The 114997-nt window shown below is 61.2% G+C and carries 99 protein-coding genes and 2 pseudogenes (2 of these 101 cut by a window edge); 42 read left to right on the forward strand and 59 right to left on the reverse strand.

The features are described 5' to 3' along the window. The 7 genes from gspF to gspG form a co-directional block, all read right to left on the reverse strand. On the reverse strand, positions 1-482 hold the beginning of the coding sequence (gene gspF / locus HQ912_RS16730) for a type II secretion system inner membrane protein GspF (protein WP_047228939.1). The gene continues 730 nt to the left of window position 1, outside the view; 482 of the gene's 1212 nt are visible here — the first part of the coding sequence; the start codon lies at positions 480-482; its stop codon lies beyond the left edge, outside the window. After that, positions 482-1900, reverse strand: coding sequence for a type II secretion system ATPase GspE (gspE, locus tag HQ912_RS16735; protein ID WP_047228938.1), 1419 nt, complete (start codon positions 1898-1900; stop codon positions 482-484). The genes gspF and gspE overlap by 1 nt, the downstream gene beginning before the upstream one ends. Positions 1901-2039: 139 nt before the next feature. Next, the gene (gene gspD / locus HQ912_RS16740) at positions 2040-4394 is read right to left on the reverse strand and encodes a type II secretion system secretin GspD (RefSeq protein ID WP_173407052.1); all 2355 of its coding nucleotides are present in this window, start codon (positions 4392-4394) and stop codon (positions 2040-2042) included. After that, entirely contained in the window at positions 4391-4963 is a 573-nt protein-coding gene (gene gspM / locus HQ912_RS16745; protein WP_173407053.1) for a type II secretion system protein GspM, read from the reverse strand. Before gspM ends, gspD begins: the two co-directional genes overlap by 4 nt. After that, positions 4956-6137, reverse strand: a complete 1182-nt coding sequence (gene gspL, locus HQ912_RS16750; protein ID WP_173407054.1) for a type II secretion system protein GspL — start codon at positions 6135-6137, stop codon at positions 4956-4958. The genes gspM and gspL overlap by 8 nt, the downstream gene beginning before the upstream one ends. Next, positions 6134-7120 (reverse strand): type II secretion system minor pseudopilin GspK, encoded by a 987-nt coding sequence (gspK, locus tag HQ912_RS16755; protein ID WP_107321670.1) that lies wholly within the window; start codon positions 7118-7120, stop codon positions 6134-6136. Before gspK ends, gspL begins: the two co-directional genes overlap by 4 nt. 8 nt (positions 7121-7128) lie before the next feature. Then, positions 7129-7578 (reverse strand): type II secretion system major pseudopilin GspG, encoded by a 450-nt coding sequence (gene gspG / locus HQ912_RS16760; protein ID WP_107321669.1) that lies wholly within the window; start codon positions 7576-7578, stop codon positions 7129-7131. Between the two features lie 149 nt (positions 7579-7727). Between gspG and gspI the strand changes: the two genes are divergently transcribed. Then, positions 7728-8102 (forward strand): type II secretion system minor pseudopilin GspI, encoded by a 375-nt coding sequence (gene gspI / locus HQ912_RS16765; protein ID WP_047228932.1) that lies wholly within the window; start codon positions 7728-7730, stop codon positions 8100-8102. Positions 8103-8166: 64 nt separating this feature from the next. Here gspI and HQ912_RS16770 read toward each other — a convergent pair whose 3' ends face one another. Further along, positions 8167-8598: a type II secretion system protein N gene (locus tag HQ912_RS16770; RefSeq protein ID WP_047228931.1), complete on the reverse strand. Its 432-nt coding sequence runs from the start codon at positions 8596-8598 to the stop codon at positions 8167-8169. Positions 8599-8713: 115 nt separating this feature from the next. Between HQ912_RS16770 and gspH the strand changes: the two genes are divergently transcribed. Both gspH and HQ912_RS16780 read left to right on the forward strand, forming a co-directional pair. Continuing rightward, positions 8714-9166, forward strand: a complete 453-nt coding sequence (gene gspH, locus HQ912_RS16775; RefSeq protein WP_047228930.1) for a type II secretion system minor pseudopilin GspH — start codon at positions 8714-8716, stop codon at positions 9164-9166. Beyond that, positions 9163-9774 (forward strand): type II secretion system protein GspJ, encoded by a 612-nt coding sequence (locus tag HQ912_RS16780; protein ID WP_047228929.1) that lies wholly within the window; start codon positions 9163-9165, stop codon positions 9772-9774. The genes gspH and HQ912_RS16780 overlap by 4 nt, the downstream gene beginning before the upstream one ends. 61 nt (positions 9775-9835) lie before the next feature. On the opposite strand, the gene HQ912_RS16785 is transcribed toward HQ912_RS16780, so the two are convergent. The 3 genes from HQ912_RS16785 to HQ912_RS16795 are packed head-to-tail and all read right to left on the reverse strand — an operon-like array spanning position 9836 to position 11989. Next, positions 9836-10777, reverse strand: coding sequence for a DUF4880 domain-containing protein (locus HQ912_RS16785; RefSeq protein ID WP_173407547.1), 942 nt, complete (start codon positions 10775-10777; stop codon positions 9836-9838). Positions 10778-10814: 37 nt separating this feature from the next. After that, positions 10815-11360 (reverse strand): sigma-70 family RNA polymerase sigma factor, encoded by a 546-nt coding sequence (locus tag HQ912_RS16790; protein WP_047228928.1) that lies wholly within the window; start codon positions 11358-11360, stop codon positions 10815-10817. Continuing rightward, on the reverse strand, positions 11357-11989 hold the full coding sequence (locus HQ912_RS16795) for a TonB C-terminal domain-containing protein (protein WP_173407055.1): 633 nt from the start codon (positions 11987-11989) through the stop codon (positions 11357-11359). The genes HQ912_RS16790 and HQ912_RS16795 overlap by 4 nt, the downstream gene beginning before the upstream one ends. Before the next feature lie 204 nt (positions 11990-12193). Between HQ912_RS16795 and HQ912_RS16800 the strand changes: the two genes are divergently transcribed. Next, positions 12194-12535 carry a hypothetical protein gene (locus HQ912_RS16800; protein ID WP_047228926.1) on the forward strand — a complete coding sequence of 114 codons (342 nt, stop codon included), beginning with the start codon at positions 12194-12196 and terminating at the stop codon, positions 12533-12535. Between the two features lie 79 nt (positions 12536-12614). Here HQ912_RS16800 and HQ912_RS16805 read toward each other — a convergent pair whose 3' ends face one another. The 6 genes from HQ912_RS16805 to HQ912_RS16830 all read right to left on the reverse strand — a co-directional run bounded on the left by HQ912_RS16805 (position 12615) and on the right by HQ912_RS16830 (position 24323). Continuing rightward, complete coding sequence (locus tag HQ912_RS16805; protein ID WP_076385252.1) at positions 12615-13964, reverse strand: TolC family outer membrane protein; 1350 nt, start codon at positions 13962-13964, stop codon at positions 12615-12617. A 2-nt stretch (positions 13965-13966) separates the two neighbouring features. Continuing rightward, positions 13967-15337 (reverse strand): HlyD family type I secretion periplasmic adaptor subunit, encoded by a 1371-nt coding sequence (locus HQ912_RS16810; protein WP_047228924.1) that lies wholly within the window; start codon positions 15335-15337, stop codon positions 13967-13969. Then, entirely contained in the window at positions 15330-17051 is a 1722-nt protein-coding gene (locus HQ912_RS16815; protein WP_076385254.1) for a type I secretion system permease/ATPase, read from the reverse strand. Before HQ912_RS16815 ends, HQ912_RS16810 begins: the two co-directional genes overlap by 8 nt. A 273-nt stretch (positions 17052-17324) precedes the next feature. Continuing rightward, on the reverse strand, positions 17325-17975 hold the full coding sequence (locus HQ912_RS16820; protein WP_173407056.1) for a response regulator transcription factor: 651 nt from the start codon (positions 17973-17975) through the stop codon (positions 17325-17327). Positions 17976-18067: 92 nt separating this feature from the next. Then, complete coding sequence (locus HQ912_RS16825; RefSeq protein ID WP_107321666.1) at positions 18068-18676, reverse strand: lecithin retinol acyltransferase family protein; 609 nt, start codon at positions 18674-18676, stop codon at positions 18068-18070. 178 nt (positions 18677-18854) lie between these two features. Next, positions 18855-24323 carry an AAA family ATPase gene (locus tag HQ912_RS16830; RefSeq protein ID WP_107321665.1) on the reverse strand — a complete coding sequence of 1823 codons (5469 nt, stop codon included), beginning with the start codon at positions 24321-24323 and terminating at the stop codon, positions 18855-18857. Positions 24324-24816: 493 nt separating this feature from the next. Here HQ912_RS16830 and HQ912_RS16835 point away from each other — a divergent pair, with 493 nt between their 5' ends. The 4 genes and pseudogenes from HQ912_RS16835 (at position 24817) to HQ912_RS16850 (ending at position 29560) form a co-directional block, all read left to right on the forward strand. Further along, positions 24817-25194, forward strand: coding sequence for a response regulator transcription factor (locus HQ912_RS16835; protein WP_107321664.1), 378 nt, complete (start codon positions 24817-24819; stop codon positions 25192-25194). 199 nt (positions 25195-25393) lie between these two features. Continuing rightward, the gene (locus HQ912_RS16840) at positions 25394-26959 is read left to right on the forward strand and encodes an efflux transporter outer membrane subunit (protein WP_173407057.1); all 1566 of its coding nucleotides are present in this window, start codon (positions 25394-25396) and stop codon (positions 26957-26959) included. Next, a pseudogene (locus HQ912_RS16845) lies at positions 26956-28522 on the forward strand (MFS transporter). Before HQ912_RS16840 ends, HQ912_RS16845 begins: the two are co-directional and overlap by 4 nt. Before the next feature lie 6 nt (positions 28523-28528). Further along, positions 28529-29560, forward strand: a complete 1032-nt coding sequence (locus HQ912_RS16850) for an HlyD family secretion protein (protein WP_107321661.1) — start codon at positions 28529-28531, stop codon at positions 29558-29560. Positions 29561-29672: 112 nt separating this feature from the next. On the opposite strand, the gene HQ912_RS16855 is transcribed toward HQ912_RS16850, so the two are convergent. The 4 genes from HQ912_RS16855 to HQ912_RS16870 all read right to left on the reverse strand — a co-directional run bounded on the left by HQ912_RS16855 (position 29673) and on the right by HQ912_RS16870 (position 33504). Then, on the reverse strand, positions 29673-30599 hold the full coding sequence (locus HQ912_RS16855; RefSeq protein ID WP_047228922.1) for a Gfo/Idh/MocA family protein: 927 nt from the start codon (positions 30597-30599) through the stop codon (positions 29673-29675). Positions 30600-30717: 118 nt separating this feature from the next. After that, positions 30718-31512, reverse strand: a complete 795-nt coding sequence (locus HQ912_RS16860; protein ID WP_076385256.1) for a DeoR/GlpR family DNA-binding transcription regulator — start codon at positions 31510-31512, stop codon at positions 30718-30720. 226 nt (positions 31513-31738) lie between these two features. Then, positions 31739-32080, reverse strand: a complete 342-nt coding sequence (locus HQ912_RS16865; protein WP_173407058.1) for a hypothetical protein — start codon at positions 32078-32080, stop codon at positions 31739-31741. A gap of 239 nt (positions 32081-32319) precedes the next feature. Further along, positions 32320-33504, reverse strand: coding sequence for a XylR family transcriptional regulator (locus HQ912_RS16870; RefSeq protein WP_107321659.1), 1185 nt, complete (start codon positions 33502-33504; stop codon positions 32320-32322). Positions 33505-33658: 154 nt separating this feature from the next. On the opposite strand from HQ912_RS16870, the gene xylA reads away from it, so the two are divergent. The 5 genes from xylA to HQ912_RS16895 all read left to right on the forward strand — a co-directional run bounded on the left by xylA (position 33659) and on the right by HQ912_RS16895 (position 39617). Beyond that, positions 33659-34975, forward strand: coding sequence for a xylose isomerase (gene xylA / locus HQ912_RS16875; RefSeq protein WP_047228918.1), 1317 nt, complete (start codon positions 33659-33661; stop codon positions 34973-34975). 146 nt (positions 34976-35121) lie between these two features. After that, positions 35122-36123 (forward strand): D-xylose ABC transporter substrate-binding protein, encoded by a 1002-nt coding sequence (gene xylF, locus HQ912_RS16880; RefSeq protein WP_047228917.1) that lies wholly within the window; start codon positions 35122-35124, stop codon positions 36121-36123. 214 nt (positions 36124-36337) lie between these two features. Beyond that, complete coding sequence (gene xylG / locus HQ912_RS16885; protein ID WP_047228916.1) at positions 36338-37894, forward strand: D-xylose ABC transporter ATP-binding protein; 1557 nt, start codon at positions 36338-36340, stop codon at positions 37892-37894. Further along, a complete protein-coding gene (locus HQ912_RS16890; protein WP_173407059.1) occupies positions 37895-39031 on the forward strand; it encodes a sugar ABC transporter permease in 1137 nt (378 codons plus the stop codon). Between the two features lie 265 nt (positions 39032-39296). Beyond that, complete coding sequence (locus HQ912_RS16895) at positions 39297-39617, forward strand: isochorismate lyase (RefSeq protein ID WP_047230213.1); 321 nt, start codon at positions 39297-39299, stop codon at positions 39615-39617. 23 nt (positions 39618-39640) lie between these two features. On the opposite strand, the gene HQ912_RS16900 is transcribed toward HQ912_RS16895, so the two are convergent. The 3 genes from HQ912_RS16900 to HQ912_RS16910 all read right to left on the reverse strand — a co-directional run bounded on the left by HQ912_RS16900 (position 39641) and on the right by HQ912_RS16910 (position 41856). Continuing rightward, complete coding sequence (locus HQ912_RS16900; protein ID WP_047230212.1) at positions 39641-40078, reverse strand: DUF3995 domain-containing protein; 438 nt, start codon at positions 40076-40078, stop codon at positions 39641-39643. Positions 40079-40204: 126 nt separating this feature from the next. Next, positions 40205-41215, reverse strand: a complete 1011-nt coding sequence (locus tag HQ912_RS16905; protein WP_047230211.1) for an ABC transporter substrate-binding protein — start codon at positions 41213-41215, stop codon at positions 40205-40207. A gap of 191 nt (positions 41216-41406) precedes the next feature. After that, complete coding sequence (locus tag HQ912_RS16910) at positions 41407-41856, reverse strand: hypothetical protein (protein WP_047230210.1); 450 nt, start codon at positions 41854-41856, stop codon at positions 41407-41409. A gap of 430 nt (positions 41857-42286) precedes the next feature. Here HQ912_RS16910 and HQ912_RS27860 point away from each other — a divergent pair, with 430 nt between their 5' ends. The 3 genes from HQ912_RS27860 (at position 42287) to HQ912_RS16920 (ending at position 43210) form a co-directional block, all read left to right on the forward strand. Beyond that, positions 42287-42523, forward strand: coding sequence for a hypothetical protein (locus HQ912_RS27860; RefSeq protein ID WP_260990038.1), 237 nt, complete (start codon positions 42287-42289; stop codon positions 42521-42523). Positions 42524-42655: 132 nt separating this feature from the next. After that, positions 42656-42886: a hypothetical protein gene (locus HQ912_RS16915; RefSeq protein WP_047230209.1), complete on the forward strand. Its 231-nt coding sequence runs from the start codon at positions 42656-42658 to the stop codon at positions 42884-42886. Positions 42887-42973: 87 nt separating this feature from the next. Then, a complete protein-coding gene (locus HQ912_RS16920; protein ID WP_173407060.1) occupies positions 42974-43210 on the forward strand; it encodes a DUF2789 family protein in 237 nt (78 codons plus the stop codon). A gap of 87 nt (positions 43211-43297) precedes the next feature. Here HQ912_RS16920 and HQ912_RS16925 read toward each other — a convergent pair whose 3' ends face one another. The 14 genes from HQ912_RS16925 to iolC form a co-directional block, all read right to left on the reverse strand. Beyond that, on the reverse strand, positions 43298-44920 hold the full coding sequence (locus tag HQ912_RS16925) for a methyl-accepting chemotaxis protein (protein ID WP_373685082.1): 1623 nt from the start codon (positions 44918-44920) through the stop codon (positions 43298-43300). A gap of 162 nt (positions 44921-45082) precedes the next feature. Then, the gene (locus tag HQ912_RS16930) at positions 45083-45487 is read right to left on the reverse strand and encodes a TraR/DksA family transcriptional regulator (protein WP_003202859.1); all 405 of its coding nucleotides are present in this window, start codon (positions 45485-45487) and stop codon (positions 45083-45085) included. A gap of 326 nt (positions 45488-45813) precedes the next feature. Next, the gene (locus HQ912_RS16935; RefSeq protein WP_047230207.1) at positions 45814-46836 is read right to left on the reverse strand and encodes an ABC transporter permease; all 1023 of its coding nucleotides are present in this window, start codon (positions 46834-46836) and stop codon (positions 45814-45816) included. Between the two features lie 43 nt (positions 46837-46879). Next, positions 46880-48433, reverse strand: a complete 1554-nt coding sequence (locus tag HQ912_RS16940) for a sugar ABC transporter ATP-binding protein (protein ID WP_047230206.1) — start codon at positions 48431-48433, stop codon at positions 46880-46882. Positions 48434-48506: 73 nt separating this feature from the next. Continuing rightward, complete coding sequence (locus tag HQ912_RS16945) at positions 48507-49433, reverse strand: sugar ABC transporter substrate-binding protein (protein WP_047230205.1); 927 nt, start codon at positions 49431-49433, stop codon at positions 48507-48509. A gap of 53 nt (positions 49434-49486) precedes the next feature. Continuing rightward, a complete protein-coding gene (locus HQ912_RS16950) occupies positions 49487-49639 on the reverse strand; it encodes a hypothetical protein (protein WP_171061383.1) in 153 nt (50 codons plus the stop codon). Between the two features lie 142 nt (positions 49640-49781). Beyond that, complete coding sequence (locus HQ912_RS16955; RefSeq protein ID WP_076385260.1) at positions 49782-50834, reverse strand: Gfo/Idh/MocA family oxidoreductase; 1053 nt, start codon at positions 50832-50834, stop codon at positions 49782-49784. A gap of 190 nt (positions 50835-51024) precedes the next feature. After that, complete coding sequence (locus HQ912_RS16960; RefSeq protein WP_076385262.1) at positions 51025-52035, reverse strand: Gfo/Idh/MocA family protein; 1011 nt, start codon at positions 52033-52035, stop codon at positions 51025-51027. Between the two features lie 29 nt (positions 52036-52064). After that, positions 52065-53996, reverse strand: coding sequence for a 3D-(3,5/4)-trihydroxycyclohexane-1,2-dione acylhydrolase (decyclizing) (gene iolD / locus HQ912_RS16965; protein WP_173407061.1), 1932 nt, complete (start codon positions 53994-53996; stop codon positions 52065-52067). Between the two features lie 166 nt (positions 53997-54162). Continuing rightward, on the reverse strand, positions 54163-54984 hold the full coding sequence (locus tag HQ912_RS16970) for a TIM barrel protein (protein ID WP_173407062.1): 822 nt from the start codon (positions 54982-54984) through the stop codon (positions 54163-54165). Positions 54985-55014: 30 nt separating this feature from the next. Continuing rightward, on the reverse strand, positions 55015-56517 hold the full coding sequence (locus HQ912_RS16975; protein WP_173407063.1) for a CoA-acylating methylmalonate-semialdehyde dehydrogenase: 1503 nt from the start codon (positions 56515-56517) through the stop codon (positions 55015-55017). Between the two features lie 30 nt (positions 56518-56547). Further along, complete coding sequence (gene iolB, locus HQ912_RS16980) at positions 56548-57357, reverse strand: 5-deoxy-glucuronate isomerase (protein ID WP_047230199.1); 810 nt, start codon at positions 57355-57357, stop codon at positions 56548-56550. After that, positions 57354-58247, reverse strand: a complete 894-nt coding sequence (gene iolE, locus HQ912_RS16985) for a myo-inosose-2 dehydratase (RefSeq protein WP_047230198.1) — start codon at positions 58245-58247, stop codon at positions 57354-57356. The genes iolB and iolE overlap by 4 nt, the downstream gene beginning before the upstream one ends. 159 nt (positions 58248-58406) lie before the next feature. Further along, positions 58407-60344, reverse strand: coding sequence for a bifunctional 5-dehydro-2-deoxygluconokinase/5-dehydro-2-deoxyphosphogluconate aldolase (gene iolC, locus HQ912_RS16990; protein WP_173407064.1), 1938 nt, complete (start codon positions 60342-60344; stop codon positions 58407-58409). Between the two features lie 313 nt (positions 60345-60657). On the opposite strand from iolC, the gene HQ912_RS16995 reads away from it, so the two are divergent. Together HQ912_RS16995 and HQ912_RS17000 are read left to right on the forward strand one after the other, a co-directional pair. Further along, the gene (locus HQ912_RS16995) at positions 60658-61578 is read left to right on the forward strand and encodes a MurR/RpiR family transcriptional regulator (protein ID WP_047230196.1); all 921 of its coding nucleotides are present in this window, start codon (positions 60658-60660) and stop codon (positions 61576-61578) included. Between the two features lie 29 nt (positions 61579-61607). Continuing rightward, positions 61608-62219: a glutathione S-transferase gene (locus tag HQ912_RS17000; protein WP_107321651.1), complete on the forward strand. Its 612-nt coding sequence runs from the start codon at positions 61608-61610 to the stop codon at positions 62217-62219. Between the two features lie 289 nt (positions 62220-62508). On the opposite strand, the gene hcnC is transcribed toward HQ912_RS17000, so the two are convergent. The 3 genes from hcnC to hcnA are packed head-to-tail and all read right to left on the reverse strand — an operon-like array spanning position 62509 to position 65508. Continuing rightward, positions 62509-63783 (reverse strand): cyanide-forming glycine dehydrogenase subunit HcnC, encoded by a 1275-nt coding sequence (gene hcnC, locus HQ912_RS17005; protein WP_173407065.1) that lies wholly within the window; start codon positions 63781-63783, stop codon positions 62509-62511. Further along, entirely contained in the window at positions 63776-65185 is a 1410-nt protein-coding gene (gene hcnB, locus HQ912_RS17010) for a cyanide-forming glycine dehydrogenase subunit HcnB (protein ID WP_173407066.1), read from the reverse strand. Before hcnB ends, hcnC begins: the two co-directional genes overlap by 8 nt. Then, positions 65182-65508 (reverse strand): cyanide-forming glycine dehydrogenase subunit HcnA, encoded by a 327-nt coding sequence (gene hcnA / locus HQ912_RS17015; RefSeq protein ID WP_173407067.1) that lies wholly within the window; start codon positions 65506-65508, stop codon positions 65182-65184. Before hcnA ends, hcnB begins: the two co-directional genes overlap by 4 nt. Positions 65509-65785: 277 nt before the next feature. Here hcnA and HQ912_RS17020 point away from each other — a divergent pair, with 277 nt between their 5' ends. Next, positions 65786-66469 (forward strand): response regulator transcription factor, encoded by a 684-nt coding sequence (locus HQ912_RS17020; protein WP_047230191.1) that lies wholly within the window; start codon positions 65786-65788, stop codon positions 66467-66469. Beyond that, on the forward strand, positions 66447-67832 hold the full coding sequence (locus tag HQ912_RS17025) for a sensor histidine kinase (RefSeq protein WP_173407068.1): 1386 nt from the start codon (positions 66447-66449) through the stop codon (positions 67830-67832). The genes HQ912_RS17020 and HQ912_RS17025 overlap by 23 nt, the downstream gene beginning before the upstream one ends. Positions 67833-67873: 41 nt before the next feature. Here HQ912_RS17025 and HQ912_RS17030 read toward each other — a convergent pair whose 3' ends face one another. The 4 genes from HQ912_RS17030 to HQ912_RS17045 form a co-directional block, all read right to left on the reverse strand. Next, the gene (locus HQ912_RS17030; RefSeq protein WP_173407069.1) at positions 67874-68122 is read right to left on the reverse strand and encodes a DUF1652 domain-containing protein; all 249 of its coding nucleotides are present in this window, start codon (positions 68120-68122) and stop codon (positions 67874-67876) included. Positions 68123-68364: 242 nt separating this feature from the next. Then, positions 68365-69852, reverse strand: coding sequence for a PAS domain S-box protein (locus HQ912_RS17035; protein ID WP_076385278.1), 1488 nt, complete (start codon positions 69850-69852; stop codon positions 68365-68367). A gap of 117 nt (positions 69853-69969) precedes the next feature. Continuing rightward, positions 69970-71253: a Zn-dependent hydrolase gene (locus HQ912_RS17040; RefSeq protein WP_047230187.1), complete on the reverse strand. Its 1284-nt coding sequence runs from the start codon at positions 71251-71253 to the stop codon at positions 69970-69972. Positions 71254-71405: 152 nt separating this feature from the next. Continuing rightward, positions 71406-72884 (reverse strand): NCS1 family nucleobase:cation symporter-1, encoded by a 1479-nt coding sequence (locus HQ912_RS17045; protein ID WP_047230186.1) that lies wholly within the window; start codon positions 72882-72884, stop codon positions 71406-71408. A 622-nt stretch (positions 72885-73506) separates the two neighbouring features. On the opposite strand from HQ912_RS17045, the gene hydA reads away from it, so the two are divergent. The 3 genes from hydA (at position 73507) to preA (ending at position 77766) form a co-directional block, all read left to right on the forward strand. Further along, complete coding sequence (gene hydA, locus HQ912_RS17050; RefSeq protein ID WP_160892436.1) at positions 73507-74946, forward strand: dihydropyrimidinase; 1440 nt, start codon at positions 73507-73509, stop codon at positions 74944-74946. A 177-nt stretch (positions 74947-75123) separates the two neighbouring features. Next, positions 75124-76491, forward strand: a complete 1368-nt coding sequence (locus tag HQ912_RS17055) for an NAD(P)-dependent oxidoreductase (protein WP_076385282.1) — start codon at positions 75124-75126, stop codon at positions 76489-76491. Further along, entirely contained in the window at positions 76492-77766 is a 1275-nt protein-coding gene (gene preA, locus HQ912_RS17060; RefSeq protein ID WP_047230183.1) for an NAD-dependent dihydropyrimidine dehydrogenase subunit PreA, read from the forward strand. It begins immediately after the preceding gene. A 144-nt stretch (positions 77767-77910) separates the two neighbouring features. On the opposite strand, the gene HQ912_RS17065 is transcribed toward preA, so the two are convergent. Then, positions 77911-78531 carry a TetR/AcrR family transcriptional regulator gene (locus tag HQ912_RS17065; protein ID WP_047230182.1) on the reverse strand — a complete coding sequence of 207 codons (621 nt, stop codon included), beginning with the start codon at positions 78529-78531 and terminating at the stop codon, positions 77911-77913. Between the two features lie 206 nt (positions 78532-78737). Further along, a pseudogene (locus HQ912_RS17070) lies at positions 78738-79087 on the reverse strand (DUF6124 family protein). 860 nt (positions 79088-79947) lie between these two features. Here HQ912_RS17070 and HQ912_RS17075 point away from each other — a divergent pair. The 7 genes from HQ912_RS17075 (at position 79948) to HQ912_RS17105 (ending at position 87178) form a co-directional block, all read left to right on the forward strand. After that, positions 79948-81249 (forward strand): OprD family porin, encoded by a 1302-nt coding sequence (locus HQ912_RS17075; protein WP_173407070.1) that lies wholly within the window; start codon positions 79948-79950, stop codon positions 81247-81249. A gap of 190 nt (positions 81250-81439) precedes the next feature. Then, complete coding sequence (locus tag HQ912_RS17080; protein ID WP_160891782.1) at positions 81440-82261, forward strand: NAD(P)-dependent oxidoreductase; 822 nt, start codon at positions 81440-81442, stop codon at positions 82259-82261. Between the two features lie 43 nt (positions 82262-82304). Beyond that, on the forward strand, positions 82305-83210 hold the full coding sequence (locus HQ912_RS17085; protein ID WP_076385292.1) for an SMP-30/gluconolactonase/LRE family protein: 906 nt from the start codon (positions 82305-82307) through the stop codon (positions 83208-83210). Between the two features lie 55 nt (positions 83211-83265). Beyond that, entirely contained in the window at positions 83266-84243 is a 978-nt protein-coding gene (locus HQ912_RS17090; RefSeq protein ID WP_047227599.1) for a TRAP transporter substrate-binding protein, read from the forward strand. A 73-nt stretch (positions 84244-84316) separates the two neighbouring features. Further along, positions 84317-84844 carry a TRAP transporter small permease gene (locus tag HQ912_RS17095; RefSeq protein WP_047227600.1) on the forward strand — a complete coding sequence of 176 codons (528 nt, stop codon included), beginning with the start codon at positions 84317-84319 and terminating at the stop codon, positions 84842-84844. Beyond that, positions 84844-86124: a TRAP transporter large permease gene (locus tag HQ912_RS17100; protein WP_047227601.1), complete on the forward strand. Its 1281-nt coding sequence runs from the start codon at positions 84844-84846 to the stop codon at positions 86122-86124. The genes HQ912_RS17095 and HQ912_RS17100 overlap by 1 nt, the downstream gene beginning before the upstream one ends. A gap of 184 nt (positions 86125-86308) precedes the next feature. Continuing rightward, positions 86309-87178: an aldose 1-epimerase gene (locus HQ912_RS17105; protein ID WP_173407071.1), complete on the forward strand. Its 870-nt coding sequence runs from the start codon at positions 86309-86311 to the stop codon at positions 87176-87178. 37 nt (positions 87179-87215) lie between these two features. On the opposite strand, the gene bkdR is transcribed toward HQ912_RS17105, so the two are convergent. Beyond that, positions 87216-87704 (reverse strand): Bkd operon transcriptional regulator BkdR, encoded by a 489-nt coding sequence (bkdR, locus tag HQ912_RS17110; protein WP_047227603.1) that lies wholly within the window; start codon positions 87702-87704, stop codon positions 87216-87218. A 192-nt stretch (positions 87705-87896) separates the two neighbouring features. Between bkdR and HQ912_RS17115 the strand changes: the two genes are divergently transcribed. From HQ912_RS17115 to HQ912_RS17135, 5 genes are all read left to right on the forward strand, one after another. Next, complete coding sequence (locus tag HQ912_RS17115) at positions 87897-89132, forward strand: 3-methyl-2-oxobutanoate dehydrogenase (2-methylpropanoyl-transferring) subunit alpha (protein ID WP_047227604.1); 1236 nt, start codon at positions 87897-87899, stop codon at positions 89130-89132. Position 89133: 1 nt separating this feature from the next. Next, positions 89134-90192: an alpha-ketoacid dehydrogenase subunit beta gene (locus HQ912_RS17120; RefSeq protein WP_173407072.1), complete on the forward strand. Its 1059-nt coding sequence runs from the start codon at positions 89134-89136 to the stop codon at positions 90190-90192. Beyond that, entirely contained in the window at positions 90193-91455 is a 1263-nt protein-coding gene (locus HQ912_RS17125; protein WP_173407073.1) for a dihydrolipoamide acetyltransferase family protein, read from the forward strand. 18 nt (positions 91456-91473) lie between these two features. Next, positions 91474-92856, forward strand: a complete 1383-nt coding sequence (gene lpdA, locus HQ912_RS17130; RefSeq protein ID WP_173407074.1) for a dihydrolipoyl dehydrogenase — start codon at positions 91474-91476, stop codon at positions 92854-92856. Between the two features lie 244 nt (positions 92857-93100). Then, positions 93101-94120, forward strand: a complete 1020-nt coding sequence (locus HQ912_RS17135) for a branched-chain amino acid aminotransferase (RefSeq protein WP_047227608.1) — start codon at positions 93101-93103, stop codon at positions 94118-94120. 54 nt (positions 94121-94174) lie between these two features. Here the strand turns inward: HQ912_RS17135 and HQ912_RS17140 are convergent, their stop codons facing one another. Further along, complete coding sequence (locus tag HQ912_RS17140; protein WP_173407075.1) at positions 94175-95104, reverse strand: DMT family transporter; 930 nt, start codon at positions 95102-95104, stop codon at positions 94175-94177. A 109-nt stretch (positions 95105-95213) separates the two neighbouring features. Here HQ912_RS17140 and HQ912_RS17145 point away from each other — a divergent pair, with 109 nt between their 5' ends. After that, the gene (locus HQ912_RS17145; protein ID WP_047227610.1) at positions 95214-96008 is read left to right on the forward strand and encodes an AraC family transcriptional regulator; all 795 of its coding nucleotides are present in this window, start codon (positions 95214-95216) and stop codon (positions 96006-96008) included. A gap of 610 nt (positions 96009-96618) precedes the next feature. Here HQ912_RS17145 and HQ912_RS17150 read toward each other — a convergent pair. Beyond that, on the reverse strand, positions 96619-97374 hold the full coding sequence (locus HQ912_RS17150; RefSeq protein ID WP_173407076.1) for an ArsR/SmtB family transcription factor: 756 nt from the start codon (positions 97372-97374) through the stop codon (positions 96619-96621). A gap of 55 nt (positions 97375-97429) precedes the next feature. After that, positions 97430-97771, reverse strand: coding sequence for an FKBP-type peptidyl-prolyl cis-trans isomerase (locus tag HQ912_RS17155; RefSeq protein WP_076385304.1), 342 nt, complete (start codon positions 97769-97771; stop codon positions 97430-97432). A 146-nt stretch (positions 97772-97917) separates the two neighbouring features. Between HQ912_RS17155 and HQ912_RS17160 the strand changes: the two genes are divergently transcribed. Both HQ912_RS17160 and HQ912_RS17165 read left to right on the forward strand, forming a co-directional pair. Next, on the forward strand, positions 97918-98979 hold the full coding sequence (locus tag HQ912_RS17160) for a M4 family metallopeptidase (protein WP_047227613.1): 1062 nt from the start codon (positions 97918-97920) through the stop codon (positions 98977-98979). Then, a complete protein-coding gene (locus HQ912_RS17165) occupies positions 98979-99311 on the forward strand; it encodes a protealysin inhibitor emfourin (RefSeq protein WP_173407077.1) in 333 nt (110 codons plus the stop codon). The genes HQ912_RS17160 and HQ912_RS17165 overlap by 1 nt, the downstream gene beginning before the upstream one ends. Here the strand turns inward: HQ912_RS17165 and HQ912_RS17170 are convergent. Further along, positions 99308-99616, reverse strand: coding sequence for an RcnB family protein (locus HQ912_RS17170; RefSeq protein WP_107322740.1), 309 nt, complete (start codon positions 99614-99616; stop codon positions 99308-99310). The two genes, HQ912_RS17165 and HQ912_RS17170, sit on opposite strands and share 4 nt — an antisense overlap. A 162-nt stretch (positions 99617-99778) precedes the next feature. Between HQ912_RS17170 and HQ912_RS17175 the strand changes: the two genes are divergently transcribed. Both HQ912_RS17175 and HQ912_RS17180 read left to right on the forward strand, forming a co-directional pair. After that, a complete protein-coding gene (locus HQ912_RS17175; protein ID WP_047227616.1) occupies positions 99779-100402 on the forward strand; it encodes a DJ-1/PfpI family protein in 624 nt (207 codons plus the stop codon). A gap of 146 nt (positions 100403-100548) precedes the next feature. Next, complete coding sequence (locus HQ912_RS17180) at positions 100549-101652, forward strand: DNA alkylation repair protein (protein WP_047227617.1); 1104 nt, start codon at positions 100549-100551, stop codon at positions 101650-101652. Between the two features lie 8 nt (positions 101653-101660). Here the strand turns inward: HQ912_RS17180 and HQ912_RS17185 are convergent, their stop codons facing one another. Continuing rightward, complete coding sequence (locus HQ912_RS17185) at positions 101661-103739, reverse strand: putative bifunctional diguanylate cyclase/phosphodiesterase (RefSeq protein WP_047227618.1); 2079 nt, start codon at positions 103737-103739, stop codon at positions 101661-101663. A 219-nt stretch (positions 103740-103958) separates the two neighbouring features. Between HQ912_RS17185 and pncA the strand changes: the two genes are divergently transcribed. After that, on the forward strand, positions 103959-104585 hold the full coding sequence (gene pncA / locus HQ912_RS17190) for a bifunctional nicotinamidase/pyrazinamidase (RefSeq protein WP_047227619.1): 627 nt from the start codon (positions 103959-103961) through the stop codon (positions 104583-104585). A 14-nt stretch (positions 104586-104599) separates the two neighbouring features. On the opposite strand, the gene HQ912_RS17195 is transcribed toward pncA, so the two are convergent. Together HQ912_RS17195 and HQ912_RS17200 are read right to left on the reverse strand one after the other, a co-directional pair. Next, positions 104600-105898, reverse strand: a complete 1299-nt coding sequence (locus HQ912_RS17195) for an ATP-binding protein (protein WP_047227620.1) — start codon at positions 105896-105898, stop codon at positions 104600-104602. Between the two features lie 4 nt (positions 105899-105902). Next, on the reverse strand, positions 105903-106604 hold the full coding sequence (locus HQ912_RS17200) for a response regulator transcription factor (protein WP_047227621.1): 702 nt from the start codon (positions 106602-106604) through the stop codon (positions 105903-105905). Positions 106605-107079: 475 nt separating this feature from the next. Here HQ912_RS17200 and HQ912_RS17205 point away from each other — a divergent pair, with 475 nt between their 5' ends. Then, positions 107080-107535: a hypothetical protein gene (locus HQ912_RS17205; RefSeq protein WP_047227622.1), complete on the forward strand. Its 456-nt coding sequence runs from the start codon at positions 107080-107082 to the stop codon at positions 107533-107535. A 58-nt stretch (positions 107536-107593) separates the two neighbouring features. Here the strand turns inward: HQ912_RS17205 and HQ912_RS17210 are convergent, their stop codons facing one another. From HQ912_RS17210 to HQ912_RS17225, 4 genes are all read right to left on the reverse strand, one after another. Then, positions 107594-110053: an autotransporter outer membrane beta-barrel domain-containing protein gene (locus tag HQ912_RS17210; protein WP_173407078.1), complete on the reverse strand. Its 2460-nt coding sequence runs from the start codon at positions 110051-110053 to the stop codon at positions 107594-107596. 269 nt (positions 110054-110322) lie between these two features. Next, positions 110323-113358: a hypothetical protein gene (locus HQ912_RS17215; protein ID WP_173407079.1), complete on the reverse strand. Its 3036-nt coding sequence runs from the start codon at positions 113356-113358 to the stop codon at positions 110323-110325. 142 nt (positions 113359-113500) lie between these two features. Further along, positions 113501-114688, reverse strand: a complete 1188-nt coding sequence (locus HQ912_RS17220; RefSeq protein WP_160892839.1) for a pyridoxal phosphate-dependent aminotransferase — start codon at positions 114686-114688, stop codon at positions 113501-113503. A gap of 145 nt (positions 114689-114833) precedes the next feature. Further along, a protein-coding gene (locus HQ912_RS17225; RefSeq protein WP_173407080.1) for a glycerate kinase crosses the window boundary here: on the reverse strand, positions 114834-114997 show its end. The gene runs 973 nt beyond the window's last position; the window shows 164 of its 1137 coding nt (coding positions 974-1137); its start codon lies off the right edge, out of view — the gene reads right to left on this strand; its stop codon occupies positions 114834-114836.

Genomic DNA, 114997 nt, shown 5'->3' on the forward strand with positions numbered 1-114997 from the left:
AGGTTGTTGCGCTCCTCGATGTAGTCCGCCAGCCGCTCCATCACCTGGGCGAGGTCGCCGGACTCTTCACCGGCGGCGATCAGTGCCCGGTAGATGTCCGGAAAGTCCCGGGGTCGCGCCGCCAGGGCTTCGGCCAGGCGCATGCCGCTGCGCACATCGGCGCGCACTGCGCTGAGGGTCTGGGCGATGTGTTTGCGCTCAGCCTGTTCCACCGTGGCGCTCAACGCGGCCTCCAATGGCAGGCTGGCTCCCAGCAGGCTCGCCAGTTGCCGGGTGGCCCAGGCCAGGTCGTTGTCCGAGAGTTTGGCGCTGAACAGGCCGCCGCCATGGGCTTGCGTTGTATTGCGTTCGACCTGCACCTGCAACGCCGTCAGCCCGCGACTGCGCAGCAGGTTGAAGGCGCCACTCTGGCTGTCGGCTTCCAGGTGCCCGACCTCGATCTTGCCGGTGGCGTCGGCGGCCTCAAAACGGTAGCGATTCATCAGGCGTCCCGTGTCACGCGCAGGATTTCTTCAGGGGCGGTGGCGCCACTGCGCACCCAGCGTTCACCGTCCTCGCGCATGCTGAACATGCCGGCCTGGCGGGCGGCCGCACGCAGCGCCTGCTCCCCTGCCCCCTGGTGGATAAGCGTGCGGATATCATCGTCGATGCAGAACAATTCATGGATGCCGGTGCGACCGCTGTAACCGGTCTGGTTACAGCTCGGACAGCCCACCGGGCGCCAGGTGCCGGGGGTTGCCGGATCAGCTTGTTTGCACTGCGGGCAGAGTCTGCGCACCAGGCGCTGGGCGAGTACGCCGAGCATCGACGAGGCCAGCAGGAACGGCTCGACGCCCATGTCAATCAAGCGGTTGATGGCCGACACAGAGTCGTTGGTGTGCAGCGTCGCCAACACCAGGTGACCGGTGAGGGACGCTTGCACGGCAATTTGTGCGGTTTCCAGGTCGCGGATTTCGCCGATCATGATGATGTCCGGGTCCTGGCGCAGAATCGCTCGCAGGGCCAGGGCGAAGGTCATGTCGATCTTGGCGTTGACCTGAATCTGGCTGATGCCCGGCAGGTCGTATTCCACCGGATCTTCCACCGTGAGAATGTTGTGTACGCTGGCGTCGAGCCGAGCCAGGGCGGCGTAGAGGCTGGTGGTCTTGCCGCTGCCGGTGGGGCCGGTGACCAGCACGATGCCGTGGGGTTGGCGGATCAGGTGATCGAGTTTGCCCAGTACGTCCGGGTCCATGCCCAGGGTTTCCAGTTGCAGGCGCCCGGCCTGTTTATCCAGCAGGCGCATCACCACTCGTTCGCCATGGCCGGTGGGCACCGTCGAAACCCGGATGTCAATCGGGCGCCCGGCCACACGCAGGGCAATGCGGCCGTCCTGGGGCAGGCGTTTTTCGGCGATGTCGAGCTGGGCCATGATCTTGATCCGCGACACCAGCGCGCCATGCAGGGCCTTGCGTGGCGAGACCACGTCACGCAAGGTGCCGTCGACCCGGTAGCGCACCACCGAATGGCTTTCGTAAGGCTCGATGTGGATGTCGCTGGCCTCATCCCGCGCGGCCTGGGTCAGCAAGGCGTTGATCATGCGGATCACCGGCGCGCCGTCCTGGGTGTCCAGCAGGTCGGTGATCTCGGGAATGTCCTGCATCAGTCGGTCGAGGTCCACCTCATTCTCTGCCGCGCCCACCACGGCGGCGGCGCTGCCGGTGTCGGCGTAGGCCGTGTTGAGCAACCCGTCGAGTTCCTCGTCACGCACCCGCTCCAGCCGCACCTCGCCGAACTGGCGGCGCACTTCACTGATGGACCAGCCTGGCGTGGAGGGACACACCATCAACACCGCGCCTTCATCCGACTCACGCAGCACCAGGCGTTGGGCCTTGGCCCAGGCGTATGGGAGGGTGTTCATGCTGACACCTCAGGTCCATAAGATGCATCCGCACCTTGTGGGAGCGAGCCTGCTCGCGATAGCAGTGTGTCAGCTTGCATGGATATTGACCGGGTCGCCGTCATCGCGAGCAGGCTCGCTCCCACAGGGCTGGTGTTCATCAGCGAGTGCCTCCTTCAACCGGAACCGCCTTGATCACCGCCCTGGGCGTTTGCAGCCCGGCGGGGGTGGCCGGCGGAATGGCCTTGGCCGAGGCCGGCAGTTGCGGGGCTTGCATGTCCGGCATCGCCCAGCTGCGCTCCGGTTGCAGCAGGCCCTGGGCGCGACGCATGAAGTCGTAGCGGTTGAGGGTGATGCCGCGCCCCGCCGCCGTGTCGCGGATGATGTAGGGGCGCAGGAACACCATCAGGTTGGTCTTGGTGATCTGCCGCCGCTCGTTGCGAAACAGCGCACCAATACCGGGGATGGTCGACAGCCACGGCACCGCGTCGTTGCTCTGGCTGTAGCCGTCCTGCAACAACCCGCCAAGGACCATGATCTGCCCGTCGTCCAGCAGGATGCTGGTGTCGATGGCACGCTTGTTGGTGACAATCCCGCTGGCGCTCGAAGCGCGGTTGTCGACGCTGCTGACCTCTTGATATATGTCGAGCTTGACCGTCCCGCCTTCGGAAATCTGCGGGCGGACGTTGAGCTTCAGCCCCACCTCTTCACGGGTCACGGTCTGGAACGGGTTGTTGCTGGTGCCACCGCCGCCGGTGACGTAACTGCCGCTGACAAACGGAATGGTCTGGCCGACGAAAATGCTCGCCGCTTCGTTGTCCAGGGTCAGCAGGTTCGGCGTCGACAACACGTTGGTGCCGCCCTTGCTCTTCAACGCCCGGGCCAGGACCTTGAGGTCGAGGATCTTGCCGATGCCGGGAATGTCCACCGTGCCGTTGACCAGGCCCAGGTTCAAGCCCTGGGGCAACACGTCGATGCTGGTCTTGCCGTTGAGGTTGAGCCCGGTGCCACCGAGGTTGACGCCACCGATCACGCCGCTGCCGCCCAGGTTACCGGTCTGCCATTGCACGCCGAACTCGCTGGCATCGTCCTCGCCGACCTCGACGATCAGGCTCTCGATCACCACTTGGGCGCGACGCTGGTCGAGCAGGTCGATAACTTCCCGCAGGTTGCGGTACAGCGGGTCCGGCGCGGAAATCAGCAGGGTATTGGTGGTGGCGTCGGCCTGGATGGTCACGCCGCCGGCACTGAAGGCGGTGCTCTGATCGTCCTGCGGCGAAGCCGAGCTTTGTCCGCTACTGCCTTGGGCATAACCATTGCCAGAGGTCGAAGCGCTACCGCCCGTGGTCCCGCTGGTGCTGGCGCCATCGCCGCTGCTCTGGCCGTTGGTGCTGGCGCCCATGCTGCTGAGCACCGAGCGCGAGTTATCACTGCCCTCGCCTTCGCTTTCCCCGGTGAGCAAGCCGCGCAGGGATTGGGCCAGTTTGCCGGCCTGGGCATTGCGCAGGTACACCACATGCAGGTTGCTCGGGTTGTTCTGGGCATTGTCGAGCTTGTAGATCAGGTTACGCGCCAGTTCGGTGCGCTCGGGGCTGCCGGCGCGGATGATGATGGCGTTGGAGCGCGGGTCGCCGATCACGTTGATCTTCTGGGTCTGGTCTCCGCCCTGGGTTTCCAGCAACTCGGAGACCATCTGCGCGATGTCCACGGCGATGCCGTTGTGTATCGGCACCACATCGGTGTCGATGGCGCTGGGGGTATCGATGCCTTCGATGAGCTGCGCCACCCGCGACAGGTTCTCGGCGTAATCGGTGATGACGATGGTGTTGTTGCCGGGGTAGGCATTGATCGGGTTGTTCGGCGACACGATCGGGCGTAACACCGGGATCAGGTTCACCGCGTTTTCGTATTGCAGGCGAAAGGTGCGGGTCAACATGCCGTTGCCGGCCGGTCTGTCGGCGCTGTAGATCGGCCCGCCCAGCAACTTGGCGTCGGCCTCAGGCACCACCTGGGCCACGCCACCGACGTCCACCACGCTAAAGCCCTGCATGCGCAGCGCGGCCAGCAGCATGTCATAGGCCTGGTGCGCCGGCACCTGACCTTCGGACACCAGCGTCAGGTTGCCCTTGACCCGAGGGTCCACCAGAAACTGTTGGCCGGTGGAACGGGACAAGGCCCGCACCACCGCCTGAATGTCGGCCTCGACAAAGTTCAGGGTCACCGGTTGGTCACCCAGCGGGCTGCGTGCAGGCGTACTGCTGCGGGGCTCGCGGGCACGGGCGGTGAGATCGACCGAGTGCCGCACCGGCGGTTTCTGTTCACGCAAGGTCTGGGCCCGCTGACGGTCCAGCAGCGCATCGCCGCTGCGCTGAGTACTGCCCAGCGGAATGCCCAGTTCACTGTCCACCAGCAACGGTGGCTGCGACGTTGGCGGTGTGCTGTTGCAGGCGCTCAATGCCAGCAACAGAAACGGCACGCTCTTGCGCCAATGACGCGGGTATCGGGACCCCTTCATGAAGCTTCCTTAGCGCCTTGCGCCTGATCCATGCGAACGGTTCCGGACAGGGTGCCGGCGGTGTTTTCAGTGTTTTCGATGTTGTCGGCGTTGTCGGTGTTGGCCGGGGCCGTGCGCCGCAAACGGGCTTCAAGCACTTGCAAGGAAAATTGCCGTGGACTGCTCAACAACCAGCCCATCACCTCATCGGCCGGCGCGTCGTTGAAAGTGAGTTGCCAAGCCGCGTCCACGGCCTGCAACTGGTAGTGCTCGCTCAAGCCGCCGACATCCAGGGCCTGGCGCAGAGCCGCTTCCAGAGGCTGGCCTGACGCCGGGCCGCCGACGTCCCGCAAGAGCACTTCGAGGGCCTGGGTCTGCGCGCGCAACTTCGGCGTTTCGACCTGCCAATACGCAAGGGTTTGGAGCGGTGGCTGGATCAACAGCAACCAGACCAGCAGCCCGCCGAGTACCAGCGCCGCCAGGGACACGGCGCGTTGCTCGCGCACCGCCAGGCCCTGCCAGGACGTCCGGCCACGCGCGCGCAGGGTTTGCCACTGCGCCCATAGCCGTGCTGGGAATTGCTTATTCATCGTCGGCTTCCGGGGGGTGTTCGGAGGTGTCCTGCGCGCCCTGTCCGGGCACAGCAGCACGCAAGGTCCAGCCCTGGTCATTGGCCGCAACGTCGATGCCGGCCTCGGTCAGGGGGATTTTCCAGTCGTCTGCGGCGGATGCTTTTTGTGCCTCGGCCACGAGCGTCAGGCGTAACTCATCGTTTTCAAACACCAGTTCCTGCACGTTGCCGCTCATGAACGGCATGGCGCTGCCCGCCTGTTGCACCAGGCTGGCGAAGCGTTGCGCCGGGTCCGCCGCTGTGCCGCTTTGGCGCGCGGCGATTTGCTGTCGGGCTTGTTGCAAGGGGTTGAGAATCACCGGCAGTTCGGGAAACGCCTGCTTTACCCGCTGGCTCATCTGCGCCTTGAGTCGTTGGCCCTGGGTGGCCTCACGGGTGGCGTAGAGATTGAGGCCGACCACCCACACCGCCAGCGCCACCGCGCAAAGCGTCGCCGCCCTGCCCCAACCGCCACGCTCGGCCGGGCCATGCGTCAGGCCAGCATGCAAGCCCCAGCCCGGCGCGGCACCAGTCCAGCGCTGGGGGGCGGGCAAGGTTTTGATCGAAACCTGCGGCGGCGAATCGCCCACCCACTGCAGCCCGGCCCCTGCCTCCAGTAACCATTCATCCAACGCCTCGTCCAGCAGCGGCTGCACCACCGCGTGCTGCACGCTGTAACGCACCAGCAGGTGGCCGTCGTCGACGCAGGCCACCGGCCCGGACAACACTGGCAGGGCGTAGGCCGCCGGGTACAGCCCGTGCAGGTGCAGGCCGGCCTGGCGCAGCATCCGGCCCAGGGCATCGAGTGACTCTCGGTCGAGCCAGGCAATGTGCACCTGCCCGTCGGCACCGCGCGCGCTGTGAGCCACCTGCATGCGCTCGCTGGCACCGAGCATCAGCGCCTGGGCGGCGCAGTTCACCGCGGCGGTGATTTTCGCTGCCGGCAACTGCGGCAGTTCCAGACTGGTGAGCAAGCTGTCGCGCGGATGGAGAAAACATTCGACCCGCTGCTTCTTTGCACCCTGGCCGAGGTCCCGGAGGTTGCTGTGCCCCTGGTCGCGGACCTGGCCCTGGCGATCGAGCCAGGCGAATGCCACCGGGCTGTCGAGGCTCAAGCTGCCCAGTGGCATCAACGCTATGCGCAAGCGAGTCATACGCCCACCCGTGACCAGATCACCTGAGGCATCCGGTCCTGGCTGCGTTGCAGCAAAGCATCCAGCACGACCCGCCGCTGCCCACTGCGCGCCTGCCCCCGCAGGCGGAACCAGTCGCTGGTGATGCCGACCTTGACGGAGGCCATTTCCAGCTCAGGCATGCGCAGGCGATTGACGAAATCCCCACGGTTGATAAACCAGTGGCCGCCGTCTCGCTCAGCGATCAGCGCCTGGGCCCGCTGCAACGATAACCCCGGCACGTAAGCAGCCAGCACCGGGGCGCTGGCGGTGTTGCCGTTGAGCCAGGTATTGGCCGGCAGAATCGTCACATAAGGCGCCAGCGTTTCCAGCACCTGCGGGGTGACACCCTTGATGCTGCGCAAATCCTGCAACGTGCGCAGCATGGGGCGTGTCGGCGCCAACGGCGTACCGGGAGCATCCGGCGAGGTGCTGCGACCGCTGTCGAACGCAGTGCTCACCGCTGCCTTGTCCGCCAACTCTGGGTTCAACAGCCGTGGGTACGCGGCAATCACCCGCGCGACGATGCGCGCACGTACCGTCGCGGCGATACCCAGTTGCTCGCACAACCGTTCGAAGGTGCGCACCTGTTCCTGATCCACACGTTCATTGGCGACCAGATTGCGCAGGTTGAATTTGCCTTGCTCATCTTCCAGTCGCCCTTCGAAGGGGATGTCAGCCAGGCTGGAACCGGCCATCACGAAAGGGTTGGCCCAAGCCTGACCGAAGCGCGTGAGCGGGTCGCGCTGCCGCGCATCCCACAACAATTGGCGGCTCAATTGCAGGCCGCCCTGCAACCGCGCCGTGCCCTGGATACGCAACTGCTCGGCCTCCAGGCTGCGGGTAAACAGGGTTTGGCGGGTGAGCATGCCCCCGGCGATGACCGCCACCACGGCGGCGATCAGCAAGGCACTGATGACCGCCATGCCCCGCTGCTTCGCCGCGAAGGGCGAATCCGTTCGCATCACGGCCCTTATAACTGCCAGGAGCCGATGTCGGCATTTACACCATCGCCGTCAGGCTGGCCGTCGGCCCCCAGGGAAAAGATATCGACTTCACCATTGGCGCCCGGGTTGAGGTAGTTGTAGGGACGGCCCCATGGATCGTTGGGCAGGCGCTCCAGGTAGGAACGCCATGTGCTGTTTTTTGCGTCAGCGGGCCGTTCCACCAGCACCTTGAGCCCCTGGTTCATACTCGGGTAGCTGCCGTGGTCCAGGCGATAGAGTTTCAACGCCTGCATCAAACCGCCAATGTCCTGTTTCGCCGCCGTCGCCCGAGCCTGGTCCGGCCGGTCGAGGACCTTGGGCACCACCATCGCCGCCAGAATGCCAAGAATGACCACCACAACCATGATTTCGATCAGGGTGAAACCCTGCTGCCCGCGTGGGCCTTGGGGACGGGCGTTGTAACGGGCGATCTGCATCTCGACGGTCCTTCGCTGGATTCAATTCGTGGCGCAGTGTTGCAAGAAAATATGTCAGTGATATTGAAAATGCTCAGGAGCTTACGTCGTCAATCGGTCAACAATGGCGGTTAAGCTCGGGGGCTGCCTCCGCCCATAGAGCTCGCGCGATGCCACGTCACGCCCCACAAGCCGGCTTCACCCTGATCGAAGTGCTGGTCGCCCTGGCGATCATCGCCGTGGCCATGTCGGCGGCGGTGCGCGTGGCTGCGGTGATGACCCAAAGCAATGGGCTGTTGCGAGACAAGTCCATCGCACTGCTGGCGGCCCGCAGCCAACTGGCGCAACTGCACTTGGAGGGGCGTTTTGTGCAGGGTTCAAAAGTCATCGAATGCGATCAGGGACGGTTGCTGCTGCGTTGCGAACAGAACCTGCGCCCGGCGGAAAATGGCCGCATGTTGCGGGTTGAACTGACCGTGTCGGATCGCAGCCACGAAGCACCGCCATTGGCGCGGTTGGAGACGTTGGTCAGCCGGGAAAAATAGCGGCTATACACGGTCCCTTTTGTCGAGGGAGCTTGTTCCCTCGCCGCAAGGGTTCGTCGTGATCTCAAGGACGGGTGAGTGAGGGTAAAGCCACCGAATCCGGCAATCGGGCCAAGGCCAGCCGCGTTTGCTGATTGCCCCGCTCGATCACCACCGCTTGCGCCTCGATCGACACCAGCCGCACCCCATGAGCCACCCGCTCTCCAGCCAGGAAGCTACGAGGTGGGCCGTCGTTGAGACTGAGGATCGCCACAGCCCCGCGAGCGCCGGCCAGCACACCGCTGACCTTGATATCCACCGGCGCCGGCTGGTTGGAGAACCATTGCCGTGCAGGGTTATCGGAACGCTCGGCCAACCGTTGCGGGGCAACATCCGGCGTGCGGGATTCAGCCGATGTCAGTAGCAGCGAAGACCAGGTCGCCACCCCGGCCAATGCCGCCAACAGACCGAGTGCCTGGAGGAGTTGCGCCGGGGAAACTCGGTCGATGAACACCATGGTCTGGTTCTCCTTTTTTATCCAGCCTCCAGCGTACGCCTCGATTCTCTCCGTTTTATTTCACATCCTTATCATCTTCACCGTGCAGGATGAATACCGACGCAAAGGAGCGCGCATGAACCTTGGCAAGCAACGCGGTTTCACCCTGATCGAATTGATGGTGGTGCTGGTGATCATCGGCATCGCCAGTGCCGCCGTGGGCCTGAGCATCAAACCCGACCCGCTGAAGTTGCTGCGCCAGGATGCCGAGCGGCTGGCGCAACTGCTACAGCTCGCCCAAACCGAAGCCCGCGTCGATGGCCGGCCGATTAGCTGGCGCTGGGATGCCAAGGGATTCGGTTTCAGCCGTCGGCAGGATCAAGGGCCAGGGCTGGATCGCTTCAAGGATGATCCACAATTGCACCCGCGGCGGTGGCAGAGCCCGTCCATGGAAGTTCATGTGGAACCTAGGCAGCGGGTCGTGTTGAGCGCCGAGTGGATCGGCGCCCCGCTGAACATTCGTTTGTCGGACGGCCAGAGCAGCATAAACGTCCAGCGCAGCGCCGCTGGCCGGGTGCAGATTCAATGAACGACCGGGAGACGGGCTTCACCCTGCTTGAAGTCATGGTGGCGATTCTGCTGATGGCGGTGGTCAGCCTGATTGCCTGGCGCGGACTGGACAGCGTCACCCGGGCCGACAGCCATTTGCAGGCCAGCACCGAACAGACCGAAGCCTTGCTGCGAGTGTTGAATCAGCTGGAACGCGACGTAGCATTACGCGCCAGCATCGAGTTGAGCGAACCGTCAAACCCTGGAGTCGATGACCAGCCCTGGACCGCACCACCCGCCCTCACCGTGCGCAGCACCGAAGGTCGGGGGTTTCGCCTGGATGTGATCCGGGTGGCCGCCGCTCAAGAAGGCACGCTGCAAAGGGTGCGCTGGTGGCTCGAGGGAGACACGCTTTACCGAGCCCAAGGCCAGGCCCGCAGCCGCTACCCATTGCCGGCACCCGGCGCGGGCGTAGCGGTGCTCAGCGAAGTCAGCAACGCAGGGCTGCGTTACTGGGACAGGGAAAAAGGTTGGCGCAAGCTCAGCGGCAATCGCCAGGAAAACCCGCTGGGCATCGAAATCAGCCTGACACGGCAGACGCCACAAGGCGTGGAAAAGTATCGACAGGTGCTGGGGCCGCTGGAGTGAGGGCAAACCCAGTGTGGCCGCGAGCCGGCTCGCGATGAGGCTCATCCGGATAGCGCTGAACTCAGCTCAGCACCACCACCCCGCCCGGCAACTCGGTGCATTTGGCGCCATAGGCATCGCGGATCAACAGCGCCACGCCAGCCAGTTGATCAAGACGGAACCGCGCCTGGACCTTGCGCTGGCCCAATTCGCGATTGAGTAACAGCAACATGCCGGGGCGATAGCGGTTGATTTCGTCGATGACGCTGGCCAGGGTCGCGTCGTTGAACACCAGCACCTGCTCGCGCCAGGCAGTGGCCGCCGACACATCTGCGTTCTTTGGAGTGCCCACCCGGCCGCTGTCGTAGGTCAGTTGCATGCCCGACTCCAGGTGAAAACTCTGGCCGCGCACCTGGACCTGCACCAGACCTTCCAGGCAGGTCGCGCAGACACTCTGGTCGATGTAGCGGATATTGAATCGAGCCCGAGCGGCGCTGATCAAGCCGGCGCCGGCCTGGACGCTGACCGTTGAAGCACTGCTCCCCAACACTTCAACTTCACCGCCGAGCAACACCAATCCTTCCCCTCCTTCGGCCGACTGACGGCGGCTGAGGCGGGTTTGGGTATTCAGCTCAAGACTGACACCCTTGGCCAGTTCCACCCGGCGCTGTTCGCCAACCTCGGTGACGTAGTCGGCAGCGAGTCCGGAAACCCCACCGGGCACCGTGGCGCGGATCAACAGAAAACCTGCCGACGCCGCGATCGCGCCGCCGAGCAACGCCCGTCGTCCGAAATGTCGCGGCGCCTGCAACGCCTCGGCGGCCGGTTGCAGCCCGTGCCACAGAGTCTTGGCTTGCTCGAACGCCTGAGCGTGTTCCGGACTTTGCCCGCACCATTGGCGCAGGGCTCGGGCATCGGCCACGGTGGCACGGCCCGAGGTCAGCAGGATCAACCAGTCTTGGGCCTCGCTGGCCAGTCGGGCCTGAGGCGTGGCATCAGGGGAAGCAATGCTGAAGATGTTCAAGCGCACACACACTCACGAATTGGTCTGGTCTCTACTCTCAAGACTGTTTTCCCGCGCCGGGACCGAACCGCTGAATCACTTTTCTTTCCAGGCGCAGGGCGCAATGCCCCAGCGCGGCCTTGATTTCCTTCTCGACCATGCGCGTGGAAATGCCGAAACGTTGGGATATTTCCAGGTGCGGCGCTTCCTCCAGACGCGCGGCAATGAAAATCCTACGACGCCGCGCCGGCAGCTCATACAGGGCCTTGAGCAAGGTCTGCAACTCCTTCTGCCCCCCCACCACCCGGGCCGGATCCAGCGCTTCATCGGAAATCTGCAGCAAGTCCTCGATTTCGCTGCCGGTGAGCAGGCGAGCATCGGCCTGCCGACGGTCGGCGGCAATGTTCAGCGCCATGCGATAGAGATAGGCACTGGGCTGGGCGATGTCCGGCGTCTCGACCATGCGATCGACCCGCAAGTAGGTTTCATGCAGCACATCGTTGGCCAGTTCCTCGGAGCCCAGGCGCTTGCGCAGGCGCACCTTGAAATCCTCATAAGAGGTGAGGAACAACTTGACCAACGGGCTGCGACCAGAGTGTTTCATCGCCCCAAAACCCCTTCCCCTGCTGTGCACTCCATGCTTGTTCCTGATGAGTCGGGTAATAAAAGCAGGGTTACCGGTTGGCGCAATGAACTGGGCGCCGGGCGGTCGATCCTGAGGTTTTGCAAACTGTTGACCAAGGCCTTGTCACGCATCGGATCGCCTGTGGAACTGACCAGGCGGCTATGCTGAACCACGCCGTCCCGGCCGATCCACACTTGCAGCACCGCCCGAAAACTTCCCGGGCGGGTGAGTGGTGAACGGCACAAGTTGCGCTGGATGACCGTTTGGATCGCCGCCGCATAGTTGCTGTCGCTCAAGCCCGGGGCCGCGCCGGAAGGCAGCGGCACCTCGTGGACCCGCACCGGTTGCAACGTGAACGCATCCGCTCGGGCGTAATGCGCCGCGAGCCCGGTGCCGCGAAGCAACACATTGAGCCCTTGAGAAGCGGTGAACAGTCCCTGGACGCCCAGCGTATGGCGCTGGCTGGATAGTTGCTGATCCACCAGCACCGCCATCCCCGTCGCCCGACTGAATTGCTCCAGCGCCGTGGTCAGTTCCTGCGGGGCGATGTCCAGCTCCACCAGGCCGTTCGCCTGGATCGGCGCGGCCAGCAACCACAACAACGCCATCAGCCCCCCCAAGGGTGACCTGGCCAATCCACGCCTGCGCCCGCCCCCGGCTCTGCCTTGCTGCACGACTGACGTATCCGTTGAAAACCGTCATCCTGAGGGCTGTTTATGAATGTCGTATGACAACTGATACAAATCCCTCGGACCCCACTAAACTCGTGCTCTGACAGCGAACCGCCTTCTGGGCGGGCCAGGAGGTCGACAATGAAACAGTGGATGAAAATGATGGCGGGCCTCGGACTGCTCATGGCCCAGCCTTGGGCCCATGGCGAAGAGGTACCGGCGTGTATCGAGGTGACCGTCGGTGGCTACAGAACCGCGGACTACAACTGCCTGAGCCGGCAAATGGGCAACGATCCGCAGGCCGCAGCGGCCGCGCAACGCACGCAAGAGGCCTTGAATGTGCCCGTTAACAAACGCGCGCCGAACAGCATCGGCCTGGCGACCCCAGCGGCCACCAGCGTGCGCATGGGTAATACGTTTGGCACCTCGGTCAAGCCCCAGAGACCGCCGGTCCCGGCCAGCCCCTCGCCGCTGCCCAGATAACCGCTGTCTGTGGCCAGGGCACTTGCTCCCTCGCCGCAGGAGTGCGTTGCAACGTTGAGTGCTGGAGCCCCTACGCGCCTCAAAACAGGCTTTGCACCTGCTCCAGGACTGCGCGGTTCATCTGGCCGGTGTGGGTATGCAGGCTCACATAGCTTTGCAGCATGTCCAGCTTGGTGTTGAGCAGGTCCCGACGGGCCTGGAATAACCGTTGTTGCGCATCAAGGATGTCCACCGTGGAGCGCACACCGCCCTGGAAGCCTTTTTCCGTCGAAGCCAGTGCCCGCTGGTTGGACTCCACTGCGCGCTGCATCGCCTTGCTTTTGGCGAAGCCGGCCACCACGCCCAGGTAATCGGTTTCGATCGTCTCGGCCAACTGCTGGCGTTGCACGTCATAGTCCGACTGCGCACCGGCCAGTTGCGCCTGGGCCTTGGCCACCGACGCTCGCACCGCCCCACCGCGATACAACGGAATATCCAACTGCAGCCCCACGTAATAGGTGTCCTGGCGCGGGTCAAGTTCCTGGTACTGGCGGGTTTCCCGGCGAGTCAACTGAGTGGTCAGTGCCAAGGTCGGATAATGCCCGGCGCGCTGGCTGTCGGCCTGGGCCTCGGCCACTTTCACCGCCGCCAGCCGGGCCGCCAGCTCGGGGCTGGCCTCGCGGGCAATCGCCGTCCAGTACGGCAGGTCCTGCTCGGGAGGGATCGGGCTGCCGGCGGCAAGCTCCTCGCGCATCGGCGCAATGTCATCGATGGGCACATTGGCACGACCGGACAACGCCCGCAGCGCGGCCACGCGACGAGCCTCGGCTTCGGCCTCCTGGGCCTCGACCAGATCAAGCCGCGCCTGGGCTTCATCGATATCGGTGATCGCGCCCTGGCCACCCTCGAAGAGTTTTTTGCTCTGGATGACCAACCCGTGGATGGCGGCTTTTTGCTGGGCGATTAACTTGATCTCGTTTTCCGCCCGGGCGACGTCGAAGTAGCCCTTGGCAACCCGGTCGAACAGCGTCTGGCCGGCGACGTCGAAAAGCTGGCTGCCCAGTTGCCCTCGTGCCTTGCCTTCCTGATACGCCGCCCAGCGCGCCTTGTCGTAGAGCGCTTGCTGCGCCGCCAGGGTGACGTTGTTGGCCTGGTAATCGTTGCTGTTGACGTAGCCGCTGTCGTCACCGCCATCAGTTCGCCCACCGCGGCCATAACGCGAAGTCAGCGACACTTGCGGATAGAGGCCGCCACGGCCAATCGCTTCTTCCTGCCGCGAGGCATCATAAGCATGGGTGGCTGACTGCAAAGTCGGGTCGTTGAGGCGGGAAGCATCGTACGCCGCGGTCAGGCTCAGGCCACCGTCGGCGGCCCAGGCGACATTGAGCATCGCCCAACTGGAGCACAGGCTCAGCAGCACGCGAGCGCTGTAACGGCATCGGTCGATCATGCTCATTCCTCTTTGAAGGCTGCCAGCAAGCGTTCGCGCAACGGTTTCATCAGGTAATTCATGAAGGTGCGCTCCCCCGTGACCACCGTCACATCGGCCAGCATGCCCGGACGCACCCACAACCCGGCGGCCTGCAACGAGGCGACCGTGTCGGCGGGAATCTCGACCTTGGCGGAGAAGTACGGCAAGTGCGTCTGCTCATCGATCAACTGGTCGGCCGACACCGTACTTACGGTGCCGGTTACCGTCGGCGTATCCACCCGTTGCAGCGCGGTGAAATGCACATGCACCGGCAACCCCGGGCGCAACTTGTTGGCCATCAACGGCTCGAAACGCGCGGTAATCGCCATTGGCGCATCCAGCGGTACCACCTGCATCAGGGTTTGTCCGGCCTGGGCCACGCCGCCAACGGTATGCAGGCTCACGTCCATGACCTGCCCGGCCACTGGCGCACGGATAGCGCCGTTGTCGACTTCAAATTGCAAGGCACGCATCTGATCGGCATAACCGGCCGCCTCGGCGGAGACCTCGCTGAGCTGGGTTTCAGCATCGCGACGAAACTCCTGCTGCACTTGCAACGCCTTGAGCCTGCTTTCGTTGATGGCCTGGCGGGTCCGCCCGACATCGCCCACGCCGGAGGCAATCTGGCCGGCCAGTTGGGCGGCGTTGCGCTCGGCCTCGAAGAGTTTGTTGCGCGGAACATAACCCTCACGGGCCAGCTCGCGCAGGCCTTCGAGCTCCTGTTGCTGAAAGCGCATCTGCGCGTCGTAGTTACGCTTGACGCCTTCATAGCCCTGCAATTGCTGCTGCAGCGCCGCGACCTCATGTTCGATGATCTGCAAACGGCTGCCCAGCTCCGCGCGGCGGGTCAGAAACAACTGGTTTTGCAAGGCCATGGCGGCCTTGACCCGCGGCTCGTCGGCGCGCGCCAGCAATTCAGCCGGCCATTGGATCTCGGCGCTGCCCAGACGCTCGGCAATCAACCGCGCTTCAATGCTGCGATCGTTGAGCAACTTGCCCAGGGTCACGTCCAGTTGCGACTGCGCTTGCACGGTATTGAGCTGCACCAGCAACTGCCCCTGGCTGACTCGATCGCCATCGCTGACCAGCAGCTGGTCCACTACCCCGCCGACCAACGACTGCACCGCCTTGCGCTCGCCCGCCACCACCACGGTGCCACTGCCCACGACACCCTGGTCGAGGGGTGCCAGGAAGGCCCAGAGCAAAAAGCCGCCCAGCGTCAGGACCAGGAAGCCCACACCATACCGCGCAGCACCGCTGGCATCGGTACTGGCGCTGGGCAGGGTATTGGCGTCGAGCACGCTCAGCTGCTGCTCGCTGTGCGCCGATGCAGCCGGGGTCAGATCACGCATCTTCGCCCGCCTCCCTCACCGCAGCGGGCCTGGGCCCCGGCATCAATGCCTTGAGCACCCGGTCCCGTGGGCCGAAGGCTTGTTGGGCGCCGTCCTTGAGTACCAGGATGTGATCGACCACCGCCAGCACATTGGGTCGATGGGTGATCAGCACCACGGTACTGCCGGCGGCCTTGAGCGCATTGATCGCTTGTACCAGCGCCAGCTCACCTGCTTCGTCGAGGTTGGAGTTGGGCTCGTCGAGCACAATCAGCGACGGGCGCCCGTAAAGTGCCCGGGCCAGGCCCAGGCGTTGCTTCTGCCCGCCAGACAAACCCAGCCCACCGGGGCCCAGTGGCGTGTCATAACCTTTGGGGAATCTGAGGATCATCTCGTGAATGCCGGCGTGACGAGCGGCGGCAATGATTTTGTCGGCATCCTGCTCGCCGAAGCGGGCGATGTTGTCGGCAACGCTGCCATCGAACAGCTCGATGTCCTGGGGCAAGTAACCCAGGTACGGGCCCAGGGCATCATGGGACCACTGGCTGATCTCGGCGTCATCCAGGCGCACCGAACCGCCGATGGCCGGCCATACCCCGACCAGCGCCCTGGCCAGCGTCGACTTGCCACTGGCGCTGGGACCGACTACGGCAAGCACTTCGCCCTTGGCCAGGCTGAAATTGATCCCGCGCACAATCGGTTGCGAGGCGCCGGGCGGGCCGACATACAGTTGCTCCAGGCGCACCGCGCCGGTGGGCGGCGGCAAGGGCATGCGCAGGCGCTCGCGGGGGTGCTGGGTAAGCAGCTGGCTCAGACGCTGATAGCTCTGGCGTCCGGCGTTGAATTGTTTCCAGGAGCCGATGGCAATTTCCACCGGTGCCAGGGCGCGGCCCAGCAGCAGCGACATGGCGATCATCATGCCTGCCGACATCTGCCCCTCGAGCACCAGCAACGCCCCCAGGCCCAGGGCCAGCGACTGTCCCGATATGCGCACGAAACGGGTTGCAGAAGTGATACGGGCACCACGGTCACTGGCGTGGGCCTGCGCGGCAATGATGCGTTGTTGCAGCAGGCTCCAGCGCTGGCGCAACGGCCCGAGCATGCCCAGCGCCTGAATGACCTCGGCATTGTGGAGCGTGCTGTTGACATAGACAGACGACTGCACCCCCAGGCGATTGGCTTCACCCAACCGGGCGCGAGTCGCCAGCTCACCCCACAACGCCAGGCCGATCAGCACCAGGGCGAGCACCAGGGTCAGCACCCCGAACCAAGGGTGAAAAATAAACGCCACCAGCAGGAAGATCGGCAACCACGGCGCGTCCAGCAACGCGATCAGACCCTGGCCGGTGATCAACTGGCGCAACGTCGCCAAATCAGTGAGCACCTGGGCCGGGTTGGCGTTGTGCTCGCGCAGGCTGCGGGCGAAAGCGGCGTCGAAAATACGCTCGCCCAGGGCGTCGTCCAGCCCCGCACTCATGCGAATCATCACCTCGCCGCGAACCCACTCGATCAGGGCACTGAACAGAAACAGGGCCAGGGCGATCAAGGTCAGCATGAACAGGGTGGTTTCGTTGCGGCTGGTCAGGACCCGGTCGTACACCTGCATCATGTACAGCGATGGCACCAGCACCAACAGATTGATCACGCCGCTGAACAGCGCCAGCGACCAGAACACCCGGCGGTAACTTAATAAGGCAGCATCAATGTCATGACGCGGATCGAGTAGAAAGCGCATAGAGAATCAACCCGCAAAGGAATAGTCGGTCCCGGCGCAATCCATCGCGAGTTATTTGCCCGAAGGCGTCAAAAAAAAGTGCGTCATGTCGCTGACGTGCAGCTATCTGGGTCGATCCTCGCCGCTACAGACGCCAAGTACTGACAACGTAACCACGGGTTAGTGCCAGCGTGGGGCCGGTGTTTTCACCTCAATACGGACAGGATGGGGCATTCAAGACAGACGGCGTGCGATCTTGAACCGGCACCGAAGGGGGGGATGCGCTGGCGCAGGTCAACGACCTTGCGCGGTACCCAAAGACTCGGCCATCCGAACGAGGTCGGCGAAAGACTTGGCTTGCATTTTTTTCATGGCATGGGCGCGGTGGATTTTCACGGTGATTTCGCTGAGGTTCATCTGCCCGGCAATCTGCTTGTTCATCAGGCCCTTGGCGGCCAGGGCCATCACCTCTTTTTCGCGGGTGGTCAACGTTGCATAGCGACTGTGCAGGTCCGCAAACTGCTGTTCGATCTCGCGCCGCCGAACGTCGGCCTCAAGCGCGGCAGTTACAGCGTCCAGCAGATCCTGTTCGCGAAAGGGTTTTGCCAGGAAATCCACGGCGCCGGCCTTCATGGCCTTGACCGACATTTCGATGTCACCGTGACCGGTAATGAAAATGATGGGGATACTGGCGTTGGAGGCGGCCAACTGGCTCTGGAAATCCAGGCCACTGCTGCCTTGGAGCCGGACATCCAGCACCAGGCAACTGGGGCCCGCTGTCCTGGGTTGGCGCAGAAACTCCGTCGTGGAGGCGAACGTCTCGACACGGATGCCGACGGAGCGCAAAAGATTACTTAACGCCTCACGCATGGAGGCATCGTCATCCACCACAAACACAACAGAACCCTGGCTGCCCGGCTCATCTGACGAGGGATTGCCATTCATGCACGATCCTCTTGGGAGGGGACGAAAAAAGTGTAGCACAGCGTTTTTGCTTGCAGAGTTCGCCCCGGCGGGTGCGCTCGGAGAGCAATAAACTATGCAATAAAGTGTGGTTCCAATGCATCAATCAACGCCAATACATCTCGGGGTCGACGCAAGTAAGCACTGACTTGGGCGCTGTAACTTTCTCCACTGATGCACCAACTGCAAAAGTGTTCGCAGTTATTGGAGAACACCCGATAGCGGTTTTCACCGAGTCTTGAACGCGCCCGATCAACGATCTCACGGCTGGAATAGTTGCATTGCTCTTGAAACCGCCAGACCGGCTTGCCCAGAGCGAAGTGTTCCAGATCAGTCACTTCGATAGGACCCGATCTAAACGAGCTGCTGAAACCCGAGTAATGAGCCACCTCTCCGCCGCCCAGATAAATTCCATGGTGGATATAGAATCGGCGCGGACTGATCAAATGCGCACCGACGGGTATGCTGTCTGCGGACCTCTCGATATCGACCAGCTTCAACGGGACATCCACCATGCGCCCAGGCAGATTGCTGCCGTAACGGGCTGCGGAACACAGATGACGTTCCGGCAGCGGCACACTCAAGCGGTAGAAAACGCTCGTCGTTAACAGTGCCATGCCAATCAGTACTAACGAGCGTAGCGAGGACAACTTATCAACGGTGTTGAGCGTTAAATGATTCATGTTGAATACTCCGCAACCCTTGACCGGTACTCTATCGCGGGGCTGGCGGCGCTTCATTTGTACATGCGATTGGTTTAAGTGACCTCTTTATATACGGTCTTTAAACCTAAGTATGAATAACCTGTTAGGCAGGCCGTTGTCAGCCCAATGTTGGCGCTGACAAAGCTGGGTATGGCCTTCATTGCTGAGCGATGGGCAGCGTGAATTGCACAGTGGCGCCCCGAGGCTGGTTTGCGTGCGCCCGCAGGCAACCGCCGTGGGCCTCGATGATCGAACGACAGATTGACAATCCCAACCCCAGACCGGTGGGCTTGGTGGTATAGAACGAAGTGAAAACCAGATCGGTACTCTGCGAGGCGAAACCTGGCCCTGAATCGCTCACACTCACGACCACGTTTCCACCATCGCCCGGCGCCGCGCGGATCAGCAACTGCCGTTCACCTTCGCCGACAGCACTCATCGCCTCCAACGCATTCATGATCAGGTTGAGCAACACCTGCTGCAGCTCGACACGGTCGCCTTCGATGAAAGGCATACCGTCCATCAATTGCGTCTGTATTGAAGCACCGCTCTTGATGATCTGACTGCGGGTAAATTCGATCATCTCGCTGATCGCAGCGTTAATATCCACCAACCCCTTCTGCGGCGGCGCCTTGCGGATATGCCCGCGAATGCGGCCAAGCACATCTGCCGCTCGATTGGCATCGACGATCAGGCGACCAAGGACCTGCCGGACCTCCTCGATCTCCGGTGGTTGGGCGTTCAACCAGCGCAGCGCGGCATCAGCGTTGAGAATGGCCGCAGCGATCGGCTGATTGACTTCGTGGGCGATCGAGGCAACCAACTGCCCCATAGTCGCGACGCGGTTCGCGTGGGCCAGTTCGGTTTGCACCTCGCGATAGCGACGCTCGCTCTCACGGATTTTTTCCTCCGCCAGCTTGCGCTCGGTCAGGTCCAGCACGAAGGCGACCCCTTCCCTGCTGCTGGCTTCGAACGTCACCAGCCCGACGATGACCGGCACGCGGCTGCCATCCTTCCTGAAATATTCCTTCTCATAGGGACTGGCTTGCCCGGTCAGCAGCGCCTGGGCCAACGAGCGCTCGCTGAGTTCGAGAAACTCCGGTACGGTCAGGTCTCTCCAGCGCAGACGGCCCGAGGTGAGGTCCTCTCGCGCATAGCCCACCATGCGCAGGAACGCATCATTGGCCTCAATGATGTCGCCCTCGGCATTCCAGAACAGAATCCCGATGATGTTGGCGTCCACTAGGCGCCGGATCTTCGCTTCGCGTTCGGCGACCTCGCGGTAAAGCCGGGCATTTTCCAACGAGATTGCCGCCCGGGAAGCCACCAGTTTCAACACGGCGATCCGGGTCGGGCTGAACACGCGGGCGGCAAGGTTGTTTTCCAGGTAGAGCGCGCCGACGAGCTTAGCCTGATTCATCAAGGGCAGACAGAGAATAGAACGAGCTTGTTGCTGACGGATGTAAGGATCTTCGGCAAACGTCCCGGCAACCAGCGCATCATCAAGAAAAACGGTCTCTTGGGTGCGCAGGACGTGATAAAGGATCGACTCTGGCAACAGCGTCGCGCTCACCGCAACGTCGTGCAATTGTGTGGTGTCGCCGCCGGTGGTGACCTGCGCCGCTACCCGGTACTCACCGCCGTCCGGGAGAATCAACAGCCCACGCTCGGCACCAGCCTGTTCAATCGCCGTGAACATGATCCTGTCGATCAGCTTCTCCAGGACGATTTCTCCCGACACGGCTTGGGAGACCTTGAGAACCGTGGCCAGATCAAGGTGGTCGACGAGAGTCGTCATCGTCGTCGGCCCAAGCGCAGGTTCTTCAGTGCTCAACGACGGGTACTTGCTCTCCAGATGTCGCACCTTGCCCTCGGCCCCCCAGCGCAGGTAACCGTAACGGGCGTCCTGCAGATAGACGCGAGCGACCTTGGCAAAGCCGCGCGCCGCGTAGAAGCGCGACGCCAGTTCATTGGCCAGCGCCTCGATATGCACGAAACCGCTCTGCTGCGCGGCGTCGATGGCTTGCTCGTAGAGTAGCTCGGCGTCGATCACGCGCCCTTCGACCCGGGCAATTTCGGCGCCGACCAGCGCGGCGCGACTCGCGAAGTTCTCCGGGCACTGCTGCGCCCAGGTCTGGAGCTGGCGGTGATCGGCGGCCATCGCGACCAGATACTGCCTCTGCTCATCCATTGGGGCGCTGTCACAGCAGGCGGCCCGCGCCAGGGCGCCATAGAAATGATATTCGGCTTCCTCAAAGAACGCCTGGCAAACCCAGAGCAAACGCTGCGCTTTGGTGGCCGCCTCAAGGGCCGATACAGGATCGTCGGCCAGATAGCGGGCCTGCAGTTTTCGGACCCAGTACAGACACTCAGCCAATACCAGATCCGGGTTGCTGGACAAGTGGGCTTCGGTGTCGATTTCGTTTGACGGGCCGCCATCCAGGCGGCCGAAGCCGCGGGTCAACCCTCGCAGCATCCGGATCAACGCCAATTGCGTGAGGATGAAATCGGTCACCAGCCCGAAGCGCACCTTCCTGGCATAGGCCAGGCCGCGTTCGGCCTCGTCCTGTACACCGGCCAGCGGCTCACCGGCGAAGAGCAGATCAGCGGTGAGGTTGTTGCCCGCGTAGGCGCCATAGGGCAGATCACCGATCCGGTTCGCCGCCACAAACGAGCGGCGCAACAGGTCTCGGCACTGCTCCACAGGCTTCATCCAGCGCACGGCAAAGCAGGAAAAGCACAAGTACGTGCTGGCCTCGAATCGCGTCAGACCGCGCTTTTCGACGAGTTCGCAGCCCAGCTGACCAAACCGCAAACCCACTTGGTAATCCCCGAAACGTCTACCAGCGACCCTGAACAAATTGGCATAGAGCACACAGGACGCATCGCAGTTGCCATGCTCAAGACTCAGGTTGACCGCCTTGCAGATCAACAGGTCCGCCAGGTTCGCTTCGCTCTGCAAGGCTGGCGCGAAGAGCTTGCCCAGCGCGTCGAGGGTCGCCAGGGCGGTCGCGTCTTCCATCAGAGGCAAATCGATAAGCTCCTCAATGGTCCGTTCTCCCAGCAAAGTCCCGATTCGATCATACTCGTGGCGCACGTCATCGTCGCTCGGATGGGCCGACCATACGATCCCCACATGTCGCAGGTAGTCGAGACAGACAGCGACCGCACCGTCACTGCGATCCAGAAGCAGGTAGACGTCCATTAGCAGACAAGCGACGCTGGCGCGTTCGATCACCGTCACAGCACGCTTGGCCAGCGCACTCAGGCGCTCGTCCGCGACACTCAGTTGCCCGGAGAGAAACTCGCACTCGGCCCTGTTGAGTTCCAGGGCGAAGATCAACTCATGGTGAGCCCCCCAGGCATCGTCGCCCAGCATCTGCGCCCCGGCGGTGAGGTAGTTGAGCGCTGAAGCAAAGGCTGTCGACGCCTTGGCCCGTTGACCGGCCATCAGGTTGAACGCCGCCAGTTGCTCTCGCTCGTCCTGGTCAGTGAGCAACGCAGCGCCGCGATTAAGCTGGCCGACGATCTCGAAAATCGCTTCCTCGCGCTCCTGAGCGGACGTTTGCGCCACCAGCAGCCGACCGATACGCAAGTGAGCAGCGGCGCGCAAGTCGGCGGGGATCAGTGTGTAAGCGGCCTCGTGAATACGATCGTGAACAAACCCATAACCACCGTCGCGCCGCTCGACCAGTTCCTGGCGAGTCGCCTCCCAAAAAAGCGCGCGGACCTGAGCCTTGGGCACGCCCAGCGCGGTGGACAGCGCCTTGAACCCGGCGACGCTGCCCAGGCAGGCAAGCTGCTGCAACGCATCTTGCGTTTCGCTCGGCAAGCGAACCAGTTTGCCAACCATCAAGTCCACAATGTTGTCCGTGTAGCCCTTGGCATGAATACGATCGGGGTCCCACCACCACTGCCGAGTTTCATGATCGAAAGTCAGCAGTTGCTCATCGGCCAATGCTTGCAGAAACTGGATCACAAAGAACGGGTTGCCGGCGGTTTTATCCAGAACCAACTGCGCCAAGGGCTCGATGCGTTCAGGTTCGTCATGAAGCGCATCGCCGATCAGTTGCTCGACATGCACTTTGCCCAGCGGCGCCAGCGAGATCTCACCGATCTTGCCACCTGCGCGGCGAATGGCCTCGAGTTTGGCAGTCAACGGATGCGAGGCGTCCACCTCGTTGCTGCGGTATGCCCCTACCAGCATCAAATGCCGCACGTCCGAACTGGTCAACAGATCCGCCAGCAGGTCGAGCGTGGCAGCGTCGAGCCATTGCAGATCGTCGAGAAACAGCGCCAGCGGATGCTCCTGGCGGGCAAATACACCAATAAAATGCCGGAACACCAGAAGAAAACGGCGTTGCTCCTGTTGAGGATCAAGCGGCGGCACCGGCGGTGGCTCACCGATGATCAGCTTGAGCTCGGGAATGAGATCGGTCATCAGCCGCGCATTGGCAGCCAGCGCTTGCAGCAAAGCGTCACGCCAGCTCGCCAGTTCCGTGTCGTTCTTGCCCAACAGCGTGCGCACCAGGCTCTGAAAAGCCTGCACCAGCGTTGAATAGGGAACGTCACGCCGATACTGATCGAACTTGCCACTGGCAAAAAGCCCTCGTGGCGGCACCAGCACCTTGTGCAGCTCATTGACCACCGAGGACTTGCCAATACCGGAGTAACCCGTGACCAGCACCAACTCCGGTGCACTGCTTTCAACGACCCGGGAGAACGCCGCAACCAGGGTAGCGACCTCACGCTCACGCCCGTAGAGCTTTTCCGGAATCAGCAGCCGCTCGGATGCCCCCTGCTCGCCCAGGACGAAGACATTGATCTGGCACAACTGCTGCCAGTCTGCCAGGCACCGTCGCAGATCATGCTCGACACTGGCGGCCGTCTGGTAACGTTCCTCGGCGGTCTTGGCGAGCAGCTTCATGACGATCCGAGAAAGCATTTGGGGAACAGAGGCGACCCGTTCGCGGGGTGACAAGGGCTTTTTGGCGATATGGCAGTGTACCCACTCCATCGGATCGGCTGCCGTGAACGGCAACGAGGCGGTCAACATCTGGTACAGCGTGACGCCGAAAGAATAGAGATCACAGCGCGAATCGATCGAGCGATTCATCCTGCCGGTCTGCTCCGGTGCCATATAGGCGAGCGTACCGGCCAGGGTCTCGGGCGCCTGCCGCTCCCGCGGCAGCCGCGAGGCAAGACCAAAGCCGGTAAGCCGGGCTTGCCCGTCGGTGCAGTTCACCAGGATATGGCTGGGCTTGATGTCCTTATGGACGAGGCCGCACTGGTGGAGCTTGCCCAGCGCCGAGGCGATGCTCACGGCGAGGGGTAAAAAGATTGCCGTGTCCATGGGGACGTTGAGCAACTGCACAAGCGGTTCGCCCCCTGGATCCTCGAGCACCAACTGCATTCGGGTGCCGTCGCGCACCATTTCCAGAGGCCGCACCGACCAGCTACTGTTCAGTTCATCCTTGAGACTAAACTCATGAGCCAGACGGTCAATACAGCCGGGAGGCGGTTGTTCGGCGGCAGGCCGCGCTATCAGGACGTTGCGATCGCCCTCTACGCCCAGTCGTGATTCGCGACAGAAAATTCGCTCGCCATCGTCCCATAATACTTGCATGTGGTTATCCATCGGCACGGATCAATCAGTTGTGTTATAGGCCGCACGCTGCCGTTGGGCTGTCGTCCTGTGTCATATCGCAAGTGCCGATGTCGTCGCGTGGGGCGGCTTCCGTGGCTTGGCTGGAGGACCGTTGATGAGGCTGTACCGGGATCCAGAACGGGTCGTGTTGTCAAAGCCTAGATTAGCGCCTCATCAAAGCCCTTCAAGTGATTTCATTGAGCGACAGCGGATTAATCGGCAATGCGCGCAGACCGGCGGTGGCGAATCTGCACCCGGCGATGGGCGCCAGTCTACGCAGGCAACCAGCCGAGGTCAGTTGTACCCGGGTACAGTGCAAGTATCCCCTGGGTTACGCGCCGCCGACCGTGAGTGAACGAATCAGGCCAACGTCGAGCCTTTAGTCTTAACACGCTATACGTAGGTATACTTTTACGCCCTTCGAGACCGCGTATCGTGTAATGACGACAGGCGCTGTCACGAGCGACCCACTATGCACGACACCCCAAAACGCAATACCGCGACGATAGCCGTCGTGGATGATGACGAATCCGTTCGGACAGCTCTGGAAGGCTTGTTGCGCTCCAGCGGCTATCAAGTCCAAACCTATCGCAACGCCCTGGCGTTCCTCGACGCCAACACCCTCGCAGAGACGCACTGCCTGATTTCCGATATCCAGATGCCGGGAATGAGCGGTGTGCAGTTGCACGAAAAACTGAACGCGATGGGTTTTCAGATCCCCACCATATTCATTACCGCTTACCCGCACCTGGGTGCCGACACACCGGGACTGGTTGCCTGCCTGCCCAAACCCTGTGAAGCCGGCCGATTGTTAGGCTGCATCGAAACTGCTGTGCTGCAACGGCACTGATCCCAGTAAGCCCCTCGCCCCTCCATACCTTCGTATATCTCCCCGCCACTGAGGTATGGCTTTGCTGAACCCATGTAGAAGTGCGCCTGCACGCCCGCGTCAATAACATGAATTCACAGCGAGCACGTCGCTGCCGAAGATTTATCGACGCCATGGCGCACGCTCGCCGGGCAACGCTGCAACCTTTCAGGAACAGGCAATGTCGGCTTTCAGAGAGTCACCCCCACGCATCCTGAAGTTCACGAGCGCAATCGCAACGCTTGGCGTGTTGTCCCTGGCCGGTTGTACGGCAGGCCCCGACTTCATGAAACCGGAAAGCGGGCTGAGGGCCGTAGAGCTGGCACCGCGGCCAGAACACGCGAATGTCGCCCCCATGTCCGACGCGGCAGTGCCCTCCCAATGGTGGTTGCTGTTCAACGACACGTTACTCGCCCAACTGCAATCGCGTGCCCAAGCGGGCAATCTTGATTTACAGATAGCCGGCGAACGCATTGAACAAAGCCGAGCGCAACTGGGCATCGCCTCTTCGCGCCTGCTACCCAGCGTGGATGCCAACGCCAGCTACGCCCGTGAGAGGCTCAGCGAACATGGCAAGTTCGCCGCGCTGGGTGCGCCTGTGGGCCCCGGCAATTTCTGGCAACTAGGCTTCGATGCCAGTTGGGAAATCGACCTTTGGGGCCGAGCGCAACGCGGGCGCGAGGGCGCTGCGGCGACCCTGCAAGCCACCATCCATGATCGCGAAGCCGCACGGGTAGCCTTGTCCGCCGAAGTGGCCAGAACTTATTTGCAATTGCGCGGAACCCAGGCGCAACTGGACATCGCCCAGCAAAACCTGACGATTGCCGAGCGCACGCTGGGGCTTGCCGAAAGCCGTGAGCGCAATGGTGTTGCCACGCGCTTCGAAACCTCGTCCGCTCGCGCGCAATTGGCGACAATCAAGGCCACGGTTCCCGAACTGACCCAACAACGCAATGCACAGATGAACGCACTGGCGTTGCTGCTGGGAGAGCAGCCCCGCGCACTGGATGTACAACTGCGTCAAGCCATGCCCTTGCCGTCGCTTCCAACCCACGTTCCGGTTGGCGTCTCTTCCGAATTGGCTCACCGACGCCCCGACATCCAGCGTGCCGAAGCGCAGCTGCATGCCGCTACCGCAGCCATCGGTGTCGCCAAGGCTGACTTTTACCCGCGTATCGGGCTCAAAGGTCGAATCGGCGTGGAAGCCTTCGAAAGCGGTGATCTCTCCAGTTGGGACTCCCGTGTTTTTTCCATCGGCCCGACGGTCTACTTGCCGATCTTCCAGGGCGGACGATTGACGCAACGCCTGGCCTTGAACGAATCACGGCAAAGAACGGCGGCGATCACCTATCGGCATACCGTATTGCGAGCCTGGCACGAGGTGGACAATGCCCTGGATGCCTGGGCTGCCCAACAGCGCCAGCACGAGGATTTGCTGGTTTCCTATGAACAGAACCGGCAGGCATTACGTGCCGCCGAACGAGGCTATGAACAAGGTGCAGCCGACTATCTGAGCGTGCTGACCGCGCAACTCAACCTGCTTGCCAGTCAGACCCGCCTCAATGCCAGCGCAACCGACGCCACGCTCACCGTGGTCAATCTCTACAAGTCGCTGGGGGGTGGTTGGGAGGCGGCGAGACTGCAGAGCACGCCGCAAGCGAGCATCGATGAGTCGCCCGCGTCTTCATCGGATGACCCGCTGGTCCGTGTCTCGCCTCGCTCATCTCGCTCAAGGGCCGCCCCATGAACAGCGCCACATTGTTGCCAGCAACCGTCACGGCCAGCATAGCCCCCCAGGCCACGCCTTCAAAACGTCCGCTGGTGGGTCTGCTGGGGATTTTCATCGCCGCGATGATGGCTGGGTTGAATATCCGGGTCGGCGCATTGGCGTTGGCTGACATCAGGGGGGCCATGGGCCTGGGCTTCGACGACGGCTCGTGGTTAACCACGGCGTACAGTGCCGGGGAGTTGATTGCCATGCCCTTTTCAGCCTGGTTCGCCATTACCCTTTCAGTACGACGCCTGGAACTGTGGATGCTCGGCATCTGTGCACTGCTGGCGGCAATCCTGCCCTTGATCCATAACCTGGACCTGCTGCTGGCCTTGCGTTTTGTGCAAAGGCATTGCCAGCGGCACGACGATTCCGTTGCTGATGATGGCGGCCCTGAAATTCCTGCCACCGCCCATCCGCCTATATGGTTTGGCGCTGTATGCGATGACCGCGACCTTCGCGCCCAATCTGTCCATCTGGTTGACCGGACACTGGACCGATGGTCTGAATGATTGGCGGTGGGTGTATTGGCAAATCATTCCCCTGGCGCTCATCGCGGGATGCCTGATCGCCTGGGGCCTGCCGAAGGAATCCATCCAGCAGCACCGTTTTCCACAGGCCAACTGGTTCGGCATGGCTTGCGGTGTACCGGCGCTCGGCCTGATTGCCATCGCCCTGGATCAAGGTGTACGGCTGGACTGGTTTCATTCGCTGTTGATCATCTCATCGCTAGTGGCTGGCCTGGCCCTGTTGGCTATCTACCTGGTGAGCGAGTGGTATCACCCTTCACCGTTCATCAAGTTGCAAATCCTGGGACGCCGCAACCTGGGACTGGGCTGCACGCTGTTCGTTTCCCTGCTGGTAGTGTTGATGTCCAGTTCACTGTTACCGGCAAGCTATCTCACCCCGCTTCAGCAGTATCGACCGTTGCAGATGGCGTCCATCGGCCTGATCGTCGCGCTGCCACAACTGATCCTTGGGCCGTTGGTGGCGCTGCTGCTGTACCAGAAGTGGGTTGATGCCCGCGTGGTATTCGCGTTGGGGCTGCTGCTGATCGCGCTGGCGTGTCTGTGCGGCGCGCAGTTGACCAGCGAATGGAATCGCGACCAGTTCGTCCTGGCGCAAACACTGCAAGCCCTTGGGCAACCGATGGCGGTGGTGTCGATGCTGTTCCTGATCACCAGCGTGGTACAGCCCTCCGAAGGACCTTATGTGTCCGGCACCATCAATACGCTACGCGCCTTCGGCTCGCTGATCGGCGCGGCGGCGGTCACCCAACTGATCACCGTGCGCAGTCGTTTCCATGGGGAAATGTTGCTGGACCAAACCGCCCTGGTCAGCAACATCTCTGCGGTTGCGCCTGAGCCGGCACAGCTGATGGGCATCATCAGCCAGCAGGCGCTGGTGCTGTCGATCGCCGACGCCTATCGCGTACTGGGTTTGCTCGCGCTGTTGCTGATTCCTCTCGTGCTGCGGCTGACCTGCATCCCCCCGCCTGTCACGCAAGTAGCCCCGTCACCTTCCTCCTCACACGGGTAACCCACCATGGCCTTACCAAAGAAAGCCCAGATCATCAGTGCCGTGTTGCTCGTCGGGGCAATCGGCGGCGTGCTGTATTTCAATCGTCCCGAATCCAGTGCATCGATCCAGTCCACGGACGATGCGTACGTCCACGCGGACTTCACCACGGTCGCGCCGCAGGTATCGGGCACGGTTGAGACGGTGCTGGTCGAAGACAATCAGCCGGTCAACAAAGGCGACCTGCTGGCAACCCTCGATGACCGTGATTTCGTTGCCGCCGTGAACGCCGCCAAAGCCCAGCTCGCCAGCGCCCGTGCCGGAGTCGCCAGCTTGCAAGCACACCTGATCCAACAGGACACCGTCATACGCCAGGCACAGGCAGCGGTCGCCGCGGACGAGGCTGCGCTCAAGTTGGCCAAGGTCAATCATGCCCGTTATCGCAACCTGGCCACCGACGGCTCGGGAACCGTGCAAGCGCAGCAACAGGCCGAAGCGCAATTGAGCGTGCAACTGGCCAGTCGGGATAAAAGCCAGGCGGGTCTTCAGGCGGCTCGCCAGCAGGTAGACGTTCTCAAGGCCGACCTGGAAAAAGCCAAGGCAACCCTCGCCCACGCGCAGGCTGCGCTGGACCTCGCGAGACTGAAGCTGTCCTATACCCGAATCACCGCACCGATCAGCGGCACGATCGGGCAAAAATCGGTGCGCATCGGGGCTTTCGTCAACGCGGGAAAACCTTTGCTGGCAATCGTTCCGCTGGAGGCCGTGTACATCAGCGCGAACTTTCGCGAGACACAACTGGCCCGCGTCAAGACAGGTCAAACCGTGGAAATCGAGGTGGATGCGTTACCGGGCGAGGCGCTGCAAGGCACCGTACAAAGCCTGGGACCGGCCAGCGGCGTCAGCTACTCGACCGTGGCACCGCACAATGCCACGGGCAACTTCACCAAGATTGTCCAACGCTTGCCGGTGCGCATCCGCATCGATCCCGACCAGAGCGCTGCGGCAAAACTGCGGGTAGGCATGTCGGTCACACCGAGTATTCGTATCGGTGAATGATAGCTGGGACTGCCGGGTGCGAAGCGGCCGGAATTTTGCTCGGATGACTTGCGGCAGAGGGATCTGATCCGGATGGGGTATGCACGGCCAGAATCGCCTCCCCCCTCAGTGGCTAGTCGTAAAACGGCTCGACCAAGGTCCGACTGCCAAGAAAAAAGCTGTCCGCCACCAGACGCAACGGCTGCAGGTCCAGGTCGCTGGCCTGGTCAGCAATCAACTGCTGGAAATGCCGATACACCGCCGCGTATTCACCTTCCTGGGAAACGGTCTGGCGAACGCCGTCGATGCTCAGCACTGCCCCACCGTTGTCCAGGCGCAGGAGGCCTTCGGTGCAGCGAATCTCGATGCTCCAGAGTTCGTCGTGACCGTGGTCGAAATCGAACTCCGCGCGAACATCCAGGTGTTGCGCGTCGGACATCTTGATGCTGGCGGCAATCGGCGATTGGCAGTTACTCGGCACGCGCAGTTCGGCGGACTCAACGAACAGCGGCAGCGCCAGCAGATGGGTCACGATTGAAAACGCGTTGATGCCGGGATCAAAAACACCCAGGCCTCCAGGCTGCCAGATCCAGGCCTGGCCGGGGTGCCACTTGCGTACGTCTTCCTTCCAGTCGATCTTGACGCTTTGCAGGGTGCGGCTGGCGAGCCAGTCACGGGCCGCCTCGATACCGGGCGCGTAGCGTGAATGCCAGGCGAACAGACCACTGACACCTTGCTCGCGTACCTGATCCACCAACGCCATCGCTTCACCCAGCGTGGCGCAGGGCGGCTTTTCTACCAGCACGTGTTTGCCCGCGGCCAGCGCTTGTTGCACCAATGCGAATCGCCCTTGCGGCGGTGTGCAAAACGCAATCGCATCGACCTGCGGGCCGTTTTCAAGCAGCTCGCCCAGGGACCGGAAATTCTCCACACCGGCGCAGGGCTGCCCTTGGGTGGCGACAGACACCAACTGGAACGCAGGGTTGGCGAGGATAGCGGGAACGTGTTGATCCTGGGCAATCTTGCCGTAGCCCACCAGACCGAGACGAATCGGTTGCATCGATGACTCCTGATTATTTTTGTACTTTTGATGGGCCAGCAAACTAGCGGTAAATCGCGTGGCCGACAATGGCTCGCCACACATGCGCTTGATTGTCGTGGGCGCTACAGCACACGCTTCACGCCTGCCGAGGTTCGCAGGGCGCGCTCATGACGTTGGCAATCCTGCCCAAGAACGGCTCCAGGCGTTCACCCGGCGCGTCGTGCTCCACCACCAGGGCGGTGACTTCTTCACACGACGCCACCTGATAGTGGGCAATGCTGGAGAGTTTTTCATTGGTCACGGCCACCACCACCTGACCGCTCGCCGCGACGACCGCGCGCTTGAACTCCGCGTCATCCAGGCCGAACGCTGTGATGCCATTGTCCGGGTCGATGGCGCAAGCGCCGAGAAAACACAGGTCAACATTGAACTGCCGCAGTTGCTGCACAGCCGCCAGCCCGATCACTCCGCCCGACGCCGTGTTCACGCGTCCGCCCAACAGGATCACCTCGGCGCAGGGCAGCTTCATCAATTGCACGGCAATCAACGGCGAATTGGTGCTCAGCGTCAACTTAAGGCGTGGATCGATGGCGCCGGCAATCGCCAGGTTGGTCGAGCCGGCATCGATGAACACATGCTGGCCCGCCCTCAGCAACGAGGCCGCCGCCAGGCCGAGACTGTCCTTGCGCTCGACGTTCTGCCGTACTCGAACGGCCATCGGCCGTTCCACGGCCGGCAACAGGATCGCGCCGCCATAGACGCGCTTGCATAACCCCGCCGCCGCCAATACGCCAAGATCGCGCCGTATCGAGTGCTCGGAGACATTGAATTCGCTGGCCAGATCGGCCGCAATCACCCGACCATACAGGGCCAGACGCTCGCTGATCCGTTGCTGGCGTTCACCGGGGAACACTTCGTGAGTTGAAGTCATGGCATCTATAACCTTCATAAACGAGCACTAATTATCACTAACGAGCAAATATGCCGATTGCAGAGCCTCTCGTCAAACCTCAACGCCGGGGCAGCGGACCCAAGTGAATCTGCCCCCTCTTCCCCACAGGCAAAAAAAACCCCGCCACCGAATGCGGTGCGGGGTAAAAAAATGGTTGGTTGCGGCCAACCAAAGGAGCACGGTGAAAAACCTGTACGGGCCGGCCTCAGATGCAGTCCTGTGCGGCACGTTCAAAACTCGAAGGCAGGAAGCTGGAAGCCAACAGACGCCGCTCGTAGATGAATACCTTGCCACCGTTCCCGGCCTTGTAGGCTTCCAGCACGTTGTCCGCCGACACTTTGCTTGGCACCACGATCCGGTAGCCGCGTTGGGACTGGGAGACGGTCGGGCTCATCGCGTGGTCCTGCAATTTCGGCACGACACAGTCGGCGTACTGGGCCGGCGTCTTGCTGGTCTGCAAGGTCAGGGTCGGGTCGTTCGGCGCGCTGGCACAACCGGCGAGCAACAAGGAGGTAAACGCCATGGAAGACGCAAATAAAAGGCGCATTGGTCTGGTCCTGAAAATAAAAGGTTGGTTCATCAGGCAACGGAACTGCGTTACGGGTTGCCGCCACTGCCAGGTGCATCGGGTGTGTGGCGGTCAGATGAGTGAAACCTCATCGCCCCAACTGCTTGAGTTACCTGTTCGATGGGGGGGATTTTCCAGGCATTGCCGACAAAACAGAACTTGTGTTTCGTAATGATCACTATTGCTTCCAGCAATAGTTGCGGGCGGTGAAGACCGGTTCAGTGGCCTGTGCCGCCCCCCTGCTGATATTCGCGGGGCGTACAGCCAAACTCTCGACGAAACACCGTGTGCAGGTACTGCGCCGATTTGAAGCCGCAGTTCTGGGCGATGTCGGCAATCGCCGAGTCGGTGTTTTCCAAGCCCTGGGCGGCCGCTGCCAGTTTGAAGCGCAGGATCTCGTCGTGCACGCTGCAGCCCCGCGCCTTGCGAAAGTGCGCTTCCAGGGAGGAGCGCGACACGCCCACATAGGCCGCCACCTGAGCGGTCTTGATGCCCTGGCAGGCATATTGGCGAATGAACAGCAGCGCTTGCATGACGTAAGGGTTGCCTAACGGTTGGTGCAGACTCGAGGCTTGGACGTTGATCGCATCCGGAGGTATCAGCACCTGCGTGCCCGTGGACGGCATGCCGTGCAGCATCTGATGGAGCAGGCGCGCGGCGGTCCGGCCCATGGTTTCGGTGCCCTGGATCACCGAACTCAGCGGCACCCGCGTCAGGGTGCGGGTCAGGGGGTCGTTGTCGATGCCGATCAGTGCCACCTGCTCCGGCACGGCGATTCCGGCGGTCAGGCAGGCCTGCAGCAGTTGCCGGGCACGGGCGTCACTGACGGCGATGATACCGATGGGTTTGGGCAGGCTTTGCAGCCAGGCGATCTGTTGTTCGACGGCGCTGTCCCAGAGCGGCGCGCTGGTGCCCATGCCGCGATAGACCTCGGCGTGCAGACCATCGCGTTGCAGCAGCCGGCGAAAGGCGTTTTCCCGTTCCTGGGCCCAGCGATTGGCTTGTGCTTGCGGCAGGCTGAAGCAGGCAAAGCGCGTCAACCCGGCCTCGATCAGGTGCTCGTACGCCAGCTTCATCAAGGCCTCATTGTCGGTGGCGACATAGGGAATGCCCTTCGGATAAGCGCGCTCATCCTGGTAAGAGCCGCCCACCGCCACCACCGGCAAGCCGATCCCGCTCAGCGCTTCGCCGATCAGCGGGTCATCGAAGTCGGCAATGATCCCGTCGCCCTGCCAGCGTTCGATGCCTTTCAACCGACAGAGAAAATCTTCCTCAAGGAACAGGTCCCAGGACGCGCGGGTGCTGCTCAGGTAGTTGCCGATGCCGCTGATGATGCCTCGGTCGTAGATCTTGCTGCCGTTGAACAACAACGCAATGCGGTGAACGGGCGGGACGGTTTTCATGGTTTTTACCCTGGGCCGATGACCACAGACTAGGCGCGTGACCGTCGGATCTCAATACTCAAAATCGCACTGTGCCTTGGTGATTTTCATAATCAGCGGCCACCGGGCCGGCGTTAGTATCGATACACCGCCAAGAACAATAAGGAAATCGCCCATGTCGTACTTTCCCGCCATCGACAAGGTTCGCTACGAAGGCCCCGCCAGCGACTCGCCTCTTGCTTTTCGCCACTACGACGCCGACAAACTCGTGCTCGGCAAGCCCATGCGCGAGCACCTGCGCATGGCGGTGTGCTACTGGCATACCTTTGTCTGGCCGGGATCCGATGTGTTCGGCGCCGGCACCTTCCAACGCCCGTGGCAGCATGCCGGCGACCCGATGGAACTGGCCATCGGCAAGGCCGAAGCGGCCTTCGAGTTCTTCTCCAAACTGGGCATCGACTACTACTGCTTTCATGACACCGATGTCGCCCCGGAAGGCCACTCGCTGAAGGAGTATCGCAACCACTTCGCGCAGATGGTCGACCACCTGGAGCGTCACCAGGAACAAACCGGGATCAAGCTGCTGTGGGGCACCGCCAACTGCTTCAGCAACCCGCGCTTTGCCGCAGGCGCCGCCAGCAACCCGGACCCGCAAGTGTTCGCCTGCGCCGCCGCCCAAGTGTTCAGCGCGATGAACGCCACCCTGCGTCTCAAGGGGGCCAACTACGTGTTGTGGGGCGGTCGTGAAGGTTACGAGACCCTGCTCAATACCGATCTGAAACGCGAGCGCGAACAACTGGGCCGCTTCATGGGCATGGTGGTCGAGCACAAGCACAAGATCGGTTTCAAGGGCGATCTGCTGATCGAACCCAAGCCGCAGGAACCGACCAAGCACCAATACGATTACGACAGCGCCACGGTGTTCGGCTTCCTGCAACAGTTCGGCCTGGAAAAGGAGATCAAGGTCAACATCGAGGCCAACCACGCGACCCTCGCCGGGCACAGTTTCCATCATGAGATCGCCACAGCCGTCTCCCTGGGGATCTTCGGCAGCATCGACGCCAACCGTGGCGATCCGCAGAACGGCTGGGACACTGACCAGTTCCCCAACAGCGTCGAAGAGATGACCCTGGCCACCTATGAAATCCTCAAGGCCGGCGGGTTCAGCAATGGCGGCTTCAACTTCGACTCCAAGGTCCGTCGTCAGAGCCTGGACGAGATTGACCTGTTCCACGGCCACGTCGCGGCCATGGACGTCCTCGCCCTGGCCCTGGAACGTGCAGCGGCGATGGTGCAGAACGACCGCCTCCAGCAGTTCAAGGACCAACGCTACGCCGGCTGGCAGCAACCGTTCGGTCAGGCGGTGCTGGCGGGTGAGTTCAGCCTCGCTTCACTGGCCGAACACGCCTTCGACAACGAGCTCAATCCACAGGCTGTGAGTGGTCGGCAAGAGATGCTCGAAAACGTGGTCAACCGGTTCATCTACCCCTGACACCAGGCCCCGTTCGCTGCGCAGAGGTTGTTACATTCTCGCGACAAATCTCTGCTCGCGGCACGCCGGGAGTCTCTACAGTTCTACCCGCATCACGTTCATCGTCAGGCAGTGTCTTTCGAACAACAATAAAAGGACGCACCACCATGAAAAAACTGAAACTCACGCTGCTCGCCGGCGCCCTCGCCCTGCTATCGCTTCCGGTCATGGCCGACGCCACCAACCCGAAAATCGGTTTCTCCATCGATGATCTGCGCCTGGAACGCTGGTCGCGGGACCGTGACTATTTCGTCGCGGCGGCGGAAAAAATGGACGCCAAAGTCTTCGTCCAGTCGGCCGATGCCAACGAGCAGAAACAGATTTCCCAGATCGAAAACCTCATCTCCCGGGGCGTCGATGTGATCGTCATCGTGCCGTTCAACGCCACCGTGTTGACCAATGCCGTGGCCGAAGCCAAGAAGGCCGGGATCAAGGTGGTGTCCTATGACCGACTGATCCTCAATGCCGACATCGACGCCTACATTTCCTTCGATAACGAAAAAGTCGGCGAGATGCAGGCCAGCGGCGTGTTGAAAGCCGCGCCCAAGGGCAACTACTTCTTGCTCGGCGGCGCGCCCACGGACAACAACGCCAAGGTCCTGCGCGAAGGCCAGATGAAAGTGCTGCAACCGGCCATCGACAAGGGCGATATCAAGATTGTCGGGCAACAGTGGGTCAAGGAATGGAACCCCACCGAAGCCTTGAGCATCGTTGAAAACGCCCTGACCCGTAACGACAACAAGATCGATGGCATCGTCGCCTCCAACGACGCCACCGCAGGCGGTGCCATCCAGGCACTGGCCGCGCAGAAAATGGCCGGCAAGGTGCCGATCTCGGGCCAGGACGCCGACCTGGCGGCGGTCAAGCGGGTGATCGATGGCACCCAGACCATGACCGTCTACAAGCCGCTGAAACTGATCGCCACCGAAGCGGCCAAGCTCTCGGTGCAATTGGCGCGTAACGAGAAACCCACCTACACCTCGCAATACGACAATGGCAGCAAGAAAGTCGACACCATCCTGCTCACCCCGACCCCGTTGACCAAGGACAACATCGACCTGCTGGAAAAAGATGGCTTCTATACCAAGGCGCAGATCGCTGGACAGTGATCCCGGGACAACCCTGGGTGAATGAGACCTGTGGGAGCGAACCTGCTCGCGATAGCGGTGGTTCAGCTTGCATCGATGTTGTATGTGCTGCCGCCATCGCGAGCAGGCTCGCTCCCACAGGGGCTTTGCTTGGCTAGCTGCATCTGAGATGCCTGGCCCCAGGGCTGTCACCACCTCTGCCTATGTGTGAGCCCTTTTCATATGAGCCCTCGCCATGTCCGACTACCTGCTGCAAATGAACGGCATCGTCAAAAGCTTCGGCGGTGTCAAAGCCCTCAATGGCATCGACATCAAGGTCAGGCCAGGTGAATGCGTCGGCCTGTGCGGTGAGAACGGCGCCGGTAAATCCACGCTGATGAAAGTCCTGTCGGCGGTCTACCCGTACGGCACCTGGGACGGTGAAATTGTCTGGGACGGACAGCCGCTCAAGGCGCAGTCCATCAGCGAAACCGAAGCCGCCGGGATCGTCATCATTCATCAGGAACTGACCCTGGTCCCCGACCTGTCGGTGGCCGAAAACATCTTCATGGGCCATGAGCTGACGCTGCCCGGCGGACGCATGAACTACCCGGCAATGATCCACCGTGCCGAAGCCCTGATGCGTGAACTCAAGGTGCCGGACATGAACGTCTCGCTGCCGGTTTCACAATACGGCGGGGGTTACCAGCAGTTGGTGGAAATCGCCAAGGCGCTGAACAAACAGGCGCGCCTGCTGATTCTCGATGAACCCTCCTCGGCCCTGACCCGCTCGGAAATCGAGGTGCTGCTGGACATCATCCGCGACCTCAAGGCCAAGGGCGTCGCCTGCGTGTACATCTCCCATAAGCTCGATGAAGTGGCCGCCGTGTGCGACACCATTTCGGTGATCCGCGACGGCAAACACATCGCCACTACCGCCATGACCGACATGGACATCCCGAAGATCATCACCCAGATGGTCGGACGAGAAATGAGCAACCTCTACCCCACCGAACCCCATGACATCGGCGAGGTGATTTTCGAGGCGCGCCATATCACTTGCTACGACGTCGACAACCCCAAACGCAAACGAGTCGACGACATTTCATTCGTCCTCAAGCGCGGGGAAATCCTCGGCATCGCCGGGCTGGTCGGCGCCGGCCGCACGGAACTGGTGTCGGCACTGTTCGGCGCCTACCCCGGCCGCCATGAAGGCGAAGTCTGGCTCGACGGCCAACCGATCGACACGCGCACGCCCCTCAAGTCAATCCGCGCAGGCCTGTGCATGGTGCCTGAAGACCGCAAGCGCCAAGGCATCATTCCCGACCTGGGGGTGGGCCAGAACATCACCCTGGCGGTGCTGGACAACTACTCGAAAATGACCCGTATCGACACCGAAGCGGAGTTGGGCAGCATCGACCGGGAAATCTCGCGCATGCACCTTAAGACCGCGAGCCCGTTCCTGCCAATCACCAGCCTCTCCGGCGGCAACCAGCAAAAAGCCGTGCTGGCCAAAATGCTGCTGACCCAACCGCGCGTGCTGATTCTCGATGAGCCGACCCGGGGCGTGGATGTCGGCGCCAAGTACGAGATCTACAAGCTGATGGGCGCGCTGGCCGCCGAAGGCGTGTCGATCATCATGGTGTCCTCGGAACTGGCCGAAGTGCTGGGGGTGTCCGACCGCGTGCTGGTGATCGGCGAAGGCCAATTGCGCGGTGACTTCATCAACCACGAACTCACACAGGAACAGGTGCTCGCCGCCGCCCTCAGCCACCCCGAAGACCATAACAATAATGATCGGAAGTCCGCGTAGATGAATCAGGTCAAGCAACTCTTCAGCCGCTACAAAATGCTCGCGCTGGTGATCGCCGTGGCGGTGATCTGGCTGTTTTTCAGTTGGCAGACCGAGGGCGGGTTCCTGACCCCGCGCAACCTCTCCAACCTGCTGCGGCAGATGTCCATCACCGGGATTCTGGCCTGCGGCATGGTGCTGGTGATCATCAGCGGTGAGATCGATCTGTCGGTGGGTTCACTGCTTGGATTGCTCGGTGGCCTGGCGGCGATTCTCGACGTGATCTATCACATCCCGCTGCTGGCGAACCTGAGCCTGGTCGCCTTGTGCGGCCTGGTGATTGGCCTGGGTAACGGCTACATGACCGCCTACCTGCGCATCCCGTCGTTCATTGTCGGCCTGGGCGGCATGCTCGCCTTTCGCGGCATTCTGCTGGGGATTACCGACGGCACCACCATCGCCCCGGTGTCACCGGAGCTGGTCTACATCGGCCAGGGTTATTTGCCGCACTCCGTCGGCACGGGCCTGGGCGTGCTGCTGTTTGCCTTGACCCTGTTCCTGACCTGGAAACAGCGGCGCAATCGCGCCCTGCATGGCCTGGCGGCCCACTCTCTGGTGCGTGGCGTATTGCGCGTGGTGCTGATCGGCGCAGTGCTGGCCGGGTTCGTCTATACCCTCAACAGCTACGACGGTATTCCGGTTCCCGTGCTGCTTCTGCTGATGCTGCTCGGCGTGTTCAGCTACGTCACCAGCCAGACCGTGTTCGGGCGACGGGTCTACTCGGTGGGCAGCAACATGGAAGCCACGCGCCTGTCCGGCATCAACGTGCAGGCGGTGAAGCTGTGGATCTTCGGCATCATGGGCGTGATGTGCGCCCTGGCGGGCGTGGTCAACACCGCTCGCCTGGCCGCGGGCTCACCCTCGGCCGGCAGCATGGGTGAACTCGACGCCATTGCCGCCTGCTTCATCGGCGGCACCTCCATGCGCGGCGGCTCCGGCACCGTCTACGGCGCCCTGCTCGGCGCGCTGGTGATCACCAGCCTGGACAACGGCATGTCCATGCTCGACGTCGACAGTTACTGGCAGATGATCGTCAAGGGCAGCATTCTGGTGCTGGCGGTGTGGGTGGATGTGAGTACACGCACGGGGCGGCGCTAGTGGTTAGGCGCTCACCTATGGTGGGAGCAAGGCTTGCCCGCGATGAAGATGACGCGGTCTTCCGGGGGACCGAGGTGCCTGCATCGCGAGCAAGCTTTGCTCCCACAGAAAGCCGTGCACTCACAGCGGTGCGGCAAGAGGTGATCCGAAAATCTCGTAGGAATTTACCTCTGTGGCGACGGGGCCTTGCTTGCGCAAGGTGTTTCCTGTCTTATCGAAGATCGGCTCGGATTGGGCCGTTCCTACTTCAACAAGGAGTGACTGCATGGAAGTCCACACTCAGCTACAACCCTGCGATTGCGCGAATATGGAAGACATCCGCCGCGAGATCGATGCCCTTGACCAGGCCGTTATCAAACTGCTGGGCAAACGCTTTCAGTACGTACTGGCAGCGTCGAAGTTCAAGACCTCAGCCACGGCGGTGCGTGCGCCGGAGCGCTTCCAGGCCATGCTGGCGACCCGGCGTCAATGGGCCGAGGCCGAGGGCCTTAGCCCGGATGCGATCGAGAAAATGTACAGTGACCTGGTGAATCACTTCATCGCCCAGGAGATGGAACACTGGACGGCTCTTCGATCCGGGACCTGATCGACACGACAAGCGCCCTGCGCTCAGGCCCAGGCAACCGTCAACAGGCCGGCGCCAAGCACGACACATAACGGTGAATAGACCCAGGTGTCGAGCTTGGCGAACGTCGAGCCCTTGACCTCCTTGAAGAAACCCACCAGGTTCGATTCGCCAATGGCGCGGGCGAACATCAGCAAGGCGATTGCGCTGATCAGCCATTGCAACGCCCGATGGGTGACGGGCGGTGCCAGCAAGCCGACCCGCAGGCACACCAGAACTGCAATCAGCAGCAACGCGAGGGCCACCAGCAGCGTCAGCCATCCCGATGGGTTGAACGCCGGACGCAGCGACTCTCCTTGCCTCACCGGAACCTGAGGCACGACCGCCAGGGCCGCCCATCGCCCGCCCAGGGCCCAATACAAATGAATCAAGCTGATGGTCGCAAATACTGCGACCAGCGACCGAGCCACTAAAAGCGTCATTCGCCAGCCTCCTTGAAAGGTTGAACAATCATCCTAGCTCGAATTCGGCATTTCGCCGCACGGGCGCAGACTGCAGGTTTTCGGCGAATGACGCATTGCTCAAGATCAAGAGTTCAACCTGGCGCGCTACAGACCGGCGGCGACTTTGTCGGCAACCTCCTTGGGCACCCAGGCCTGCCAGACCTGTGGATGGGCCTTGAGGAACGCCTCGGCGGCTTCACGCGGCGGTGTGTGCTTTTCGCTCATGTCGGCCAGGGCCTTGTTCAACGGCTCGATCGGCAGATCAACTTTACTGAAGAACTCGGCAATGTCCGGGTGTTGCTTCTGAAACGGCGCGGATACGCCAATCGACAGCTTCGAGGCCAGGGAGCGGGTTGGCTTGGGGTTGGGGTTGTCGGCATCGGTCAGGGTTTTCCAGGCCTCGGCATCGAACGCAGGCTCTTGCAACTGCACCAACTTGAAACGTCCCAGCAGCGGTGTAGGCGACCAGTAGTAAAACAGGATCGGCTTGCCCCGGCGGATCGACGAGCTGATCTCCGCATCCAGCGCCGCCCCCGAACCACTTCGGAAATTCACATAGCTGTCGGACAACCCATAGGCCTTGAGCTTCTGCTTGTTGACCACTTCGGAGGTCCAGCCGATGGGGCTGTTGAGGAAGCGACCCTTGCTGGGGCTTTCCGGGTCTTTGAAGACATGCTTGTAGCGCGCCAGGTCTTCGACGCTGCGCAAATCCGGCGCCAGAGGCTTGATGCCCCGGGCCGGGTCGCCCTTGATCACATACTCCGGGACCCACCAGCCTTCGGTCGCACCCTTGACGGTATCGCCCAAGGCGATCACCTTGCCTTCGGCCTCGGCCTTGACCCACACCGGGCTGCGACCGGCCCATTCTTCCCCGATCACCTGGATGTCGTTGTTGGCCAGCGCCGTTTCCAGGGTAATGGTGGTGCCCGGCAATGTGTCGGTCGGCAGCCCATAACCCTTTTCGACGATGACCCGCAGGATATCGGTGATCAGACTGCCGCTTTCCCAATTCAGGTCGGCAAAATGGATCGGCGCCTGCGCGGCCGATGCTGGGAGTGACGAAACCAACACCGCACAGGTGGCCCAGGCAGCCAGCCACTGTCTAACTCGTTTCATGCGTTGCACCTCGTACCAGACACAGCGATAGCTCAACGGTCCTGCGTAACCGGACGCAAGCCTCTGATTAGTTCAGTCAACTGACTGTAGCCGAGGTTCCACGCAGACCTTGCGAAAACCGTTGGCAGGGCGCAAAACCCGAACGCTGTGTCAGCCCGCCTATCACATCCATCAGGCTGACGTGGTGCACATCACTCGCTGGCCTTGAAGGTGACGAGTTCACCTTTGCGCCACTTGGCGGCTTTGGCGGTCACGGCCTTGAGGGTCTTGGTCAGACCCTCGTGCAACTGCTCGTTGGCGGCGAAAACAGTCAGCACGCTGTGCCCTTCCTTGAACAGGATCGCGTGGCCACCGGGGGTGGCCACGAAGGCGTAATCCCCAAGGCCATAGACCGTCAGCTTGATATCGCGAAAGCGGATTTCAAACTTGCCACCTTCACGGCTGGGCAATACCGCTGCACGAAAATGATCACCGACTTTGAGTTCAAGCCTGGGCTTGTCATCGACCACCAGGGCCGATTCAGTATCGATTTCGGCAACATAAATACCTTCGGCGGTTTGCTCGGTGATGTAGACGAAGCGCGACTGGAACTGCTTGACCAGCTTTGCCCGCAGATCACCAAGTACGAATAACGCATGCATGTCGAGATTACTTACTGCCAAGGAAACATCCCCATCTTTGTAAACGGCCCGCCCTCTGAAAAGGACGGACCACGAGAACCCGTGCCGACTGTGTGTGTCGCAGTGGACCTGTAACTGAAAATTCGAAGTGAACGGCGTGCCCTGCCCCGGGGCGAGAGAAGACTAAAGGATTGCCACTCTCGCCGTCTTTCCCGCGGGGTCGTCAGAGGCTGAAGGAAAACGCCACTCTGAGCATCGGAAAAGGTGGGACTACTAACTTTAGGGAAATTTCTCACTTAGAAAAGCATTTTTCTGACATCGAGGGCAAAAAAAATTGCTTTAGATAGACACAGCCATCCACACGGTGCTGCCGATTCTAGAGCAGCCGCAGGCGTGGAGACTACTCAAAACACTCGGTAATTCGTCGGTAAACCATAGAAAAGGAATTCACATGGCCACTTTCACAACCCTGACCCAACCCCTCACCCCTTGCATCGCTGACAAGCCTGACGGGGTTGACCAAGTCCATTACCTGCCGGTTTCTTTGTTTCAACCGCGATATCGGGTGGTTCTGGCCGGTAAGTGCTTTTTCCATATTGAAGAAACCTCGACTGGCCGTGTAAGAGGTTTCCGTACCGATCATAACGAGGCCTGTTACCTGGCCAGGCGTCTGGAACGAAGCGTTTGACCTGAGATACCACACGCCCATCACTTAACTCAGCCGCGACAGGCAACTGCTGCCATACTGCCTGCCCAGCGAAGACCGTCCCCCATTGACGATCGCGCACCCATACTATGACTTGTGAAGGAAAGGCGCGACGTGACGGAATTTGATATTGGCGAGTTTTTCATCCGGGGTGAGGCCAGAGAGGTCGAAGGCGAATTTCAGGCTGTCATCGTGATGCGCGCCAAACCCCCCTTGACCACCACCCGTTATCATCAGGTGGAAAAGGATCGCTGGTTCAAAACCCCCGAACTCGCCGCCGAGGCTGCGCGGGCAGCGGCAAAAGCCCTGAAACTCGCAGTGGATGAAGGCGCGTTGAAAGCCTGAACCCGATCGAACTCCTGACGGGCGTTTGCCTCAGATAAAGGGAAGCAACCGAGGCGCCATGACGGCGCCCACCCAAAGGAGAACCCCATGGAACAGCCCTCGCACGAACTGAGTACCTTGTTCGATCAACTCGGCCTGCCTTCGGATGACAAAGCCATTGATGAATTCATCATGGCCTATCCGCTGGAGCCGGAGATCAAACTGGTGGAGGCCGACTTCTGGTCGGAGCAACAGAAAGATCTACTGCGCGAATGGCTGCTCGCTGACGGCGAGGAGGCAGTGCTGGTGGATCAATTGAATGTCCGCTTGCACGACGGTAAATAACCCTCAACCCTTTAACCCCTGTGACAAGGGAGCTTGCTTCCGCTCGGCTGCGCAGCAGCCGTGCCCAGCCCCCCAGCGCAGGCCAGCCTAGCGCGGCTTCTCGGGCTTATAACCCAGCCGCAAACCACCCCAATGACGCCCCTTGAGCATGATCGGCACGGAAAGGTCATGCATCAGCTCACCCGTATCTCGGGTGTAGGTCTGCAACAGCACGGGCTGCTGGTGGCTACCGCAACGAATCCCGGTGCGGTCGGAGAACTTGCGTTTAGTGCGATTGTTCACCGTGTCCACTTGCGGATCGCCGGTCAGGGGTTGGCTGAAGACCTTGTTGTGGGTCGGTACATAACCTTCCTGAGTACAAGCAATGGCGAATACCAGGCCCTCGTGCCGGGCGAGCAAAGGTTCCTGAATAGCCGGCAGGACCTGATCGGTGTAGCGGTCGAAACGGGTCTGGAACTTGGCGGGCTGGGTATTGGGGATGGGCTGGTAGCTGCGGTCGAACAGGTCCTCCAGGCTGACACGACCCTGGTCAATGTCTGCCTCGAACTGGGCCGCGATCTGGCTCGCCCCTTCGCGCGCCAGGTCGTAGACCCGTTGGTGATAATCGTCCAGGCCAACCTCGGCCAGGCGTTCGCTGATGGTTTCGGCCTGGCCCTCCATTTGCACTGCCGCTTGGGCCAGGCGCTGGGTCTGCTGGTCGCTGATGGACAGGTCACTGCGCATCTGTTCGATGGCGTGAAACAGGCTGTCGAGTTGTTCGCGATTGGTGTCAGTGCCTTGGGCGATGGCGCTGACCTGGGTTTCAACACCGGCCGCCAGCCGGGCTATGTTTTCCAGGTGCTGACCGGTGTGCTCGACCTGCTGCACGCCACTGTCCAGGTCGCTGGCCAGTTGCCGGATCTGCTCCACCACCTGGGCGGTGCGCTGCTGGATATCCGCAACCATGACCCCGACCTCGCCGGTGGCCGCGGCCGTACGCCCGGCCAGTCCACGGACCTCGTCCGCCACCACCGCGAAGCCGCGACCGTGCTCACCGGCCCGTGCAGCTTCGATGGCCGCGTTGAGCGCCAGGAGGTTGGTCTGGCTGGCGATCGACTGAATTACCAGGCTGACCCGCTGGATTTCATCGCTGCGCACGCTCAGCGCCTCGATCAACTCGCGGCTGTCGTTCGCGCGCTGGCTGAGCTGATGCATCCGGCTGATGGACTCCACCAGTTCGCTGCGCCCGGCAACGCTGCTGCGATGGGCCTCACTGGCGGCACTCAGGGCCTGCTGGCTGAGTTGCGAGGTGGCCTGTTCAGTGGTGATCATCGATTCGGCATTACCGACGATCTGCGCCGCCGCGTCGAGCTGCGACTGGACCTTGCCAGCCAGTTGCTTGACCGAATAGGCGACGCCGGCCGCCGACAACGCGTTATGGCTGGTGGTGTAGGACAGATCACGGGTCAGCTCGGCCAGCTTGTCCGCGGCTACCGGCTCAGGCGCGGCGGCCAGGCGCGAGCGCAGGCGCGGCAGCCAGACGATGAGCATCGCCAGGGGCAGGCCCAGATACAACGACCAGCCGCCCAACGTCATGCCGCACAGCAGCAATGTCAGCGCCAGACTCTGCAAGGTCGGCGTCAACCAGCGCGCCATGCTGTTGGTTACAGGCACCTGCACCTGCGCCGCATTCGCCACGGAACCGTCTGTCGCCATGTTGATCACCCACATTTCTCGTTGTTATACCTGCATTAAACGCCACTACGGAGCCATTATCCATGGTCCATTAGTCGCGTTCTTGCGGGGGGTCAACGGAAGTAGACGAACAGGCGCAGACAAAAGCAAAAGATCGCAGCTTCCCGAAGAAAGCTGCGATCTTCTCTGAAACGCGGATCAGGCCTGACGCTGGTGCTTGTCGATCTGCTCGTGACGTTCCTGCGCTTCGATGCAGTACTTGGTGGTCGGGCTGATCAGCAGGCGCTTGAGGCCGATCGGCTCGCCGCTGTCATCACACCAGCCGAAGCTGTCGTCGTTGATACGGTCCAGGGCCTGCTCCAGCTGAGGCAGCATGCGCTGGTCGCGATCGATGGCGTTGACCAACCAGGTCCGCTCTTCTTCTACGGAAGCAGCGTCCGCCGGGTCAGCCGGGGTATCCAGGCTCTCAATGGCGATTCGGTTCTGTTCGATGCGCTCGTGGGTTTCCACTTTCATGTTCTGCAACAGCTTGGTGAAGAAAGCCAGCTGCTCGGCATTCATGTAGTCATCCGCCGGCATGGCCAGCAACTTTTCCTTTGTCATTGATTTCTCTATAAAAAAACGTGCATTAAGGCGAATTATGAAGCGTCCCGCAGCGCGCTGCCACGCTCATCGGGAAGGCGCCGTCTATTCCAAGCGCCACCCGGCACTCAATTTACGAGGGGCGGCAGTCTAAGGCCGAGTCGAAGCCTCAGCAACTGAAAACATAGGGAAAATGTCCGACAACCCTTCTAAATGTTCTCTGACAAGCTTTTGGCAGTCATCGGAGTGCGTTTATAACAAGAAATTCGATTCAATAGCTGTATCAAGAAGACAAATGGCAACGCCACGCGGGTCAGGCGTGGCGCTTTGTCGCAGCGTAAGGACCTTCAGCGTTTGAGTTTGCGCTTATTGCGGTACTGGTCGATGACCACCGCCACCACAATGATCAAGCCCTTGATGATGTCCTGAATGTAGGCATCCACGCCGACGAACGTGAAGCCACTGGCCATGACCCCGAGGATCAGCGCGCCGATCACCGTTCCGGTGATGCGCCCCACCCCACCGGCCAGGCTAGTGCCGCCGATCACGGCCGCAGCAATCGCGTCCAGCTCATAGGACATGCCCATGCCGGCCTGCCCGGTGGCGGCCCGCGCCGAGGCCACCACCCCGGCCAGCCCCGCCAGCAGCCCGGCGATGCTGTAGACGATCACCAGATGGCGTTTGACGTTGATGCCCGAGGTGCGTGCCGCCTGCATGTTGCCGCCGATGGCGTAGGTGTACTTACCGTACTTGGTGTAGCGCAGGGCAATATGGAAGATCACCGCCACCACCAGGAAAATGATCACCGGCATGGCGCCATGGCCGATGGCGGTATAGGAATCGGACAACATGCTCACCGGCTGGCCTTCGGTGTAGTAACGCGCCAGACCGCGGGCCGAGACCATCATGCCGAGGGTGGCAATAAAGGGCGGGATACCCGTGATGGCGATGATGCTGCCGTTGATCGCTCCGGCCAACAGCCCAACGCCCAACCCCGCCACCACCGGTATCCACACCGGTAAGTCAGTCAGGGAGGGAAACACCGCCCGGGTGAAATCCGAGGTTTGGGCCAGGCTGGCGGCGATCATGGCCGACAACGCCAGCACCGAGCCGGAAGACAGGTCGATACCGGTGGTGATGATCACCTGGGTCACACCGATGGCCAGCAGACCGATGATCGACACTTGCAGGATCATCAACACCAGGCGCTGGGAGTTCATCAGGAAACTCTGGTCGCGCATGATCCAGCCAAACACTTCGAACACCAGGCCGATGCCGATCAGCACCAGGAAGATACTCAGTTCCGTCGGCAGCCGCCGACGCGTCCTGGCCGGTGCGGCCGCGGGTTTATTTTCCAGTATCGCGTTCATAGCATTCACCTTTTTCTCTGTGGCGAGCTTGCGCCCTCTATTATCAGGACAGGCCAGAAGCCAACTGCATTACCCGCTCCTGGGTCGCCTCGCTACGGTCCAGCGTGCCCATCAGGTCACCTTCATGCATCACCATCACCCGGTCGCTCATGCCCAACACTTCCGGCAGCTCCGAAGAAATCATGATCACCGCCATGCCTTCGCTGGCGAGGTAGGAAATGAGCCGGTAGATCTCGGCCTTGGCGCCAACGTCGATGCCACGGGTCGGCTCGTCGAGGATCAGGATGCGTGGGTTGGTCATCAGCCATCGGGCCAGCAGGGCCTTCTGTTGGTTGCCGCCGGACAAGGTGTCGATGCACTGTTCCAGGGACGGGGTCTTGACCCGCAACTTCTTGCACATGTCTTCGCACAACGCGCGCAAGGCTTTCTGCTGGATGAAGCCGTTGCCGACGTAATGGGGCAACACGGCCATTTCCATGTTTTCCAGCACCGACAGGCACGGGAACAGGCCACTGAGCTTGCGATCCTCGGTCAACAGCGCGAACCCCTTCTCGATGGCCATGTGCGGGTCGCTGATGCGCACCGGTTGCCCGTCGAGCAGGATCTCGCCGCCCGTGCTGGGCGTCACGCCGAAGATCGCCTCGGCCACGTTGGTCCGGCCCGAGCCCATCAGCCCGGCAATGCCCAGGATTTCTCCGGCATGCAAGTCGAAGGACACATTCTTGAAAATGCCCTCCAGGCTCAAATCACGCACCGACAGCACCAGATCGCCGATGGGTTTGTCCCGTTCCGGGAACAACTGGCTCAGTTCGCGCCCGACCATCATTGATATCAGGCTGTCGCCGTCCATGCTGTCGGCCCGTTGCAGGCCGATGTAGGCGCCGTCGCGAAACACCGCCACTTCATCGGCGATGGCGAACACTTCGTTCATTTTATGGGTGATGTAGATGATGCCCTTACCCTGAGACTTGAGGTCGGCGATGATCGAAAACAGATGGGCGACCTCCGTCTCGGTGATGGCCGAGGTCGGCTCATCCATGATCAGAATGTCAGAGTCGTAGGACACCGCCTTGGCGATCTCGACCATCTGCCGCTCGGCAATGCTCAGGTTGCCCACCTGCTCTTCAGGATCCAGGTTGATACGCAGGCGCTCCAGCAACTTGGCGGTGCAGCGGTGCATTTCCCCGTGATCGACCATATGCAAGCCGTTGAGCTGCTCGCGGCCGATCCAGATGTTTTCAGCGATGCTCATGTGGGGCATCAGGTTCAGTTCCTGGTGGATCATCGCGATGCCGGCCTGCAGGGCTGCCAGAGGTGTGTCGAACTTCACCGGCTTGCCCCGCAGGCGCAGTTCACCGGCGTCCGGCTGGTAGATGCCGGCCACGATTTTCATCAGGGTGGATTTGCCCGCACCGTTCTCGCCCATCAAAGCCAGCACGGAACCGGGGCGCACCCGCAATTGCACATCCGACAGGGCCACCACGCCGGGAAAGCCTTTGCTGACGTTGACGACTTCCAGCAGATACGGTTCATCAGGCATTACGTCCGGCCGGAAAGTCATCGCCGGGGCGCTCGAAGCAGTCGCTGAAGCGAACATGATCAGGTACTCCCTCGGCAAGGTCAGTGGGCGACCTCGCCTGTTTATTGTTGTGGTAGCAGTACGTTAAACGTCACTTGAACTGATCGACGTTTTCCGGCGTGATCAGGCGATACGGCACCCATACGGCCTGCTCGACCGGCTGTTTCTTGACCATTTTCACCGCCGTGTCGATCGAACCGTCGGCCTGGCCCTTGGCGTCCTGGAATACCGAGACCGCCATCTCGCCTTTCTTCACGGCGTTCAGGCCGTCCGGCGTGCCATCGACCCCGGCGATCAGTACGCTGCCTTTCTCCTTGCCGACACCCTTGAGTGCCATGGCCGCGCCGATGGCCATTTCGTCATTGTTGGAGACCACGGCATTGAACTCACGGCCCTGAGTCAGCCAGTCGTTCACCAGTGTCATGCCTTTATCCCGTGACCAGATACCGGTCTGCTCTTGTTCGATCTTGATGTCGGGGTACTTGGCCAGCACTTCCTTGACACCCTTGGTGCGGTTGGTGGTGGAGTTGTTCGCCAGGTCACCCAACAGAATCACGATGTTGCCCTTGCCCGACATTTTGTCGGCCAGGTATTGCATTTGCATCCGGCCGGCTTCCAGATCGTCGGACGCCACGGTCACCACGCCTGCGGGCAGTTTCAGGTCGTCGGGACGGCGATTGACGTACACCAACGGGATCCCGGCGGCGACCGCGGCCTTGGTAATGCGCTGGGTGGCGGCAGTGTCCACCGGGTTGACGATGATTGCGTCGACCTTCTGGCTGATAAAGCTTTCCACCTGGCTCAGTTGCTTGACCACATCACTGCGTGCGTCTTCGAACTGCAAGGTGACGCCATCCGGCAGGGACTTGGCTTTGCTGTCCATCGACTCACGCAGGTACGTCAGCCAGGTGTCATCGAACTGGGACATGCTGACGCCGATCTTCAGGTCCGCCAGGGCGACGCCGCTGGTGAGCATCAACGACAGGGCCAGCGAGGCGATACGGGTCTTGGTCTTCATGAACGGTCTTTCTCCACTTTTTTGTTGGTTTTATGGATAAGGCGTGATGGATCTCAGGAACGGGGCAAACGCACGATGGGCGCACCGGGCATGCAACACACCACGGTGCCGTTGCGCTGAATGCACAGGGATTCGAACAGGGGAAGGATTGCGCACAGGCGCAGCGAGCTTGGCAGGTGAAACGCAGAACGGCTGAAGGTTTTCATCGACGGTACCTGGCTGTGTTTCTTGTTTTTGTTTTGTCCGTCATTTGCTCAAGGCTGACTTGGCAAAAGACGAACAGGGGTGTCGGTAACCTGGAATCGACTTTATTGGAAAATATTTTCCATATCAACTCATTTTAGAATTTTATTCGTTTTTTATTCCATGGCCGACAGACGTGGCCAAAACCACCACTTCGCCCTGCTCGGCGCTCAGCCTTGCAGCGTCGAGGATGCGAGTGGTGGCCAGGGCATCACGAGCCTCCACCGGCAAAGGACCAACGCCTTGCAACGCGGTTTGCAGGCGCTGGTAGAACGCCATCCAGCAGCCGCGCTCCGACGCCACACGCTCGCGCTCGCTGCCTTGCTCGAACCAGCCCCAGCGCCGATGCTCTTCGCTCCCCCAGCGCTCACCCTCGGTCGCCGGGCTCAACCCGGCCAGCGCCTGGGCCTCCTGGCCGTCCAGGCCCTCGACGGTGTAGCAGCCTCCGGTGCCGCTGACCCGAAAGCGCGGGCGCGGTGCGTTTTGCAGGCAACTGCCGCTCAGGTGGGAAAGCACGCCGCTGGCATGGGTCAGGGAGATAAAAAAGCCGTTGTCGAACACCTGCCCGGGTTGCCGGTAATCCAACTCGGCGTAAACCCTGGTCACCGGGCCGAACAGTTGCAGCGCCTGGTCCACCAGATGGCTACCCAGGTCCCGCAGAAACCCGCCGCCGCTACCTTTGCCGACCGATGTTGGCGAATAACGCTCGACGCTGGACTCAAAGCGAATGACCTGCCCCAGCGCACCGGACTCCAGCAGTTTGCGCAAAGTCAGGTAGTCCGAATCCCAGCGGCGGTTCTGATACACGGTCAGCGGCACGTTGTGCTGCTCGGCGGCCAGCACCATCGCCTCGGCCTGTGCGGCATCAAGGGCGAAAGGTTTGTCGCTGACCACTGCAATACCCAGTTCAATGGCCTGCATGACCACGGCCGGGCGACCGTCCAGCGGCGTGGACACCACCACCGCATCGACGCCTGCGGCCACCAACTGTTCGAGGGTATCGAAGGCTTGGGCGTGGGGGTGCTCGTTCGCCAGTTGCTGGCGCCGCTCAGCGGACCGCGTCACCACGCCGACAAACGTAGCCCCGGGCAGACTGCTGATCAGCGGTGCATGGAAAAACCGTCCGCCCTTGCCGTAGCCCACTAGTCCGATTCGCATGAAGATTCCTTGAAAGTCGTTGAATAAACACATCCCTGTGGGAGCGAGCCTGCTCGCGATGGCAGTGTATCCGCCACATTAATGCCAACAGATCCGCCGCCATCGCGAGCAGGCTCGCTCCCACAATTGACCGAGTACCTTCAGGGAAACGCGGTCGACTGTGGGAGCGGGCTCCCACAGGAGATTGTGGTTAGCCGTAGAAACGCGGGCGTTCGGGCAGTTCGACCTTGACGATCTGCCCACTCTGCTGCGCTTGAACACAGGCATCCGCCGCCACTGCCGCGGCGAACCCGTCCCAGGCCGACGGCCCGCCCACCTGTCCGGCGCGCACGCCGTCGATGAAAGCCTGCAATTCGACGTCGTAGGCCGCGATGAAACGATCCTTCCAATCCATCAGGATCGCATTAGACAGCTTGGCGCCACTGCGCAGTTGCACCTGGGACGGCTCCGGGAGTTTGGCGATGCCCGTCTCCCCCACCACTTCGCACTGGATGTCGTACCCATATTGGCAATTGACGAAAACCTCCACATCGATGCGCGTGCCCTTGGCGGTTTCCAGTAACACGATCTGCGGATCGCGCAGGTGCGCCAGCGCCTTGCTGGTCTTGCGCGGGAATACCACCTGCACCGAAACGTAGTCATCGGCCAGCAGCCAGCGCAGCACATCCAGCTCATGGATCAGTGTGTCGGTGATCGCCATGTCGGTCTTGTAGTTCTCCCCCACGCTCGGATTGCGATGCGCGCAGTGCAGCATCAGCGGTTCGCCGATCTGACCGCTGTCGATCACCGCCTTGAGCGCTCGATAGCCTTCATCGTAAGGGCGCATGAAACCGACCTGAACCAGCCGCTTGCCATGGGCGACTTCGGCTTCGACGATCTTGCGACAGCCTTCGGCCGTGACCGCCAGGGGCTTTTCACAGAACACCGGTTTACCCGCCGCGATTGCCGCCAGCACGAACTCTTCGTGGCTCGGCCCCCAGGAAGTGACCAGGACCGCCTCAACGTCCGGCGCATTGATCAAGGCATGGCCGTCGGGATACACCTCGGCGGTCAGTTTCAAGTCGGCCAGCACCTTCGCCGCCTGGGCGAGGTTGATGTCGGTCACCGCCACCACCTGGCTGTTGAGCAAGGTCTGGCTGCAACGACGGATATGGTCCTGGCCGATGGCCCCGGTGCCGATGACGCCCAGCTTCAAAGACATGAAAAACTCCTTTCGTAGGGTTGGGGCTGTTAATACTGGCGAGCCTCGGCCAGTCGTTCATTGAGGGTTTTGGCGGCCGCATCGGTGCGCGCGCTGGTGGAGACTTGCGCCACGCCGACCCGCCACCAGGACAGGTAGCTGTGGATCATGGTCTTGGGCAAGACCTTGATATCGATGAGCGTCGAGACCGTTTGCAGCCGCGCATCGGCCAGGGCCGCGTGGAGTTCGTCGAGGGTCTTGACCTTGTAGGTCTTGCAGCCGTAGGCCGCCGCGCTCATGGCGAAGTCCACCGGCACGAAGCCGCCATCGAGCTTGCCGGTGTCCGGGTTGCGGAAGCGGAACTCGGTGCCGAAGCTGTCCATGCCGTTGCCCATCTGTAAATTGTTGATGCAACCGAACGTCATGTTGTCCAGCAGCACCACATTGATCTTGCGACGCTCCTGGATCGAGGTCGCCAGCTCCGAATGCAGCATCATGTAGGAGCCATCACCCACCAGGGCATAGACCTCTTTGTCGGGCTCGGCCAGCTTCACGCCCAGCGCCGCGTTTACCTCATAGCCCATGCACGAATAGCCGTATTCGACGTGATAGGTGTTGACCCCCTTGCTGCGCCAGCTGCGCTGCAAGTCGCCGGGCAGGCTGCCGGCGGCGGCAACGATGATCGCCTCATCGGCCAGGGTTTGGTTGAGGGTGCCCAGCACGCGGCTCTGGGTCAGGCAGGAACCGGTGAGTTCGATGAATTCACGAAACACCGCCGGGTCCAGGTGATCGTTGATCTCTGGGACGAAGTCCTGGGTCTGGAAGTCAGCCTGATAGATCCGGTCCACTTCGGCATCCAGTTGGGCTTTGGCATCGGCGATCTGCCCGCCCCATTCGGCACGATAGTCACCCATCGCGGCGGACAAAGCCTGCAGGCCTGAGCGCGCGTCGGCCAGCAGTTGCACACCGTCAAGCTTCAAGGCATCGCAAGGGCTGATGTTGAGGTTGAGAAACTGCACATCCGGATGCTGGAACAGCCATTTGGACCCGGTGGTGAAATCGCTGTAGCGGGTGCCGATACCAATGATCAGGTCCGCTTCCTTGGCCAGCAGGTTCGCCGCCAGGCAACCGGTCTCACCGACGCCTCCGACGTTCAGTGGATGACTGGACACCACCGCGCTCTTGCCAGCCTGGGTCTCGGCAAAGGGGATTTCGAAGCGCTCGGCAAAAGCCTGCAACGCTGCGTTGGCTCCGGCGTATTTCACCCCGCCGCCGCAGATGATCAGCGGCTTGCGCTTGCCCTTGAGCAGCGCCTGGGCATCGCCGAGCATGGCTTCGGTGGCCGGGCGACGGTCGATGCGGTGAACGCGCTTTTGCAGAAAGTAATCGGGGTAATCGTAGGCTTCGGCCTGCACGTCCTGGGGCAACGCCAGGGTCACCGCGCCGGTTTCGGCCGGGTCGGTGAGCACGCGCATGGCGTGGATCGCGGCGCTCATCAGTTGCTCGGGGCGGTTGATGCGATCCCAGTATTTGCTCACGGCCTTGAACGCATCGTTGGTGCTGATGCTCAGGTCATGGAACTGTTCGATCTGCTGCAGCACCGGGTCCGGCTGGCGACTGGCGTAGACATCACCAGGCAACAGCAGCAACGGGATGCGATTGGCCGTCGCGGTGGCGGCGGCGGTCAGCATGTTCGCCGCGCCGGGGCCGACCGACGAAGTACAGGCGTAGATTTTGCGGCGCAGATGCTGCTTGGCGAAACCGATGGCAGCGTGGGCCATGCCCTGCTCGTTGCGCCCCTGATGGACCACCAGGTCACCGCTGTCCTGCTCCAGCGCCTGACCCAGGCCCAGCACATTGCCGTGGCCAAAAATCGTAAAGACCCCGGCGACGAATTTGCTCTGGACGCCATCGACCTCGACGTACTGGTTATCGAGGAATTTCACCAGGGCCTGGGCCATGGTCAGTCGTGTTGTGGTCATGCTTGCACCTTGTCTGGAATGCAAATTTGGCGGCTGGCTCAGTCCACTGTGGGAGCGAGTTTGCTCGCGATAACAGTATTTCAGGCGACTTATCTGTTGAATGTGCTGCCGCCATCGCGAGCAAGCTCGCTCCCACAGGGGGGCTTCGTCATTCTTGAAAGTCGGGTCAGGCCTGGGAGCTTTGCAGGTGATTCATGCTCGCCCCCAATGCCTGGCGGATGTCGGCCAGTTCATGAATGCTCTGGGCAAAGGGTTCGAAGGACAGGTAGCCCTCGTAACCACCGGCCCGCAACGCCTCGATCTGCGCGGCATTGCCGAGAATGTCGGCCTCGCCCACCAGCACGCGGTGGCCGTCGCGGATGGTCGTCAAGGGTGCCTGGGCATCCTCGACACCGGAGATGTGCACCAGCCCGGTCAGCTCGGGGAAAAATTCCTGCTCACCGGCCAGGTGATGATGAAAGGTGTCATGCACCAAACGGAACACATCCAACCCGCCAATGGCCTTGATCGCTTCCACTGCCGTGCGCTTGCGCCGCAGCGAACACTCTTCAAACCCCAACGGCTCGATGAAACCGTAGATACCGAAAGCCCGCAGGATCGGCGCCAGTTCACTGAGGGCCGTGCGCAGCCCCGCGGCGCGTTCGGCCTCGCCGCGCGGGTCGTCGCGCTCGTTGAGCGGGCACATCACCAGCCCCTCGGCGCCGCATTCGCGAGCATAGTCGGCCAGCCGCACGGCTTGGGCACGGCGCTCCTCGTTCCATACGTCGAAGGGATACAGCGCGTTGATCGACAACACCTTGATGCCCCGCGCCTCGCACAACTCACGCACGCGGGCCGGCGGCATGCCGTCTTCGATCTCGACGCCCTTCAGATCGTTGCGAATCTCGATGGCATCGGTTTTCAGCGCCAGGGCCAGGTCAATGAAATCGGGCAGTGACAGGCGCGGAGCAACCATTCGGTTCAAGGCAAAACGCAGGGGCTTGTTCATTGTTGTTATCCCTCCGGCATTCATAAACGGTTATTGGGCAGTCGGCATGCTGAACTCGGGGCCCTTGGCGATGCTGTCGGGCCAGCGCTGCATCACGCTTTTGTAGCGGCTGTAGAAGCGCAAACCTTCTTCACCGTAGGCATGGTGATCGCCAAACAGCGAGCGCTTCCAGCCGCCAAAGGAATGCCAGGCCATGGGCACCGGAATCGGCACGTTGATGCCCACCATGCCGACCTTGATGCTGCGGGCAAACGCCCTGGCAATGCCGCCGTCACGGGTGAAGCAGGACACGCCGTTGCCGAACTCGTGAGCATTGATCAAGGCCACGGCGCTGGCGAAATCCGCCACGCGAACGATGCCCAGCACCGGGCCGAAGATCTCTTGCTGGTAGATGCTCATCTGGGCGTTGACCTGGTCGAACAGCGTCGCGCCGACAAAGAACCCCTGCTCGGCCCCCGGCACCTTGAAACCACGGCCGTCGACGATCAGGCGCGCGCCCTCGGCGACCCCGGCGTCGATGAAGCCTTCGACCTTGGCCTTGTGCTCGGCGGTCACCAGCGGCCCCATGTCGGTGCCGGGTTGCTGGCCGTTGCCGATCTTCAACTGATCGATGCGCGGCAACAGCTTGGCAATCAATTCATCGCCCACGTCCCCCACCGCTACGGCAATGGAAATCGCCATGCAGCGTTCACCGGCCGAGCCGTAGGCCGCGCCGATCAATGCGTCCGCCGCCTGGTCGAGGTCGGCGTCGGGCATGACGATCATGTGATTTTTCGCCCCGCCAAGCGCCTGCACGCGCTTGCCGTTCGCCGTGCCCTGCTGGTGGATGTACTCGGCAATCGGCGTGGAGCCGACGAAAGAAATCGCCTCGATGTGCGGGTGCTGCAACAGCGCATCTACCGCCACTTTGTCGCCCTGGACCACGTTGAACACACCGTCCGGCAACCCGGCCTCCGTCAACAGCCGAGCCATCAGCAAACTGGCGGACGGGTCACGCTCCGAAGGCTTGAGGATGAAACAGTTACCGGCGACCAGTGCCAGGGGAATCATCCACAGCGGCACCATCACCGGAAAATTGAACGGCGTGACTCCGGCACACACACCCAAGGGCTGGCGCAGGTTCCAGTTGTCGATGCCGCCGCCGATGTTGTCACTGAAATCGGTCTTGAGCAGGTTCGGCGCACCGCAGGCGTACTCGACGATCTCGATGCCGCGGGTGACTTCGCCATGGGCGTCGGACAGCACCTTGCCGTGCTCGCGACTGATGATCTGCGCCAGTTCGTCATGATGGCGGTCGAGCAATTCCTTGAACTTGAACATCACCCGCGAACGGCGCAATGACGATTGCTCGGACCAGCCCGGGAATGCCGCCAGCGCCGAGGTCACCGCGGCCTCGACGGTGCCCGGTTCGGCCAGCGCCACCCGGGCCTGTATCGCGCCGGTGGCCGGGTTGAAGACGTTGCTGAACCGCACCGTGTCGCTGTCCTGCACTCGACCGTTGATGTAATGGCCTACTACCGGGGCATCGCTCATTGTTCTTGTTCTCCGTGCAAAGGGTGGAAATCAGAGATCAAGCAGCCAACTGTGCTGCGGATCGTTATGGAACTGCCAGACCCGCTTCGGGCCGGCCATGACGTTCAGGTAATACGACTCGTACCCGTAGGGCACGCTGACCGGGTGGTAACCCTTGGGCACCACCACCAGGTCGCTGTTTTCCACGGCCATGGCCTGGTCGATGCTGCGGTCGTCGGTATAGACCCGCTGGAACACGAAGCCCTGGGACGGGTTGACCTGGTGGTAATAGGTTTCTTCCAGGAAGCTCTGGTGCGGCAGGTCGTCGGTGTCGTGCTTGTGGGGTGGGTAGCTCGACGAATGCCCCGACGGCGTGCGCACTTCCACCACCAGCAGCGAGTGGGCCGGCTCACTGTCGGGCAGGATGTCGCAGACATAGCGGGTGTTGGCGCCCTTGCCGCGCACGCTGCGCTTCATGCTGTCCGGGCGGATCAGCCGTGGACCGTAACTGTTTTGCGCAGAACCCGGCGCAGCACACACGGCAATCTGTACATCGCTCAGGGCGGTGACCTGGGCCTGGCTGCCGGGCGGCAGATACGCGGCGTAGGGCGATTTATCCTCGAACACCGACTGGCGATCACCGAGGTTGTCCCAATCGAAGGCACCCTGCCCCGGTGCTTCACCCTTGAGACTGATGCGCCCGCTGAGCAAGACCAGGCACAGTTCCTTGTCGGCGGCAGCCACCGGGAGCTTTTCACCAAGGCTCAAGCGGTAGGCGGCAAACCCGACATACTCCAGTTCGTCGGCGGGTAGCTGGACTATGGTCTGGCCGCTTGGCTGGCTTTTGATCAACAGGCTCATGACGCAGTCCTCTCTTGCAGCAAGGCGCGCAGGGTGTCGTAGCCTTTCTTGGCGTAGGCATAACTCGGTGCCACGGCCGGATCCTGTTCGGCTTCGACCACCAGCCAGCCGTGATAGTCGGCGGCAAGCAGCACGTCCAGCAACGCGGCAAAGTCGATGTCACCATCACCCGGTACGGTGAAGGTGCCGTTGACGATGCAGTCGGGGAAACTCCAGAGGTTGTTGCGCGCCAGTTGCACCACAGGCTTGCGCACGTCCTTGAAATGCACATGGCAAATGCGCTCGATGTGCTTGCGCAACACCTGCAAGGGTTCGCCGCCGCCCATGTAACAGTGGCCCGAGTCAAACAGCAGGCCAACCTCACTGCCGGTCAGGGCCATCAGTTTGTCGATGTCCGAAGGCGATTCGACATAGGCGCCCATATGATGGTGATACGCCAGGCGCACACCCCGGGACAGGGTGAAGCGCGCCAGTTCGGTGAGTTTTTCGGCATAGTCTTGCCAGGCTTCGTCCGTGTGAAAACGCGGTCGCTCGATCAGTGGGATGCGCTGGCCTTGAATGGAATCGGCCACCTCGCCGTACACCAGCACCGTCGCACCGTTTTGCGCCAGCAATTCGACATGGCTGGCGATGGCATCGATTTCTTCGGCCGCCGAGCGCCGGGCCAGACGGCTGGAATACCAGCCGGAGACCAGCGCCAGGTCATAGGGCCGCAGCACATCGCCAACGCCCTTGGCATCCTTGGGAAATTTGCCGTTGAGCTCGAAACCTTCGTAACCGATTTCCTTGCCTTCGCTCAGCGCCGTACTCAACGGCGTCTCGCCACCCAACGATGGCAGATCGTCGTTGCTCCAGGAAATCGGGTTGATGCCAATTCGAATAGCGGGCATGGCTGCACCTTTTATTGTTTTTACCTAACCATTGAAGGCGGCGATGAACCCTGTGGGAGCGAGCCTGCTCGCGATAGCGGTGTGTCAGGCGACTTAATGTTGACTATCAGTCGGCTATCGCGAGCAGGCTCGCTCCCACAGGATCAGTGTTCACAGCTTTTAACTTCGCGCAGCACGCCACGCCTCAATCAACTCCACAAACCTACCCTGCACCTGCCGGATCAACGTTTCATCGTCGATTTCCCCGGCCAGCCAGGCACGACTCGGTTCCTGGAAGATTGTCCGTCCGACGGCAAATCCACGGCAGGTTGTGCTCTGGCTGGCCTGGCGGAAACCCTCGGCCAGCACGGCGGCCGGGGCGTTGAGGCCCAGCAGTACCACACCTCGGCAATAGGGATCACGCTGTTGAATCAGCTCATCAAGTTGCTTCCATTCGTCTGCCGTCTGGGCTTCGATTTTCCACCAGGCCGGAAAGATGCCCAGGTTGTAGAGGCGTTTGAGGGCGCGATACAGCACGTCCGGGTGCGGCGACGGATGATCCTTGGGTGGAATGACTTCCAGCAGCAGTTCATGGCCGCTGACCTGGGACGCCTGATACAGCGCCATGAGTTGCGCCTCCTGTTCCAGGCGCAGCAGCGGTTCGTCGTCGGGGTGAAATTGCACCAGGCACTTGATGATCTGTTCCTGTGGCCAGGCGATCAGGTTGCTGCCGATAGAGCGCCCATGTTCGAACGCCAGCGGCCGTGAACCCTGCACCTCCACTGGTCGGGCAACCCACCAGTCACGTCCAGTGGCGGCGTTCAGCGAGTCCTGGCCGAAACGTTGGTCGGCCAGCAGACCGACATCGGCCTCGATGCCCTGACGTTTCAGGTCGGCTTCGACCCGTTCCACGGCCTGGATGAACAGTTGCTTGAGTGCGCTGATAGCGCCCAGCTCACGCCCGCCTTTATGGGCCAGTTCTACCAGTTGCCAGCGATGATCGAAGGCAAAGATGAACAATTGCTTCCACTGTTTGCGCGGCACGCTGACCTGATGCAGACGTTGCAATGCCGCGTCTCGATCCGGCCGGGTAATCGGCACCGGGCTATTGAACAGGTAGTCGAGTTCAGCCCGGGTCGGCATCGCTGGGGCACAGGCATGGCGCGACACCACCAGGCCACCGCAGGCATTGGCCAACTGGCAGCAGCGTTCATCGCTGGCGTCCTCCAGCCAACCGGCGAGAAAGCCCGACATGAACGCATCACCTGCGCCCAATACATTCAGGACCTCGACCCGTACACCAGGATAAATCGCGCCGTCTTCAAGCCGGGCCGGGATGGCGCCATGAATCACCGTGCAACCTTGCGGGCCGAGCTTGACCACCAAGGTCGCCGCCGTCAGCGAGCGCACGGTACGCAACGCGCTCAGCAGATCTTCGCTGCCGCCGGCGATCAGGAATTCTTCTTCGGTGCCGACGATCAGGTCGAAACGCGGCAGGATGCTTTGCACGTGCTGGCTGACTTTCTGGTCGGCGACGAAACGGGTTTCCCCATCGGCCTTGCCCGCCAGGCCCCAGAGCACCGGGCGATAGTCGATGTCCAACACGCGTTTGACGTTGTGTTTCTCGGCGTAATCCAACGCCTGGGTGCTGGCCTTGTAGACACTTTCGGTAGAGAAATGCGTGCCGGTGATCAGCAGCGCCTTGCTGGAGGCAATGAACGTTTCATTGATGTCTTCGGCGCGCAGCGCCATGTCGGCGCAATTTTCCCGGTAGAACACCAGGGGAAAGGTTTCCCGGTCCTTGATACCCAGCAGGACCATGGCCGTCAGGCGTTCAGGGTCGACCTTGATGCCGCTGACGTCGCAGCCTTCGCGGGCCAGGGACTCCACCAGGAAACGGCCCATATGATCGTCCCCTACCCGGCTCAGCATCGCCGACCTGAGCCCTAACCGCGCGGTGCCGAAGGCGATGTTGGCCGACGAGCCACCCAGGTATTTGGCGAAGCTTGCGACATCTTCCAGGCGCGCTCCGACTTGCTGCGCGTAGAGGTCGACGCCCAGGCGTCCCAGGCAGATCACATCCAATTGACGCCCACTGGCAAAACGAGTCTGGCCCATGCTGGCTCCTGTTATTTTTATCAGCCCGCGCTTGCCACCGAAACCGGCGCCAACGCTCTTGGTGGATGCAGACTAAAACGAGCAGCGGCCAATAATCAATAATTATTCTATAAATTTTTTACGTGGAATATTTTTTCCAATATGCTATCACTGAAGCGCGCCAGACGCGGTGCATCGTTTCAGCAGGTGTCGCAACGTTGTCTGCTCATGATTTTCCCCGCGCCTACGCTGTAGACTGCGATCAGCCAACCTATTGTCGAGGGCCGGCCCTTTTCCCGGGCCGCCCTATAAGAACAAGCCAGAAGGATTTTCTATGACCCGCCCCGATCTGCCGGCGCCGTCCGAGAGCGCGTCCGAACCCGCCCTTTCAAGCCCACCGATCAATGCCGAGCGCCTGCTGCAACTGATTACCGACGAGTATGAAAGCCTGCCGCGACAGCTCAAACGCATCGCCAGCTACATGAGCCAGCAAAGCGACCGGATCATGGTCGATCGCATCAGCGACATTGCGCGCGAATGCGAAGTGCATCCGTCGGCCATCGTGCGGTTTTCCCAGCGTTTCGGCTTCAGCGGATTCAGCGAAATGCAGGCCTTGTTTCGCGAGGCCTATACCCACAAGACCACGCCGGTGCAAAACTACCAGCAGCGCATCCGCAGCATGATCGCCAACAAGTCGCAGAAAGCCAGCGGCGGCGACCTGGCGCGCGAATGCGTCAACGCCACCCTCTCGGGCATCGAGCGTCTGGGCCTGGAGCTGGACGATCAAGCCTTCGACAAAGCCGTAGACCTGGTGGTCAACGCCGACAACATCTATGTGGTCGGCGTGCGACGCTCGTTCGCGGTGGCCGATTACCTGGTCTATAACCTGCAACACACCAACAAGCGCATCCATCTGGTGTCCGGCCTGGGGGGCAGTTATCGCGAGCAAATGCGCAGCGTGCGGGCCAACGACCTGGTGATCGCGATCAGCTTTACGCCCTACGGCAAGGAAACCCAGCACTGCCTGCGCATTGCCCAGCATCATCAGGCCAAGACGCTGATCATCACCGACAGCAACCTGTCGCCCCTGGCCAAACGGGCCAATGCGGTACTGTTGGTGAACGAAGGCAGCTCTTTCGCCTTCCGCTCGTTGAGTGCCACGTTGTGCCTGTGCCAGGCGTTGTTCATCGCCGTGGCTTACCGACTGGAACTCAAGGTCGATGAAATCCATGAACAGGTCGGGTTCGAGGATTAACCCCGCAAGATTCTTCTGAAGGAGACGTCATGAAACTGATCGGCATGCTGGACTCGCCCTACGTGCGACGCGTCGCCATTTCCGCCAAGTGCCTGGGGGTTGCCCTGGAACACGAGTCCGTTTCGGTGTTCAGGCATTTCGAACAGTTCCAGCGCATCAACCCGGTGGTCAAGGCACCGACCCTGGTGCTCAACGATGGCAACGTGCTGATGGATTCCACATTGATCATCGACTACCTCGAAGCCTTGGCCGCGCCGGGCAAAAGCCTGATGCCGGTCGACAGTGGGCAACGGCTGCGCGCATTGCGCGTGATTGGCCTGGCCCTGGCGGCGTGCGAGAAGTCAGTGCAGATCTACTACGAACGCAACCTTCGGCCGACAGAAATCCAACACGCCCCCTGGGTCGAACGCGTGGAAGGCCAACTGGCGGCGGCCTATGACATGCTCGAACAGGAACTGGTGAAACAGCCCCTGATCACCGATGGCACCCTCGATCAGGCGGGCATCACCGTGGCAGTGGCCTGGAGCTTCACCAACCTGGTGGTGCCGGATCAGGTGCAGGGCAAGTCATTTCCATCGATCAGCGCGTTTACCGCCTATGCCGAAGGGTTGGAGGCGTTCGCCAGCACGCCGATGGTATAGCGGACGAGCGCGGCTTGTGTGGGAGCAGGCTTGCTTGCGAAGACGGCGGCAGACTCAACATCATCGTCTCAGATAGACCGCTTTCGCGAGCAGGCTCGCTCCCACAGTTGGTTCCCGAGTAACCACCGGATGAGGGTCACCCCCAGATCTATGTGGGAGCGAGCCTGCTCGCGATAGCGGTGGGTCAATCAACATCAATGGCACTGATCCGACGCCATCGCGAGCAGGCTCGCTCCCACAGTTTGGGGCCGGGGGACTGCAAAATTTGTGTTCGGCACAAAGAATTGCTTCAAGTCAGCTCCATTTCCTTTGGCTTTACCACCGGCACAACCTCGAAGCGATCCGCCAGGAACGGCGTGATGTCCAGCGGCAGGGGCTCGTTGTTCACCAGTTTGTCCAGCAGCACTCCGGTGATGGCCGAGGTCAGGATGCCGGTGCGAAAGTGCCCACAGGCATTTAGGTACCCTTCCACGCCGCGCATCGGGCCCAGGATGGGCAACTCATCAGGTGAGCCGGGGCGCAAACCGGCCCAGGTGCGTTTCAGGTTGATGTCGGCCAACTGCGGTATGCAGCGCATCGCGCCCTGCACCAGCCCCTCGATTTCCGGGTAGGTGGTGGTCACGTCGAACCCCTTGTCCTCGGTGGTACTGCCGATGAGGATTTCGCCGTTGTCCTTTTGCGCGACATAGCAGTCGCTGGTGGTCAGGCACCCGTTGAGGATCTTCGGCATGCGCTCGGTCAGCAGGATTTGCCCCTTGACCGGCTTGACCGGGATCCGCACACCGGTGGCCTGCTCGCTCAGGTCCGCCGCCCAGGCACCGGCGGCATTGATCAGCGTCCGGCAGTTGAACGTCCCGGCTTCGGCGGTTCTCACCCCCGTCACCCGCGCCCCGTCTCGAAGCACCTGCGCCACGTTGGTGTTGAAGAACATATCGACGCCGTTCTGCCGGGCACCCTCGGTGTAGGCATCGGCCAGCCGGAACGGGCTGACCTGATGGTCGCACAGAAACTCCAGCGCGCCGCGGGCCTCATGGCTGACATTCGGCTCGGCCTCGCGCAGGGCGGCCTGATCGAGCCAGCGTACCTGATCGGCCAGGTGGGGAATGCAGGCGACGATGTGCTCGGCATACAAACGGTCTTCATCGTCGTAGATCACGAACTTGAGCCCGGTCTCCTCGAACTTGAAGTCCATGCCGTGGTTGTCCATCAGCTCGCGGTGCAGTCGGGGATACATCGCGTTGGACTGCAAGGCGAAATCGAAGAACGACTGGGGCAGGATGTGCGGCGTGCTGGCGTCCACCGCCACGGCGGCGCCCTGGGCCTGGCGCTTGCGGTTGGCCGACATCATCCGAAAGAAAATCACCCCGCAGCCCAGGCCCACGGATTCACCGATGGCCCACAGGCCGCCGGCCGAAGCGCGGGTGGCGTTGCCGGGGCGCTTGGCGTCGATCAAGGCGATCTTCAGATGCTTGCGTTTGGACAGTTGATAGGCACAGGACGCACCGATCACGCCCCCGCCGACGATAACGACATCATAGTGCTTGAGGTCTGGATGCTCAGTCATGCCGGAGGGCCTCCGTGCCGACGTTCTGAAAGGCTGAAAAGGGAATCGGGTCGATGGGGAAACGCGGCCGCAGCCAGCCAACGTCGGCACGCCCGGTGGCCTGGCGCAGGCGATCACTGCAATAGCCCACGCACATCCGTCCCTGACAGTCACCCATGCTCACGCGGGTGCGCATTTTCAGGCTGGCCATGTCTTGCACGCCCTGCTCCAGGGCGCGGTCGATGTCGGCGCGGGTCGCGTGTTCACAGCGACAAATGACCGTATCGGCGGTCGGCAACGCGGTTTGTCCGGCGCCGCGTTGCGTGTAGCGGTCCACGGCGGCGCGAAAGCGAATGATCCGGTCCAGTTGCGCTCGATACCGGTCGCGGTACTCCAGGGCAGTGGAGCAATCCAGCAGGTCGGCCTGCATCAGGATCGACAGTGCGGCGATGCGCCCGCTCAACATGGCGGCTTCACCACCGCGAATCCCGCCCACGTCGCCGGCCAGGTGAATGTGCGCCTCGCTGCTTTGCTGCCAGGCATCGGACACCGCCCGCAAATAACCGTCATCGCTGAAGCCATGCTCCAGGCCCATCTGCTGGCTCAATTGGGTGCGCGGGATGAAACCATAGCCGACCGCCAGCGTCTGGGCCGGGACCTGTTCGGCTCGTTCGAGGTCGGGCTCCCAGGTACTGGAATACGGTGCAACGGTGACGATGTCCAGCTCGCCCTCGCCGTTGGCCTGTACCACTCCCCAGCCATAACGCACGGGGATGCGATGCAGTTTGAGATAAGCCAGCATGCTCAGGCCGTCGAGGAACAATTGTGGTTTGTTCAGCAATGCCAGGCTTTCCCTGGCGATCTTGCCGAAGGCACAAGCCTCATAGACGCCCGCCACGGCCACGCCCGAAGCGTGAAGTTGACAGGCCACCAGCGGCAGCAACGGACCTGTGCCGGCGATCACCACCGGCCCCGGCGGCTTGACCGCTCCGCTCTTGATCTGCAATTGCAGACCACCGAGCAGCATCACCCCCGGCAGTGTCCAGCCAGGGAACGGCACGCTGCGCTCATGACAACCGGCCGCCAGCACTAGGTGGGAATAGCTGACCTCGCGCAGTTGTTCATCGGCGTTCAGCAGCATCAGCGCCTTGAACCCTTCGGCGCCGATGACGCGGTGGTTGAGTCGCACATCGATCAGCCCGGCGTAGCGCTGGAACTCACCGTGGAGTTTGTTCAGGGCTTCGCTGTAGCGCGGCCCGAGGTAATCCAGGCTCACCCCGTCGCGCAGCGGCCCGCGGTAGACCACGCCACCCAGGCGCGGCGCTTCTTCGAGCAGGGTGCAATGCACCCCGTGGGTGGCCAGCTCGATGGCCGCGGCCATACCCGCCGGCCCGCCGCCGACAATCACCGGATGGAGGTTCATGGTGCCTCCCTTTCGGCGATGCGATTGGCCCGGGTTTCGATTTGCATGCCGGGACGCACTTGGGTCTGGCAGGCGCGGCGCTTGTGGCGGCCGTCGATCTTGACCAGGCAACATTGGCACACGCCCATGCCACAGTATGCGCCACTGAGTTGGTCGTGATCGTTGCGTGCTACCTGGCGCTGGCCCAGGGCCTGAATGACGCTGAGGACGGTTTCACCTTGGGCCGCGCTGACGGACTGCCCGTCCAGGTGCACCGTCATGTCGGCGTGCTGCAGCGGCTGGATATCAAATTTTCGGCGTAGAAGGTCTTGAGGTTGCATCATGTTGCTCTTCCTTGAAGGTTCAGTGAGGTCTTGGCTCCTTGCGGCACACCATCACCGGTTCGTGTCAGTGCCCATCAGCGACAGCGCGCCAAAGCAGGGCAACGGACGCAGCATGATGGTGCGCACTAAATTTATGTTAGGGATTATTTGTGACCAAGTGTTGATCCAGGCCAGTGAATACCGCTGTCGGCGTCCATGAACATTTTTTCAGCAAGCCGACAGGTATTTTTTGGCAGAATGCTGCGCAATGGCTTCAATTTCTCACCCGGTACCGCCCATGAACCGCATTTTGACCATCGAAGACGACGCCGTGACCGCCCGTGAAATCGTCGCCGAACTGACCCGCAATGGCCTGGATGTCGACTGGGTCGACAACGGCCGCGAGGGCCTGGAACGGGCGGTGAGCGGCGATTACGACCTGATCACCCTGGACCGCATGCTGCCCGAGCTCGACGGGCTGGTGATCGTGACGACGTTGCGCACCATGGGCGTGGCCACGCCGATCCTGATGATCAGCGCCCTCTCCGATGTGGACGAGCGGGTGCGCGGCCTGCGGGCCGGTGGCGACGATTATCTGACCAAGCCGTTCGCCACCGACGAAATGGCCGCCCGGGTCGAAGTGCTGCTGCGGCGCAACAACGGTGCCCGCGAGCCGGAAACCGCACTGCGGGTGGCCGACCTGGAACTCAACCTGATCAGCCGCGAAGCCAGCCGCAACGGGCAACTGCTCAGCCTGCTGCCCACCGAATACAAGCTGCTGGAGTTCCTGATGCGCAACAGCGGCCAGATCCTCTCGCGCATGATGATTTTCGAAGAGGTCTGGGGCTATCACTTCGATCCCGGCACCAACCTGATCGACGTCCATATCGGCCGCCTGCGCAAGAAAATCGACCCGCCGGGCCTGGAACCGCTGATTCGCACGGTACGAGGTTCCGGCTATGTCATTGCTGAACCCCGCTAAGGGCTGGCGCTCCTCCAGCAGTCGCCTGCTGGCGCTGTACAGTTCGCTGTTCGTGCTCTGGAGCGCGGTCCTGATGGGGGTGATGTATTACGAAGTGTTCGGTTACCTCGACAGCCTTGCCAAGCACTCCCTGATGCAGCGTCAGCACCTGTTCGCACGTATTCATGGCGATCAGTTGGAAGATGCTCTCATGGCCAGCCTGACCCTGGATGAACGCGGCGTCGACGCCTACGGCCTGTTCGATCCGCAATTGCGCCACTTGAGCGGACCGATCCGGCACGTCCCCCCCGATCTGCCGCTGGACGGCAATATTCATATGCTCGGCGGCTGCGTCGATTCCAGGGATCCAGGTATTCCTTCCGACAGTTGCGACGCGGTGGCGACCCGGACCCAGGACGGCCGCTGGTTGATCCTGGCGCGGGACAACGGCTCGCTGTTCGCTGTCACGCGCATCATTCTGCACGCGTTGTTCTGGGGCGTGTCCCTGACCATTTTGCCGGGCATTGCCGGCTGGCATCTGTTGCGTCGGCGACCGTTGCAACGCATCCGCAAACTGCAGGCCAGTGCCGAGGCCATCGTGGCCGGTGACCTGACCCATCGCCTGCCGCTGTCGAGCCGTCGCGATGAGCTGGACATGCTGGCGGCAATCGTCAACGCCATGCTCGATCGTATCGAACGCTTGATGAACGAGGTCAAGGGCGTGTGCGACAACATCGCCCATGACCTGCGCACCCCGCTGACTCGCCTGCGCGCCCAGCTTTATCGCATCCAGCAGCAAGCCCCGGACGGCTCGCCCGAGGCGTTGCAGATGGATCAGGTGATTGCCGAGACTGACACCCTGATGGCGAGGTTTCGAGGCTTGTTGCGGATTTCCGAGCTGGAAGACCAGCAACGACGCTCAGGGTTCGTGCGCCTCGATCCGTTGCAGTTGTTGCAGGAACTGCACGATTTTTATCTGCCGTTGGCCGAGGAGCGGGAACTGACTTTCACCCTCGAAGTACCCGATGCCCTGCCCTTGCTCAACGGCGACCGGGCATTGCTGTTCGAGGCGGTGTCCAACCTGCTGAGCAACTCGATCAAATTCACCCCGCCGGGCGGTGAGGTGATCCTGCGTGGCGTTGATCAGGGCGACAGCAGCCGTATCGAAGTACTCGACTCCGGGCCCGGAATCCCCGAGGCGGAGCGCAAGGCTGTGTTTCGCCGCTTCTACCGCGCCGAGGGCAGCAGCCAGCAGAGCGGCTTTGGCCTGGGACTATCGATCGTCGCGGCGATTGTCAACTTGCACGGGTTCACGCTGGAAGTGGGCAGCAGCGAGCAAGGCGGCGCTCGGTTGGCGCTCGATTGCCGGGCGACGCTGCTGTAGGTGGCGGCTACCAAGTTCAGCGGAAAAGTTCAGCGGATCATTCAGGCGGAGTCACTTCGATACAGCGGGGTGTTTTCAAGCTCATACCGCAACTCATCGATCAGCTTTGCCAGGCTTTCTTCCGAGCGGACGCTGTCGACGCTCATGCCGCTCACCACCAGATCCACCTCCCCGCTTTCGCGGTGATACAGACGTACGGTAAGGGTTCCGTCGCCGTTGAGGCTGCATTCGCAGGCCAGTGGCTTGAAGCTTTCTTCGAGTCGGGCGCGCAGGGGGGCCAGTAGGGTCATCCGTTGCTCCTCAGCGCTGTAGCCGTGAGCGACCGGCGGGCAACTGCGGGCTCATAGGCCCGGCAAGCGTCCTGGCGATTGCACGATTGATTCGTTCACTGCTCATTGTGGCGTGTTCCTTGACTGTTTCGTGGGGGACGCGGCATTGCGCAGAGAATGCCGCACCCTCACAGCCTAAGGAGCCAACGACGTGGGCAAAACCCGAATTTGCACCAGCACGCCCGGTGCATTTGCACTGGCTATCATGGTGCCTTCATTCGCCACTCGTTGGCGAACAGGCCGCGTTCGCGCGCCCAGACGATTGCCTCGCTGCGGCTGTGAACATCGAGTTTGGAGTACAGCGTCGCCACATGATTGCGCACGGTATTGGGGGCCAGCTTCAAGCGCGCGGCGATTTCCTTGTCGGCCAGGCCCTGGCAGATCAGCCCCAGCACATCACGCTCCCGGGCTGTGAGCTCGGTAAATGAAGTGCTGGGCAACTGGGCGTTGATGCTCTTCACATTGGCCAGTTTTTCGATCAGGGTCCGACTGAACCAGGAGGCATCTTTCATCACCTCTTCGATGGCCGCCACCAGCTCCAGCTCCGAGCGTTTGCGTTCGGTGATGTTCATCAACACCAGCAAATAACACGGCTTGTCCTGAATGACGACAGTATCGGCTGCCATCTCGCAGTCGATCTGTTCCCCACCTTTTTTGTGAACCTTGACGTCGACGCTGGACACGGTTGCGGTTTTTTCCAGCGTGGCAAACAGTGCGGCGCAGGCATCCGGGTCGAGAAAGCCGATTTCCTCCACGGTTTTACCCAGCAGTTCTTCACTGGCGTAACCGCTGGTCTGGAGAAAGGCTTCGTTGATCTCCAGCAATTGCTGTTCGGCGCTGCACACCAGGGTTGGCACGGGCGTGAGACGGAACGATTTGGCAAAGCGCTCCTCACTCTGGCGCAACGCCGTTTCGGCCTTGCGGCGCGGCTCCATGTCCATGAAGGAAAACAGCATGCAGTCTTCGTCATGCAGGTCATCCAGCGGCTGGCCCGCGACAATCACTTGCTTGCTGCCGCCCCCTGGCAGTTTCAACTCAGCCTGCATTTGCGGAATGGTCGCGCCCTGCCCCAGGCGCTCAATGGCCAAGTCACGTTTCTCGGCGGCCTCGAGCACGTCCAGCTCATACACCGAACGCCCGATCACCTGCTCGCGGCTGTAGCCGGTCATTTCCAGAAAGCCCTGGTTGACCTTGATATAGCGCAAGTCACTGAGACGGCAGATTACCGCTGGCGCCGGGTTGGCCGCGAAGGTTCTCTCGAAACGCTGTTCGGCGCTGGCCCACTCGGTGGCATCGCTGAGAATCAGCACCAGCAATTCCGCCTGGCCGCTACGGTCGGTCAGCACCATGCTGCGAATCCGATGAACCCAGGTGCGATCCGGATCAGCCTCGGGCGTGACCTCCACCAATACATCGCTGAACTCATCGCCACGGGCGACCCGGGCAATGGGGTAGTTGTCCGCGGTCAGCGGGTGGTTGTTGCGATAACGCAAATTGAACCGCTGGGCGTATTCCTCGGCGTTGGCCCCCAGCGCCTTGAGGTCAGTGACCCCGTGCATGGTCAACGCCGCTTCGTTGGCCCAGGCGATGGTCTGATCGACTTCGATCAACATCACCCCGTCAGACAGCCCGGCGATGATTTGCAGCAGTTGACGACGATTGGTATCGGTAGTCGGGACATCCTGGCTCATCGGGTCTCCATGTGGTCAGAGGAGCATGGAGATTACGACCATTCGCGGCGATGACACGTTCCCCTATAGGAACTGTCGAGTGCAACGAGGCTGCGATCTTTTAATCCTCAAGCTGCTTCAAGCCGCCATGCGTCCCTCGGCAATTGCCTGTGAGGCGGCGAGCATCGCTCGCAGCAGCACCGCACACCCGGCGGCCAGATCATCCGGGGCGGCGTTTTCGATTTCGTTGTGGCTGATGCCGCCTTCGCACGGCACGAAGATCATCCCGGCCGGCCCCAGTTCGGCGAGGAAGATCGCGTCGTGGCCTGCGCCGCTGACGATGTCCATATGGGACAGGCCCAGCCCTTGGGCAGCACCGCGCACAGCTTCGACACAACCCTTGTCGAAGTACAGTGGCGGAAAGTCAGCCGTAGGGGTCAGTTCATACGTCAGGCCGTGTTGCTGACAGGTGTCATCAATGACTTGCCTGACCTCGGCGATCATCGAATCCAGGCGTGCCGGCTCCAGGTGACGAAAATCCAGGGTCATGCGCACTTCGCCGGGGATGACATTGCGCGAACCGGGATAGGCTTGCAGGCAGCCAACCGTGCCGCAGGCATGGGGTTGATGGCCGAGGGCCGCGCGGTTGACGGCGCCAACGATGATCGAAGCACCGACCAAAGCGTCCTTGCGCAGGTGCATCGGGGTCGGGCCGGCGTGGGCTTCGACGCCCCGCAAGGTCAGATCGAACCACTTCTGCCCCAGTGCCCCCATCACCACACCGATGGTCTTGCGTTCGTCCTCCAGGATCGGCCCCTGCTCGATGTGCGCCTCGAAATACGCCCCCACCGGATGCCCGCTGACCGGGCGTGGCCCGGCGTAGCCGATGGCATTGAGTGCCTGGCCGACGGTAATGCCCTCGGCGTCGGTCTTGGCCAGGGTTTCTTCGAGGGTGAACTTCTCGGCGAATACGCCGGAGCCCATCATGCACGGGGCGAAGCGCGAACCTTCTTCGTTGGTCCAGACCACCACCTCCAACGGTGCTTCGGTTTCTATTTTCAAGTCATTGAGGGTGCGCAGCACTTCCAGGCCGGACAGCACACCGAAGCATCCGTCGAACTTGCCACCGGTAGGCTGGGTGTCGATGTGGCTGCCGGTCATCACCGGTGGCAGGTTCGGATTGCGCCCCGGCCGACGGGCGAAAATATTGCCCACCGCGTCAATGCTGACGGTGCAGCCGGCTGCCTCGGTCCATTGCACGAACAAGTCCCGGGCCTGGCGGTCCAGATCGGTCAGGGCCAGCCTGCACACCCCACCCTTGACCGTGGCACCGAGCTGCGCCAGGTCCATGAGCGACTGCCACAAGCGGTCGCGATTGATGTGCTGTTGGGTGGACTGTAGAACGTCGACGGCTGCGTTCATGGGGGATCTCCAGTTTTTTCAGGCATTTTCTCGTTGTACTTGAGGCCGCTATCGCGAGCAGTCTCGCCCCCACAGGGGATCTGCTGTGCACACAGGCTTGCGTTCACCCCAATCCAGTGTGGGAGCGAGCCTGCTCGCGATGAGGCCCTCCTTTACACCGCAGTTTTAGCGATGGACGGGCTCGCCCGCATACTGCACAACCCGTAATAAATCACCCCGCCCAGTGCCGAGCCGGTGAACCAGCCGTAGCTGTAGAACCAGCTGAATGCATCGCTGCCCAACGACAGCAGCGTCAGCACCACAGGCACGCCAAAGGCGATGAAGCCGTTCCAGTTCCAGGCCGGGTAGACGTCGTCGCGGTACAGCCCGGCCAGGTCCAGTTGTTGTTTCTTGATCAGGAAATAGTCCACCACCATGATCCCGGCAATCGGCCCCAGCAGGCTCGAATAGCCCAGCAGCCAGTTGGAATAGACCGACTCAAGGCTGACCTCGGAAACGATCAGACCGAGTTTCTTCAGCAGTTCGTGGGCCATCAGCGCCAGCCCTACCAGCCCGGTCAGCATCACCGCCTTGGTACGGCCGATCAGTTTTGGCGCCAGGTTCTGGAAGTCGTTGGTGGGTGAGACGATGTTGGCGGCGGTGTTGGTCGAGAGCGTGGCAATGATGATCAGCACCATGGCCAGTGCCACCCACAGCGGGCTCTGAATGTGTCCGATCAGGGTCACTGGGTCAGAGACGGTCACGCCCACCAGTTTCGCCGAGGCCGCCGTCATCACCACGCCGAGGGCGGCGAACAGGAACATGGTCAGCGGCAGGCCGATGATCTGCCCCACGATCTGGTCTTTCTGGCTCTTGGCATAACGACTGAAGTCAGGAATATTCAACGACAGCGTGGCCCAGAAACCCACCATCGCTGTGAGCCCTGCCAGGAAATAACTGGTCACGCCGGCACCTTCGGGCCGTTTGGCCGGCTGCGCCATCAGTTCGGTCAGGGAGACGTTGGGCAACGCCCACATCAGCAGGCCGACCCCCACCAGCACCAGCAGCGGCGCGGACAGGGTTTCCAGCCATTTGATCGACTCGGCACCGCGCAGCACCACCCACAGGTTCAGGACCCAGAACACCATGAAACCAATCACTTCGCCGGTGCCACCCAGGCTCTTCCAGCCCTCGAACACCGAGCCGAGAAACAGGTGAATCGCCAGCCCGCCGAACATCGTCTGGATTCCGAACCAGCCACACGCCACCAGCGCGCGGATCAGGCAGGGCACGTTGGAGCCGATGACGCCGAAGGAAGAGCGCAACAGCACCGGGAAGGGAATGCCGTATTTGGTCCCGGCAAAGGCGTTCAGGGTCAGGGGAATCAGCACGATGATGTTGGCGAACAGGATGGCCAGCAACGCTTCACCCACCGACAACCCGAAATAGGCCGTGAGCACGCCGCCCAGGGTGTAGGTCGGCACACAGATCGACATGCCGACCCATAACGCGGTGATGTGCCATTTATTCCAGGTTCGCTCATGCACCTGGGTTGGCGCGATGTCATGGTTGTAACGGGGGCTGTCGAGAACGTCGCTGCCGGCTTCAAGCTCGAATAACCCGTCGCGCTCGGTCACTGTTGATCTGGTCATGTCCGCTCCACTGTTTTCATTATTTTTGCTCATCGACTGGCGATGGCCGGAGTACTTGCATGTAAAGCGCGCGTTCTACCGGCGGCCCTGCCTGGCAGCGACAGCACTCAATAACTGTGCCGATTGCCTCGCCGGGTTGACCGGTTGAACGATATAACACTGACAACTTTATGATATTTAACGCTTTAATTTAATTTCATTGTCCGCTCGCACTGGGCGCCAGTGCCCTTGAGGCTAGATGACCTGCACGTTCTGTCGAGCCCGAGATTCAAAGTGGTGCACCCCACATTATTGCGAAGTGTCTAAACCGCACTTTAACGCCTTTCAAGCTGCTGATTTAGCATGATAAATCTCGCTCAAATAATGATCCTGTCAAGTGCGTCAAAATGGTGAGGTAGCTCACCATTTTGGTGATTTGTTAGTTTAATTGATATTTTTCAATGAGTTATATATTCAAACAACCCATTAAAAATAATCTTGCCGATTCGTAAAACTCCAGCTAGCTTCTAATCCTGACAACTGTGACAGGATTAGAACGCTACACGACTTCATCACTTCCCCATCATGATCTATACAACATAAAGAACCGGCATCAGTCGGTCATGCCTGCGAGGAACTCGGAATGTCTTTGTTGATCCGTGGCGCCACCGTAATAACCCATGACGAACGTTATCGTGCCGATGTGCTGTGTGCCGAGGGCGTGATCAAGGCCATTGGTGAAAACCTGGATGTGCCCGCCGATGTCGAAGTACTCGATGGCAGCGGCCAATACCTGATGCCGGGCGGCATCGACCCGCATACCCATATGCAGTTGCCGTTCATGGGCACCGTCGCCAGCGAAGATTTTTTCAGTGGCACGGCAGCAGGCCTGGCGGGAGGCACGACCTCGATCATCGACTTTGTCATTCCCAATCCCCAGCAATCGCTGATGGAAGCCTTCCACCAGTGGCGCGGCTGGGCGGAAAAAAGCGCCAGTGATTACGGCTTTCACGTGGCGATCACCTGGTGGAGTGAACAGGTTCGTGAAGAGATGGCCGAGCTCGTCAGCCATCACGGGGTAAACAGCTTCAAGCACTTCATGGCCTACAAGAACGCGATCATGGCGGCCGACGACACCTTGGTGGCGAGCTTCGAGCGCTGTCTGGAACTGGGCGCCGTGCCCACGGTGCATGCCGAGAACGGCGAGCTGGTTGATCACCTGCAGCGCAAGTTACTGGCCCAGGGCATTACCGGCCCCGAAGCCCATCCGCTGTCGCGGCCCTCGCAAGTGGAAGGTGAAGCCGCGAGCCGGGCCATCCGTATTGCCCAGACCCTGGGCACGCCGCTGTACCTGGTGCATGTGTCGACCAAGGAAGCCCTGGATGAAATCACCTATGCCCGCAGCCAGGGCCAGCCGGTCTACGGTGAAGTACTGGCCGGGCATCTGCTGCTCGACGATAGCGTTTATCGCCACCCCGACTGGCAGACCGCCGCCGGTTACGTGATGAGCCCGCCCTTCCGCCCTCGCGGGCATCAGGAAGCGCTCTGGCATGGCTTGCAATCAGGCAACCTGCACACCACCGCCACCGACCATTGCTGTTTCTGCGCCGAACAGAAAGCCGCCGGCCGCGAAGACTTCAGCAAGATTCCCAACGGCACCGCCGGTATCGAAGACCGTATGGCGGTGCTGTGGGATGAAGGGGTCAACAGCGGCAAATTATCGATGCATGATTTCGTCGCCCTCACCTCCACCAATACGGCGAAGATCTTCAACCTTTACCCGCGCAAAGGTGCCATTCGCGTCGGTGCCGATGCCGACCTGGTGCTCTGGGACCCGCAAGGCAGCCGCACGATTTCGGCCAAGACCCACCATCAACAGGTGGACTTCAACATCTTCGAAGGCAAAACCGTGCGCGGCGTGCCGAGCCACACCATCAGCCAGGGCCGGCTGGTCTGGGTCGATGGCGACCTGCGGGCCGAACGCGGCGCCGGACGCTACATCGAACGACCGGCTTACCCGGCGGTGTTCGATTTGTTGAGCAAGCGGGCGGAGTTGCACCGGCCGGTTGCAGTGAAACGCTGATAGCGGCCTACGGCCTATCGCGAGCAGGCTCGCTCCCACACTGGATTTTGAATGGATACAAAATCTGTGTGCACCGCAGATCCCTGTGGGAGCGAGCCTGCTCGCGATGAGGCCAGTCCGGACACAAAAAACACTGCCCACCAGAGGCAGCACCTCAAACACCGTGAGGCCAATTCCATGATCCAGCCCTTGAGTCACCTCCCCCATTCCCAGGAAGACCCGACCACCCTGGCCGCGCGTTTCAGCGACCTGGCGCCGCCGCTCAACCCACGACAGGCGCACCTGGAAGCATCCCGTTGCCTGTACTGCTACGACGCGCCGTGCGTGAACGCCTGTCCGAGCGAGATCGACATCCCTTCGTTCATCCGCAACATCCATCAGGACAACGTCCAGGGCGCGGCGCAGAAGATTCTCTCGGCCAATATCCTCGGTGGCAGTTGTGCCCGGGTCTGCCCCACAGAGATCCTTTGCCAGCAAGCCTGCGTGCGCAACAACGCTCAAGAGTGCGCGCCGGTACTGATCGGCCTGTTGCAACGCTACGCGGTGGACAACGCCCACTTCAGCGAACACCCGTTCAAACGCGCCGCCGCCACCGGCAAGCGCATTGCCGTGGTCGGCGCGGGTCCTGCGGGGTTGTCCTGCGCTCACCGCAGCGCGATGCACGGCCACGATGTGGTGGTGTTCGAGGCCCGGGAAAAGGCCGGTGGCCTCAACGAATACGGAATCGCCAAATACAAGCTGGTGGACGATTATGCCCAGCGTGAACTGGACTTTCTGCTGGGCATCGGCGGCATCGAAATCCGCCATGGGCAAAAGCTGGGCGAAAACCTCAGCTTGAGCGACTTGCATCAGCAATTCGACGCTGTGTTCCTCGGCCTCGGCCTGGCCGCCAGCAAACAACTGGGCCTGAGCGATGAACAGGCGCCGGGGCTGCTGGCCGCCACCGAGTACATCCGCGAACTGCGCCAGGCTGACGACCTTAGCCAGTTGCCGCTGGCCGACCGCTGCATCGTCCTCGGTGCAGGCAACACCGCCATCGACATGGCCGTGCAGATGGCCCGTCTCGGTGCCCGGGACGTCAGCCTGGTGTACCGGCGCGGCCTTGAGGACATGGGCGCCACCGGCCATGAGCAAGACATCGCCAAGGCCAATCAGGTGCGTCTGCTGACCTGGGCCCAACCGCAACAAGTGCTGCTGGACGAGGCCGGGAATGTGCGGGGCATGCGTTTCTCCCGCACCCACCTGGAGAACGGTCGGTTGGTCACCGGCGCCGACACCTTCGACCTGCCCGCCGACGGGATTTTCAAAGCCATTGGCCAGGCCTTCGATGACCACGCGCTGGCGGACCCGCTGGCCCGTGAACTCAAACGCCAGGATGGACGGATCCTGGTAGACGAGCATTTGCGCACCAGCATCGCCGGCGTGTATGCCGGCGGTGACTGCACCAGCCTGGACCAGGACCTGACGGTGCAGGCCGTGCAGCACGGCAAGCTTGCCGCCGAGGCGATCAACGCTCAACTCATGCTCAACGTGGAGGCTGCGTAAATGGCCGATCTGTCGATTGTCTTCGCCGGCATCAAAGCCCCTAATCCGTTCTGGCTGGCCTCCGCGCCGCCGACCGACAAGGCCTACAACGTGGTACGTGCCTTCGAGGCCGGTTGGGGTGGCGTGGTCTGGAAAACCCTTGGAGAGGATCCGGCGGCCGTGAACGTGTCGTCGCGTTACTCGGCCCACTTCGGCGCCAATCGCGAGGTGCTGGGCATCAATAACATTGAGCTGATCACCGACCGTTCGCTGGAGATCAACCTGCGGGAAATCACCCAGGTGAAAAAGGACTGGCCGGACCGGGCGCTGATCGTGTCGTTGATGGTGCCGTGCGTGGAAGAATCCTGGAAACGCATCCTGCCCCTGGTTGAAGCCACGGGTGCCGACGGTATCGAGCTGAACTTCGGCTGCCCCCACGGCATGCCCGAGCGGGGCATGGGCGCGGCCGTCGGCCAGGTGCCGGAGTACGTCGAGCAAGTCACGCGCTGGTGCAAGACCTATTGCTCGCTGCCAGTGATCGTCAAGCTGACGCCGAACATCACCGACATCCGCGTCGCTGCCCGGGCGGCCCATCGGGGCGGCGCCGATGCAGTGTCGTTGATCAACACCATCAACTCCATCACCAGCGTCGACCTGGACCGCATGGTCGCCCTGCCCATCGTCGGCAGTCAGAGCACCCACGGCGGCTACTGCGGCTCGGCGGTCAAGCCGATCGCGCTGAACATGGTCGCGGAAATCGCCCGCGACCCGCAGACCCAAGGCTTGCCGATCTGCGGCATCGGTGGCATCGGCAGTTGGCGCGACGCGGCGGAATTCATCGCCCTGGGCAGTGGCGCCGTGCAAGTGTGCACGGCGGCGATGCTCCACGGTTTTCGTATTGTCGAAGAGATGAAGGACGGTCTGTCACGCTGGATGGACGATCACGGCCACGCCAACCTGCAGGCATTTTCCGGTCGCGCGGTGGGCAACACCACCGACTGGAAGTACCTGGACATCAACTATCAAGTCATCGCGAAGATCGACCAAGCGGCCTGCATCGGTTGCGGTCGCTGCCACATCGCCTGTGAAGACACATCCCACCAGGCCATCGCCAGCCTCAAGCAAGCGGACGGGACGCACAAATATGAAGTGATCGATGAAGAGTGCGTAGGCTGCAACCTCTGCCAGATCACCTGCCCGGTGCAGGACTGCATCGAGATGGTGACGGTGGAAACGGGCAAGCCGTTCCTGGACTGGAACCATGATCCGCGTAATCCCTACCATGTAGCGGTCTGAAGAAGCTGTGGCGTCTGGACTGACGCCATCGCGAGCAGGCTCGCTCCCACACTGGGTCGTGTCGTTCACAGATTTTGTGTACGCCAGAAATCCACTGTGGGAGCGAGCCTGCTCGCGATAGGGCCATCAGCCTCAACACAGATCTCAGGGCTCCAACCCAATCCCCCGCAAAATCACACTGGTCACCGTCTGCACTGCCCGCTCGAACTGCATGTCCGACAGCGGCTGATGGTCGTTGAGGATATTGATCTGGTGGTCGAAGTCGGCGTAGTGCTGGGTCGAGGCCCAGATCATGTAGAGCAGGCTTGACGGCTCTACGGGGAGGATGCGTTTGTCCTCCACCCACTGGCGGATTTTTGCCTCTTTCATCTTGGCCCAGTCATAGAGGCTGGCATCCAGCGCCTGGCCCAGGGTCGGGGCGCCGTGGATGATTTCGTTGGCCCAGACCTTCGAGCCGTAGGGCCGGCTACGGGAGTGGTTCATCTTGGCGCGGATGTAACTGCTGAGCACCACCCGCGGGTCATCGAACATCTCGAAGCACAAGGCATCCTGCTTCCAGACCTCCAGCAGATCGAACAGCACGGCGCTGTACAGCTCGCTCTTGGTGCTGAAGTAATAATGCAGGTTGGATCGGGGCAGTTGCACCTCGGCAGCGATGTCGGCCATGGCGGTGCCGCCGAAGCCCTTTTCGGCAAAGACCTTCTCGGCGGCCAACAGGATTTTCTCGACGTTACTGCGACGAATCTCGATCTTGTGATTGCCCATGAGGGCTCCCTGGCAACAGCGTTGATCAAGACTACCATTCGCCCATTGTCGAAAACACAGGTGTTAACCATGTCTCCCGATGATCGTTCCCACGCTCCTGCGTGGGAATGCCGCCAGGGACGCTCCGCGTTCCGCTTCTGGCATTGACGCAGAGCGTCACGGGATGCATTCCCACGCAGAGCGAGGGAACGATCAAACCGGCTGCGCTATGTCGACTGATGCGCTTCGACGTTATCCAGCACACGGTTCGCCAGCAATCCGCTCAGTTCGATCAATTGCTGGATGCCCAGGGCGATGTGGCGCCTGGGACCTTCCAGGTCGAAGGCCAAGTCACTGACCATGGCATTGGCCGAGGCCAGATTTCGCTGAGGTTGGCGAGCAGGGTTTCGGTGTCGACGCCATTGGCGACGGTGAACAGTTGACCGGGATCGGCCTCGGATTTGCTGGGTTTGGGTTTGGGCTTGAGGTAGTGGTCGAGGATGCGGTCGGCGGCTTTGTCGAACGCCTTGGAATTGGATGGATCTGTCCCGGGTGGGTTGGGGGTTACTTTGAACATAGGTGAATCTCCAAATCGAAAAATGGAGCCATCACTCTCGCTACCAAACGAAGGGTGGCGGCCATACGCGGGTTGGTAGACCGGTGACTTGGAGAACCGGCGCGTCCGAAAACGCCCTGCGCATGACCGCCATAAAACAGATACCAAAACGGACTGTATGACAGGGGCTATGCGTCAAGTCAAAAGCCGGGCTACCAAACCCGATCACTGATTCAATCAGCGACCCGGAAACGATAGAACCCTGCCCCCCAGGCGCACAAGCCGGCGGATTCTGGCGCAGTTGTAGGCAAGGGCGCAAGACAACGTAGCCCGACCCCGAACGATCCTACATCTGGATAAACACAAACCCGTTTGGACCCGGCATAGGGTTAAACAACACACCCTCGCCACAAGAGCCTTCTTGTTTGATCGTTCCCACGCTCCTGCGTGGGAATGTCGCCAGGGACGCTCCGCGTTCCGCTTCTGGAAGGTGACGCAGAGCGTCACTGGATGCATTCCCACGCCGAGGGTGGGAACGATCAAAAACACCGGCGCTGCTTGTGGGAAAGCTTCTGTGGCGAGGGAGCAAGAGCTCCCTTAAGACTTCCAATCGCCAGCATTCGACTAATGTCTTAGACCAGTCATCGCACAACCAAGCACCCTCCCCGCTACTCTCAAACCACGCTTCGACACGGCGCCACGGCCTGCAATCTTGCCCTCGGCCAGCGCCAGCCATTGAAACGTCTCATTTTGAGCACACCCGAGTTGGACAATTCCGATAATGGCCAGTTGACAACGAGGAGCAGCTTCCAAATAATCCACCTCATGTTGTACGACGACGTATGACAAATAAAAACAACAAAAAAGTAGGGAGCGTCATAGTGAGCACACGTGTCCGTTTTTCGCCCAACCCCCGTCAAAACCGCCGTACCTTTCTCAACGCCAGCCCCGCCCTGGTCCTTCTCGGTTGCAGCAGCCTTGCCGCGTTCCTGCCAATGACCGCCAGCGCCGAAGGCTTCGTCGATGACGCCAAGGTCAATCTCAACCTGCGCAACTTCTACATCAACCGCAACTTCACCAACCCGGCTAACGCCCAAGGCAAAGCCGAGGAATGGACCCAGAGTTTCATTCTCGACGCCAAGTCCGGCTTCACTCAGGGCACAGTGGGTTTCGGTATGGACGTGCTGGGCATGTACTCGCTCAAGCTCGACGGTGGTCGCGGCACTGCCAATACCGCCTTGTTACCGGTGCATGACGATGGCCGCCCGGCCGATGACTTTGGTCGCCTGGGTGTCGCACTCAAGGCCAAGGTGTCGAAAACCGAGTTGAAGGTGGGCGAATGGATGCCGGTGCTGCCAATCCTGCGCTCTGACGACGGTCGCTCCCTGCCGCAGACTTTCCGCGGTGGTCAAGTCACCTCCACCGAGATCAACGGCCTGAGCCTGTACGGCGGCCAGTTCCGCGCCAACAGCCCGCGTAACGACGCGAGCATGGAAGACATGTCGATGAACGGCCGCGGTGCGTTCACGTCCGACCGCTTCAATTTCGGCGGCGGCGAATACGCCTTCAACGACAAGCGCACCCAGGTCGGCGTCTGGTACGCGGAACTGTCGGACATCTACCAGCAAAAATATTTCAACCTGACCCACAGCCAGCCCATCGGTGACTGGACCCTAGGCGCCAACCTGGGCTACTTCATCGGCAAGGAAGAAGGCAGTGCCCTGGCGGGCGACCTGGACAACAAGACCGCCTTCGCCATGCTCTCGGCCAAATACGGTGGCAACACCTTCTACGTCGGCCTGCAAAAACTCAGCGGCGACGATGGCTGGATGCGCGTCAACGGCACCAGCGGCGGCACCCTGGCCAACGACAGCTACAACTCCAGCTACGACAACGCCCAGGAAAAATCCTGGCAAGTGCGCCACGACTTCAACTTCGCCGCCGTCGGCGTACCGGGCCTGACCCTGATGAACCGCTACATCAGCGGTGACAACGTACACACCGCTACTGTTAATGACGGCAAGGAATGGGGTCGCGAAAGCGAACTGGCCTACACCGTACAAAGCGGTGCGTTGAAGAGCCTCAATGTGAAATGGCGTAACGCGTCGATTCGTCGAGACTTCAGTAACAACGAGTTCGATGAAAACCGCTTGATCGTCAGCTACCCGATTTCGCTTCTTTAAGCCGGGATCGGTCGCCATGGCCGCTTTTCAAAAGGGCCATGGCGACGCGACAGCCAAAGGCAGGGACGCCGTTGTAGAGCGATTCGTCGATCAAACGTTGACAAGGTAGCGGTAGGATAAGGATATTCCCTCTCGGTCGTACGACAACTTATAACAACTGATACCTCTCACCGTTTGCTCAGGTAATTTCATGACTACGACACACATTCGCCACCCCTTCAATCGTCTGCTGCTGACCGGTGCTGCCGGCGGCCTGGGCAAAGTCTTGCGTGAACGCCTCAAGCCTTTCGCCCGCCACATTCGCCTGTCGGACATCGCCAACATGGCCCCGGCCATTGATGAAAGTGAAGAAGTGGTGCCGTGCGACCTGTCTGATAAACAGGCGGTGCATCAACTGGTGGAAGGCGTCGATGCCATTTTGCATTTCGGCGGTGTTTCGGTAGAGCGTCCGTTCGAAGAAATCCTCGGCGCCAACATCAGCGGCGTGTTCCACATCTATGAAGCCGCCCGCAAGCATGGCGTCAAGCGCGTGATCTTCGCCAGTTCCAACCACGTCATCGGTTTCTACAAGCAGGACGAGGCCCTCGACGCCCTATCCCCTCGCCGTCCGGATGGCTACTACGGCTTGTCCAAGTCCTACGGCGAAGACATGGCCAGTTTTTACTTCGACCGCTACGGCATCGAAACCGTGAGCATCCGCATCGGCTCGTCGTTCCCCGAGCCACAAAACCGCCGGATGATGAGCACCTGGCTGAGCTTCGACGACCTCACCCAACTGATCGAATGCTCGCTCTATACCCCGAAAGTCGGCCACACCGTGGTGTATGGCATGTCCGCCAACCGCGACGTCTGGTGGGACAACAGCCAGGCCGCGCACCTGGGCTACCAGCCCAAGGACAGCTCCGAAGTCTTCCGTGACAAGGTCGAAGCGCAGCCGATGCCAGCCGCCGATGACCCGGCCAGGGTCTACCAGGGTGGCGCCTTTGTCGCAGCCGGCCCGTTCGACGACTGATTCGCCTGTTTTTCATGGGATACGAACGAACCAAGGAATCGCCATGCAAGCCGAATTGATTGTCGATGCACGCAACGCCGTCGGTGAGAGCCCAGTGTGGGTTCCCGAGGAGAACGCCCTGTACTGGGTGGACATTCCCAGCGGTGGGTTGCAGTGCTGGAATGCCGGAACCGGACAGCTCAAAGGCTGGGAAACCCCCGAAATGCTCGCCTGCATCGCCCGTCACCAGGACGGGGGTTGGATCGCCGGCATGGAGAGTGGTTTCTTTCGCCTGCACCCCTTTGATGACGGCAGCCTGGACAGCGAATTGTGCGCCAGTGTCGAGCACGCCCGCACCGACATGCGCCTCAACGATGGCCGTTGCGACCGCCAGGGCCGTTTCTGGGCCGGCAGCATGGTGCTGAACATGGGGGCCAACGCCGACCAGGGGCGGATGTACCGCTTCGATGGCGGACAGCGCGGGCCGGTCGAGGCACAACTGAGCGGGTTCATCGTGCCCAATGGCCTGGGCTTCAGCCCCGATGGGCGCACGATGTACCTCTCCGACTCACATCCGTTGATCCAGCAGATCTGGGCTTTCGATTACGACATCGACAGCGGCACGCCCTCCAACCGACGGCTGTTCGTCGACATGATGCCCCTGGCCGGACGCCCGGACGGCGCGGCGGTGGACGCAGAAGGTTGCTATTGGATCTGCGCCAACGATGCCGGCCTCATCCATCGTTTCACCCCGGATGGCCGACTGGATCGCTCTTTGGCGGTGCCGGTGAAGAAACCGACGATGTGCGCCTTTGGCGGCAGCCGTCTGGACACCCTGTTCGTCACCTCGATCCGCCCTGGCGACGACACTGATCCGCAGTCCCTGGCCGGGGGCGTGTTTGCCCTCAACCCCGGCGTCAAGGGCCTTGCTGAAACGGCTTTCGGAGGATCGAAACCCGCCGCCAACTGACCTGCATTGCCGCTTCATTCGATAGATATAAAAACAACAACACTGGAGATTGACCATGAATTTCAAACGCACGCTTCTGATCGCAGCCCTCCCCCTGGCCTTCCTTGCGCAAGCGGCACAGGCTCTTGAGATCAAGTTTGCCGATATCCATCCTGATGGCTATCCAACCGTGGAAGCGGAAAAAATCCTTGGCAAGACGCTGGTCGAGGAAAGTAAAGGCCAAAAAGACCCGTTCACCTTCAAGATGTATTCCGGCGGTGTGTTGGGCTCGGAAAAAGAAGTCATCGAGCAGCTTCAGGTCGGTGCCGTCCAGATGGCCCGCGTCAGCCTGGGCATCGTTGGGCCGGTGGTGCCGGACGTAAACGTCTTCAACATGCCATTCGTGTTCCGTGACCAGGCACACATGCGCAAGATCATCGACGGTGAAATCGGCCAGGAAATCCTCGACAAGATCACCAACTCCGAATTCAACCTGGTGGCCCTGGCCTGGATGGACGGCGGTACTCGCAACCTCTACACCAAGAAACCCGTGCACAAGCCCGAAGACATGCATGGCATGAAAATTCGTGTCATGGGCAACCCGATGTTCATCGAGACCCTCAACGCCATGGGCGGTAACGGGATTGCCATGGACACCGGTGAAATCTTCAGTGCTCTGCAGACCGGCGTGATCGACGGTGCGGAAAACAACCCGCCGACCATGCTCGAGCACAACCACTACCAGAACGCCAAGTACTACAGTTTGACCGGCCACCTGATCCTGCCGGAGCCGGTGGTGATGTCCAAGTTCACCTGGGAAAAACTCACCCCCGAGCAGCAAGCCCTGGTGAAAAAAGCGGCCAAACAATCCCAACTGGACGAGCGCGAATTGTGGGACAAGAAGACTGCCGCCAGTGAAGAGAAACTCAAGGCCGCGGGCGTTGAGTTCATCACCGTCGACAAGAAACCCTTCTATGACGCCACCGCACCGATCCGGGCCAAATACGGTGCACCGTACGCCGACCTGATCAAGCGTATCGAAGCCGTTCAGTAACACCTCTCAATCTGTACTTGAAAAGGCCAGGTGCGCCCGATGTCACGGGCGCGCCCGGTTACGGTGGAACCCGATGAAGAATTTGCTGCTGCGCATCAACGACAAGATTTACATGACTTGCATCTGGGTCGCCGGCCTCTCTGTCCTGGCAATTGCTCTGATGATTCCCTGGGGCGTGTTCGCCCGCTACGTGCTGGGTACCGGCTCAAGCTGGCCGGAACCCACCGCGATTTTGCTGATGATCGTGTTCACGTTCATCGGCGCCGCCGCCAGTTACCGCGCTGGTGCGCACATGGCCGTGGACATGCTCACCAACCGCCTGCCCCCTCACTTGAAAACCGCGGCATCGGTGTTTTCCCAACTGCTGATGGCGGTGATCTGCATCTTCATGATCAGCGGCGGCACCAAACTCTGCCTGTCCACCTGGAACCAGTACATGAGCGCCCTGCCCACACTGCGGGTCGGCATCACGTACATGCCCATACCGGTCGGTGGTTTTCTGACCCTGATTTTTGTCCTGGAAAAACTCTTGCTCGGTGATCAGAGCAAGCGCCGGGTCGTGCAGTTCGACCTGGTCGAAGAAAGTGAAGGTGCCGCTTAATGGACGCTCTGATTCTGCTGGGCAGTTTTTTCCTGTTGATCCTGATCGGCATGCCGGTCGCCTACGCCCTGGGTGCCGCTGCGCTGATCGGCGCGTGGTGGATCGATATTCCATTCCAGGCCGTGATGATCCAGGTCGCGGGCGGGGTGAATAAATTTTCGTTGCTGGCCATTCCGTTCTTCGTCCTGGCCGGTGCAATCATGGCCGAGGGTGGTATGTCTCGCCGGCTGGTGGCCTTCGCCGGTGTGCTGGTGGGTTTCGTGCGCGGCGGTCTGTCACTGGTCAACCTCATGGCCTCGACGTTCTTCGGTGCCATTTCCGGATCCTCAGTGGCCGACACCGCCTCGGTGGGTTCGGTACTGATCCCGGAGATGGAACGCCGCGGCTACCCGCGGGAGTTCTCCACCGCAGTGACCGTCAGTGGTTCGGTACAAGCCCTGCTGACCCCGCCCAGCCATAACGCGGTGCTGTACTCCCTGGCAGCCGGCGGTACGGTTTCCATCGGTGCGCTGTTCATGGCCGGCATCGTGCCGGGCCTGCTGATGAACGCCTGCCTGATGGTGCTGTGCCTGATCTTCGCGAAGAAGCGCAACTACCCCAAGGGCGAAGTGATTCCCCTCAAGCAGGCACTGAAAATCTGCCGGGAAGCCATGTGGGGCATGATGACCATGTTCATCATCCTCGGCGGCATCCTCTCGGGTGTTTTCACCGCCACCGAATCGGCCGCTATCGCTGTGCTCTGGGCATTCTTCGTGACCATGTGCATTTACCGCGACTACAAGTGGAGTGAGTTGCCGAAACTGATGCATCGCACGGTGCGTACCATCTCGATCGTGATGATCCTGATCGGCTTCGCCGCCAGCTTCGGCTACATCATGACGCTGATGCAGATCCCGGCGAAAATCACCACCCTGTTCCTGACTATCTCCGACAACCGCTACGTGATCCTGATGTGCATCAACGCGATGCTGCTGGTCCTGGGTACGGTGATGGACATGGCGCCGCTGATCCTGATCCTGACACCGATCCTGATGCCGGTGATCATGGGCATCGGCGTGGACCCTGTGCAGTTCGGCATGATCATGCTGGTGAACCTGGGTATCGGGCTCATTACACCGCCGGTGGGGGCAGTGCTGTTCGTCGGCTCCGCCATTGGCAAGGTCAGTATCGAAAGCACCGTCAAGGCCCTGTTGCCGTTCTACGGCGTGCTGTTTCTGGTGTTGCTGGCCGTGACCTACATTCCGGCGATCTCGCTGTGGTTGCCGCGTCTGGTGCTGTAACCCTATAAATGAGCAAGCCCCCTTGTGGCGAGGGAGCTTGCTCCCGCTGGACTGCGAAGCAGGCCCATAGGTTTTTGACTCCGGGCGTCTGCTGCGCAGCCGAGCGGGAGCAAGCTCCCTCGCCACAAAAGCATGCACACAAGAGTCGTCCCGAAGTTTTTTCCAACCCAGCAGACAAGCCAACATGACCCCGCCTCTTCTCCAACTCGAAGACGAACAGACTCGCCTGACCCTGGCCCCGCACCTGGGTGCCAGCCTGGTCAGTTGGACGTTGCGCGGCAGCGGCCAGCCGCTGTTGCGCCCGCCCGCGCCCCAGGCCGTGGAAAACGGCCTGCCCGGCAAGCTCGGCTGTTTCCCGCTGATCCCATGGTCGAACCGGATCGCCAACGCAGGTTTCGACTGTCCGGGCGGCTGGCTCGCCCTGGAAGCCAACAGCCCCAACGACCCGTTCCCGATCCATGGCAGCGCCTGGCAACAACCGTGGCAAGTGATAGAGCAAAGCGCCCAGGAAGCCTTGTTGCAACTCGACAGCCAACATCCATTCGCCTATTGCGCCAGCCTGCGGATTCGCTTGAGCGGCGGTCAGTTACAGATCGCGATGCACGTCACCCACCTGGCCGAACAGGCCGCGTGGCACGGGCTGGGTTTGCACCCGTACTTCCCGCGCACTGCTGGCACACGCCTGCAAACCCGTGCGACCGAAGTCTGGATGTGCGATGAGAAAAAACTGCCAACCACGTTGGGCAGCGTTCCTCGAATCTGGGACTTCCAACAACCCCGCTTGCTGCCGGACACACTGGTGGACAACGGCTTTGGCGGCTGGGACGGGCATTGCCTGATCCAGCAACCGGACCTGGGTTATGAGCTGGAATGCCGAGCCAGCGGCAGCGAATACTTCCTGCTGTACTGTCCCGTGGGCCTGGATTTCTTCTGCGTCGAACCGGTCAGCCATCCGGTCAATGCCCACCACCTGCCAGGGCGGCCAGGGTTGCGCTTGCTGGAGCAAGGGCAGTCAGTGACGCTGGGGTTTTCGATGCAGTGTCGACTCCTGTAACCCCTCCAGACAGGTTTCTCTCCCGCTCGGCTGGGCGTCAGGTCCCCAAGGTCAAACCGTTGGCCGGCAAAGGCAGCGCCGTTTTATATCGAACCTGCTTGAGCGCAAAGCTCGAACGGATATTCGCCACCCCCGGGACCTTGGTCAGAAAGTCCATCATGAAGCGCTCCAGCGACTGGATCGACGGCACCAACACGCGGATCAGGTAATCCGGGTCGCCTGCCATCAGGTAGCACTCCATCACCTCCGGTCGGTCGGAGATCGCCTCTTCGAAGTGCTGCAACGCCTCCTCCACTTGTTTTTCCAGGCTCACGTGGATGAACACGTTGACATGCAGGCCCAGCAGATCGGCATCCAGCAGCGTGACTTGCTCGCGTATCACCCCCAGCTCCTCCATGGCCCGGACCCGGTTGAAGCAAGGCGTGGGCGATAGATTGACCGACCGGGCAAGCTCGGCGTTGGTGATACGGGCGTTTTCCTGAAGACTGTTCAGAATGCCGATGTCGGTGCGATCCAATTTACGCATGAGACAAATAATCCTGTTTTTTATCGTTGTGCAGATTTTTTATCTGCAAATGATCTGAACAGCAACCCAACAGAGAAAAATATTCTTCTGCGTCGAGCCTATGATTGTTGTAGGACAATTTTCCTTACCCGGGAAAGTTCGTCAGCTAGCGCGCCCACTACAAGAAATTCACAAGATCGAGCGTAGAAAGCCATGAACCCAGCGTATGAACCGCTACGCCTGCACGTCCCCGAACCCTCGGGCCGTCCCGGCTGCCAGACCGACTTCTCCTACCTGCATCTAAGCGATGCCGGAACCGTGCGCAAACCCTCCATCGACGTTGAACCGTCCGACACGGCCGACCTGGCCCGCGGGCTGATTCGCGTGCTCGATGACCAGGGCAATGCCCACGGCCCATGGGCCGAAGACGTGCCTCTCGAGATCCTGCGCAAAGGCATGCGCGCCATGCTCAAGACGCGCATCTACGACAACCGCATGGTGGTCGCCCAGCGCCAGAAAAAAATGTCGTTCTACATGCAGAGCCTCGGCGAGGAAGCCATCGGCAGCGGCCAGGCCCTGGCGCTGAACATCGATGACATGTGCTTTCCCACCTATCGCCAGCAAAGCATCCTGATGGCCCGCGAGGTGCCGTTGGTGGGCATGATCTGCCAACTGCTGTCCAACGAGCGCGATCCGCTCAAGGGCCGGCAGTTGCCGATCATGTACTCGGTCAAGGACGCCGGTTTTTTCACCATCTCCGGCAACCTCGCCACGCAATTCATCCAGGGCGTGGGCTGGGGCATGGCCTCGGCGATCAAGGGCGACACCAAGATCGCCTCGGCCTGGATCGGTGACGGCGCCACCGCCGAATCGGACTTTCACACCGCCCTGACCTTCGCCCACGTCTACCGGGCGCCAGTGATCCTCAACGTGGTCAACAACCAGTGGGCGATCTCCACCTTCCAGGCCATTGCCGGCGGTGAAGCCACCACCTTCGCCGGACGCGGCGTCGGCTGCGGCATCGCCTCCCTGCGTGTCGATGGCAACGACTTCATGGCGGTCTACGCCGCTTCGCGCTGGGCCGCCGAACGCGCCCGCCGCAACCTCGGCCCGGCGCTGATCGAATGGGTGACCTACCGCGCCGGCCCGCACTCCACTTCCGATGATCCGTCCAAATACCGTCCCGCCGACGACTGGAGCCACTTCCCGCTGGGCGACCCGATTGCGCGCCTCAAGCAGCACCTGGTGAAAATCGGCCACTGGTCCGAAGAGGAACATGCCGCCGTCACCGCCGAACTCGAAGCCGAGGTGATCGCCGCGCAGAAGGAAGCCGAGCAGTACGGCACCCTTGCTGGCGGGCAGATCCCAAGCGCCGCGACCATGTTCGAAGACGTCTACAAAGAGATGCCGGAGCACTTGAAGCGCCAGCGTCAGGAGTTGGGGATCTGACATGAACGATCACAACAACAATATCCAGCTGGACACCGCCATGACCACTACCACCATGACCATGATCCAGGCCCTGCGCTCGGCCATGGACGTGATGCTCGAGCGCGACGACAACGTCGTGGTGTTCGGCCAGGACGTGGGCTACTTCGGCGGCGTGTTCCGCTGCACCGAAGGCCTGCAGAATAAATACGGCACCTCGCGGGTGTTCGACGCGCCGATTTCCGAGAGCGGTATCGTCGGCGTGGCCGTGGGCATGGGCGCCTACGGGTTGCGGCCGGTGGCCGAGATCCAGTTCGCCGACTACGTCTACCCGGCCTCGGACCAGATCATTTCCGAAGCGGCGCGCCTGCGCTATCGCTCGGCCGGCGAGTTCACCGCGCCGATGACCCTGCGCATGCCCTGCGGCGGCGGCATCTATGGCGGCCAGACCCACAGCCAGAGCATCGAAGCGATGTTCACCCAGGTTTGCGGCTTGCGCACCGTCATGCCGTCGAACCCTTACGACGCCAAGGGCCTGCTGATCGCCTCCATCGAAAACGATGACCCGGTGATCTTCCTCGAACCCAAGCGCCTGTATAACGGCCCGTTCGACGGCCACCACGACCGCCCGGTAACCCCATGGTCGAAACACCCGTCGGCGCAGGTGCCGGACGGTTACTACACAGTGCCGCTGGATGTCGCCGCCATCACCCGCCCGGGCAAGGACGTGACCATCCTTACCTACGGCACCACGGTGTATGTGTCCCAGGTCGCCGCCGAAGAAACCGGCATCGACGCCGAAGTCATCGACCTGCGCAGCCTCTGGCCGCTGGACCTGGAGACCATCGTCAAATCCGTGAAGAAAACCGGCCGCTGTGTGGTCGTCCACGAAGCCACCCGCACCTGCGGTTTCGGCGCCGAGCTGGTGTCGTTGGTGCAAGAACACTGCTTCCACCACCTGGAAGCGCCCATCGAGCGTGTCACCGGTTGGGACACCCCCTACCCGCACGCGCAGGAGTGGGCGTATTTCCCAGGGCCGTCCCGTGTGGGCGCGGCGTTGAAACGGGTCATGGAGGTCTGAATGGGCACGCACGTTATCAAGATGCCGGACATTGGCGAAGGCATCGCCGAAGTTGAACTGTCGGTGTGGCACGTCAAGGTTGGCGACATGGTGGTCGAAGACCAAGTGCTGGCCGATGTCATGACCGACAAGGCCATGGTCGATATCCCCTCGCCGGTGCATGGCCGGGTTATCGCCTTGGGCGGCGAGCCCGGCGAAGTCATGGCGGTGGGCAGCGAACTGATCCGCATTGAAGTCGAAGGTGCCGGCAACCTCAAGGAATCGGCGCAACCCGCCGTCGCCGCGCCAGCGCCGAAATCCGCGCCGGTGGCAACGCCTGAGCCGACGATAGAACAACCCGCTGCTGCGCCACGCCCCGCGCCGCAAGCGCCGGTGGCCCGCGATCCGGACGAGCGGCCGCTGGCCTCCCCGGCCGTACGCAAACACGCGCTGGACCTGGGCATTCAATTGCGCCTGGTCCAGGGCAGTGGCCCGGCCGGGCGTATCCTGCATGAAGACCTCGAAGCCTATCTGGCGCAGGGTTCATCGACCCCGGCCAGAGGCAGCTCGGGTTATGCCGAACGCCACGACGAACAGCAGATCCCGGTGATCGGCATGCGCCGCAAGATCGCCCAGCGCATGCAGGAAGCGACTCAGCGCGCCGCGCATTTCAGCTACGTCGAGGAAATCGACGTCACTGCCCTGGAAGAACTGCGGGTGCATTTGAATGAAAAGCACGGTGCCCATCGCGGCAAGCTGACCTTGCTGCCATTCCTGGTACGCGCCTTGGTCGTAGCCTTGCGGGACTTCCCGCAAATGAACGCCCGTTATGACGACGAGGCCCAGGTCATCCACCGTTCGGGCGCTGTGCATGTCGGCGTCGCCACCCAGAGCGATGTGGGCCTGATGGTACCGGTGGTGCGTCACGCCGAAGCCCGTAGCTTGTGGGACAGCGCGGCAGAAATCTCACGTCTGGCAACCGCGGCCCGCAATGGCAAGGCCAGCCGCGATGAGCTGTCCGGCTCGACCATCACCCTGACCAGCCTCGGTGCGTTGGGCGGCATCGTCAGCACCCCAGTGCTGAACCTGCCGGAAGTGGCGATCGTCGGCGTGAACAAGATTGTCGAACGGCCCATGGTGATCAAAGGCCAGATCGTGATCCGCAAGATGATGAACCTCTCCAGTTCCTTCGATCACCGAGTGGTCGACGGCATGGACGCGGCGCAATTCATCCAGGCCCTGCGCGGCCTGCTCGAACAGCCCGCCACGCTGTTTGTGGACTAATCATCAATGGAGCAGGCCATGCAAACTTTGAACACCACGCTGCTGATCATCGGCGGCGGCCCCGGTGGCTATGTGGCGGCGATTCGCGCCGGTCAGTTGGGCATCCCGACCATTCTGGTGGAGGGCCAGGCGTTGGGCGGGACCTGCCTGAACATCGGCTGCATCCCGTCCAAGGCGTTGATTCACGTCGCCGAGCAGTTCCATCAGACACGGCACCATAGCCAGGGCTCGGCCCTGGGTATCACCGTGTCGGCGCCAAGCCTGGACATCGGCAAGAGCGTGGAATGGAAGGACGGCATCGTCGATCGGCTGACCACCGGCGTCGCCGCACTGTTGAAGAAGCATAAGGTCCAGGTTATTCACGGCTGGGCCAAGGTGGTCGATGGCAAGACCGTTGACGTCGGCGACACCCGCATCCAGTGCGAACACCTGCTGCTGGCTACCGGCTCGAAAAGCGTCGACCTGCCGATGCTGCCGATTGGCGGGCCGATCATTTCCTCCACCGAAGCCCTCGCCCCGACCTCGGTGCCCAAGCACCTGGTGGTGGTGGGCGGTGGCTACATCGGCCTGGAACTGGGCATCGCCTACCGCAAGCTCGGCGCCGAAGTCAGCGTGGTCGAGGCCCAGGAACGGATCCTGCCAGCCTACGACGGCGAACTGACCCAACCGGTGCACGAGGCGCTCAAGCAGTTGGGCGTGAAGCTGTACCTCAAGCACAGCGTCGAAGGTTTCGATGCCCAGGCCAGCACGTTGCAAGTGCGCGATCCCGCTGGCGAGACGCTGAACCTGGACACCGACCGGGTGCTGGTGGCCGTTGGTCGCAAACCCAATACCCTGGGCTGGAACCTCGAAGCGTTGGACTTGGCGATGAACGGTTCGGCGGTGAAAATCGACAACCGCTGCCAGACCAGCATGCGCAATGTCTGGGCCATCGGTGATTTGAGCGGCGAGCCGATGCTCGCTCACCGGGCCATGGCTCAGGGCGAAATGGTCGCCGAACTGATCGCGGGTCAGCATCGCGAGTTCAACCCGACGGCCATCGCAGCGGTGTGCTTCACCGATCCGGATCTGGTGGTGGTCGGCCAGACGCCGGACGAGGCCAAGGCCGCCGGGCTCGACTGCATCGTTTCCAGCTTCCCGTTCGCCGCCAATGGCCGGGCCATGACCCTGGAATCGAAAAGTGGCTTCGTGCGGGTCGTGGCACGGCGGGACAATCACCTGATCGTCGGTTGGCAAGCGGTCGGCGTTGGCGTCTCGGAGCTGTCCACCGCGTTCGGCCAGTCCCTGGAAATGGGCGCACGCCTGGAAGACATCGCCGGCACCATCCACGCCCACCCGACGCTGGGCGAGGCGGTGCAGGAAGCGGCGTTGCGAGCGTTGGGGCATGCGTTGCATCTGTAACAGTTGTGGGTGAATAACCTTGTGGCGAGGGGATTTATCCCCGCTGGGTTGCGCAGCAACCCCAAAACCTGTCACCGCCGGGCGTCAGATATCTGAGCTAATGGGGCTGCTTCGCAGCCCAGCGGGGATAAATCCCCTCGCCACAGGCTGCGAAACACCCCTGGAATGAAGTATTGTTGTCCCCATCCAAAAAACGTCAGAAGCCTTGAACCGTTTCGACGGTTGTTAAGAAATAGAGGGTGTCATGGGTAACGAGAGCATCAATTGGGACAAACTGGGCTTTGACTACATCAAGACCGACAAGCGCTACCTGTCGCACTGGCGCGATGGCGCCTGGGACGCCGGCACCCTGACCGACGACAACGTGCTGCACATCAGCGAGGGCTCCACCGCGCTGCACTACGGTCAGCAGTGTTTCGAAGGCCTGAAGGCCTATCGCTGCAAGGACGGTTCGATCAACCTGTTCCGCCCTGACCAGAACGCCGCCCGCATGCAGCGCAGCTGCGCGCGCCTGCTGATGCCGCAAGTCGAGACCGAGCAGTTCGTCGAAGCCTGCAAGCAAGTGGTCCGCGCCAACGAGCGCTTCATCCCGCCTTATGGCACTGGCGGCGCGTTGTACCTGCGCCCGTTCGTGATCGGCGTGGGTGACAACATCGGCGTGCGCACCGCACCCGAGTTCATCTTCTCGATCTTCTGCATCCCGGTCGGCGCCTACTTCAAGGGCGGCCTGACCCCGCACAACTTCCTGATCTCCAGCTACGACCGTGCCGCCCCACAAGGCACTGGCGCGGCCAAGGTCGGTGGCAACTACGCCGCCAGCCTGATGCCCGGCTCCCAGGCTAAAAAGGCCAGTTTCGCCGACTGCATCTACCTGGACCCGATGACCCACTCGAAAATCGAGGAAGTCGGCTCGGCGAACTTCTTCGGCATCACCCATGACAACAAATTCGTCACCCCCAAATCCCCTTCGGTCCTGCCGGGCATCACCCGCCTGTCGCTGATCGAACTGGCCAAATCGCGCCTGGGCCTGGAAGTGATCGAAGGCGACGTGTTCATCGACAAACTGTCGGACTTCAAGGAAGCCGGCGCCTGCGGTACCGCTGCGGTCATCACTCCGATTGGCGGCATCAGCTACAAGGACAAGCTGCACGTGTTCCACAGCGAAACCGAAGTCGGCCCGATCACCCAGAAGCTCTACAAAGAGCTGACCGGCGTGCAGACCGGCGACGTGGAAGCGCCGGCTGGCTGGATCGTCAAGGTCTAAGCAGCGCTCATGTGGCGAGGGAGCTTGCTCCGTCGCCACATGGATCTGTACCTACTACCCCCGACGCAATAATCCCCATTGCCCCCAGCGCTGGTAAAACCACCCGGCACCACTGACCAGCACAATACCGCTCAGCACCAGAGCGGCACCGACGATGAAGTTCGGCTCCAGCGGTTCATCCAATAACCAGACACCAAAACCGATGCCAAACAGCGGCGTCATGAACGACAGCACCCCCAACTGCGAAGCCAGGTAGCGGCGCAGCAGGGAAAACCAGATCAGAAAACTGGCGAAAGACACCAGCAACACTTGAAAGGCCAGGCTGGCCAGCAGTTGCGGTGTGGGGTTGATCGACGTTTGCCCCAGCACCACCGACATCCCTACCAGCAGCACCCCGGCGCCGACCAATTGGTACAGCAACGTCTGGCTGGCGGGCAGGTTCGTCAAGCGTGAACAACGCACCGTCACCGTCGTAGCCCCCCAGAGCGCACCGGCCAGCAGCCCCATGCCGTCACCCAGTAACGAACTGCCGTTCGCCGCCCCCGTCCCTCCGCTGAACGCCACAACAATACCGCCGAATGCCACGGCGATACCCAGCCATTGCAGAGGTTTTAGACGTTCGCTCGGCAGTTTCCAGTGCAGGCCCAGAGCGGCGAACATCGGCGCGGTGTAGAGGAAAATCACCATGTGCGAAGCCGTCGTATGGCGCAGGCCTTCGCCCACCATCACGAACTCCAAGGCAAACAACAGCCCCACCAACAGACCGGGACGCCAACTGCCATCGGCCAGGGACAGGCGTTCACCGCGTGCCAGCACCAACAGCCAGACCAGTACCGCAGCGATGGCCGAACGCACGCCCAGTTGCAGCATCGGCGCCATGTCGGCGGCGCTGGCCTTGATCGCGACTTGCTGGAAACCCCAGATGGCACAGAGGCCCGTCATCAGGGCACTGACCTGGCTATCCAGGGCACGGCGGGTGGTCATGGGAAAGATCCTTGGGCAGAAATGGATGAAAGGATTGTCTGCCTGACACCTTTGCTGGATATAGTGATTACCCGACAAGCCATCCCGGTAATCCGCCATTACGGTCGATATGCAGCCTCCAGCTCAACATCTGAAGATTCCTCCGTTCGACGCGGCCCTGCCCTCGCCGATTTTCTTTCGCAGCGCCTGCATGCCGGCCCACGCCACTTACCCTCGGCACCGGCATGCCTGGGGAGAGTTCGTCTACTCCTACAGTGGGGTGATGGAAATCGAGATCGCCCAGCACCATTACCTGGCACCACCGCAGTACGGCATCTGGTTACCGCCGGACATGGAACACGTTGGGTTCAATCGGCATGAAGCCTGTCATTGTTCGTTGTACCTGGCGGCCGAACTGTGCGCTGCGCTGCCGGCCGTACCTTGCGCGCTGACCTTGAGCCCGCTGATCCGCGCGTTGCTGGAAGAGCTGCGCAGCGACCCGCCGAGCCAACCTCAGACGCCCGAGCAGCAGCGCTTGTTGCAGGTGCTGGTGGACAAGCTGATCCAGGCGCCTCATGCCGGCAGTTACTTGCCCTCCTCGGATGATCCACTGCTGGGCCCCGTGTTGCGGACCCTTGAGGCGAATCCCAGCGACCCACGCTCCTTGCCGCAACTGGCCCGCGCCGCCAACACCACCGAACGCACACTGATGCGCCGGGCCCAGCGGGACCTGGGCATGTCACTGGTGGAATGGCGCCAGCGCCTGAAGGTCATCGAAGCCCTGGCCCTGCTCGAACGTGGCCAGAGCGTGGAAACCATCGGCCTGGACCTGGGCTACAGCAGCGCCTCGGCGTTCATCAGCATGTTTCGCAAAATGATGGGCACCACGCCGGATGAGTATCGGCGCAGGCACATGGCTGGATAATGAGGGTGGTTCGGGAATCGCTATCGCGAGCAGGCTCGCTCCCACAGGGCTTGTCGGTGGCCATCAATCATGTGTTCAGCGCAGGTCCACTGTGGGAGTGGGCTTGCTCGCGAAGGCGGTGGACCAGCTTGCATGGATGCTGGATGTGAAGGCCCCTTCGCGGGCAAGCCCGCTCCCACAGGGTTTGTCGGTGGCCATCGATCATGTGTTCAGCGCAATTCCACTGTGGGAGCGAGCCTGCTCGCGATGGCGGTGGATCAGCTTGCATGGATGTTGGATATGAAGGCCCCTTCGCGGGCAAGCCCGCTCCCACAGGGTTTGTCGGTGGCCATCGATCATGTGTTCAGCGCAGGTCCACTGTGGGAGCGAGCCTGCTCGCGATGGCGGTGAATCAGCTTGCATGGATGCTGGATGTGAAGGCCCCTTCGCGGGCAAGCCCGCTTCCACAGGGTCTGTCGTTGGCCATCAATCATGCGTTCAGCGCAATTCCACTGTGGGAGCGAGCTTGCTCGCGATGGCGGTGGATCAGCTTGCATGGATGTTGGATGTGAAGGCCCCTTCGCGGGCAAGCTCGCTCCACAGGGTCTGTCGGTGGCCATCAATCATGTGTTCAGCGCAGGTCCACTGTGGGAGCGAGCCTGCTCGCGATGGCGCCAGCAGGGCCGACATCCATCTCGACATCGACACCCAATCGCGCCGCCATTTCCTTGCGCCCACTGGTCGTCAACCCCAGCGCCCGGCTATCCAGGTCCTGAATCACCCATTTGCGCTTGATCGCCACTTGCAGCAACGCCGCACCCAAGGCGCCCCCCAGGTGCGGACGGCGCATGCTCCAGTCCAGGCATGGACAGGCAAATCGGCGTCGCTGACCGGTAAGCGCCTGGACATCAATGCCCAGCCCTTGGAACAGCGCTTCGCCGGAGTCACTCAGGCGATACCCTTTGCCTTCCACATCCACCAGCCATCCAGCCTCAAGCATCCGATCATGCATGCGCACCGCCAGCGTGCCGGCCATGTGGTCGTAGCAGGTGCGGGCGAATTGCAGGCGATCCGGGGCGCGCGCGGTGAAGGTCGGGGCGGCGTTCTGGCCGATCACCATCAACGCTTCCAGCGCCTGGGCAACCCGCTTATCCGCCAGGCTGTAATAGCGATGTCGGCCCTGGACGTACAAACGCACCAAGGCCAGTTCCTTGAGCTTCGCCAAATGGCTGCTGGCGGTAGAGGCACTGACATCGGCGATGCTCGCCAACTCCGTGCTGGTTCGGGCATGGCCGTCCATCAACGCGCACAGCATTCGGGTGCGGGCCGGTTCGGCAATGGCCGCGGCGACCTGGGACACCTCAAGGTCATGTTGCTCTGCATTCATATTTCGCCCCCCGACGAATCGAGCCATGGCAGGACTTCAGATAGTAGCAACACTTTCAATCGTCGCGGGTCAGCACTTCCAGCAGCTCGATTTCGAAAATCAGATTGGCGCCCGGCTTGATGTGAGCGCCCATGGACCGTTCGCCATAGGCCAGATTCGCCGGCACCCACAGCTTGCGTTTGCCGCCGACCTTCATGCCCATCAGGCCGACGTCCCAGCCCTTGATCACCCGACCGGTGCCAATCACGCACTGAAAAGGTTTGCCTCGACTGTAGGACGAATCGAATTCGGTGCCGTCTTCCAGCGTGCCACGGTATTGGGTGGTGATCAGCGCGCCTTTGACTACGCTTTTGCCGTCGCCCTGCTCCAGGTCGATGATGTGCAGTTCTTCGTTCATGGGCTACTCCCGTGTGGTTCAGGCGCGGGTTTTCGCAGAAATCCGCGTGGCTGGCAAACTTTTGTGTATTGGGTGCACAAGGGAACCGCAGCAGTCGCTTCGGTTCACATGGGTATCGACCCTGTATTTCAGATAAGGATGTTCTGATGATCGACTTTCGCCCGCTCCACGGCTTCATTCCTCCCTATATCCTCAACCGAATCATCGCCCACGGTTCCGAACATCAACGCTCCAGCGCCCTCGGCACCCTGACCCACGTACGCAATCTGCGGCACAACCCCGGTCCGCCGCACACCCCGCCCGCCGCCGCAGCGCTGCCCAGGCCCGGCAAGCCAGGCCAACCCCAGCGCAGCGTGCATGACGCACAAAACACCATGGAACTGCCCGGCCAGCCGGTACGCCTCGAAGGCCAGGCAGCCACTGGCGACCCGGCCGTGGACGAGGCCTACGATGCCCTCGGCGCCACCTACGATTTTTTCTGGAAAGTGCTGGGGCGCGACTCCATCGACAACAAAGGTTTCGCCTTGGTGGGTAGCGTGCATTACGGCCAGGACTACGAAAACGCCTTCTGGAACGGCGCACAGATGGTGTTCGGCGACGGCGATGGGGAAATCTTCCAGCGTTTCACCCGTTCCCTCGACGTGGTGGCCCACGAGTTGGCCCATGGCGTGACCGAAAGCGAAGCCGGATTGATCTACGCCAACCAGTCTGGGGCGTTGAACGAGTCCATGTCCGATGTATTCGGGGTGCTGGTCAAGCAGTTCGTCCTCGAACAGACCGCCGACCAGGCCGACTGGCTGATCGGCGCCGACCTGCTCACTGACAAGATCAACGGTGACGGCCTGCGCAGCATGTCCAACCCCGGCACGGCCTACGATGACCCGCTGCTGGGCAAGGACCCGCAACCGGCGCACATGCGTGAATTCGTCATCACCCGCGAGGACAACGGCGGCGTGCACATCAATTCCGGCATTCCCAACCGCGCCTTCTATCTGGCGGCCACCACGCTGGGCGGATTTGCCTGGGAAAAGGCCGGCCGGATCTGGTATGAAACCTTGTGCGACAGAAGACTGGCCAACGACGCCTCCTTCAGCGACTTCGCCCGCTTGACCGTCGAGCACGCCCGCCAGCGCTTTGGCATCCGGGAAGTGCAAGCGGTGCAGAACGGCTGGGCTCAGGTTGGCGTCGATTTAACCGAGGAGCACTGATGAAACCCCTTCCAAACCTCGATGATCACGCCGTGGTGCGGCTGTCCCGCCAGGGCGGCGTGGCGGCGATGCCCGGCTTGACTCGCCCTCGGGAAATCGATTTCGCCCAGTGCGATCTCAACCAGCGCACGCGTATCTGTTCGGTACTGGAAGGGTGTCTGCCGCTGGACTCGGCGGCACCGGGGCGTGGCGACCAGCGTTTTTTCCGGATCGAGGTGCGCTATCGCGCCAACGACCAGGACGACGAAATGGTGCTGCAGGTGCCTGAAGACCAGGCACCCGGCGAGCTGGTTCGCCTGTGGGACAAAGGCGAAGTGAGCTCAAAGGACTAGCGTGTGGCGGGGGTGATTTTCAGAATGCGGCCGGAGGCAATCACTACCATCACGTATTTGTCATGGATCTGCACCCATTGCGCGCCTTCCTCGGGTGCTTCGAGCCCCTTCTCCTTCCAGTTTTTAATGGCCTTGTCCGAGCGCTGATATTCAGAAGGCGTCCGGTCGGCCTCCACCAACCGGCGACCATTGTTGGGTGAATGTTCCACCGCATCTCCGGTGGCCTCGACCGCTTGCGCCACAGGGCCAAGGGCTCCGAGACCGGCGATCAGGACCAGGCTGGCGATCAGGGTAGGCTTGCGCATAAAAACTCCAGTGATTTCGAGAATACTGAAATCTCCGACTTCAACGGCGGCGAATCATTCCTTTTACTGTAGCGACGAATCCGTCGCCGACTGTACGGGGCGGTGATGCCGACAACCGGCGTAGGCTGGCAAAAAAGCCATTTATAAAAACCGGGGCTCGCCATGCACATCGCCATTCTGACCTTCGACGGCTTCAACGAACTGGACTCACTGATTGCCTACGGCATGCTCAGCCGTATTTCCCTGATCGGCGATAAGGAGTGGCGCGTGAGCATCGCTTCACCTACCCCGCGCGTCACGTCCATGAATGGTTTGACCATCGACGCCCAGATCGACCTGGAGCAGGCCTGCAAGGCCGACGCCGTGTTGTTTGGCAGCGGCATGAAGACCCGGGAAGTGGCCGACAACCCGGCCATCATGAGCCGGCTGCGTCTGGACCCGACGCGCCAGTTGCTCGGTTCCCAATGCTCCGGCACATTCCTGCTGGCACGCCTGGGGCTGCTCGGCCAAGCACCGGCCTGCACCGACACCACCAGTAAACCATGGGTCGTGGCGGCGGGTGTCAACGTGGTCAACCAGGCGTTCCACGCCAATGGCAATATCGCCACCGCCGGTGGCTGTTTCTCCGCCCAGTACCTGTCGGCCTGGGTGCTGGCGCGGCTCAAGGGCCTGGAGACCGCGCGGGAAGTGCTGCATTACTTTGCCCCGGTGGGCGAGAAAGAGGCCTATGTGGAACGGGGGTTGGGGCATATCCGCCAGTATGTGAGTGAAGTGGCGCAAGTCTGAGGCGATGCCCCTGTGGCGAGGGAGCTTGCTCCCGCTGGACTGTTGCGCAGCCCGACGGGAGCAAGCTCCCTCGCCACGGGCCGGACTACACATTGGCAGCCACATCCCCTATAAAGTCCAACACACCTCACCGCACGGACCCCGCCATGAGCAACGCCACCACCTCATCCCCTGCCCTCAAGGAAATCTTCAACGCCACACGCCTTGAGCACATCGCCAGTGAAATGAGCGCGGTGTATCCGGCTTTCGATAGCCGGGCGTTCCTGGACATGGCCAATGACGGGCTGAGCGAGTTGTCGGTGATGCAACGCATGGCGCGAATCAGTGAGTGCCTGCATGCGGTACTGCCCTTGGAGTACGAGGCGTCGCTGGATGTGCTGCGGGACCTGGCGCCCCGACTCAACAGCATGTTTGTCAGCATGTTCCTGCCCCACTACGTGGCGTCCTACGGCCGGCACAGCTTCGACCTGTCCCTGGATGCGCTCAAGTATTTCACCCGGTTCGGCTCCTCGGAGTTCGCCGTGCGGCATTTCCTGCGCGATGACCTGGCGCGCACCCTCAAAGCCATGCACGACTGGGCGCACGACCCCAACGAACACGTCCGTCGCCTGGCCAGCGAAGGCAGTCGACCGCGCTTGCCCTGGTCGTTCCACCTGGAGCCGATCCAGGCCAACCCCGACCTCGCCGCCGCGATCCTTGAGGCCCTCAAGGCCGACAACAGTCTGTATGTACGCAAGTCCGTGGCCAATCATCTCAACGACATCACCAAGCAGCACCCTGACTGGGTGCTGGACCGGATCGAAGGCTGGCCCCTGCAAGATCGCCATACCGCATGGATCGCCCGCCATGCTTTGCGCAGCCTGATCAAACAAGGCAATTCGCGGGCACTGGCGGTTATCGGCGTCGGCGGCAAGGCGCACATCCAGGTGCTGGACTTACAGGTCACGCCGGCGGTGATTCGTCTCGGCGAACCGATTACCTTGTCGTTCAAGGTGCAATCAACCCTCGAGCAGAACCAGCGCCTGGTGATCGACTATGCCATCGACTACGTGAAAGCCTCGGGCGGCACCTCGGCCAAAGTCTTCAAGCTCAAGACCTTCGACCTGCCTGCCCTTGAGTGCGTCAGCCTCAGCCGCTCCCAGCATATTCGCGAACTGACCACCCGCCGACACTACGCGGGCCGGCATGCGGTGCATCTGCTGGTCAATGGCGAACGGCTGGGGAGCACGGCGTTCGACATCGTTCCCTGAGCGGCCGCTCAGGCCAGCGCCAGCCGTTGTGCCTTGCGAATGTCCTGCAGGAAGCGCTCGGCCGGCAGCGGGTGGCCCAGCAGGTAACCCTGCAGCGAATCGCAACCCAATTGAGTCAGGAAATCCTGCTGCACGTCGGTCTCCACCCCTTCGGCAACAATCCGCAGCCCCAGGGCCTGGCCGAGGGCGACGATGGCCGAGACAATCGCCGCGTCATCACTGTCGTGTTCCAGGTCGCGGACGAAACCGCGATCGATCTTCAGCTCGTTGGCCGGCAAACGCTTGAGGTACATCAGGCTTGAATAACCGGTGCCAAAGTCGTCGATGGACAAATCCACGCCCATGTCCGAGAGCTGCTGCAGCACGGTCATGCTTGCATCGGCATCGCTCATCGCCGTGGTTTCGGTGATTTCCAGGGTCAGGCTGTTGGCTGGCAGATGATGAATTTCCAGCGCCGTGGCGACGCTCTGCACCAGGCCCACGTGACAGAACTGCAAGGCCGACAGGTTCACCGCGATGCGCCAGTCGGTGTAGCCGAGCACGTACCATTCGCGCATCTGGCGGCAGGCCTCGTTCAACACCCATTCCCCGATGGGAATGATCAGCCCGGTCTTTTCCGCAAGGTCGATGAAGGTATCGGGCATCAGCAGGCCCTGGGTTGGATGCGTCCAGCGCAACAAGGCTTCAGCCCCCACCGGACGGCCGTTGGCAGCGTCGAACTTGGGCTGGTAATGGAGGCTGAACTGGCGCTGCTCGACGGCGATGCGCAGGTCTTGCAGCAGTTGCAGTTGCTTGCGGGCGTTGCTGTTCATCGAGGCATCGAAAAAGCTGTAGCCGTTCTTGCCGGCGCCCTTGGCGTGGTACATCGCCGCATCGGCATTCATCAGCAACTCTTCGGCGCTCTGGCCGTTGCCCGGATAAAGCGCGATGCCGACACTGGCGGATATCTGCAGGTCATGATCGGCCACCCGGAATGTGCGACCGATCAGCCCGACCTGGCGGGCCGCCAGGCGCAACGCATCGTCAGGCTCGGCCAGTTGCACCAACAGCACGAACTCATCACCGCCGATCCGCGCCAGGGTGTCCTGGCTGCGCAAGTCTTCCCGCAGGCGCAGGGCCACGTCGCGCAGCAACAGGTCGCCCATGTGATGGCCGAAAGCATCGTTGACCGGTTTGAAGCCATCCAGGTCGATGAACATCAAGGCGAAACAGCCGCCCTGCTCATGCACCCGATGCATGGCCTGACCGATACGATCGGCCAGCAGCACGCGGTTGGGCAATTCGGTGAGGGGGTCGTGCAGGGCCAGTTGCGTCAGCTCACGGTTGGCCAGGGTCAGCGATTGGGCCAGCTCTGCGGTCCGGGCCTCCAGGCGCGCATCGAGAATCGACGTGAGCAAGGCGATGGCCAGTACCGCCAACGTGGTGATCAGCACCAGATTGTCCAGACCCTTGCCACTCAAGCCGTCCAGAGCACCGCAAAAGCTGCCGTCGCTGAAGCGCGCTGCGGCCATGCCGGTGTAATGCATGCCGACAATGGCCAGGCCCATCACGACAGCAGCGCAGGCGCGGGCCAGACGTACATGGGGGATGTTCTGGCGCAAGCGAAAGGCGATCCACAACGCAGCCGCCGAAGCGCCGACCGCAATCACCAGCGAAGCCCCGAACAACGAGGGGTCATAATCAATACCCGGCTGCATCCGCAGCGCCGCCATGCCGGTGTAATGCATGGCGCTGATGCCGGCGCCCATGATCAACGCGCCGAAAGCCAGTTGCCACGCCGGCAATTGCGGTTGACTGACCAACCACAGGGCAAAGCCGCAGGACAGGATGGCAGTCAGCAGGGACAAGGCGGTGATCGACACATCGTAGCCAAGCTCCACCGGCAAGGTGAACGCCAGCATGCCGATAAAATGCATGGACCAGACCCCGACGCCCATTGCCAGGGAACCGCCGGCCATCCACCAATGCGCCGCGCGCCCCTGGGTGGTCGCGATGCGTCCGGTCATGTCCAGCGCGGTGTAGGAAGCCAGTACCGCAACAAACAGGGAAATAGAAACAAGGGCCGGTGAGTAGCTGCCGATGAGCATGGTTTTTTCTCGTGACTGGAAAGCCGAACTGCTTCCATGCCCGGTTGAAAGGCGGCGATTGTACTCAATTGCGGTACGGGCGTACCGACCAAATATCAAAAAGCCATCAACCCTGGAATATTTGCGACGAAGGACATCTTGTCTCCGGATGACTGGAGGCACCTGCGTCACAGGCCGTTCGGCTAAGCTGTGGTGGGCCATTTTTCAGGAGACCCATCCATGATCGCCCCAACCACCGCGTTAGTGGTAATAGACGTTCAGAACGACTTCATCCCCGGAGGCCAATTAGCCGTACCGGGGGGTGACGAAATCGTGCCATTGATCAACCGCCTGGGTCGTTCATTCAGGCAGGTCATCCTGGCCCAGGACTGGCATCCGGCCGGGCATGCTTCGTTTGCCTCCAGCCATCCGGACAAGCAACCGTTCGACCTCATTCAACTGCCCTATGGCGAACAGAAACTGTGGCCCGACCACTGCATACAGGGCACCCAAGGCGCCGCGCTGCACCCGGCCCTGGACCTGCCCCACGCGCAACTGATCATTCGTAAGGGTTGCAACCCGGACATCGACAGCTATTCGGCCTTCATGGAAGCCGACCGCCAGACACCCACCGGCCTGACGGGCTACCTCAAGGAGCGCGGCATCGATACGGTGTACATGGTGGGGCTGGCGCTGGATTTCTGCGTGATGTTCTCGGCGCTGGATGCCCGGGCGGCGGGGTTCAACGCGCTTGTGGTGCTCGACGCCTGTCGGGGCATTGATATCGACGGTTCGATGGAGGCGGCAATCCGGCGGATGCAGCAAGCGGGTGTGGCGCTGATTGAATCGAGCGCAATAAACGCCTGACCCCTCCCCCAGCCTCACCGCGTTGGCAACCACAAGCGCAATCGCGCCCCACCCAGCGGCGAAGCTTGCGCCGTCAGCGTACCGCCCTGGGCTTGCAGGGCGCGACGGCTGATGGCCAGGCCCAGGCCAAAACCACCCGTGGCGCGGTCGCGGCTGCGGTCCAAGCGATAGAACGGTTCGAATATACGCTCGCGCTCGCTGTCAGGAATACCGATACCGTCGTCGTCGACCCAGATCTCGCAACCCTGGACGCCGACCAGCACGCCGACCTGGATCCGCTTTTCGCAATAACGCATGGCGTTGCGTAACAGATTCTGCAACGCCCGGGCCGTCAGGCGCGGGTCCAGCACGAAACGCTCCAGCGTGCCGTGCAGCAGCACATCGATCACCACATCCGGCGCCGCCAGGTCCTCGTCGACACTGCCCAAGATACTGTCGATGAACTCGTCCAGCGCCACCTCCACGCGTTCGGGCAGAAGCTCGGGGTTCTGCAGACGGCTGTAAGACAGCAACTCCAGCACCAACTCATCCAGCTCGCGGATGTGCGCCACCAACCCTTGCAGCCGTTCGCGACTGGCCGGCGGCAGGTCATCGGACAGCGCCAGGGCCAGGCCGAAATCGAGGCGGGTCAATGGCGTGCGCAATTCATGGGACACTGCATTGAGCAGATCGCGCTGCTGGTTGAGCAAGCGCTCGATGTCGCCGGCCATTGTGTCGAACACGTGGGCCAGGCTGCCGATGTTCGAGCTGGAGCCAATCTGCGTACGTTCGCTCAAATGGCCTTTGCCGAAGCGTTCAGCCGTGCGTTTGAGCCGTTCCAGATCGCGCCAATGCGGCCGCAACCAAAGCAGCAGGCAAGCCAGCATCGTGGCACCGATCAACACGTTGATGCTCCAGTACAGCCAACTGACCTCGGTCGGGTCCGGGGGCACAATCATCTTGACCGCCGTGCGCTCATCCAGCGGCGCGGCCGCCAAGGTTCGCCAGGCCCATTCGCCCAGGCGCACCACGTTCTCGCCGCGCTTTAGACGCGCCTGCTCGTCAGTGCTGAAACCCTCATCCTCGATGGCCGCCAGTTCGATGCGCAGCGGCTCGAATTCCTTGTCCATCTGTGCCGCCAGTGCCGGCCACTGCTCGCTGGGCACGTTATGGAACTGCCGGACCATCAAGGTTTGCAGGCCACGGGAATAATCGAGGTTGTAGTTCAGGAAGCGCTCATGAAACAGCCGGACCACCAACTCCGGCATCAGATAGATCGCGGCGCTGTAGGACACGATGGTGACCAGGTAAAGGCGAATCAGCAGCTTCCACATCGACTCAGCATTCCCACTCGGAACGGCTGAACAGATAACCCTTGCCCCACACGGTCTTGATCTTGCGGGCTTCGCCGGCGTTGTCGTCGAACTTGCGCCGCAGCTTGGAGATCGCCACGTCCACCGAGCGGTCGGTGCCGTTGAACTCGATGCCGCGCAGACGCTGCAGAATCTGGTCGCGGCTCAGCACCTCGCCGCAATGCCGGGCCAGTACCACCAGCAGGTTGTATTCGCCGCTGGACAGCTCCACCGCTTGCCCGCGCCAGGTCACGGTGCGTTCGGACAGGTCGATGCACAGGTTGCCCATGAGAATGCGATCGTTGACCGTCTGCGGCTCGGTAAGGCTGCTGCGGCGCAACAAGGTCCGAACGCGTGCCAGCAGGACCCGGGGTTCACAGGGCTTGCTGACGTAGTCATCGGCGCCCATTTCCAGGCCCAACACCTGATCATGGCTGTCGTCCCGGGCGGTGAGCATCAGAATCGGCAGGGTCGCCGAATCGGCCCGCAACAAGCGGCAGACCTGCAAGCCGTCCAGCCCCGGCAGCATCAGATCGAGGATCACCAGGTCCGGCGGATCGACCCGCGCCCGTTCCCGCACATGATCGCCACGGCTGAGCACACTGACCCTGTAGCCGTTGCGCTCCAGGTAGCTGGCGATCAGTTCAGAGAGGGCGGTGTCGTCTTCCACCAGGAGGATGTTGGGCATTGGTGTTTCCAGAGTGCTGGGGCGCCTGGCGGATCGCCTTCGCGAGCAAGCCCCTCCCACAATGTTCATGTAAACCTTTGTGGGAGCGGGCTTGCTCGCGAAGGCGACATAACAGGCACCAAGGAATCAAGCTGCCAAGGATATACGCCCTCACCCACCCACGAGCAAACCCCTTACACAATTTCACACAGCACCTACAAAGCTTTACCGATGCGCCCCCTTCCCCCCCCTAGCATGCAACGTTCACTGTCGGAGAAGCACCATGCCAAAGAACTCCCTCGCCACTCCAGGGCACAAGCACATTTAAGAGTCAGCCCGCCTGAGAGCTACTCAAAAAATCATAAATAAAAGAGCTTGTAAACTGTCAGGAATGACAGTTTACAAGCCTTTGAAAAACGCGTTCTCTAGAGTTCATCCAGCATTAGGGTCAACACGGCCTTTGGACACCTTAGTTCTAGCAACGGAGACCGAATCCATGAATGCTGCCACTTATCAATTGAGCTTTGCCCCCGGCAACTATGTCACCGCGTCAGCTTTCTCCACCAATGGTAAAGACTTCCCCGAGTTTGTCGCCACCTCTCGGCTGATCGAAAAGAAAAAGGCAGGTATCACGCGAACGGAAGCCGTGGTGATTACCGCCATTGATCGGGAAGAAAAAAAGACGAGGGCGACAATCACTTCCACTCGTGAGCTCATTATCATCATTCCGGCAAATTTCGAGCCGGGTAGCTATGAGTTGAAAACACGGGATGATGTGGGCTTCAGCCTCAAGGAGTCCACCACTATTTACGAAGGTATTTCCGGCAGCATTGAATTGGTACCGGCCTCGGAGGGGAACGTAAGGGGCAACTTCAATGTTGATCTAGAACTGCCGGGAACCAATGGACAAACCATGCTGCTCAAAGGCCAGTTCCAGGTGCTCAAGGCTTGATAGTTCGCTGCCAACATCACGTAAAAAGGGAAGCCGAAGCTTCCCTTTTTTACATGACTCAGAATGAGTAGTGAGCGCCCAGATTGAAACCGATGTCCTTGGTGACATTGTCACCTTTGCTGGTATCGAGTTCGGCATGCACCTGCCAACGATCGCTCAATGTCCATGAGGCTCCCGCCGCCACTTCGAACCGGGTACCGGACAAGTCGTTGTTGAACTTGTTGTTGTTGACTCGAACTTCGTTGTGCTTGGCGAACTCCTGGACCACCGCGGTGCGAATATGCGGTTGCAGTACGCTGCCATCGTCCAGGGTCATACCCCGTCCCAGCGTCACACCCACTTTGCCCAGCATGGATCGCGTGGTGTCGGCGTCCGCCTTCAAACCATTATCGAGGTTGAAATCCTTGCCCTGCACTGTCGCCATCTGCCACTGAGTAAACGGCTCCACATAGTAGCCATCCTTGATATCGATGTGTTTACCAAACTCCACCGACGCACTGGCCCCCAGGTTGTTGTAGCCGCCCTTGGTCCTGGTGCCATCGCTCATCGTCACCTTGGCGTCGTTACGGAAATGGTTGAGCTTGGCGACGGTATCCAGGTAGTAACCGCTATCACCCAGCCAAGTGCCGTACATACCCAGGGAGGTGCTGTCGATTTCGCCTGAGCTGCCACGGCTCAAATCGAGGTTCGACTTGCTGTAACCGGCGAATACACCCAGCAACACCCGTTCGCCCGCGATCTGCACCGGGGTATCGACCCCCAGGGAGATGCCGTGTTGATTCTGACTGTAGCCGTTGCCGTAAGCGTTGGTGGTGACGCTGTATCGGTTACCGAACGAACGAATCCAGCCACCCGTCTGGCCGCCATTGACCCGCAGATCGCCCATCCGGGTGTTCAACAACGCCATCTCGCCATAGATCACTGTGGGCGCAGTACCGAAGATGGCCATGACCGAACGGGTCGGTGTGCTGATCACATCCTTATCAGGTTGCAGATACCAGTCATCTCCGTTCTTCACCAAGCGGTAGGTATAAGCGCCGACATCCACGCGATCATTGACCAGATCGTACTGGGCGCCTGAGGCGACACTCTGCACCACCTTGATCGAGTCATCATTGACCGGATCAAGACCGGTGCTGGCGACCAACAACTGATGATTGCCGGTAGCGCTGCCCGTGATATTCAGCAGGTCACTGATGCCCTGATTGAAGTCGGTGCCTATTTCGAACCTGCCATTACCCGCCAGATTGGCCACGTCCAGTTGGAAATATTGCTGATTGCTCCCCAGCCGAACGGTCCCGCCAGAGTTGAGCGTAAGATTGCTCACCGCCTGGCTGTCGGTCATCTGCCACAACGCCTGATTGCTGATGGCGAAATTGGATACGCCACTTACCAAGCCGGTCAGGCTGGCGCCGTTATCCAAGGTCAGATTGGACACGCTGTCGGCAGCGCCCATTACATCACCGACCATTACGCTGCGGTTGTTGATCGAGACATTGGCGACATCTTGCAAGTTGCCGGTGAGCGTAGAGGCGTTGTTGATCACCACGCTCGAGGCGCCGAGGACATTACCCGTCATACTCGCCTGATTGTTGAGGGTCGCACTGGTGACGTTTTGCATATCACCGGTCAACGCCGCCGCGTTTTGCAGGACGACGTTACCCGAACCACCCTCATCCACCACGATATTACCGGCCAAGGTACTGTTGTCGACGAGTAAATCAGCCGCGGCACCGGTACGCACTTCCAGCAACGTACCGTTCCCGCCGATCAGGGTTGAACCGTTGCGGACCTCGATGTTGGCCACACCTGGAATATTGGCCGGACTGTAGCCGACGACAATGGCCGAACCGCTTTGACCTTCTACCTGGGTACTGTCCAGCACGATCGACGACTGGATGACCGTTGACGCGTTGGCATCGGTGCCCACGATCAACCCGTTCAGGCCACCAGTGATCGTGCTGCCGCTGGCGGACAGCGCTCCCTCATGCAGACGTATCCCGAAACTGTTGGCGCCGGTGCCCTCCACCGTGGAGTCCTGAACAGTCAGGTCGCTGAAACGGTTGCCAGCGAGCCCTCCCACCAAGCCTCGGACCACACTGTTGTTACCCAAGGTGACCTGCGAGCCGCCAGCACTGTTGATATTACGTGCGGCTAATATGCCAATTCCCTGAGCACTGGTCACCGTGGAGTTATTCAACGTCGCACTGGCGTTGGTCAGCGCAATGCCCTGGGTCAGGCCATTCACTCCGTCAGGGGTGACCGTGGAGTTGGTCAGGTTAACCGTGGCACCCGCAACGCCGGTGATGCCTAAGGTCGAGGCCCCCGAGCCTGTTAACGTGGCGCCGATTTCAACGGTCCAGGTTTCCACCGGGGTATTAACGTCAATAGCCTGACTTTGCCCAGCGGGAACAGTGCCAGCTTGGGCCAGCGATGGATTGATCAGCAGCGGCATGAACAACAAGGCCGACACGCTGGTAGCTGTCTTGCGATAGGAAAATACAGACTTAGACGACATATTAATGAGTCCTACAAGATGACATTCCTTCAGGAACGAATGTCCGACTCAATGAGCGCGAGCCGGAATAAAAAACGGTCGCCAGACTAGTGTTTATCTATTCATCGCTATGTAGGATAAATCCGCATATGCATACGACTTTTCCCATTTAAATGTGGGATCTCTACTTCTGAATCTACGGAATCTCGCTTCAACAGTTAAAGACGACAACAACTGTCGTCATTAACTGTTTGTATCTGCAGCGAGATCAAGTTGTAGTTGAAGCCACATCAAGGCGTCTCTGGACGCTCCACTTCGCAATACACGAGGCTGGAGTTCAGGAGGGACACGCGTAGGGTGGCCGCTGATTCGATACCATTGACCGTGTAAGCGATATGGGCATATCTAAAGGGAGGGCGTACCCCTGCTCCTGGGCTCGGCAACTGGATCTCGCGTATTTTGGCGTAGTCATCCAGCCTGAAGTCCAGGTCGCCGGTCGGCGGCATGACCGCTGAATCCGTAATGCGAGTATTGGGAATGGCCGGCGCCCCCACTGCGTCGGTTTCGCGCCCTTCGAATACCAATGCCACCGTGGCACCCGATGGAATATTGGGGTCTCGCCGGATGCGGATTCGCAGATTGCGTGGCATATAGGGAGGCATGGGGCCATCAGGCACCGCCGGATGGTTGAGGCTCGGGCAATTGATCAAGGTCTCGATTCGTTCCGGCACCACCGAACCGTTTGCACCTCTGTATGCCGATACGACAACTTGTGGGGCGGGCAAGTTGATGACGATAGCCGTTACATCGACTTTGGTCGTTGGCGTCTGTTTCATCACGTTGTCACTGCCGGGGTATTCGATGGTGATGTAGGCCTCACGGGCGTTGCCACCAGCCACCGTGCCGTTCCCCTCAGCCAGAATCGTTCCCCAAGGCAATGGTGTCGTGACCGTTGTAGCACCTACCCGGACAGGCACTGGGCCGCCAACCTGTTTGCCTTGATAGTAGAACTTGACGATTTCACGGCCTGTGACGGGCCGATTGGTGTCAGTCCAAACGGGCCAGTTCATGGCGGCGCCCAAACCTGCCTGATCAGGCCCCAAGGTATTGGGAGGGGGGGGAGTGGTGCCTGCGCCTTGAACCACCACCGGATCTATGTTGGGGTTCTCCAGATCTGGCACATTGGGGTTTTCCGGTCCGGCATAGGAAAAGTCGATCGTCGCGTATTGCATGGGCGCCGAAACCGGATTGAGGGGAATGGTAGAGCGACTCAGTTCATACCAGTACTCAATCTGGGTTTCACTGTCTTTATTCTCGTCCCCGAAGAGTGGGGCCAAGGTTGCATAGTCCAGGTTGAACCTCAATGTCCCAGGCGTTGGAGGATCAGGTATGGCTTGTTCCGGCACCGGAGTGAGATCGTAGGCCGATTGGATATAGGGAATGATTCGATCACGGGCAAGGGCGTTAAGCGGATGGTCGATTTCCATAATGGCCCGGGTGGGCGGCGCTACCGTCGAGAAGCTAATAGGCACGTTACCATTGGTCACCGGAATCCTTGGAACACTGAGAATGGGTGCAGGCGCCTTGACCCGATTGAACACAAAGATGATGACTGAGTTGTTACTGATATTGCCCGGCAGGTCGATGAGGTTGTAGGCATAATAATATGCTCCCTCGGCCAGCCCGGCCAGAAAAGTGCGCGGAATATTGATGATCCCAGTGGCAGGCAAAGGACCGCTAAAAGCCGGAGTTTCAGCTTGCATTAGGCTGAAGTCTGCTTCAGTCGAGATATAGAAATTGACCGTATCATTCAGCGGTTCGAACTTTGTATAGGCATTGGGGATAGTGAAGTCCAAGCCGTTGGCATTGGCGGGGTCACTCAGCCATGCGTCGTCAATGTTTTCGGGATGCGTAGCGCCCAAGGTTAACTGTGCGGGCCGGGGGCCCGTCCCGTTACCTTGGCCTGGCTGCCCTTGGTACGGCGCGGTCAAATCAACGAGGACGTCGGTAAATGGGCTCGATGTGTCTCTGTTACCGTCATCGTCTTCCAGAACAAACGCCATTTCGTACGCGGCGTAATCACCAGCGATATCGAATACATCGACCAGGCTATCGACCGGTACATCAAACTCTATCGGGAACGTCCAGACATCTCCTGCCTCATCGGCCCTTATTTTTTCTGCAACTATATAGGTGGTAACATAGGGGTCGGGGTCAGCGACTTCACCTCGTGGAAATAAATGAAGGGTTATCCTTGCCCCCCCTCTTACTTTATCGTCGATGTCCGCAAGCTCAACTTTGAGCCGTCGATCTGTCTTGAGCTGTTGATAGGTGAGCCGGCCATCCGCCAATTGACCGACAATCACTGGAGATTCGGCAAATACACCACCACCTGACTTAACCTGTGTGTTCATGTTTGTAGACTCCATCGATGATTGATTCATTGAATTGCCAACTTCATGAAACGCTGAGGCGCCCTCGGTATCTGAACCCAACCCCGCCACGCTACCTGGGCCACAGGGACGCGCCTCGCCCGGGATGATTCGATCGATCTTTACCAACCCAGGTGGTGATTTTCCCAATGCGTTGCCGTTTCGATACAGCATGTAACTGGCCAAAGCCGATGCATTGCGTTCCATCGGCTTTATGTACTGTTCATATTTATCGCTGCCCAATACGAAATCGAATCCCTGCGTGGACGTGGCCTCTTCCTGGGTCAATAACTTAGGCAAGCGCAGCGCTGTACCCGGGATCGGGCCTACACCATTGAGCGTGGTAAAACCCTCCCAATTCAGGACGCACTCATCATCCTTGGCGAACCGTCCTGGTTGAGCGGGAACATGAACGAATATGCTTTCCCATAACTTCGGCTGCGAAGAGCAATTGAGATAGCCCCATAACGTAGCGCTGGGAAAATCTGGTTCGGCGAGATTCACAGGAGTAGGCCGTTTGACAATGAACACTTGCGGGGAGGATGTATCCTCGTTTCCATCATCCCCCGTCGTCACCCGATAACGCAGGCGAATATCCCCCTCTATTTGAAGGTATTGCGGCGGCAATAGAACAAAATCCGGAAAGACCACCGGCACAGGAAAGAAGTTGCTGTAGAACCGTATTTCAATCGGGGAACCCGGCGGCACCACCCACACTTCCAGCAAGTCACTTTTACCGGTTGTCTGGGACGGAGCCTCCCACTCCGGAATGAATAGTTTCGCGCCCACGATGGAAGCTTCTGGCGGAAGCACGCTGTCTGCGCCGACCCCTTCAATACTCAAAGGTCTTGCCAGGACACCGATATTTCTTCCACTTTTACTTGACGAAGACATTCACAATTCTCCAAAGCCTGGATTGGTCTGGCCTGGAGAAATTAGATGCGGATTTGCCGGTGACGCCTACTGTCAGATCTGACAGGTCTGACGGCCGTTCGTCGGACTGATCACCGTGGCTGCCTTTTGCCAGAGAAGACAATCAAGCTTGGGCTTGCTCCAGTGTTCCCGCCGCGCAACGGGTGATCCGATGGCAGGCCTCCTTGAGTTGTGGCTGGCCAACCACCAGGCCAATCCGTATATGCCCCGCCGCGCTCGCCCCGAACGCCTCGCCCGCCAGCACCGCCACACCAAAGCCGTCCAGCAGCCGCTCGGCAAATGCCTGGGCACCGAGGCCGGTCGGGCGTACGTCGACCATCACGAACATGCCGCCATCGGGCCGCACAGGCTTGAGACCGGGACAGCCATCAAGCATGGCGCACACCAGGTCCCGACGCTGGCGATACTCCTCGTGCATCTGCGCCACTTCAGGCAAGTCCTGCTCCAGTGCCACCTGGGCCGCCCGCTGGACGAAATCCGGCAGACCGAACAGCATGCACAACGACAGGTTGGCCAGATGTTCGGCCAGCGGTTCGGGACCGATCACCCAGCCGATGCGCCAACCGGTCATGGCGTGGGATTTGGACAGGCTGTTGATCGTCGCGGTGCGCTCGGCCATGCCCGGCAGGCTGGCCGGGCTGATGTGTTCGCCTTCGTACAGCAGGTCGCTGTAGACCTCATCGCTGATCAGCCACAGATCATGTTCGATGCACAACTGCGCCAATGCTTGCCAGGTGGACAGCGGCAGGCTGGCGCCGGATGGGTTGTTCGGGCTGTTGAGCAGCATCGCCCGGGTACGGGGGGTAATCAGCCGGGCGACGTCGGCCGGGTCAACCCGAAAAGCGTTTTCCGGGCGCACCGCCACCGGCAGCACTTTCGCTCCGCAGGCACCAAATACGGCTTCGTAAGTGACATACATCGGTTCTGCGATGATCACTTCATCACCGGGGTTGAGCAGACATTGCGCAACCGCATAGACCCCACACTGCGCCCCCGGCAACACGGTGACATGCCCGGCGCCTACCGGCTGGCCACAACGCTGGCGATGGCGCCGAGCAATGCTGGCGCGCAGGGTGTGCAAGCCGCGCACGTCCGAATAATGCGTGTCTCCGGCGCGCAGGCTGGTCACAGCGGCGTCGATGATGGCGCGAGGGGTGTCGAAATCCGGGTCGCCCACCGATAACAGCAATACATCCATGCCCTGCTCACGCATGGCCAATGCCCGGTCGTGAATCTGCCACGCGGCGGCGCCGTCGCCGGTGATGCGGCGGGTCAAATCTGAAAAGCGCATGTACCACTCCTGTTTTGCGCGAAGTCCAGCCTCAACCCTATCTCAAATTCAACGCCGTGGGAGCAAAGCTTGCTCGCGATACGGGCTACTCGATTCCTGGGAGACCGCAACGCCTGTATCGCGGGCAAGCCTTGCTCCCACTGGTCTATCGGGCGGCCACTCGCCAAAGCCGGGCGATGTCCCGGGCTCGCTCAGTCAGCAGGCGTGGCGCGTCGCCACAGGCCTCCTGCAGGGTCATCGGCCCGCTGACCAGGGCAAAGGCTGCTTCGATGCCGTGCTCATACAGCGCCTGATAACCCTCCCCCAGCG

Origin of the sequence: Pseudomonas sp. MPDS, from assembly GCF_013283895.1 — a bacterium.
Lineage (GTDB): Bacteria > Pseudomonadota > Gammaproteobacteria > Pseudomonadales > Pseudomonadaceae > Aquipseudomonas > Aquipseudomonas rhizophila.

Excerpts from the sequence above, each read along its gene's own strand:
- HQ912_RS17055 (WP_076385282.1), top strand. The coding sequence starts at position 75,124 with ATGATCCAGCCCTTGAGTCACCTCCCCCATTCCCAGGAAGACCCGACC.
- HQ912_RS17085 (WP_076385292.1), top strand. The coding sequence starts at position 82,305 with ATGCAAGCCGAATTGATTGTCGATGCACGCAACGCCGTCGGTGAGAGC.
- HQ912_RS17200 (WP_047227621.1), bottom strand. The coding sequence starts at position 106,604 with ATGCCCAACATCCTCCTGGTGGAAGACGACACCGCCCTCTCTGAACTG.
- HQ912_RS17135 (WP_047227608.1), top strand. The coding sequence starts at position 93,101 with ATGGGTAACGAGAGCATCAATTGGGACAAACTGGGCTTTGACTACATC.
- HQ912_RS16800 (WP_047228926.1), top strand. The coding sequence starts at position 12,194 with ATGAAACAGTGGATGAAAATGATGGCGGGCCTCGGACTGCTCATGGCC.
- HQ912_RS17020 (WP_047230191.1), top strand. The coding sequence starts at position 65,786 with ATGAACCGCATTTTGACCATCGAAGACGACGCCGTGACCGCCCGTGAA.
- pncA (WP_047227619.1), top strand. The coding sequence starts at position 103,959 with ATGATCGCCCCAACCACCGCGTTAGTGGTAATAGACGTTCAGAACGAC.
- iolC (WP_173407064.1), bottom strand. The coding sequence starts at position 60,344 with ATGGGCCAGACTCGTTTTGCCAGTGGGCGTCAATTGGATGTGATCTGC.
- HQ912_RS16905 (WP_047230211.1), bottom strand. The coding sequence starts at position 41,215 with ATGAAACGAGTTAGACAGTGGCTGGCTGCCTGGGCCACCTGTGCGGTG.
- gspM (WP_173407053.1), bottom strand. The coding sequence starts at position 4,963 with ATGAATAAGCAATTCCCAGCACGGCTATGGGCGCAGTGGCAAACCCTG.
- HQ912_RS17195 (WP_047227620.1), bottom strand. The coding sequence starts at position 105,898 with ATGTGGAAGCTGCTGATTCGCCTTTACCTGGTCACCATCGTGTCCTAC.
- HQ912_RS16835 (WP_107321664.1), top strand. The coding sequence starts at position 24,817 with ATGCACGACACCCCAAAACGCAATACCGCGACGATAGCCGTCGTGGAT.
- HQ912_RS16865 (WP_173407058.1), bottom strand. The coding sequence starts at position 32,080 with ATGCGCCTTTTATTTGCGTCTTCCATGGCGTTTACCTCCTTGTTGCTC.
- gspI (WP_047228932.1), top strand. The coding sequence starts at position 7,728 with ATGCCACGTCACGCCCCACAAGCCGGCTTCACCCTGATCGAAGTGCTG.
- HQ912_RS16995 (WP_047230196.1), top strand. The coding sequence starts at position 60,658 with ATGACCCGCCCCGATCTGCCGGCGCCGTCCGAGAGCGCGTCCGAACCC.
- HQ912_RS16815 (WP_076385254.1), bottom strand. The coding sequence starts at position 17,051 with ATGCGCTTTCTACTCGATCCGCGTCATGACATTGATGCTGCCTTATTA.
- HQ912_RS16855 (WP_047228922.1), bottom strand. The coding sequence starts at position 30,599 with ATGCAACCGATTCGTCTCGGTCTGGTGGGCTACGGCAAGATTGCCCAG.
- HQ912_RS16940 (WP_047230206.1), bottom strand. The coding sequence starts at position 48,433 with ATGTTCGCTTCAGCGACTGCTTCGAGCGCCCCGGCGATGACTTTCCGG.
- HQ912_RS16975 (WP_173407063.1), bottom strand. The coding sequence starts at position 56,517 with ATGAGCGATGCCCCGGTAGTAGGCCATTACATCAACGGTCGAGTGCAG.
- HQ912_RS16860 (WP_076385256.1), bottom strand. The coding sequence starts at position 31,512 with ATGACTTCAACTCACGAAGTGTTCCCCGGTGAACGCCAGCAACGGATC.
- HQ912_RS17030 (WP_173407069.1), bottom strand. The coding sequence starts at position 68,122 with ATGACCCTACTGGCCCCCCTGCGCGCCCGACTCGAAGAAAGCTTCAAG.
- HQ912_RS27860 (WP_260990038.1), top strand. The coding sequence starts at position 42,287 with ATGGCCACTTTCACAACCCTGACCCAACCCCTCACCCCTTGCATCGCT.
- HQ912_RS17175 (WP_047227616.1), top strand. The coding sequence starts at position 99,779 with ATGCACATCGCCATTCTGACCTTCGACGGCTTCAACGAACTGGACTCA.
- HQ912_RS16950 (WP_171061383.1), bottom strand. The coding sequence starts at position 49,639 with ATGAAAACCTTCAGCCGTTCTGCGTTTCACCTGCCAAGCTCGCTGCGC.
- HQ912_RS17035 (WP_076385278.1), bottom strand. The coding sequence starts at position 69,852 with ATGAGCCAGGATGTCCCGACTACCGATACCAATCGTCGTCAACTGCTG.
- hydA (WP_160892436.1), top strand. The coding sequence starts at position 73,507 with ATGTCTTTGTTGATCCGTGGCGCCACCGTAATAACCCATGACGAACGT.
- HQ912_RS16930 (WP_003202859.1), bottom strand. The coding sequence starts at position 45,487 with ATGACAAAGGAAAAGTTGCTGGCCATGCCGGCGGATGACTACATGAAT.
- HQ912_RS16820 (WP_173407056.1), bottom strand. The coding sequence starts at position 17,975 with ATGAATGGCAATCCCTCGTCAGATGAGCCGGGCAGCCAGGGTTCTGTT.
- HQ912_RS16910 (WP_047230210.1), bottom strand. The coding sequence starts at position 41,856 with ATGCATGCGTTATTCGTACTTGGTGATCTGCGGGCAAAGCTGGTCAAG.
- HQ912_RS16890 (WP_173407059.1), top strand. The coding sequence starts at position 37,895 with ATGAATCAGGTCAAGCAACTCTTCAGCCGCTACAAAATGCTCGCGCTG.
- HQ912_RS16900 (WP_047230212.1), bottom strand. The coding sequence starts at position 40,078 with ATGACGCTTTTAGTGGCTCGGTCGCTGGTCGCAGTATTTGCGACCATC.
- preA (WP_047230183.1), top strand. The coding sequence starts at position 76,492 with ATGGCCGATCTGTCGATTGTCTTCGCCGGCATCAAAGCCCCTAATCCG.
- HQ912_RS17150 (WP_173407076.1), bottom strand. The coding sequence starts at position 97,374 with ATGAATGCAGAGCAACATGACCTTGAGGTGTCCCAGGTCGCCGCGGCC.
- hcnB (WP_173407066.1), bottom strand. The coding sequence starts at position 65,185 with ATGAACCTCCATCCGGTGATTGTCGGCGGCGGGCCGGCGGGTATGGCC.
- gspE (WP_047228938.1), bottom strand. The coding sequence starts at position 1,900 with ATGAACACCCTCCCATACGCCTGGGCCAAGGCCCAACGCCTGGTGCTG.
- HQ912_RS17165 (WP_173407077.1), top strand. The coding sequence starts at position 98,979 with ATGAAACCCCTTCCAAACCTCGATGATCACGCCGTGGTGCGGCTGTCC.
- HQ912_RS17205 (WP_047227622.1), top strand. The coding sequence starts at position 107,080 with ATGAATGCTGCCACTTATCAATTGAGCTTTGCCCCCGGCAACTATGTC.
- HQ912_RS16970 (WP_173407062.1), bottom strand. The coding sequence starts at position 54,984 with ATGAACAAGCCCCTGCGTTTTGCCTTGAACCGAATGGTTGCTCCGCGC.
- HQ912_RS16840 (WP_173407057.1), top strand. The coding sequence starts at position 25,394 with ATGTCGGCTTTCAGAGAGTCACCCCCACGCATCCTGAAGTTCACGAGC.
- HQ912_RS17065 (WP_047230182.1), bottom strand. The coding sequence starts at position 78,531 with ATGGGCAATCACAAGATCGAGATTCGTCGCAGTAACGTCGAGAAAATC.
- HQ912_RS16810 (WP_047228924.1), bottom strand. The coding sequence starts at position 15,337 with ATGCGTGATCTGACCCCGGCTGCATCGGCGCACAGCGAGCAGCAGCTG.
- iolE (WP_047230198.1), bottom strand. The coding sequence starts at position 58,247 with ATGCCCGCTATTCGAATTGGCATCAACCCGATTTCCTGGAGCAACGAC.
- HQ912_RS17105 (WP_173407071.1), top strand. The coding sequence starts at position 86,309 with ATGACCCCGCCTCTTCTCCAACTCGAAGACGAACAGACTCGCCTGACC.
- HQ912_RS16795 (WP_173407055.1), bottom strand. The coding sequence starts at position 11,989 with ATGGCGTTGTTGTGGTTGCTGGCCGCGCCGATCCAGGCGAACGGCCTG.
- gspH (WP_047228930.1), top strand. The coding sequence starts at position 8,714 with ATGAACCTTGGCAAGCAACGCGGTTTCACCCTGATCGAATTGATGGTG.
- HQ912_RS16825 (WP_107321666.1), bottom strand. The coding sequence starts at position 18,676 with ATGAATCATTTAACGCTCAACACCGTTGATAAGTTGTCCTCGCTACGC.
- xylF (WP_047228917.1), top strand. The coding sequence starts at position 35,122 with ATGAAAAAACTGAAACTCACGCTGCTCGCCGGCGCCCTCGCCCTGCTA.
- HQ912_RS17185 (WP_047227618.1), bottom strand. The coding sequence starts at position 103,739 with ATGCTCATCGGCAGCTACTCACCGGCCCTTGTTTCTATTTCCCTGTTT.
- HQ912_RS16895 (WP_047230213.1), top strand. The coding sequence starts at position 39,297 with ATGGAAGTCCACACTCAGCTACAACCCTGCGATTGCGCGAATATGGAA.
- HQ912_RS17210 (WP_173407078.1), bottom strand. The coding sequence starts at position 110,053 with ATGTCGTCTAAGTCTGTATTTTCCTATCGCAAGACAGCTACCAGCGTG.
- iolD (WP_173407061.1), bottom strand. The coding sequence starts at position 53,996 with ATGACCACAACACGACTGACCATGGCCCAGGCCCTGGTGAAATTCCTC.
- HQ912_RS17170 (WP_107322740.1), bottom strand. The coding sequence starts at position 99,616 with ATGCGCAAGCCTACCCTGATCGCCAGCCTGGTCCTGATCGCCGGTCTC.
- HQ912_RS16945 (WP_047230205.1), bottom strand. The coding sequence starts at position 49,433 with ATGAAGACCAAGACCCGTATCGCCTCGCTGGCCCTGTCGTTGATGCTC.
- HQ912_RS16770 (WP_047228931.1), bottom strand. The coding sequence starts at position 8,598 with ATGGTGTTCATCGACCGAGTTTCCCCGGCGCAACTCCTCCAGGCACTC.
- HQ912_RS17160 (WP_047227613.1), top strand. The coding sequence starts at position 97,918 with ATGATCGACTTTCGCCCGCTCCACGGCTTCATTCCTCCCTATATCCTC.
- HQ912_RS16805 (WP_076385252.1), bottom strand. The coding sequence starts at position 13,964 with ATGATCGACCGATGCCGTTACAGCGCTCGCGTGCTGCTGAGCCTGTGC.
- HQ912_RS16920 (WP_173407060.1), top strand. The coding sequence starts at position 42,974 with ATGGAACAGCCCTCGCACGAACTGAGTACCTTGTTCGATCAACTCGGC.
- lpdA (WP_173407074.1), top strand. The coding sequence starts at position 91,474 with ATGCAAACTTTGAACACCACGCTGCTGATCATCGGCGGCGGCCCCGGT.
- gspK (WP_107321670.1), bottom strand. The coding sequence starts at position 7,120 with ATGCGAACGGATTCGCCCTTCGCGGCGAAGCAGCGGGGCATGGCGGTC.
- HQ912_RS17100 (WP_047227601.1), top strand. The coding sequence starts at position 84,844 with ATGGACGCTCTGATTCTGCTGGGCAGTTTTTTCCTGTTGATCCTGATC.
- HQ912_RS17140 (WP_173407075.1), bottom strand. The coding sequence starts at position 95,104 with ATGACCACCCGCCGTGCCCTGGATAGCCAGGTCAGTGCCCTGATGACG.
- HQ912_RS16955 (WP_076385260.1), bottom strand. The coding sequence starts at position 50,834 with ATGCGAATCGGACTAGTGGGCTACGGCAAGGGCGGACGGTTTTTCCAT.
- HQ912_RS17080 (WP_160891782.1), top strand. The coding sequence starts at position 81,440 with ATGACTACGACACACATTCGCCACCCCTTCAATCGTCTGCTGCTGACC.
- HQ912_RS16935 (WP_047230207.1), bottom strand. The coding sequence starts at position 46,836 with ATGAACGCGATACTGGAAAATAAACCCGCGGCCGCACCGGCCAGGACG.
- HQ912_RS17120 (WP_173407072.1), top strand. The coding sequence starts at position 89,134 with ATGAACGATCACAACAACAATATCCAGCTGGACACCGCCATGACCACT.
- iolB (WP_047230199.1), bottom strand. The coding sequence starts at position 57,357 with ATGAGCCTGTTGATCAAAAGCCAGCCAAGCGGCCAGACCATAGTCCAG.
- HQ912_RS16790 (WP_047228928.1), bottom strand. The coding sequence starts at position 11,360 with ATGAAACACTCTGGTCGCAGCCCGTTGGTCAAGTTGTTCCTCACCTCT.
- HQ912_RS17025 (WP_173407068.1), top strand. The coding sequence starts at position 66,447 with ATGTCATTGCTGAACCCCGCTAAGGGCTGGCGCTCCTCCAGCAGTCGC.
- HQ912_RS17000 (WP_107321651.1), top strand. The coding sequence starts at position 61,608 with ATGAAACTGATCGGCATGCTGGACTCGCCCTACGTGCGACGCGTCGCC.
- HQ912_RS17045 (WP_047230186.1), bottom strand. The coding sequence starts at position 72,884 with ATGACCAGATCAACAGTGACCGAGCGCGACGGGTTATTCGAGCTTGAA.
- HQ912_RS16830 (WP_107321665.1), bottom strand. The coding sequence starts at position 24,323 with ATGCAAGTATTATGGGACGATGGCGAGCGAATTTTCTGTCGCGAATCA.
- HQ912_RS17155 (WP_076385304.1), bottom strand. The coding sequence starts at position 97,771 with ATGAACGAAGAACTGCACATCATCGACCTGGAGCAGGGCGACGGCAAA.
- gspG (WP_107321669.1), bottom strand. The coding sequence starts at position 7,578 with ATGCAGATCGCCCGTTACAACGCCCGTCCCCAAGGCCCACGCGGGCAG.
- HQ912_RS17220 (WP_160892839.1), bottom strand. The coding sequence starts at position 114,688 with ATGCGCTTTTCAGATTTGACCCGCCGCATCACCGGCGACGGCGCCGCC.
- HQ912_RS16925 (WP_373685082.1), bottom strand. The coding sequence starts at position 44,920 with ATGTGGGTGATCAACATGGCGACAGACGGTTCCGTGGCGAATGCGGCG.
- HQ912_RS17145 (WP_047227610.1), top strand. The coding sequence starts at position 95,214 with ATGCAGCCTCCAGCTCAACATCTGAAGATTCCTCCGTTCGACGCGGCC.
- HQ912_RS17095 (WP_047227600.1), top strand. The coding sequence starts at position 84,317 with ATGAAGAATTTGCTGCTGCGCATCAACGACAAGATTTACATGACTTGC.
- gspL (WP_173407054.1), bottom strand. The coding sequence starts at position 6,137 with ATGACTCGCTTGCGCATAGCGTTGATGCCACTGGGCAGCTTGAGCCTC.
- HQ912_RS16870 (WP_107321659.1), bottom strand. The coding sequence starts at position 33,504 with ATGAAAACCGTCCCGCCCGTTCACCGCATTGCGTTGTTGTTCAACGGC.
- xylG (WP_047228916.1), top strand. The coding sequence starts at position 36,338 with ATGTCCGACTACCTGCTGCAAATGAACGGCATCGTCAAAAGCTTCGGC.
- HQ912_RS17090 (WP_047227599.1), top strand. The coding sequence starts at position 83,266 with ATGAATTTCAAACGCACGCTTCTGATCGCAGCCCTCCCCCTGGCCTTC.
- hcnA (WP_173407067.1), bottom strand. The coding sequence starts at position 65,508 with ATGATGCAACCTCAAGACCTTCTACGCCGAAAATTTGATATCCAGCCG.
- HQ912_RS17125 (WP_173407073.1), top strand. The coding sequence starts at position 90,193 with ATGGGCACGCACGTTATCAAGATGCCGGACATTGGCGAAGGCATCGCC.
- hcnC (WP_173407065.1), bottom strand. The coding sequence starts at position 63,783 with ATGACTGAGCATCCAGACCTCAAGCACTATGATGTCGTTATCGTCGGC.
- HQ912_RS16960 (WP_076385262.1), bottom strand. The coding sequence starts at position 52,035 with ATGTCTTTGAAGCTGGGCGTCATCGGCACCGGGGCCATCGGCCAGGAC.
- HQ912_RS17180 (WP_047227617.1), top strand. The coding sequence starts at position 100,549 with ATGAGCAACGCCACCACCTCATCCCCTGCCCTCAAGGAAATCTTCAAC.
- xylA (WP_047228918.1), top strand. The coding sequence starts at position 33,659 with ATGTCGTACTTTCCCGCCATCGACAAGGTTCGCTACGAAGGCCCCGCC.
- HQ912_RS16850 (WP_107321661.1), top strand. The coding sequence starts at position 28,529 with ATGGCCTTACCAAAGAAAGCCCAGATCATCAGTGCCGTGTTGCTCGTC.
- gspD (WP_173407052.1), bottom strand. The coding sequence starts at position 4,394 with ATGAAGGGGTCCCGATACCCGCGTCATTGGCGCAAGAGCGTGCCGTTT.
- HQ912_RS17115 (WP_047227604.1), top strand. The coding sequence starts at position 87,897 with ATGAACCCAGCGTATGAACCGCTACGCCTGCACGTCCCCGAACCCTCG.
- bkdR (WP_047227603.1), bottom strand. The coding sequence starts at position 87,704 with ATGCGTAAATTGGATCGCACCGACATCGGCATTCTGAACAGTCTTCAG.
- HQ912_RS16780 (WP_047228929.1), top strand. The coding sequence starts at position 9,163 with ATGAACGACCGGGAGACGGGCTTCACCCTGCTTGAAGTCATGGTGGCG.
- HQ912_RS17215 (WP_173407079.1), bottom strand. The coding sequence starts at position 113,358 with ATGTCTTCGTCAAGTAAAAGTGGAAGAAATATCGGTGTCCTGGCAAGA.
- HQ912_RS17040 (WP_047230187.1), bottom strand. The coding sequence starts at position 71,253 with ATGAACGCAGCCGTCGACGTTCTACAGTCCACCCAACAGCACATCAAT.